Origin of the sequence: Castellaniella sp. S9 (genome assembly GCF_027257175.1) — a bacterium.
Lineage (GTDB): Bacteria > Pseudomonadota > Gammaproteobacteria > Burkholderiales > Burkholderiaceae_B > Castellaniella.
In genome coordinates, this window is the sequence record NZ_JAPFGD010000001.1 from 279,300 (window position 1) to 391,009 (window position 111,710).

The 111,710-nt window shown below is 66.2% G+C and carries 108 protein-coding genes, 3 tRNA genes and 1 pseudogene (1 of these 112 only partly in view); 50 read left to right on the forward strand and 62 right to left on the reverse strand.

Features of this window, described 5'->3' with window-relative positions; all coding sequences use genetic code 11:
* Positions 1–5 precede the first annotated feature (5 nt).
* From OOZ48_RS01365 to OOZ48_RS01375, 3 genes are all read left to right on the forward strand, one after another.
* Positions 6–1,157, forward strand: a complete 1,152-nt coding sequence (locus OOZ48_RS01365) for a cytochrome P450 (protein WP_269494930.1) — start codon at positions 6–8, stop codon at positions 1,155–1,157.
* 164 nt (positions 1,158–1,321) lie between these two features.
* Entirely contained in the window at positions 1,322–2,152 is an 831-nt protein-coding gene (locus tag OOZ48_RS01370; RefSeq protein ID WP_269494933.1) for a class II glutamine amidotransferase, read from the forward strand.
* Entirely contained in the window at positions 2,149–2,331 is a 183-nt protein-coding gene (locus OOZ48_RS01375) for an oxidoreductase-like domain-containing protein (RefSeq protein WP_269494936.1), read from the forward strand. Before OOZ48_RS01370 ends, OOZ48_RS01375 begins: the two co-directional genes overlap by 4 nt.
* A gap of 9 nt (positions 2,332–2,340) precedes the next feature.
* Here the strand turns inward: OOZ48_RS01375 and OOZ48_RS01380 are convergent, their stop codons facing one another.
* Complete coding sequence (locus tag OOZ48_RS01380; RefSeq protein ID WP_269494938.1) at positions 2,341–3,069, reverse strand: IclR family transcriptional regulator; 729 nt, start codon at positions 3,067–3,069, stop codon at positions 2,341–2,343.
* 222 nt (positions 3,070–3,291) lie between these two features.
* Between OOZ48_RS01380 and OOZ48_RS01385 the strand changes: the two genes are divergently transcribed.
* The 5 genes from OOZ48_RS01385 (at position 3,292) to OOZ48_RS01405 (ending at position 7,690) form a co-directional block, all read left to right on the forward strand.
* On the forward strand, positions 3,292–4,422 hold the full coding sequence (locus OOZ48_RS01385; protein WP_269494941.1) for a homogentisate 1,2-dioxygenase: 1,131 nt from the start codon (positions 3,292–3,294) through the stop codon (positions 4,420–4,422).
* A gap of 121 nt (positions 4,423–4,543) precedes the next feature.
* Positions 4,544–4,783, forward strand: a complete 240-nt coding sequence (locus tag OOZ48_RS01390) for a DUF2249 domain-containing protein (protein ID WP_269495386.1) — start codon at positions 4,544–4,546, stop codon at positions 4,781–4,783.
* A gap of 173 nt (positions 4,784–4,956) precedes the next feature.
* Complete coding sequence (locus OOZ48_RS01395; protein WP_269494944.1) at positions 4,957–6,723, forward strand: ribonucleoside triphosphate reductase; 1,767 nt, start codon at positions 4,957–4,959, stop codon at positions 6,721–6,723.
* 74 nt (positions 6,724–6,797) lie between these two features.
* Complete coding sequence (gene nrdD / locus OOZ48_RS01400; protein ID WP_269494947.1) at positions 6,798–6,977, forward strand: anaerobic ribonucleoside-triphosphate reductase; 180 nt, start codon at positions 6,798–6,800, stop codon at positions 6,975–6,977.
* Between the two features lie 11 nt (positions 6,978–6,988).
* Positions 6,989–7,690, forward strand: coding sequence for an anaerobic ribonucleoside-triphosphate reductase activating protein (locus tag OOZ48_RS01405; protein WP_269494950.1), 702 nt, complete (start codon positions 6,989–6,991; stop codon positions 7,688–7,690).
* Positions 7,691–7,735: 45 nt separating this feature from the next.
* Here the strand turns inward: OOZ48_RS01405 and OOZ48_RS01410 are convergent, their stop codons facing one another.
* The 4 genes from OOZ48_RS01410 to OOZ48_RS01425 are packed head-to-tail and all read right to left on the reverse strand — an operon-like array spanning position 7,736 to position 12,841.
* Positions 7,736–8,323, reverse strand: a complete 588-nt coding sequence (locus OOZ48_RS01410; RefSeq protein WP_269494952.1) for a sarcosine oxidase subunit gamma — start codon at positions 8,321–8,323, stop codon at positions 7,736–7,738.
* Positions 8,313–11,312: a sarcosine oxidase subunit alpha family protein gene (locus OOZ48_RS01415; RefSeq protein ID WP_269494955.1), complete on the reverse strand. Its 3,000-nt coding sequence runs from the start codon at positions 11,310–11,312 to the stop codon at positions 8,313–8,315. Before OOZ48_RS01415 ends, OOZ48_RS01410 begins: the two co-directional genes overlap by 11 nt.
* On the reverse strand, positions 11,309–11,584 hold the full coding sequence (locus OOZ48_RS01420) for a sarcosine oxidase subunit delta (RefSeq protein ID WP_269494957.1): 276 nt from the start codon (positions 11,582–11,584) through the stop codon (positions 11,309–11,311). The genes OOZ48_RS01415 and OOZ48_RS01420 overlap by 4 nt, the downstream gene beginning before the upstream one ends.
* Positions 11,585–11,593: 9 nt before the next feature.
* Positions 11,594–12,841 carry a sarcosine oxidase subunit beta family protein gene (locus OOZ48_RS01425; protein WP_269494959.1) on the reverse strand — a complete coding sequence of 416 codons (1,248 nt, stop codon included), beginning with the start codon at positions 12,839–12,841 and terminating at the stop codon, positions 11,594–11,596.
* A gap of 254 nt (positions 12,842–13,095) precedes the next feature.
* On the opposite strand from OOZ48_RS01425, the gene purU reads away from it, so the two are divergent.
* Complete coding sequence (purU, locus tag OOZ48_RS01430; RefSeq protein ID WP_269494961.1) at positions 13,096–13,983, forward strand: formyltetrahydrofolate deformylase; 888 nt, start codon at positions 13,096–13,098, stop codon at positions 13,981–13,983.
* Between the two features lie 46 nt (positions 13,984–14,029).
* On the opposite strand, the gene OOZ48_RS01435 is transcribed toward purU, so the two are convergent.
* The 8 genes from OOZ48_RS01435 to OOZ48_RS01470 all read right to left on the reverse strand — a co-directional run bounded on the left by OOZ48_RS01435 (position 14,030) and on the right by OOZ48_RS01470 (position 21,773).
* Complete coding sequence (locus OOZ48_RS01435; protein ID WP_269494963.1) at positions 14,030–14,746, reverse strand: ABC transporter ATP-binding protein; 717 nt, start codon at positions 14,744–14,746, stop codon at positions 14,030–14,032.
* A complete protein-coding gene (locus OOZ48_RS01440) occupies positions 14,746–15,522 on the reverse strand; it encodes an ABC transporter ATP-binding protein (RefSeq protein ID WP_269494965.1) in 777 nt (258 codons plus the stop codon). Before OOZ48_RS01440 ends, OOZ48_RS01435 begins: the two co-directional genes overlap by 1 nt.
* Positions 15,519–16,679, reverse strand: a complete 1,161-nt coding sequence (locus OOZ48_RS01445) for a branched-chain amino acid ABC transporter permease (protein ID WP_269494967.1) — start codon at positions 16,677–16,679, stop codon at positions 15,519–15,521. Before OOZ48_RS01445 ends, OOZ48_RS01440 begins: the two co-directional genes overlap by 4 nt.
* A gap of 4 nt (positions 16,680–16,683) precedes the next feature.
* Complete coding sequence (locus OOZ48_RS01450) at positions 16,684–17,604, reverse strand: branched-chain amino acid ABC transporter permease (protein ID WP_269494969.1); 921 nt, start codon at positions 17,602–17,604, stop codon at positions 16,684–16,686.
* Between the two features lie 111 nt (positions 17,605–17,715).
* Positions 17,716–18,891 carry a branched-chain amino acid ABC transporter substrate-binding protein gene (locus OOZ48_RS01455; RefSeq protein WP_269494971.1) on the reverse strand — a complete coding sequence of 392 codons (1,176 nt, stop codon included), beginning with the start codon at positions 18,889–18,891 and terminating at the stop codon, positions 17,716–17,718.
* A gap of 67 nt (positions 18,892–18,958) precedes the next feature.
* Positions 18,959–19,480 carry a 4-vinyl reductase gene (locus OOZ48_RS01460; RefSeq protein ID WP_269494973.1) on the reverse strand — a complete coding sequence of 174 codons (522 nt, stop codon included), beginning with the start codon at positions 19,478–19,480 and terminating at the stop codon, positions 18,959–18,961.
* Between the two features lie 47 nt (positions 19,481–19,527).
* Entirely contained in the window at positions 19,528–20,508 is a 981-nt protein-coding gene (locus OOZ48_RS01465; protein ID WP_269494975.1) for a dipeptidase, read from the reverse strand.
* Between the two features lie 143 nt (positions 20,509–20,651).
* Complete coding sequence (locus OOZ48_RS01470) at positions 20,652–21,773, reverse strand: GlxA family transcriptional regulator (RefSeq protein ID WP_269494977.1); 1,122 nt, start codon at positions 21,771–21,773, stop codon at positions 20,652–20,654.
* A 264-nt stretch (positions 21,774–22,037) separates the two neighbouring features.
* Between OOZ48_RS01470 and glyA the strand changes: the two genes are divergently transcribed.
* Positions 22,038–23,312 carry a serine hydroxymethyltransferase gene (gene glyA, locus OOZ48_RS01475; RefSeq protein WP_269494979.1) on the forward strand — a complete coding sequence of 425 codons (1,275 nt, stop codon included), beginning with the start codon at positions 22,038–22,040 and terminating at the stop codon, positions 23,310–23,312.
* Here the strand turns inward: glyA and ubiT are convergent.
* From ubiT to ubiU, 3 genes are read right to left on the reverse strand one after another with little or no spacing between them, the layout of a single operon-like run.
* A complete protein-coding gene (gene ubiT, locus OOZ48_RS01480; RefSeq protein ID WP_269494981.1) occupies positions 23,279–23,815 on the reverse strand; it encodes a ubiquinone anaerobic biosynthesis accessory factor UbiT in 537 nt (178 codons plus the stop codon). The genes glyA and ubiT overlap by 34 nt on opposite strands.
* A 43-nt stretch (positions 23,816–23,858) precedes the next feature.
* Positions 23,859–24,761, reverse strand: coding sequence for a ubiquinone anaerobic biosynthesis protein UbiV (ubiV, locus tag OOZ48_RS01485; RefSeq protein ID WP_269494983.1), 903 nt, complete (start codon positions 24,759–24,761; stop codon positions 23,859–23,861).
* Between the two features lie 37 nt (positions 24,762–24,798).
* Entirely contained in the window at positions 24,799–25,854 is a 1,056-nt protein-coding gene (ubiU, locus tag OOZ48_RS01490) for a ubiquinone anaerobic biosynthesis protein UbiU (RefSeq protein ID WP_269494985.1), read from the reverse strand.
* 226 nt (positions 25,855–26,080) lie between these two features.
* Between ubiU and OOZ48_RS01495 the strand changes: the two genes are divergently transcribed.
* Positions 26,081–26,326, forward strand: coding sequence for a DUF2249 domain-containing protein (locus OOZ48_RS01495; protein ID WP_269494987.1), 246 nt, complete (start codon positions 26,081–26,083; stop codon positions 26,324–26,326).
* A gap of 3 nt (positions 26,327–26,329) precedes the next feature.
* A complete protein-coding gene (locus tag OOZ48_RS01500) occupies positions 26,330–27,664 on the forward strand; it encodes a hypothetical protein (protein WP_269494989.1) in 1,335 nt (444 codons plus the stop codon).
* Here the strand turns inward: OOZ48_RS01500 and OOZ48_RS01505 are convergent.
* The gene (locus OOZ48_RS01505) at positions 27,661–28,368 is read right to left on the reverse strand and encodes a Crp/Fnr family transcriptional regulator (RefSeq protein WP_269494991.1); all 708 of its coding nucleotides are present in this window, start codon (positions 28,366–28,368) and stop codon (positions 27,661–27,663) included. The two genes, OOZ48_RS01500 and OOZ48_RS01505, sit on opposite strands and share 4 nt — an antisense overlap.
* A gap of 27 nt (positions 28,369–28,395) precedes the next feature.
* Here OOZ48_RS01505 and OOZ48_RS01510 point away from each other — a divergent pair, with 27 nt between their 5' ends.
* Positions 28,396–28,767 (forward strand): YbaN family protein, encoded by a 372-nt coding sequence (locus tag OOZ48_RS01510; RefSeq protein WP_269494993.1) that lies wholly within the window; start codon positions 28,396–28,398, stop codon positions 28,765–28,767.
* A gap of 42 nt (positions 28,768–28,809) precedes the next feature.
* Here the strand turns inward: OOZ48_RS01510 and hemN are convergent, their stop codons facing one another.
* The gene (gene hemN / locus OOZ48_RS01515) at positions 28,810–30,237 is read right to left on the reverse strand and encodes an oxygen-independent coproporphyrinogen III oxidase (protein ID WP_269494995.1); all 1,428 of its coding nucleotides are present in this window, start codon (positions 30,235–30,237) and stop codon (positions 28,810–28,812) included.
* Between the two features lie 160 nt (positions 30,238–30,397).
* Here hemN and OOZ48_RS01520 point away from each other — a divergent pair, with 160 nt between their 5' ends.
* The 7 genes from OOZ48_RS01520 to OOZ48_RS01550 all read left to right on the forward strand — a co-directional run bounded on the left by OOZ48_RS01520 (position 30,398) and on the right by OOZ48_RS01550 (position 36,914).
* Positions 30,398–33,304 (forward strand): monovalent cation/H+ antiporter subunit A, encoded by a 2,907-nt coding sequence (locus OOZ48_RS01520; protein WP_269494997.1) that lies wholly within the window; start codon positions 30,398–30,400, stop codon positions 33,302–33,304.
* Position 33,305: 1 nt separating this feature from the next.
* Positions 33,306–33,650, forward strand: coding sequence for a Na+/H+ antiporter subunit C (locus OOZ48_RS01525; protein ID WP_269494999.1), 345 nt, complete (start codon positions 33,306–33,308; stop codon positions 33,648–33,650).
* Positions 33,647–35,293, forward strand: coding sequence for a monovalent cation/H+ antiporter subunit D (locus OOZ48_RS01530; RefSeq protein WP_269495001.1), 1,647 nt, complete (start codon positions 33,647–33,649; stop codon positions 35,291–35,293). The genes OOZ48_RS01525 and OOZ48_RS01530 overlap by 4 nt, the downstream gene beginning before the upstream one ends.
* A complete protein-coding gene (locus OOZ48_RS01535; RefSeq protein WP_269495003.1) occupies positions 35,290–35,778 on the forward strand; it encodes a Na+/H+ antiporter subunit E in 489 nt (162 codons plus the stop codon). Before OOZ48_RS01530 ends, OOZ48_RS01535 begins: the two co-directional genes overlap by 4 nt.
* Positions 35,775–36,056, forward strand: coding sequence for a K+/H+ antiporter subunit F (locus tag OOZ48_RS01540; RefSeq protein ID WP_269495005.1), 282 nt, complete (start codon positions 35,775–35,777; stop codon positions 36,054–36,056). The genes OOZ48_RS01535 and OOZ48_RS01540 overlap by 4 nt, the downstream gene beginning before the upstream one ends.
* Positions 36,053–36,370, forward strand: coding sequence for a monovalent cation/H(+) antiporter subunit G (mnhG, locus tag OOZ48_RS01545; RefSeq protein ID WP_269495007.1), 318 nt, complete (start codon positions 36,053–36,055; stop codon positions 36,368–36,370). The genes OOZ48_RS01540 and mnhG overlap by 4 nt, the downstream gene beginning before the upstream one ends.
* A 97-nt stretch (positions 36,371–36,467) precedes the next feature.
* Positions 36,468–36,914, forward strand: a complete 447-nt coding sequence (locus tag OOZ48_RS01550) for a hypothetical protein (RefSeq protein WP_269495009.1) — start codon at positions 36,468–36,470, stop codon at positions 36,912–36,914.
* 54 nt (positions 36,915–36,968) lie between these two features.
* Here the strand turns inward: OOZ48_RS01550 and OOZ48_RS01555 are convergent, their stop codons facing one another.
* The 6 genes from OOZ48_RS01555 to OOZ48_RS01580 form a co-directional block, all read right to left on the reverse strand.
* Positions 36,969–38,855, reverse strand: coding sequence for a potassium transporter Kup (locus OOZ48_RS01555; RefSeq protein WP_269495011.1), 1,887 nt, complete (start codon positions 38,853–38,855; stop codon positions 36,969–36,971).
* A gap of 4 nt (positions 38,856–38,859) precedes the next feature.
* Entirely contained in the window at positions 38,860–39,924 is a 1,065-nt protein-coding gene (locus tag OOZ48_RS01560; protein ID WP_269495387.1) for a sensor histidine kinase, read from the reverse strand.
* 73 nt (positions 39,925–39,997) lie between these two features.
* Positions 39,998–40,672: a response regulator gene (locus OOZ48_RS01565; RefSeq protein ID WP_269495013.1), complete on the reverse strand. Its 675-nt coding sequence runs from the start codon at positions 40,670–40,672 to the stop codon at positions 39,998–40,000.
* 97 nt (positions 40,673–40,769) lie between these two features.
* The gene (locus OOZ48_RS01570) at positions 40,770–41,276 is read right to left on the reverse strand and encodes an ExbD/TolR family protein (RefSeq protein WP_269495015.1); all 507 of its coding nucleotides are present in this window, start codon (positions 41,274–41,276) and stop codon (positions 40,770–40,772) included.
* A gap of 1 nt (position 41,277) precedes the next feature.
* A complete protein-coding gene (locus OOZ48_RS01575) occupies positions 41,278–42,228 on the reverse strand; it encodes a MotA/TolQ/ExbB proton channel family protein (RefSeq protein WP_269495017.1) in 951 nt (316 codons plus the stop codon).
* A gap of 10 nt (positions 42,229–42,238) precedes the next feature.
* Positions 42,239–43,165 carry an energy transducer TonB gene (locus OOZ48_RS01580; protein WP_269495019.1) on the reverse strand — a complete coding sequence of 309 codons (927 nt, stop codon included), beginning with the start codon at positions 43,163–43,165 and terminating at the stop codon, positions 42,239–42,241.
* Positions 43,166–43,191: 26 nt separating this feature from the next.
* Between OOZ48_RS01580 and OOZ48_RS01585 the strand changes: the two genes are divergently transcribed.
* The 5 genes from OOZ48_RS01585 (at position 43,192) to OOZ48_RS01605 (ending at position 48,102) form a co-directional block, all read left to right on the forward strand.
* Positions 43,192–43,350 carry a hypothetical protein gene (locus tag OOZ48_RS01585; RefSeq protein WP_269495021.1) on the forward strand — a complete coding sequence of 53 codons (159 nt, stop codon included), beginning with the start codon at positions 43,192–43,194 and terminating at the stop codon, positions 43,348–43,350.
* Between the two features lie 79 nt (positions 43,351–43,429).
* Positions 43,430–44,596 (forward strand): COG1470 family protein, encoded by a 1,167-nt coding sequence (locus OOZ48_RS01590; RefSeq protein WP_269495022.1) that lies wholly within the window; start codon positions 43,430–43,432, stop codon positions 44,594–44,596.
* Entirely contained in the window at positions 44,593–45,528 is a 936-nt protein-coding gene (locus OOZ48_RS01595) for an ABC transporter ATP-binding protein (RefSeq protein ID WP_269495024.1), read from the forward strand. Before OOZ48_RS01590 ends, OOZ48_RS01595 begins: the two co-directional genes overlap by 4 nt.
* Positions 45,525–46,493 (forward strand): ABC transporter permease, encoded by a 969-nt coding sequence (locus OOZ48_RS01600; RefSeq protein ID WP_269495026.1) that lies wholly within the window; start codon positions 45,525–45,527, stop codon positions 46,491–46,493. The genes OOZ48_RS01595 and OOZ48_RS01600 overlap by 4 nt, the downstream gene beginning before the upstream one ends.
* A 109-nt stretch (positions 46,494–46,602) precedes the next feature.
* Positions 46,603–48,102, forward strand: coding sequence for an MFS transporter (locus OOZ48_RS01605; protein ID WP_269495028.1), 1,500 nt, complete (start codon positions 46,603–46,605; stop codon positions 48,100–48,102).
* Positions 48,103–48,213: 111 nt separating this feature from the next.
* Here OOZ48_RS01605 and OOZ48_RS01610 read toward each other — a convergent pair.
* Positions 48,214–48,298: transfer RNA gene (locus OOZ48_RS01610), tRNA-Leu, on the reverse strand.
* A gap of 103 nt (positions 48,299–48,401) precedes the next feature.
* On the opposite strand from OOZ48_RS01610, the gene rnr reads away from it, so the two are divergent.
* The 11 genes from rnr to OOZ48_RS01665 all read left to right on the forward strand — a co-directional run bounded on the left by rnr (position 48,402) and on the right by OOZ48_RS01665 (position 60,221).
* Positions 48,402–50,834: a ribonuclease R gene (gene rnr / locus OOZ48_RS01615; protein WP_269495030.1), complete on the forward strand. Its 2,433-nt coding sequence runs from the start codon at positions 48,402–48,404 to the stop codon at positions 50,832–50,834.
* A 15-nt stretch (positions 50,835–50,849) separates the two neighbouring features.
* Positions 50,850–51,602, forward strand: a complete 753-nt coding sequence (rlmB, locus tag OOZ48_RS01620; protein ID WP_269495032.1) for a 23S rRNA (guanosine(2251)-2'-O)-methyltransferase RlmB — start codon at positions 50,850–50,852, stop codon at positions 51,600–51,602.
* A gap of 90 nt (positions 51,603–51,692) precedes the next feature.
* Positions 51,693–52,934 carry a cystathionine gamma-synthase family protein gene (locus tag OOZ48_RS01625; RefSeq protein WP_269495034.1) on the forward strand — a complete coding sequence of 414 codons (1,242 nt, stop codon included), beginning with the start codon at positions 51,693–51,695 and terminating at the stop codon, positions 52,932–52,934.
* Positions 52,935–53,230: 296 nt separating this feature from the next.
* The gene (locus OOZ48_RS01630; protein ID WP_269495036.1) at positions 53,231–53,503 is read left to right on the forward strand and encodes an HU family DNA-binding protein; all 273 of its coding nucleotides are present in this window, start codon (positions 53,231–53,233) and stop codon (positions 53,501–53,503) included.
* Between the two features lie 80 nt (positions 53,504–53,583).
* Positions 53,584–53,659 (forward strand) — tRNA-Val (locus OOZ48_RS01635).
* Positions 53,660–53,737: 78 nt separating this feature from the next.
* Positions 53,738–54,832: a tRNA 2-selenouridine(34) synthase MnmH gene (mnmH, locus tag OOZ48_RS01640; protein ID WP_269495038.1), complete on the forward strand. Its 1,095-nt coding sequence runs from the start codon at positions 53,738–53,740 to the stop codon at positions 54,830–54,832.
* Positions 54,829–55,878, forward strand: a complete 1,050-nt coding sequence (selD, locus tag OOZ48_RS01645; protein ID WP_269495040.1) for a selenide, water dikinase SelD — start codon at positions 54,829–54,831, stop codon at positions 55,876–55,878. Before mnmH ends, selD begins: the two co-directional genes overlap by 4 nt.
* 50 nt (positions 55,879–55,928) lie before the next feature.
* Entirely contained in the window at positions 55,929–57,464 is a 1,536-nt protein-coding gene (locus OOZ48_RS01650) for a helicase HerA-like C-terminal domain-containing protein (protein WP_269495042.1), read from the forward strand.
* 30 nt (positions 57,465–57,494) lie between these two features.
* Positions 57,495–58,055 (forward strand): DNA-3-methyladenine glycosylase I, encoded by a 561-nt coding sequence (locus tag OOZ48_RS01655; protein WP_269495044.1) that lies wholly within the window; start codon positions 57,495–57,497, stop codon positions 58,053–58,055.
* Positions 58,052–58,522, forward strand: coding sequence for a DUF3293 domain-containing protein (locus OOZ48_RS01660; protein ID WP_269495046.1), 471 nt, complete (start codon positions 58,052–58,054; stop codon positions 58,520–58,522). Before OOZ48_RS01655 ends, OOZ48_RS01660 begins: the two co-directional genes overlap by 4 nt.
* 25 nt (positions 58,523–58,547) lie before the next feature.
* Positions 58,548–60,221 carry an FMN-binding glutamate synthase family protein gene (locus OOZ48_RS01665; protein ID WP_269495048.1) on the forward strand — a complete coding sequence of 558 codons (1,674 nt, stop codon included), beginning with the start codon at positions 58,548–58,550 and terminating at the stop codon, positions 60,219–60,221.
* A gap of 245 nt (positions 60,222–60,466) precedes the next feature.
* Here the strand turns inward: OOZ48_RS01665 and OOZ48_RS01670 are convergent, their stop codons facing one another.
* Positions 60,467–62,068, reverse strand: a complete 1,602-nt coding sequence (locus tag OOZ48_RS01670; RefSeq protein WP_269495050.1) for a sensor domain-containing diguanylate cyclase — start codon at positions 62,066–62,068, stop codon at positions 60,467–60,469.
* 45 nt (positions 62,069–62,113) lie between these two features.
* Complete coding sequence (gene crcB / locus OOZ48_RS01675) at positions 62,114–62,497, reverse strand: fluoride efflux transporter CrcB (RefSeq protein WP_269495052.1); 384 nt, start codon at positions 62,495–62,497, stop codon at positions 62,114–62,116.
* A 178-nt stretch (positions 62,498–62,675) separates the two neighbouring features.
* On the opposite strand from crcB, the gene OOZ48_RS01680 reads away from it, so the two are divergent.
* Positions 62,676–62,752 (forward strand) — tRNA-Met (locus OOZ48_RS01680).
* Between the two features lie 86 nt (positions 62,753–62,838).
* Here OOZ48_RS01680 and OOZ48_RS01685 read toward each other — a convergent pair.
* Positions 62,839–63,138: a CcdB family protein gene (locus tag OOZ48_RS01685; protein WP_269495054.1), complete on the reverse strand. Its 300-nt coding sequence runs from the start codon at positions 63,136–63,138 to the stop codon at positions 62,839–62,841.
* On the reverse strand, positions 63,138–63,386 hold the full coding sequence (locus tag OOZ48_RS01690) for a type II toxin-antitoxin system CcdA family antitoxin (RefSeq protein ID WP_269495056.1): 249 nt from the start codon (positions 63,384–63,386) through the stop codon (positions 63,138–63,140). The genes OOZ48_RS01685 and OOZ48_RS01690 overlap by 1 nt, the downstream gene beginning before the upstream one ends.
* 400 nt (positions 63,387–63,786) lie before the next feature.
* On the opposite strand from OOZ48_RS01690, the gene OOZ48_RS18505 reads away from it, so the two are divergent.
* Genes OOZ48_RS18505 through OOZ48_RS01700 form a run of 3 tightly spaced genes read left to right on the forward strand, consistent with a single transcriptional unit; the run spans position 63,787 to position 66,069 of the window.
* Entirely contained in the window at positions 63,787–64,014 is a 228-nt protein-coding gene (locus OOZ48_RS18505; RefSeq protein WP_442867513.1) for an AMP-binding enzyme, read from the forward strand.
* Positions 63,990–64,415 carry a sugar dehydrogenase complex small subunit gene (locus OOZ48_RS01695; RefSeq protein ID WP_269495058.1) on the forward strand — a complete coding sequence of 142 codons (426 nt, stop codon included), beginning with the start codon at positions 63,990–63,992 and terminating at the stop codon, positions 64,413–64,415. Before OOZ48_RS18505 ends, OOZ48_RS01695 begins: the two co-directional genes overlap by 25 nt.
* A 34-nt stretch (positions 64,416–64,449) precedes the next feature.
* Positions 64,450–66,069, forward strand: a complete 1,620-nt coding sequence (locus OOZ48_RS01700; RefSeq protein ID WP_269495060.1) for a GMC family oxidoreductase — start codon at positions 64,450–64,452, stop codon at positions 66,067–66,069.
* A gap of 101 nt (positions 66,070–66,170) precedes the next feature.
* Here OOZ48_RS01700 and OOZ48_RS01705 read toward each other — a convergent pair whose 3' ends face one another.
* Positions 66,171–66,968 carry an alpha/beta fold hydrolase gene (locus tag OOZ48_RS01705; RefSeq protein ID WP_269495062.1) on the reverse strand — a complete coding sequence of 266 codons (798 nt, stop codon included), beginning with the start codon at positions 66,966–66,968 and terminating at the stop codon, positions 66,171–66,173.
* 147 nt (positions 66,969–67,115) lie between these two features.
* Between OOZ48_RS01705 and pncB the strand changes: the two genes are divergently transcribed.
* A complete protein-coding gene (gene pncB / locus OOZ48_RS01710; RefSeq protein ID WP_269495064.1) occupies positions 67,116–68,330 on the forward strand; it encodes a nicotinate phosphoribosyltransferase in 1,215 nt (404 codons plus the stop codon).
* Positions 68,331–68,352: 22 nt separating this feature from the next.
* Here pncB and OOZ48_RS01715 read toward each other — a convergent pair.
* The 4 genes and pseudogenes from OOZ48_RS01715 to nirK all read right to left on the reverse strand — a co-directional run bounded on the left by OOZ48_RS01715 (position 68,353) and on the right by nirK (position 76,353).
* A pseudogene (locus OOZ48_RS01715) lies at positions 68,353–69,541 on the reverse strand (Bcr/CflA family efflux MFS transporter).
* 70 nt (positions 69,542–69,611) lie between these two features.
* Positions 69,612–72,581: an autotransporter outer membrane beta-barrel domain-containing protein gene (locus tag OOZ48_RS01720; RefSeq protein ID WP_269495066.1), complete on the reverse strand. Its 2,970-nt coding sequence runs from the start codon at positions 72,579–72,581 to the stop codon at positions 69,612–69,614.
* 423 nt (positions 72,582–73,004) lie between these two features.
* Complete coding sequence (locus tag OOZ48_RS01725) at positions 73,005–74,825, reverse strand: hypothetical protein (protein WP_269495068.1); 1,821 nt, start codon at positions 74,823–74,825, stop codon at positions 73,005–73,007.
* Between the two features lie 124 nt (positions 74,826–74,949).
* Positions 74,950–76,353 carry a copper-containing nitrite reductase gene (nirK, locus tag OOZ48_RS01730; protein WP_269495070.1) on the reverse strand — a complete coding sequence of 468 codons (1,404 nt, stop codon included), beginning with the start codon at positions 76,351–76,353 and terminating at the stop codon, positions 74,950–74,952.
* Positions 76,354–76,629: 276 nt separating this feature from the next.
* Here nirK and OOZ48_RS01735 point away from each other — a divergent pair, with 276 nt between their 5' ends.
* Positions 76,630–77,358, forward strand: a complete 729-nt coding sequence (locus OOZ48_RS01735) for a helix-turn-helix domain-containing protein (RefSeq protein WP_269495072.1) — start codon at positions 76,630–76,632, stop codon at positions 77,356–77,358.
* Positions 77,359–77,415: 57 nt separating this feature from the next.
* Here OOZ48_RS01735 and OOZ48_RS01740 read toward each other — a convergent pair whose 3' ends face one another.
* The 10 genes from OOZ48_RS01740 to OOZ48_RS01785 all read right to left on the reverse strand — a co-directional run bounded on the left by OOZ48_RS01740 (position 77,416) and on the right by OOZ48_RS01785 (position 85,620).
* Positions 77,416–77,673 carry a hypothetical protein gene (locus OOZ48_RS01740; RefSeq protein ID WP_269495074.1) on the reverse strand — a complete coding sequence of 86 codons (258 nt, stop codon included), beginning with the start codon at positions 77,671–77,673 and terminating at the stop codon, positions 77,416–77,418.
* A gap of 30 nt (positions 77,674–77,703) precedes the next feature.
* On the reverse strand, positions 77,704–77,937 hold the full coding sequence (locus tag OOZ48_RS01745; protein WP_269495076.1) for a hypothetical protein: 234 nt from the start codon (positions 77,935–77,937) through the stop codon (positions 77,704–77,706).
* 29 nt (positions 77,938–77,966) lie between these two features.
* Positions 77,967–79,463, reverse strand: coding sequence for a cytochrome c oxidase accessory protein CcoG (gene ccoG / locus OOZ48_RS01750; RefSeq protein ID WP_269495078.1), 1,497 nt, complete (start codon positions 79,461–79,463; stop codon positions 77,967–77,969).
* Positions 79,464–79,517: 54 nt separating this feature from the next.
* The gene (ccoP, locus tag OOZ48_RS01755; RefSeq protein WP_269495080.1) at positions 79,518–80,420 is read right to left on the reverse strand and encodes a cytochrome-c oxidase, cbb3-type subunit III; all 903 of its coding nucleotides are present in this window, start codon (positions 80,418–80,420) and stop codon (positions 79,518–79,520) included.
* Entirely contained in the window at positions 80,413–80,589 is a 177-nt protein-coding gene (locus tag OOZ48_RS01760) for a cbb3-type cytochrome oxidase subunit 3 (RefSeq protein WP_269495082.1), read from the reverse strand. Before OOZ48_RS01760 ends, ccoP begins: the two co-directional genes overlap by 8 nt.
* A 1-nt stretch (position 80,590) precedes the next feature.
* Positions 80,591–81,253 carry a cytochrome-c oxidase, cbb3-type subunit II gene (ccoO, locus tag OOZ48_RS01765; RefSeq protein WP_269495084.1) on the reverse strand — a complete coding sequence of 221 codons (663 nt, stop codon included), beginning with the start codon at positions 81,251–81,253 and terminating at the stop codon, positions 80,591–80,593.
* Positions 81,254–81,265: 12 nt separating this feature from the next.
* Positions 81,266–82,747: a cytochrome-c oxidase, cbb3-type subunit I gene (gene ccoN / locus OOZ48_RS01770; protein WP_269495086.1), complete on the reverse strand. Its 1,482-nt coding sequence runs from the start codon at positions 82,745–82,747 to the stop codon at positions 81,266–81,268.
* A gap of 95 nt (positions 82,748–82,842) precedes the next feature.
* Positions 82,843–82,995 carry a cbb3-type cytochrome oxidase assembly protein CcoS gene (ccoS, locus tag OOZ48_RS01775; RefSeq protein ID WP_269495088.1) on the reverse strand — a complete coding sequence of 51 codons (153 nt, stop codon included), beginning with the start codon at positions 82,993–82,995 and terminating at the stop codon, positions 82,843–82,845.
* A 9-nt stretch (positions 82,996–83,004) separates the two neighbouring features.
* Entirely contained in the window at positions 83,005–83,952 is a 948-nt protein-coding gene (locus tag OOZ48_RS01780) for a P-type ATPase (RefSeq protein WP_269495090.1), read from the reverse strand.
* A gap of 204 nt (positions 83,953–84,156) precedes the next feature.
* Positions 84,157–85,620, reverse strand: a complete 1,464-nt coding sequence (locus OOZ48_RS01785; RefSeq protein WP_269495092.1) for a cryptochrome/photolyase family protein — start codon at positions 85,618–85,620, stop codon at positions 84,157–84,159.
* Positions 85,621–85,788: 168 nt separating this feature from the next.
* Between OOZ48_RS01785 and OOZ48_RS01790 the strand changes: the two genes are divergently transcribed.
* Positions 85,789–87,042 (forward strand): sensor domain-containing diguanylate cyclase, encoded by a 1,254-nt coding sequence (locus OOZ48_RS01790; RefSeq protein WP_269495094.1) that lies wholly within the window; start codon positions 85,789–85,791, stop codon positions 87,040–87,042.
* A gap of 102 nt (positions 87,043–87,144) precedes the next feature.
* Here the strand turns inward: OOZ48_RS01790 and aceA are convergent, their stop codons facing one another.
* Positions 87,145–88,467, reverse strand: a complete 1,323-nt coding sequence (gene aceA / locus OOZ48_RS01795) for an isocitrate lyase (RefSeq protein WP_269495096.1) — start codon at positions 88,465–88,467, stop codon at positions 87,145–87,147.
* 291 nt (positions 88,468–88,758) lie between these two features.
* On the opposite strand from aceA, the gene queF reads away from it, so the two are divergent.
* Positions 88,759–89,586, forward strand: coding sequence for an NADPH-dependent 7-cyano-7-deazaguanine reductase QueF (gene queF / locus OOZ48_RS01800; protein ID WP_269495098.1), 828 nt, complete (start codon positions 88,759–88,761; stop codon positions 89,584–89,586).
* A 17-nt stretch (positions 89,587–89,603) separates the two neighbouring features.
* Here the strand turns inward: queF and pgsA are convergent, their stop codons facing one another.
* From pgsA to orn, 5 genes are read right to left on the reverse strand one after another with little or no spacing between them, the layout of a single operon-like run.
* Complete coding sequence (gene pgsA, locus OOZ48_RS01805; RefSeq protein WP_269495100.1) at positions 89,604–90,173, reverse strand: CDP-diacylglycerol--glycerol-3-phosphate 3-phosphatidyltransferase; 570 nt, start codon at positions 90,171–90,173, stop codon at positions 89,604–89,606.
* A 54-nt stretch (positions 90,174–90,227) separates the two neighbouring features.
* On the reverse strand, positions 90,228–92,051 hold the full coding sequence (uvrC, locus tag OOZ48_RS01810; protein WP_269495102.1) for an excinuclease ABC subunit UvrC: 1,824 nt from the start codon (positions 92,049–92,051) through the stop codon (positions 90,228–90,230).
* Positions 92,014–93,057 carry a beta-N-acetylhexosaminidase gene (gene nagZ / locus OOZ48_RS01815; protein ID WP_269495104.1) on the reverse strand — a complete coding sequence of 348 codons (1,044 nt, stop codon included), beginning with the start codon at positions 93,055–93,057 and terminating at the stop codon, positions 92,014–92,016. Before nagZ ends, uvrC begins: the two co-directional genes overlap by 38 nt.
* On the reverse strand, positions 93,054–93,485 hold the full coding sequence (gene acpS, locus OOZ48_RS01820; RefSeq protein ID WP_269495106.1) for a holo-ACP synthase: 432 nt from the start codon (positions 93,483–93,485) through the stop codon (positions 93,054–93,056). Before acpS ends, nagZ begins: the two co-directional genes overlap by 4 nt.
* 8 nt (positions 93,486–93,493) lie before the next feature.
* Positions 93,494–94,039 (reverse strand): oligoribonuclease, encoded by a 546-nt coding sequence (orn, locus tag OOZ48_RS01825; RefSeq protein WP_269495108.1) that lies wholly within the window; start codon positions 94,037–94,039, stop codon positions 93,494–93,496.
* A gap of 51 nt (positions 94,040–94,090) precedes the next feature.
* Here orn and OOZ48_RS01830 point away from each other — a divergent pair, with 51 nt between their 5' ends.
* Complete coding sequence (locus tag OOZ48_RS01830) at positions 94,091–95,347, forward strand: M48 family metallopeptidase (protein ID WP_269495110.1); 1,257 nt, start codon at positions 94,091–94,093, stop codon at positions 95,345–95,347.
* Positions 95,328–96,239: a ribosome small subunit-dependent GTPase A gene (gene rsgA / locus OOZ48_RS01835; protein WP_269495112.1), complete on the forward strand. Its 912-nt coding sequence runs from the start codon at positions 95,328–95,330 to the stop codon at positions 96,237–96,239. The genes OOZ48_RS01830 and rsgA overlap by 20 nt, the downstream gene beginning before the upstream one ends.
* Here the strand turns inward: rsgA and OOZ48_RS01840 are convergent.
* Entirely contained in the window at positions 96,233–96,703 is a 471-nt protein-coding gene (locus tag OOZ48_RS01840) for a phosphatase PAP2 family protein (RefSeq protein ID WP_269495115.1), read from the reverse strand. The genes rsgA and OOZ48_RS01840 overlap by 7 nt on opposite strands.
* Positions 96,704–96,803: 100 nt before the next feature.
* On the opposite strand from OOZ48_RS01840, the gene OOZ48_RS01845 reads away from it, so the two are divergent.
* From OOZ48_RS01845 to OOZ48_RS01855, 3 genes are all read left to right on the forward strand, one after another.
* Positions 96,804–98,150, forward strand: coding sequence for a sensor histidine kinase (locus tag OOZ48_RS01845; RefSeq protein ID WP_269495117.1), 1,347 nt, complete (start codon positions 96,804–96,806; stop codon positions 98,148–98,150).
* Positions 98,147–99,457 (forward strand): sigma-54-dependent transcriptional regulator, encoded by a 1,311-nt coding sequence (locus OOZ48_RS01850; RefSeq protein WP_269495119.1) that lies wholly within the window; start codon positions 98,147–98,149, stop codon positions 99,455–99,457. Before OOZ48_RS01845 ends, OOZ48_RS01850 begins: the two co-directional genes overlap by 4 nt.
* A gap of 189 nt (positions 99,458–99,646) precedes the next feature.
* Positions 99,647–100,699: a DUF4351 domain-containing protein gene (locus OOZ48_RS01855; RefSeq protein ID WP_269495121.1), complete on the forward strand. Its 1,053-nt coding sequence runs from the start codon at positions 99,647–99,649 to the stop codon at positions 100,697–100,699.
* A 30-nt stretch (positions 100,700–100,729) separates the two neighbouring features.
* Here the strand turns inward: OOZ48_RS01855 and OOZ48_RS01860 are convergent, their stop codons facing one another.
* The 8 genes from OOZ48_RS01860 to OOZ48_RS01895 all read right to left on the reverse strand — a co-directional run bounded on the left by OOZ48_RS01860 (position 100,730) and on the right by OOZ48_RS01895 (position 108,050).
* A complete protein-coding gene (locus OOZ48_RS01860) occupies positions 100,730–101,452 on the reverse strand; it encodes a CoA pyrophosphatase (protein WP_269495123.1) in 723 nt (240 codons plus the stop codon).
* A gap of 223 nt (positions 101,453–101,675) precedes the next feature.
* Positions 101,676–102,050: a 50S ribosomal protein L19 gene (gene rplS / locus OOZ48_RS01865; protein WP_269495125.1), complete on the reverse strand. Its 375-nt coding sequence runs from the start codon at positions 102,048–102,050 to the stop codon at positions 101,676–101,678.
* A gap of 189 nt (positions 102,051–102,239) precedes the next feature.
* A complete protein-coding gene (locus OOZ48_RS01870; protein ID WP_269495127.1) occupies positions 102,240–102,503 on the reverse strand; it encodes a hypothetical protein in 264 nt (87 codons plus the stop codon).
* A gap of 164 nt (positions 102,504–102,667) precedes the next feature.
* Positions 102,668–103,309, reverse strand: coding sequence for a peroxiredoxin (locus tag OOZ48_RS01875; RefSeq protein ID WP_269495129.1), 642 nt, complete (start codon positions 103,307–103,309; stop codon positions 102,668–102,670).
* Between the two features lie 119 nt (positions 103,310–103,428).
* Positions 103,429–105,246, reverse strand: coding sequence for an acyl-CoA dehydrogenase (locus OOZ48_RS01880; RefSeq protein ID WP_269495131.1), 1,818 nt, complete (start codon positions 105,244–105,246; stop codon positions 103,429–103,431).
* Between the two features lie 113 nt (positions 105,247–105,359).
* Positions 105,360–106,289 carry an electron transfer flavoprotein subunit alpha/FixB family protein gene (locus OOZ48_RS01885; RefSeq protein ID WP_269495133.1) on the reverse strand — a complete coding sequence of 310 codons (930 nt, stop codon included), beginning with the start codon at positions 106,287–106,289 and terminating at the stop codon, positions 105,360–105,362.
* Positions 106,290–107,039, reverse strand: a complete 750-nt coding sequence (locus OOZ48_RS01890; protein ID WP_269495135.1) for an electron transfer flavoprotein subunit beta/FixA family protein — start codon at positions 107,037–107,039, stop codon at positions 106,290–106,292. It abuts the gene before it with no gap.
* A gap of 90 nt (positions 107,040–107,129) precedes the next feature.
* Positions 107,130–108,050 carry a histone deacetylase family protein gene (locus tag OOZ48_RS01895; protein WP_269495137.1) on the reverse strand — a complete coding sequence of 307 codons (921 nt, stop codon included), beginning with the start codon at positions 108,048–108,050 and terminating at the stop codon, positions 107,130–107,132.
* Positions 108,051–108,060: 10 nt separating this feature from the next.
* Here OOZ48_RS01895 and mltB point away from each other — a divergent pair, with 10 nt between their 5' ends.
* Positions 108,061–109,290: a lytic murein transglycosylase B gene (mltB, locus tag OOZ48_RS01900; RefSeq protein ID WP_269495139.1), complete on the forward strand. Its 1,230-nt coding sequence runs from the start codon at positions 108,061–108,063 to the stop codon at positions 109,288–109,290.
* Here the strand turns inward: mltB and cysM are convergent.
* The 3 genes from cysM to rfaD form a co-directional block, all read right to left on the reverse strand.
* Positions 109,263–110,168, reverse strand: a complete 906-nt coding sequence (gene cysM, locus OOZ48_RS01905; protein WP_269495141.1) for a cysteine synthase CysM — start codon at positions 110,166–110,168, stop codon at positions 109,263–109,265. The genes mltB and cysM overlap by 28 nt on opposite strands.
* Before the next feature lie 73 nt (positions 110,169–110,241).
* The gene (locus tag OOZ48_RS01910) at positions 110,242–110,685 is read right to left on the reverse strand and encodes a ComEA family DNA-binding protein (RefSeq protein WP_269495143.1); all 444 of its coding nucleotides are present in this window, start codon (positions 110,683–110,685) and stop codon (positions 110,242–110,244) included.
* A gap of 161 nt (positions 110,686–110,846) precedes the next feature.
* Positions 110,847–111,710 carry the 3' portion of an ADP-glyceromanno-heptose 6-epimerase gene (gene rfaD / locus OOZ48_RS01915; RefSeq protein ID WP_269495145.1) on the reverse strand. It continues 135 nt past the right edge of the window, so 864 of the gene's 999 nt are visible here — the last part of the coding sequence; its start codon lies off the right edge, out of view — the gene reads right to left on this strand; it ends in the stop codon at positions 110,847–110,849.

Sequence of the window (111,710 nt, forward strand, 5' to 3'; positions counted from 1 at the left end):
AGCGCATGAGCACACACATAGACTGGGACCCTCAGGCCCCGGAGGTCCTGGCCGATCCGATCGGCGCCTACGATACGATGCGGGCACGCTGCCCGGTGGCCCATGACGGCGACGGGCACCACGCCGTCTTCCGCCACGCCGACGCGATGCGCATCCTGCTCGACCCCCGGACCTTCAGCAGCGCGGCATCCAGCCACGTCTCGGTGCCTCACAGCATGGATCCGCCCCAGCACACCCGCTTTCGCCGGCTGATCGATCCGTACTTCAGCCCCGAGCGCATGGCCGCCTTCCAACCGGCCTGCGAGCGGATCTGCACCCAGCTGGCCGATCGCCTGCCGGCCGATGGCCAGGTGGAATTGATGTTCAGCCTGGCCCATCCATTTGCGCTGTCGATGCAGTGCGCCTTTCTGGGCTGGCCCGACACCCTGCACGCGCCGCTGCTGCAGTGGATCCTGAAAAAAAACGCGGTCACGCTGTCCGGCGACCGGGAGGCGATCGCCGCCGTGGGCAAGGAATTCGACGCGACGATCCGCGCGCTGCTCGAGGCCCGTCGGGCCGCGGGGCCCGATGCCCCCGACGACGCGACCACCCATCTGATGCGCGAGACGATCGAGGGCCGGCCCCTGAGCGAGGACGAAATCGTCAGCATCCTGCGCAACTGGACGGTCGGCGAACTGGGCACCATCGCCGCCAGCGTCGGCATCATCGCCCTCTACCTCGCCCAGCATCCGCCGCTGCAGCAACGCCTGCGCACCAACCCGGAACTGGTGCGCGCAGCCAACGACGAAATCCTGCGCATCCACGCCCCATTGCTGGGCAACCGCCGGATCCTGACCCGACCGGCCCGCCTGGGCGACAGGGCGCTGCCCGCCGGCGAGCGCGTCGTCCTGATGTGGGCCTCGGCCAATCGCGACGAGGCGATCTTCGGCGATCCGGACGAATTCCGCCTGGACCGGGATCCAGCCCTCAACCTGCTGTACGGCGCCGGCATCCACGCCTGCCCCGGCGCGCCGCTGGCACGCCTCGAACTCGACACCATCATCCGCGCGCTGCTGATGGCCACGCGCGAGATCCGGCCCGTGCCGGACGCTCATCCCGTCGCCGCCGCCTATCCGACGGGCGGCTATCGGCAGGTCCCGCTGCACATCCTGCGCTGAATAGTCCCCGACAGTGTCCGTCCGGCGCAACGCAATGCCGGCCCGCCTATCCCTTCGCGGCGGCGATGCCATGCGCGCGCGCGCGGCGAGGTCTACAATTCAGGCATCAAGAATCACGGGACGCCCCGCCGGCGCCCGTTCCGAAACTCCAGGATCTGTTCGCCATGTGTCAGCTTCTGGGCATGAATTGCGCCACGCCCACCGACATCACGTTTTCCTTTACCGGCTTTGCCGCCCGCGGCGGCCAGACCGACCATCACGCCGACGGCTTCGGCATCGCCTTCTACGAGAACCGGGGCTGCCGCAGTTTCATCGACAACGCCCCATGCTGCCAATCGCCGGTGGCGGACCTGATCAAGCATTACCCCATCAAGTCGCGCAACGTGATCGCCCACATCCGCAAGGCCACCCAGGGCGCCACCGAACTCGAAAACTGTCATCCCTTCGTGCGCGAGCTCTGGGGACGCCACTGGCTGTTCGCCCACAACGGCGACCTGAAGGCCTTCGAGCCCGCCCTGCGGGGCCACTACCAGCCCGTGGGCCAGACCGACAGCGAGCGCGCCTTCTGCTTCATGATGGAAGGCCTGCGCACGCGCTTCGGCCAGGACGAGCCGGCCGACGACGCGCTGTTCGCCGCGATCTCGGACATGACCCAGGGGCTTGCCGCCCACGGGGTCTTCAACTTCCTCATCTCCAACGGGCGCTGCATGCTGGCGCACTGCTCGACCACCCTGCACTACATCACCCGCGCCTGGCCGTTCCGCGCCGCCCACCTGGTGGACACGGACATTTCCGTGGATTTCTCGCGCACCAATGTCCAGGGGGACTGCGTGTCGGTCATCGCCACCAAGCCCCTGACCGACAACGAGACCTGGACGGCGTTCGAGCCGGGACGCCTGGTCATGTTCGCCCAAGGCCGCCCGCAGGCCGAGACCTTGATTCCGATCCCCGAGGACGTGCGGCAGCGCAATTTCGCCAATCTGGCCTGCGCATGAACCGGGACGACGATCCGCGCCCGGCCGAACCCATCGAGCCGGACCTCAACGACTGCTGCGGCAATGGCTGCGAGCCGTGTGTCTTCGATACCTACATCGAGGAAAAGCGGGCGTGGGAACAGGCCGTCAAAGCCTGGGAGGAGCGTCACCGGCACACTGGGACACCCCCGGCCTCGTGACCCGGCGGCTCAGGCCGCCGCCCAACCCAGCCCCTTGGACAGCCGCTGGACGGCGGCCCGCAGGGACAGCGCCTGCGCGGTGTCGACGCGCGCCGCGAGCGAGGACGCCGGCCCGACGAGGGTCAAGGCCATCACGATCCTGTTCTGGGCATCCAGCACCGGCGCCGACACGCCATTGATGCCCGCGACGTGGTCGCCCTCGACGCAGGCCATGCCCTCGTCGCGGATGCGGGCGCGCATGGCCTTGGGCAGCGCCGGCGCGCCGGCCTCGCGCCAGGCCGCGAACACCCGGCCGGTGGCCGAGGACTGCGGGTCGAACACAGCCCCCTCGCTGACGCTGATCGACACGCTGCGCGGCGGCTGGCAGACCCGGATCGCGGTCGCGCCGCCATTGCCCCAGACGGCGACGAAGCAGGTTTCCCCCAAGGCCTGGGCAAGGTCGCGCGCCTCGGCCACGGCCCATTGCAGGGGATCCTGGCGACTGAGCCAGGACACCGCCAGGTCGCGGATCGCCGGCCCCAAGCCATACTGTCCCGAGTCCGGATCCTGCGCGACCCAGCCGGCGCGCGCCAGGCTGGCGAGGTAGCGGTGCGCCTTGGCGCGGTGCATGCCGGCCTGGCGCGCGAGGTCCGACAGGCCGATGGGGCCGCCGGCCGTCGCCAACACCCGAAACAATTCGAGCCCCACCTCGACGGACTGCACGCCCTTGCTGCCTTCGCCGTTCTCATCCTGCGCCATCCGGGACTCCTTCCTGCCCGCGCCGGACCATTCGGCGCCTCCCGCAGGGATTGTAATCGCAGCATCCCCGCCGGCATCCCGCACGGCATTTTTGCCGTCGGGAAAAACCTGGGCTTGACGTCGATCAAGCACCACGTTATTGTTACTATGTTAATAACATTGTTATTAATAACATAACAAACCGCAGTTCCCCCCCAGCCCTTCCACACCGGAGACCCATCCATGAAAACCCCCATCACCTTCCCCAAGGCCGAAGGCATCCACACTCGCCAGGCCCACTGCGACATCCCCGACGGCCTGTACGAGCGCGAGCATGGCCGCAGCGGCTTTTTCGGGCCGGCCAGCCACATCCTGCACACCCACAAGCCCACTGGATGGACAAAATGGGAAGGCCCGATGGAGCTCACCCTCCTGGACCTGAACAAGCTCGAGGACAGCGCGCCCTGCCCCTGGAAGGCCCGCCGCTTCATGCACAACGCCAACACCCAGGTGTGCTTCTGGAAATTCGACAAGGCCATGCCGGACCTCGCCCGCAACGGCGACGGCGACATGATCCTGTTCTTCCACCGCGGCGAGGGCGAGTTCTTCTGTGACTACGGCCACATGAGCTACCGCGAGGGCGACTACCTGATGATCCCGCGCGGCACCAGCTGGCGCCTCGAGCCCGCCAACCCGGCCGAGGTCCTGACGATCGAGGCCACCGAGGATTCCTTCCAGCTGCCCGATCGCGGCATCGTCGGCCGCCACGCCCTGTTCGACATGGCGGTGCTCGACACGCCCAAGATCGACGAGGCCTTCAAGGCCCAGCAAGGCGAATTCGAAACCCGCGTGCGGGCCAAGCGCCGCAATCAGGTCACCACGGTCACCTTCCCCTACAACTTCCTCGACGCCGCCGGCTGGCACGGCGACTGCTGCCCCGTCAAGCTCAACTGGCGCGACATCCGCGAACTGCTGTCCGACCGCTACCACCTGCCGCCCACCGCCCACGCGACCTTCCTGTCGAACACCATCATCGTCTGCACCTTCGCCCCGCGCCCCATCGAAAGCGATCCCGGCGCGCTCAAGGTCCCGTTCTTCCACAACAACGACGAGTTCGACGAGTCGATCTTCTATCACGCGGGCAATTTCTTCAGTCGCGACAACATCGGCCCCGGCATGTTCACCCTGCATCCCTCGGGCTTCCACCACGGCCCGCACCCCAAGGCCTTCGCGGCGGCCGCGGCCAACAACAAGGGCGAGCGCAAGTACACCGACGAGGTCGCCGTCATGATCGACTCGCGCTTCCCGCTGGAGCTCGACGAACTGCCGGCCGGCGTCAAGGATCCCAACTACATGCAATCCTGGATGGAATGAGGCCCGGACAACCTTGACGGCCATAGGGTTCCCAAGGGGGGCGGGCGGCACAATTTCTATAATGGAACTTCGACCAACCCGCCCCCCAAGGAACCCTGCCGTGGCCTCTGACTCCATCCCCATGTTCGCCGAAAACACCTACCCCTTCGATGCGCGCGGCGTCGCGAAACGCTTCCGCCACGCGGCGATCTTCGGCGCCCTGTCGGCGCTGCAGCCCGGCGAGACCATGCGTTTTTGCAACGACCACGACCCGCTGCCGCTGCTGCAGCAGCTCCAGGGCCATTTCGGCGAACAGATCCAGATCGAGTACCTGGCCCGCAATCCCGGCGAGATCGTCATCGATTTCCGGATCGTCGCCTGATCCGACACGCGGGACGCCGCCCGAAACACCGGCGTCCCTCGCGATTGCGCCCCTGAGGGGGCGCTTTTTTTTACCTGGATCAAGTTTTCGGGAAAAACTGAGGATCTTGGGTTGATTACACTACATGTTGTGTTTAGTATTTATTGAAACACAATATATGGTATTCAATCATCATGACCGATATCCAGCAGTCCCGCCACGCAGCCCCTTTTGTCGACGTCGCCCGCTCGATCGACGAATACCTCGACCGGCAGGACTGGCGCGTCAATGCCAACGCCAACCAGGGCTATTCCCTGGGCGGCCTGATCCTCAACACCTCGGGCAAGATGATCGCCAACTATTGGCTCAGCCACGTCTATCCCGAGGCCATCGGCCGCGCGCACCGCGAGGCCGACCTGCACATCCACGATCTGGACATGTTGTCGGGCTATTGCGCCGGATGGTCCTTGCGGACCCTGCTCAACGAGGGCCTGAACGGGGTGCCCGGCAAGATCGAATCCGCCCCGCCGCGGCACATGTCCAGCGCGGTCGGCCAGATCGTGAACTTCCTGGGCACGCTGCAGAACGAATGGGCCGGCGCCCAGGCCTTCAGCTCTTTCGACACCTACATGGCGCCCTTCGTCCGCAAGGATGCGATGTCGTACGCGGCGGTGCGTCAATGCATCCAGGAACTGATCTACAACCTGAACGTCCCCTCGCGCTGGGGAACGCAAACCCCTTTCACCAACCTCACCTTCGATTGGGTCTGCCCCGAGGACCTGCGCGATCAGGTCCCGGTGATCGGCGGCGCGGACATGCCTTTCGCCTACGGCGAGCTGCAGGCGGAAATGGACATGATCAACCAGGCCTACATCGAGGTGATGATGGCGGGCGACGCCAAGGGCCGGGCCTTCACCTTCCCGATCCCCACCTACAACATCACCCCCGATTTCGACTGGTACAGCCCCAACGCGGAACTGCTTTTCCAGATGACCGCCAAGTACGGGCTGCCGTACTTCCAGAACTTCATCAATTCCGAGCTGAAGCCCAACATGATCCGCTCGATGTGCTGCCGCCTGCAGCTGGACCTGCGCGAGCTGCTCAAGCGCGGCAACGGCCTGTTCGGCTCGGCCGAGCAGACCGGCTCGCTGGGCGTGGTCACCATCAATTGCGCGCGCCTGGGCTACCGGCACCGGGGCGACGAGGCCGCCCTGTACGCCCGCCTGGACGAACTGCTGGCGCTGGGCCGGGACAGCCTCGAGATCAAGCGCGGCGTCATCCAGCACCACATGGACAACGGCCTGTTCCCCTATACGCGGCGCTACCTGGGCACCTTGCGCAATCATTTCTCGACCCTGGGGGTCAACGGCATCAACGAGATGATCCGCAACTTCACCGCGGATGAGCACGACCTGACCACGCCTTGGGGCCACGCCTTCGCCGTGCGCCTGCTGGACCACGTGCGCGCACGCATGGTCGAGTTCCAGGAGCAGACCGGCCACATGTACAACCTCGAGGCGACACCTGCCGAGGGCACGACCTACCGTTTCGCCAAGGAAGACCGCAAGCGCCACCCCGGCATCCTGCAGGCCGGCACCGCCGACATGCCCTATTACACCAACTCCTCGCAACTGCCGGTGGGTTTCACCGACGATCCCTTCGAGGCGCTGGAGCGCCAGGACGAACTGCAGCGCAAGTACACCGGCGGCACGGTGCTGCACTTGTACATGACCGAGCCGCTGTCCTCGGCCGAGGCCTGCCGCACGCTGGTGCGGCGCGCCCTGGGCCGCTTTTCCCTGCCCTACATCACCGTCACGCCGACGTTCTCGATCTGCCCGCGGCACGGCTACCTGCCCGGCAAGCACGAATTCTGCCCGCAGTGCGACGACGAGCTGATCGCCCGCAAGCGCCGGGAAGCCCTCGGCGAATCGATCATCCAGGACACGGGCGTCCCTGCCTGACTACGGGCGTTCCCGCCTGAACCGGGCCCGCAAGGCCCATCACCCCCAGCCCCCTGAACCAAGGAGCATTCACCATGACACAAGCCATCACCCTGCGCGACGACGAACGCCAGCCCTGCGAAATCTGGACCCGCGTCATGGGCTATCACCGCCCCATGTCTTCGTTCAATATCGGCAAGAAGGGCGAATTCCACGAGCGCCGCTACTTCGTGGAACGCCGCGACGGCCAGGCGCCCGCGCGCCAGGCAGCCTAGGACGCGACGCGATGCGCCTCAAGGTCGGCGGGCTCGTGCCTTTCACGGCCACGGACTTTCCGGGCCTGCTGTCCGCCGTGGTCTTCGTCCAGGGCTGCCCCTGGCGCTGCGGCTATTGCCACAATCCGCATCTGCAGCCCCGCACCGCAGACAGTCCCCTGCAATGGAACGAGGTCCTGGCCCTGCTCGAGCGCCGCGTCGGGCTGATCGACGGCGTGGTGTTCAGTGGCGGCGAACCGACCATGGACCCCGGCCTCGGCCCGGCCATCCGCCAGGTGCGGGCGCTGGGCTTGCGCATCGGCCTGCACACGGGCGGCACGCATCCGCGCCGCCTGGCGCAGGTCCTGCCCGACGTGGACTGGGTGGGGCTGGACATCAAGACCGGCTTTTCGGCCTACGAGCGTGTCACGCGGGTGGCCGGCAGCGGCCGACCGGCCCGCGACAGCCTGCGGGCCGTGCTGGACAGCGGCGTGGATTTCGAATGCCGCACCACGGCGCATCCCGACCTGATCAGCGCGGCCGAACTGCTGGCGCTGGGCCGCGAGCTGGCCGGCCTCGGCGTGCGGCGCTATGCGCTGCAGATATTCCGTCCCCAAGGCTGCGCGGATGAAGCGCTGAACGCGCGCGGACAATCCTTGCGGGATTGGCCCGGCGTATCAATCTGCACCGCCTTGCGCGATCTGTTTGCCACGTTCACCCTGCGGCGGTCCTGACGCGGGCTTGCCAATGCAGGGCGGCCGCGGCGCCGCGCGTCCGGCTCAGTCCTGCATGGCGTCCATCAGCATGCGCACGGTGTAATCGGCGAAGCTGCGCCGCACGATCAGTTCCCAGGCATCGCCCCGGTCCCCCAGGGGGCGCAACAGCACGCCGGCCTTGAAGAAGTGCGACTGGGCGCACCGTCCCGCCCCCAGCGTGCGCGGATGCAAGTCCAGCGGGCACCCCGCGTTCAGGACATTCATGGCCTCGGGGCCGTGCAGCTGAACGACGGAATAGCCGCTGGTCTGATCCGTCACGGCAAACCAATGGCCCGCCAAGGCCTGTTCCACCCGCGCCGCCAGCGCGTCCCCCTGCGGTTCCTCGGCGCGCAGCAGCCATTCGTCGGGGGCCAGCCACAGGGCCATGACGCCCTGCCCCTGCGTGACGGTATTGGCCTGCAGCGGCAAGTCTAGGCCCAGGCCGGCGCGCACGGCGTCCCGCAGGGCCCGGGACGCGGGATCCAGGCGCAGATTGACCAGCACGACGCCGGTCTGCTCGGCCAGCCCGGCCGCGTCCGAGACCCGGTACGCCAGGGGATGGCCGTGGCGGGCATGCAGGCCGACCAGCGGGGTTTCGATTTCACTCGACATTTTGACGCGCTCCTTCAGGGTCGTAGAACACCGTGCCGCAGACGCGCGCCGGCATGAATCGGCCATCGGCCGTGGCGACGATCACCTCCTGATCCATGCGGGACTGGCCGTCCTTGAGCAAGGCCAGGGCGATCGAGCGCCCCAGGATCGGGCTCATGTAGCTGGAGGTCACGTGACCGAACATCGGCGCCAGCGGCGCCCGCGTTTCGCTCAGCAGGATCTGGCCGCCTTCGGGCAGCACGCATTGGGGATCGCGGGCCATCAGGCCGACCAGCTGCTTGCGTCCCGGCCCCTGGGTGTGGCTGCGCGTGAGCGAGCGCTTGCCCAGGCAGTCCTTGGTCTTGGCCACCATGCCGCCCATCCCCAGATCCATGGGCGAGACCGAGCCGTCCGTGTCCTGACCGACGATGATGTAGCCCTTCTCGCCGCGCAACACGTGCATGGTTTCCGTGCCATACGGGGTGATGCCATAGGGCTCGCCCGCCCGCATCAGCAGGTCGGTCACGTGGCGCCCGCTGTTGGCCGGGATATAGACCTCGTACGACAGTTCGCCCGAAAAGCTGACCCGCAGGATCCGCGCAAAGACGCCGTCTATCGTGCCTTCCCTGAAGCTCATGAAGGGAAAGGCCTCGTTGCCGAAGTCGATGTCCTGGCACACGGCGCCCAGCACCTTGCGCGCCTGCGGCCCGGCGACCGTCGCCACGGCATACTGATCCGTGATCGAGGTGAGGTAGACGCGCAGGTCCGGCCATTCGGTCTGCAGCCAGCGCTCCATCCAGCTCATGACCCGTGCCGCGCCGCCGGTGGTGGTGGTCAGGATGAAATGGTCCTCGGACAAGCGGATGCTGACGCCGTCGTCCATGACCATGCCGTTCTCATCCAGCAGCAGGCCGTAGCGGCAGCGTCCCGGCTGCAGCTTGGTCCAGGAATTGATGTACATGCGGTTCAGGAACTCGACCGCATCCGGGCCGCGCACGTCGATCTTGCCCAGGGTGCTGTAGTCCAGTATCCCGACGGCGTTGCGCACCGCCAGGCACTCGCGCCGCACCGCGGCATGCATGTCCTCGCCCGGCTTCGGGTAGTAGTGGGCGCGCTTCCAGTTGCCGACGTCCTCGAACAGGGCGCCCTGGGCCACGTTCCAGTCGTACAGGCAGGTCTTGCGGATGGGATCGAAGTAGTCGCCCAGCTCGCGCCCGGCCATGGCGCCGAAACTGACCGGCGTGTAGTTCGGCCGGAACGTGGTGGTGCCGGTTTCCGGGATGCTCTGCTTCAGCGCCTCGGCCAGCACCGCCATGCCGTTGATGTTGCCCAGCTTGCCCTGGTCGGTGCCAAAGCCCATCGCCGTGTAGCGCTTGACGTGCTCCACCGAGTGATAGCCTTCGCGCACCGCCAGGTGGATGTCGGACACGGACACATCATTCTGGTAGTCGATGAACTGCTTGGGCCCGCGGCTGATCTGCGTCCCTTTGCCGACCGACCACAGCGGCATCAGGGGGGTCTCCTCGGGCTGCGGTGCCGACCAGGAAGGCGCATCGACCGCTTGCGCACCGACCGCCCCCTGCGCGGCCCGCAGCCCCGCCCGCACGCCGCCGTCCAGCGCGGCCTGCAGGCTGAAATCCCCATTGGCGGCGCCCACGCTGCTTTGCGGCTGGGCCGCGGCATCCGGCACGAAGCAGGCCCGCCGCTCGCACCAGCGGGGGCGTCCCCGGGATTGCGCATACAGATGCACGACCGGATTCCATCCGCCGGATACGGCCAGCAGGTCGCAGGACAGCACGTCGGCCGTCTCGAGCAGGCGCGCGCCATGCCCGCGCAGCCGGACGCCGGTGACGTGCGTGCCGCCCCGGGCTTCGGCGACCACGGCCTGATGGATCACCCGGATCCCCATCCGCGCGGCCTCCTGGGGAAGGGTCCCATGGCTGAGCACACGCGGATCGACGACCGCGACCTCGGCGCCATGCCGTTTGAGGTCGATCGCGCACTGGTACGCGCCATCGTGATTGGCGAACAGGACCGCGCGGCGACCCGGCAGCACGCCGAAGCGATGGATATAGGTGGATACGGCACCGGCCAGCATCACGCCGGGGATGTCGTTGTTGCCGAAGACCAGGGGCCGTTCATGGGCGCCGGTCGCCAGCACGACGTGGCGCGCGCGGATTTTCCAGACGCGTTCACGCACCCCGCGGCGGCGGCCGACCGGCAAATGATCATGCAGCCGCTCGCAGGCCGTGACCAGATTGTGGTCCTGGTAGCCAAAAGCGGTCGTGCGCTGCAACAACAGGACCTGCGGCAACTGCCGCAGTTCGGCCACGCGCTCGGCCGCCCACTCGTCGGCGGGCCGGCCGTCGATCTGCTCACGGGTGCGCAACAGACTGCCGCCCGCCTCGGGCCCATCGTCCACCACGATCACCCGGGCGCCCGTACGGCCCGCGGCGCACGCTGCCGCCAACCCGGCCGGACCCGCGCCGACCACGAGCACGTCGCAATGCGCGTAGCGCTTGTCATAGCGATCCGGGTCCGGGACCTCGGGCACCGTCCCCAGGCCGGCCGCATCGCGGATGCGCTCTTCGTACTTGCCCCACCAGCTGCGCGGCCACATGAAGGTCTTGTAGTAGAAGCCCGCCGGTATGAAGCGGGCGAGGCGCTGCATGACCGCCAGGCGGTCGCGCTCGATGTCCGGCTTGGCGTTGACGCTGACGGCCGCCAGGCCCTCGTAGAGTTCGACCTCGGTGGCGCGCGCATTGGGCACGGTGTACGGGCCGCTTTCCAGCTGCACCAGCGCGTTGGGCTCTTCGACGCCCGCGGTCAGGATGCCGCGCGGCCGGTGGTATTTGAAGCTGCGGGCCACGAAATGCACGCCGTTGGCCAGCAGGGCCGAGGCCAGGGTGTCCCCCTGGAATCCGGTGTAGTTCTTGCCGTTGAAGGTGAAGCCCAAGGGAACGTCGCGCTGGATGCGGCCCCCTTCGGGCAGGCGGCTGGTCTGCGTCATGTCGTCTCCTTGGTGCCGGCAAAGGTCTCATAGCCCTCGATGTCGTAGCTGCGCGTGTCGCGCTCGGCCATGAACCAACGGCGGCAGCCCTGCGCATGCACCCACTGTTCGCGGAACAGCCCGCAGGTGTTGCGGCGCATGAACACGTAGTCGCCCCACTGCCGGTCATCCATCGATTCATTGTCCACGGGCCGGACGATGCCGGCCTCGCCGCCATAGCTGAATTCGCTTTCGGCACGCTCGCCGCACCAGGGGCATTTGATCAGCAGCATGGCGTCTCCTCAGTGGGCCACGGCAGCGGCGCCGTGCTCGTCGATCAGGTGGCCGCTATAGAAGCGGTCGATGGAAAAGGCCTTGTTCAAGGGATGGGGCTCGTCGTGCGCCACCGTGTGCGCAAACACCCAGCCCGAGCCCGGCGTCGCCTTGAAGCCTCCCGTGCCCCAGCCGCAGTTGAAATACAGGCCCTTGATGTCGGTCTTGCTGATGATGGGGCAGGCGTCGGGCGAGACGTCGACGATGCCGCCCCACTGGCGGTTCATGCGCACGCGGCTCAGGGACGGGAACATCTCGACGATGGCCTGCAGGGTATGCTCGATGCTCTGGAAGCTGCCGCGCTGGCCATAGCCCAGATACTGGTCGATGCCGGCGCCGATCACCAGGTCGCCCTTGTCCGACTGGCTGATATAGGCATGCACGGCGTTGGACATGATGACCGTGTCGATACAGGGCTTGACCGGTTCGGACACCAGCGCCTGCAGCGGGTGGCTTTCGATGGGCAGGCGGATGCCGGCCATGTCGGCCAGCACACTGGTATGGCCGGCCACCACCACGGCGACCTTCCTGGCCTTGATGAAACCCTTGCCCGTCTCGACGCCTTCGACCGCGCCGTCCTTCTTGCGGATGTTGGTGACGGGGCAGTTCTGGATGATGTGCACCCCCAGGCGGTCGGCCGCGCGCGCGAATCCCCAGGCCACGGCATCGTGGCGCGCCACGCCGCCACGGCGCTGGAACGAGGCGCCCAGCACCGGATAGCGGCTGTCCAGATTGATGTTGGGGACGATTTCCTTGATCTGCGCCGGCGTGACCCATTCGCCGTCCACGCCGTTGTAGCGGTTGGCGTTGATGCGCCGCTGCGTGTCGCGGACTTCCTGCAGGTTGTGCGCCAGGTTCAGGACGCCGCGCTGGCTGAACATCACGTTGTAGTTCAGATCCTGCGACAAGCCCTCCCAGAGCTGCATGGCCTTTTCATAGAGCTGCGCGGATTCGTCCCAGAGGTAATTGGAACGCACGATGGTGGTATTGCGGGCCGTGTTGCCGCCGCCCAGCCAGCCTTTTTCCAGGACGGCGACATTGCGCACGCCATGGACCTTGGCCAGGTAGTAGGCGGTGGCCAGACCGTGCCCCCCCGCCCCGACGACCACGACATCGTATTCGCGCCGGGGCTCGGGGCTGTGCCAGGCCCGTCCCCAGCGTTCGTTGTGGCTCAGCCCGTTGCGGATCAGGCTGAAAATCGAGTAGCGATTGCTCATGGTCTCCTCGCTCATATGACGACGCACCCATGCGGGCGGCATGGCTGCAGTACATCAAAAGCGGGGGGGCGCCGATAGAATTATTCCGCCGTACCGATGGAAGAATTTGGCGGATTGAGAGGGGATGGCGACTGCCTTCAGCCCCTCTGGCGTTTTCATTCTAGTCACGCATGCGCTCCGATGATGTAGTAGCCCACAAACAATGCGCGGCATGCTCGGCGTTGCCGCAGCCTCGGACAAGGAGACACACCACCATGCGGACACCACCCCCTCCCGCCCCCACACCCGGACCCACGTCATTTTGCCTGACCGTGTCCTGCCCCAGCCAAGCTGGCCAAGTGGCCGCGATCGTGTCCTTTCTGGACCAGCGCCAGGGCTACATCGATGAATTCACGGTCTTCGACGAAAAGGACACCCGGCAGTTCTTCGTACGCTGTGTGTTCCACACCGAAGGACGGCAAGCCCTGGACTGTGCGTCGCTGAACCGGGATTTCGCGGAACTGGCGCAGCGATTTTCCATGCGCTGGGCCATCCACGACCTGTCCCGGCGCCCCAAGGCGTTGATCCTCGTGTCCAGGCTGGAGCATTGCCTGGCGGATTTGCTGTTTCGCACCCGTATGGGCGAATTGCCGATGGACATCGCCGCGATCGCCTCGAACCACGACACGCTGCGCGGCCACGCCGATGCCGCTGCGATCCCCTTCCACCATCTGCCGGTCGACGACGACAACCGGCCGCAGCAGGAAGCCGCCATCCTGGACCTGGCCCGCACGACCGGGGCCGAGCTCGTCATCCTGGCGCGCTACATGCAGATCCTGCGCCCCGAGACCAGCAAGGCGCTGGCGGGCCACGCCATCAATATCCACCATTCCTTCCTGCCCGGTTTCAAGGGCGCCCGCCCCTATCACCAGGCCTACGAACGAGGCGTCAAAGTGATCGGCGCGACCGCCCATTTCGTCACCGACGATCTGGATGAAGGCCCGATCATCGCCCAGTCCGTCGAACCTGTGAACCATGCGCAAAGTCCCGAGCAACTGCTGGCCACCGGGCGCAACCTGGAATGCCGGGCGCTGGCCCAAGCGGTGCGCGATTACCTGGAACGCAGGGTCTTCATCAGCGGCCACAGGACCGTGGTGCTGTAGCCGCCGATGCGGGGCGCCGAATCAGCGGCGCCCCACGGCCCGCGATTCAGCCGAAATAAGCCTGCTGGACTTCCGTATTGTCCCGCAGCGACTCGGTCGGCCCTTCGGCCACTACACGCCCCTGCATCAGGACATAACCGTAATGCGCCACCGCCAGGGTCTGGTGCACGTTCTGTTCCACCAGCAGCACAGTGACGCCCAGCGCATTGATGCGCTCGATGACGCTGAAGGTTTCCTTGACGAACAAAGGTGACAGGCCGAGCGACGGCTCGTCGATGAGCATGATCCCGGGCGCGGACATCAGCCCGCGACCGATCGAGAGCATCGCCTGCTCGCCGCCGGACATGGTGCCGCCGAGCTGGGCTTCGCGTTCACTCAAGCGCGGGAAAATCTCAAAAACCTGCGCCATGCGTTCCTGAATGACCGCGGGGTCGCGTTCCCGGTACGCCCCTATGCGCAGGTTCTCGCGCACTGTCATCTTGGGAAACACCCGACGCCCCTCGGGAATGCAGGCGATGCCGGCATGGTTGATCCGATGTGTCGCCAGACCCGTGATCTCCCGGTCACCCAGCATCACCCGGCCCGCACGCGGCGGCGTCAATGACAGGATGGAACGAATCAGAGTGGTCTTGCCCGAGCCGTTCGATCCCAGGATGCACGTCACTTTGCCCGGCGCAACCCGAATCGAGACGTCACTGAGCACATCGGCCTTGTCGTAGGCGGTATAGATATGCTCGAGCCGAAGTTCAAGCTGATTTTCCATCACGATTGCCCCAGATAAGCCTGTTGCACATCCGCATTGGCGGCGATCTCGCGATACGAGCCCTCGCACAATTTGCGGCCATAGTTGAGCACCACGCAACGTTCCGTGATGCGTTCGATGACATTCATCTCATGTTCAATGATGACCACGGACAAGCCCGGAATGCGCTGACGCACCGTCAGGATGTCGTCCATCAGCTCGCGGGTTTCCTCGTGGGTCATGCCTGCCGAGGGCTCGTCGAGCAACAGCACGCGGGGCCGGCTGATGAGCGCGCGGCAGATCTCGATGCGGCGCCGGTCGATCATGGCGACGGATCCCGCCGGGTCGAGAATCCGGTCCGCCAGCTTGGCGCTGAATACCCCGAGCAGCTCTCGCGCCTCGTCGTAGGCCTGCGCGATCTGGCGCCGCAAGGCGCCGCGGCGCGCCACATTGAACCATAGGCTGTGGCTCAAGCCCTGATGATTGCCCACCATCACATTGTCAAAAATGGACAGCGTCAGGCATAGGCGAGAGCGCTGGAAGGTGCGCGTGATGCCAGTCCGGTAGATCTGCTGGGCGGTGTAGCCGGTGATCTCGCGGCCATCGAACATGATCTGTCCGCCGCTGGCCAGATACACGCCGGTGATCACGTTGAAGCAGGTCGTCTTGCCGGAGCCATTGGGTCCGAGCAAGCCCAGCACCTCGCCGCCATAGACGTCCAGGTCGAGATGGTCCAACGCCACCACCCCGCCGAAGCGCATGGTCAGGCCGCGACAGGAAAGCAATGCGTCGCTCATTTCGCGCCTCCTTTGACGACCAGCGTGCGCAGGGGACGCCGGAACAGTCCGTCGGGCCGGAACAGCAGGATCAGGATGACCGCCACACCGTACAGCAGGAAACGATATTCCTGGATCGCCTGCAGCTTTTCGGGCAGCAGCAGAACGATGATCGCCGCCGGGAACACCGCCCATTGGTTGCCCATGCCTCCCAACACGATGATGGACAGCAGGATCAGCGAATCGGCGAAGGTGAAGCTGGTGGGTGCGACAAAGCCCGTCATCATCCCGAAGCAGGCGCCGGCAATGCCCGCGAACACGTTGCCGATGATGAAGACGGTGATCTTCCAGCGCGCGATATTGATGCCGAAAGTTGCCGCCGCGACCTCATCGATACGCACCGTGTCGAAACTCACTCCGATCCAGGAGCGCTCGATGCGGCGGGACACGACAAAGAACACGACCAGCAGCCCAAAGATCAGGACGGCGTAATTGGCGTAGAAGGAAAATGTCAGCCCGAACAGCGTCAGATCCTGGCCCAGATCCCAGCCGAACAAGTTCATGCTGGGCATCAGGATTCCCTGAGGGCCGCCCAAGGTATCGTTGACCTCCAGAAAGGAACGGAACATCGTGCCGAAGGCAATCGTCACCAGGGCCGCATAATGGCCGCGCGTGCGCAGCACAGGCAGCAGGAGCATGGAACCCAGCAACGCCGCCATCAGGCCCCCGGCGAGGATCACCAGCGCATGCGGCATGGCCGTATGCACCGACAGGACGGCGGCGGTGTAGGCGCCGGTGCCGAAGAAGGCCGCGGCGGCGAAGTTCATCACTCCGCAAAGACCGGTTTGCAGGTTCAGACCCAGACACACGATGCTGTAGAGCATGATCGTGGACAGCAGCAGCAGCGAGAAATGCTCCTCGCGCAGCACCACGATCACCACGAGAAAGCCCAGCCCGATGCTCAGGTTCGAGGCCGTGCTCCAGGTTGCCATGCCATGCGAGGCGCGGGCGAACCAGCCCGTGCGCCGCGCAATGAGCCCCCCGCCCACGGCCACGACGAACGCGAGCAGCATGTTGAGCTCATCTTCCGCGTGCATGAGGAATATCACGAAGGCCGCCATCGCGGCGATACCCGCCAGAACGGCGATCAGATCTGGAATGCGTCTTTCGATCGTCATTGTCTTATACCCGTTCCGAAGATTTTTCACCGATCAGCCCCGTGGGCTTGATGGCCAGCATCACGATAATCAAGCCGAAAGCGATGACCTCCTTGTAGGCGCTGGGCAGTGGCAACAACACCACTGTCGCGACCTGGATCGCGGCAAACAGGAAACCGCCCAGGATGGCGCCATAGATATTCCCCAGCCCGCCGACGACCGCCGAGCTGAAGCCGATGACCGCCAGCATCAGGCCATTGCCGAAATACACCTCGCGGTAGTACAGCCCGTTCATGAGGCCGGCCACCGCCGCGAGACCGGAACCCAAGCCGAACGTCGCCAGCACCACCCAGCGGAAGTTGATGCCCATGACACGCGCCGTCTCGCCATCCTGCGCAACCGCGCGGATGGCCAGGCCAAGGCGGCTATGATTGATCAATACATTGACGCCCCAGATCACGGCCAGGCCCACCACGACCAGGATCAAGGTGTCGATTCGCAGCTCGAAGCTGCCGAACATCAGGGAATGGGTGGGCAGCAGCTCGGGAAACGGCTGCGGATTCGACCCGCTGGGGTAGAACAGGCGGATCGCCTCACGAATCACCGTGCCGACCATCAAGGTGATCAACAAGGTGATGAAGGGTGGGGCTTCGCGCAGCGGCAGCACGCAATACTGGGCAATCAACGCGCCCACCACCACCATGCTGGCCACCGACACGATGGTGATCACCAGCAAGTTGACCCAAGGCTGCTCCACCCCTACGGCATGCAGACCAAGATAGGTGGCCAACCCGACGAAGGCGCCCAGAGTCACCACATCGCCATGCGAGAACTTTATGACGTCGAGCACCCCGAAGAACAGCGTGAAGCCGACGGCGACTATCGCATAGATGACGCCCAGCATGACACCGTTCCAGATATACAGTCCTATGAATCCGAGGTCCATGGAATTCTTCCGGGTAGCGCCTGCCCGCGCGCCTACGGACTAGGCGCGGAACGGGTCAACGGCAAGGTTTCAAAAATGGGGCCGCCCGACAACCGCGGCCCCGGGCCAGTCTCATCGCCCCTTGAGCTTGCGCTTGCCGGTGGCGTACTCGCTGTCTTCCCAGTCGATCCACTTGCCGTCCTGAACGATGTACTTGGTGGTGGACGGATTGATGTTCTGGCCATGGTCGTCGAAGGTCACCTTGCCGATGATGGCGTCGTAGTCCTTCACGTCGGCCAACGCATCGAGGATTTTTTCCCGATCCGGACCCACGCGCTCGATTACATCGATCGCCAGCTGCGTGGCCGTGAACGCGTAGGGGCCATAGGCTTCGAATGGCTCGTTATAGTTCTGCTTGGCGTACTCCTCCAGGAAGAACTTCCCACCCGGCAGCCTTTCGACGGGCGGCATGTCATACATCGCCATGACGCCCTCGGCGAGATCACCGGCACCCTTGAGGAAGGCATCGCCCACCATGCCCGAGGTACCCTGGAACTGCGCGTCGATGCCCAGGCGGTCCATCTGGGTGACCCCGCGCACGGACAGCGGCGTCAGGCTGCCAAAATAGATGATTTCGGGGTTGACCTCCTTGATCTTGGTGAGTTCGGCATTCAGGTCCTGCTGGTCCACGCTCACGCCAAAGCTCGCCAGCATTTCACCTGGGGTGTCTTCCGTGAGGAACTTATTGAAGTAGTGGAACATGGACTTGCCATAGTCCGTCGTGTCGTAGATGGCCGCCCAGCGCCGATAGCCCATGTCCGTAAAGAACTTGGCAGCGACTTTATTCTGCGAAATCAGCGTGGCGCTGACCCGGTGCATGCTGCGCGTTTTCCTTTTATAGGTCACATCGGGGTGTACCGCCGCCCACACGATGACGGGGGCCTTGAAGCGTTCATAGACATCCACTGTGGCCACCGCCACCGCCGAACAGTAATGGGGAATGATCACCTTGATGGATTTGTCGGCAGCCGCCCGAGTGGCCACCTGGACACCGACATTGGGCTTGCACTCGTCATCCAAACTGACCAGTTCGAACTCATACTTGGCCTTGGGATCCGCGTTATGGAGCTTGACGGCGAGTTCGGCGGAATTGCGCCCTCCCAGCCCGTGCGAAGAATTGGAACCACTCAATGGGCCGATGAACGCCAGCTTCACCGTTTCCTTGGCGCTGGCGACGCCGGCCGTGCCCACCATCAACGCGAGCGAGGCCATCACGGCACCCGCTTTAAGGATCAACTTCTTGTTCATGATGTCTCCTATTGATTTTAATATGCCCGCGGTCGGCGGCACCGCCTTCCCGCGCGCATTCTCGTTGCTATTTCTGCAACGTCACCGTGAAAGTGCAATGCGCATGGCCCTGCGCCTGGCACGCTGACTCTTCACACACGGCCCGCAGCACGGGCCGCCTCTCGCGATTGACCCAATCCATGGCACCGGCGAACCAGCCGGCGAACATGTAGCACAGCAAGCCCTTCGCCTCGGGTTGGCCAAGCACCATGGACGAATGGCGCAGGCGAATGCGCGCATGGGCGCGCTCGGGATCCACTTCGATGAAATCGAACAAGCCCCAGCCTCGGCTGGACAAACGATCCAGGTAATGCGAAAAAACATCCAGGCCCTGCTTGCCGTGGGTCACCGCCTCGGCATCGCACCAGGTATAGGCCGAGGCATGGCCGGCCCCATAGAGCTGGCGGGCATAGGCCTCGCGTCCCAGCGCCTGCTCGATGGCCGCATGATTGTTGACAAAAAAGTGGCGCGGCACGTACAGCATGGGCAGGCCGTCTGTCATCCACACGCCGGTGTCGGGGTCGACATCGATGGGTACGCGAGCTTGCATGGTTCCCCTCCTCTGACGGCGCAAGCGCCGGTTTGGTGGCCCGGCGCTCAGTGGGGCGCCGGCGCCCAGACTTCGCTGAACACACGCACCCAGTTCTCGCCCAGCACCTTGCGAATGCGCGCCTCCGTCCAGCCGGCGCGCTCCATGGCGGCCGTCAGGTTGGGAAAATCGCCGATGGTCTCCATGCCGGCGGGGTTCTTGATGGTGCCGAAGTCGGTCAGGCGGCGGTAGCGGCCCTTGTCGTGCGTGATCCAGTCGAAGAACGTCTGGTCATGGCCCTGGGTGAAATCGGTGCCGATGCCCACGGCATCCTCGCCGATCAGGTTGATCACATATCCGATGGCTTCCACATAATCGTCGACGGTGGATTCGATCCCGCGCCGCAGGAAAGGCGGGAACATGGTCACGCCGACGAACCCGCCGCGATCGGCGATGAAACGCAGCGCCTCGTCGCTCTTGTTGCGCGGATGGTCCTTGAGGCCCGAAGGCAGGCAGTGGGAATAGCACACCGGCTTGGACGAAGCGAGTATGGTTTCCTCGGACGTGCGGGCCCCGACGTGCGACAGGTCGACCATGATGCCGACGCGGTTCATTTCAGCCACGACCTCGCGGCCATAATCCGACAGACCGCTATCGCGCTCGTAGCATCCCGTGCCGATCAGATTCTGCGTGTTGTAGCACAGCTGCACCACCCGGACGCCCATGTCGGCGAACGCCTCGATGTTGCCCAGCGAGTCCTCGAAGGCATGGGCATTCTGGAACCCGAGGATGATGCCGGTCCGGCCGGCGCGCTTGGCCTCGATGATGTCGTCGGTTGTGCGCACCAGCCCGACGAGATCGCTGTTTTCACGGATCATCGCCTTCATGCGCGCGATATTGTTCACCGTATCCTGGAAACCCTCCCAGACGGAGACCGTGCAGTTGGCCGCTGTCAGCCCCCCCTTGCGCATGTCGGCGAAGACGCTACGGTCCCATTTGGAAATAATCAGGCCGTCGATGACGATGCCGTCCTGGTGCAGGCGACTCATGTGCAGGCTCCTCGTTTCTTATAGTAGAAAGGTGTCGCATCACACTCGACACCGCCTTTAGTACAACAAAGTCCACGAGGGCACACATAGAACAACTACGACATAGGGTCAGAAGAAAGAAGCCATACTCCCCATAATGCTTTTCAGAAGAATTGCTCGCGGCCCGGGTAGCACTCTTTGTAATCTTCATCCAGTGCATCGGCCCCAGGGCGCGGACCCGGGGCCACCGCCAGCGGCGCGACCACGCCCTGATGTTCCCGATACGACCCCGGCGAGGTGCCGAAGGCCCGCCGGAATTCCCGCCCCATATGCGAGGCATCGGCAAATCCCGCCACCGACGCAATCGACGAAATAGAGCGATCCGTGTGCAGGAGCAGCCACTTCGCCATGCGCAAGCGGATCTGGCGGGCGTGGATTTGAGGTGAGGTGCCCAGGGATTCCTTAAAGAGGCGCTGCAGCTGGCGCACCGACACGCCCACCTTTGCCGCCAGCGCCTCCATGGACAGGGGTTGGCTGAGGTGCTGCTCCATGAGCAGGACCGCGCGCTTCACCTTGGGATGGGTGGTCGGGGCCAGACCGGCCGGCTGGGGTTGCGGCGCATCGAAGCGCGCCGACTCGTCCACTTGCAGGATACGCAGGGCTTTCTTGACGATCCCCACATCGATGTGCCGCACCAGGATGGCCGCCGCGACGTCGATGGAGGCCCGGCCGCCCGAACAGGTGATACGGCGGCGATCGACCACATAGAGGCGCTCGGAGACCAGCAGGTCCTCATGCGCCGCCGGGAAGCGCTCGAGGAAATCCCAGTAGTGGAACCAGCTGATGCACACCCGGTGGCCCTGCAAGACGCCGGCGCGCATGAGCGCGAAAACGCCGGTGCAGACCCCAACCAGCGTGGTCTCGGTCTGGCCGACCGCGCGCAGATAGGACACGATGGCCTCGCTGGTGGTCGAGCCCGAGTGCAGCAAGCCCCCCACCACCACGACGTAATCGTATTCCTCGGGATACTCGAACGTGGACCAGGGCGTGATCTGTATGCCGCAACTGGAGCGTACCGGCATCAGGTTTTCCCCCACGATGTTCCAAGTGCAACGCACGGGGCGGCTGTTGTCGCCCTCGTCGCTGGACAAGCGCAGCATGTCGATGAAACCGGACAGCGCGGTGAGCGTGAAATTGGGCAACAGCACGATCCCAAAACGCACCGGCGCAACGGGCGCGGGCGTTTCGCCCTTTGGGCATTCCTGTTCTAGATGACGCACAACCATTGCTGATGCACTCCCATCGCAATTCCATGGATCACGGTATGGCACGCGCCCGGCGCATGTCATGGGGAACAATATAATGTTTTCGAGCGCCGCGCATACCGGAGATTTCGATCCTGGGCCGGCCGCCCGGACCGTCCCATCGGGCATGTCATTCGCATGCCAGCACTATGGCGCGAACGTACAAGCCGAAATACTCCCCTTCCCTAGAATGAGCGATGAGCCATTCCTTCATCCGGCAGCACCTCATTCATCACGGGAGACATCATGTTTTCAGGAGCGGAACACATCCAGGGCTTCGACGATGCGCTATGGGAGGCCATGCAGGCCGAGAACCTGCGCCAGGAGGAACACATCGAGCTGATCGCCTCGGAAAACTACACCAGCCCGCGCGTCATGCAGGCCCAGGGCTCGGCGCTCACCAACAAATACGCCGAAGGCTATCCCGGCAAGCGCTATTACGGGGGCTGCGAACACGTGGACGTCGTGGAGCAGCTGGCCATCGACCGGACCTGCGAACTGTTCGGTGCCGACTGGGCCAACGTACAGCCGCATTCCGGCTCCCAGGCCAACGCGGCCGTCTACCTGGCGCTGCTGCAGCCGGGCGACACGCTGCTGGGCATGAGCCTGGCGCACGGTGGGCACCTGACCCATGGGGCCAAGGTCAGCGCCTCGGGCCGCCTGTATCGCGCGGTCCAGTACGGCCTGGACCAGAACGACGCAATCGACTATGACGAGGTCGAGCGCCTGGCGCTGGAACACCGCCCCAAGATGATCGTGGCCGGTTTCTCGGCTTATTCCCAGGTGCTGGATTTTCCTCGGTTCCGCCGGATCGCCGAGCAGGCCGGCGCCCTGTTCATGGTGGACATGGCGCATTTCGCCGGCCTGGTGGCCGCGGGCCTCTATCCCAACCCGGTTCCTCATGCGGATATCGTCACCACCACCACGCACAAGACCCTGCGCGGACCGCGCGGCGGACTGATCATGGGCCGGAGCAACCCCGATATCCAGAAAAAGATCCAGTCCGCCGTGTTCCCCGGCGCGCAGGGCGGCCCCTTGATGCACGTCATCGCCGCCAAGGCGGTGGCGCTCAAGGAAGCCATGCAGCCGGAGTTCCGCGACTACCAGCAGCGGGTGCTGGACAATGCCCGGGCCATGGCGGAGGTCTTCGTGGCGCACGGTCTGCGCATCGTCTCGGGCGGGACCCACGACCACCTGTTTCTGGTGGACCTGTCCGCCAAAGGCATCACCGGCAAGGCCGCCGACGCCGCCCTGGGAGCGGCCCACATCACCGTCAACAAGAACGCGGTCCCGAACGACCCCCAGCCGCCCTTCGTCACCAGCGGCATCCGGGTGGGATCCCCGGCCATCACGACCCGGGGCTTCCGGGCCGAGCAGGCCCGCCAGGTCGCGGGCTGGATGTGCGAGATCCTGGACGACCCGGACAATCCGGACACCATCGGCCGCATCCGCGAGCAAGTCATCGAACTGTGCCGGCGCTTTCCGGTCTACCGCCGGCAAACGGAGCCCGCCGCCGCATGAGTCGCGCGCCGGGTCTGCCCCCCGGCATCGGCAGCTTTGGGCAGCCAGGCGGCCAGTGCATCGCGCAGCATGGCGCGCGGCTGGAAAACCGCCAGGTCGATGGCATCCAGGGTGTTCTTGACCATGAGGCCGAGTTCAGTGTCGCCCTCCATTACCAGCCGGCGGCTGAAGAACAGCGTGTCCGGGTCCTCGCGCCGCTGGATCAGCTGGTGGAAATCCCAGGCGTCGGCGCGGATCGTCAGGTCGGGCTCGACGCCGTCGTGGCGGGCGGCCCGGAACGCCCGGTCGCGCCAGGTGTAGTCGAAGCGCAGCCCGGCGTCGGCCACGTGGATCCGCAAGGCGCGGCCCTCGAGCATGTGCAGCGTGTCGGGGTGCAGGTGACGCGCCAGCGCGAGGTTCAGGCCGGCGACGAACAGCATCGACCCGGGCAGACGGGGCAGGCGCCCCAGGACGCGCGCCACCGGCGCGGGAATGCGATACAAGGGGGTTTGAGCGTTCTGCATGATGATCCTCGATCATGAAGGGTGACGGGTGCTGCGCCCCGCCTCAGGCGGCCGCCGCCCGCGGCGGCACCATGTCCAGCCCCGCGCGGCCGTGCCAGTAGCCATTGCACGGTCCGGCCGGCATAAGCGGCACCAGGCGCGCGTGAGCCTCGGCCGGGGTCTCGCGCCCGTCCAGCACGGCCCGGAATGCCGCGACGACCTGGTCCATGGCCTGTGATTGGGGGCTGAGTCGCAGCACGTCGACGCCCAGTTCGCGCAACTCGTCCAATTCGTGGATCAGGGTATAGACCAGCGCCGACTGGGTCTGGATGCCGTTGATGGTGAGGAAGGGCTGGGATTCCTTGGTCTCGAGCAGCAGGCCGTCGGGGTGGTCCATGCAGACGTACTGGCAATTGTCCTTGGGAAAATTGCGGTTGCGGGCGGTAAAGCAGCGCGCCGAGAACGCCAGCGGCATCCGGCCGTAGGCGAACACCTCGGCCTGCAATCCCTCGGGGCGGCCCCGCTGCAGCTCGGCCAGGCCCGAGCGCCCCATCTCGAGGGGCATCACCCAGCGCGTCGCGCCCAATCGGGCAATCAGCTCGAGCGTGGGCGGGTTGTAGATGTTCAGGAAGGGGCCGGCGATGAAGGGCCGGCCCTGCATCCGGTGCACCGCCCCCATGTCGTTGGCCTCGACGTCGTAGCGCGCGTTGTCGGCGATCTTGCGCAGGGTATTGAGATCGGCGCCCGATTCCAGCAGGACCTGGGTGGACAGCACCACCGCCTTGCCGGCCTCGGCCAGCATGTCGGCCACCTCGATCCAGTCGGGCAGGCGTAGTTCGTGGCGCCGCGAACAGACGGTTTCCCCCAGGTAGACGATGTCGATCGGCCATTCGCGGACGGATTCGTAGAATTGGAGCGTGGCGATGCGCGGCCAATAGTATTGCAGGGGCCCCAAGGCAAGTTTCATAGGATTCAGTCTCCGTGCGGCGGGTGTGCGCCGCCGATCATTTCCAGGGCCGGTGGTAGGCGCCCAGCGTATGCTGCTGGCCCTCGGCCACCTTGTTCAGTTCGGCCATCCACGCGGGTTTGACCGAATAGCGCGCCGCGCTGGCGCGGGCCTGGTCGATGGCCTCGCGCCAGACCCGCGTGACCTGCGCCACGTAGGCGGGGCTGCGCTGGCGGCCTTCGATCTTGATCGCCCGCACGCCCATGGCCATGAGCCGCGGCAACAGCTCGAGCGTATTCAGGCTGGTGGGTTCCTCGAGGGCGTAGTAGTTTTCGCCGGCAACATCGAAGCGGCCCTTGCACAGGGTCGGATAGCCGGCGCTCTCGCCCTCGGCATAACGGTCGATCAGCACCCCGTTCAGGCGCGAATCCAGGCCCTGTTCGGTCTGCTGCCAACGCACGTGGCGCGCCGGCGAGCACACCCCGTGCGTGTTGGGCGATTCGCCCGTGGCGTAGGACGAGAGCGCGCAGCGGCCCTCGACCATGACGCACAGGCTGCCGAAGCCGAACACCTCGATCTCGACCGGCGTGTTCTGGGCGACCTGCTCGACCTGGACCACCGACAATACGCGCGGCAGCACGGCGCGCGCCACCCCGAAGTGCCGGTGGTAGAAATTGATCGCCTCGTAGTTCGTGGCCGAGCCCTGGACCGACAGGTGCAGGCGCAGGTCGGCGTAATGTGTCCGGGCATAGGCCATCAGGCCCGGGTCGGCCATGATGATGGCATCGACGCCCGAGCCTGCGGCCCGGTCGACGGCGTCGCGCCACAAGGACCACGCGTCGGGCTGCGGATAGGTGTTCAGGGCGAGGAAGACCTGGCGGCCGCGGTCGTGGGCATAGCGTATGCCCTCGGCGATCGCTGCCGCGTCGAAATTCAGGCCCGCGAAGTTGCGGGCGTTGGTGGCGTCCCGGAAACCCAGGTAGACGCAATCGGCGCCATGATCGACGGCGGCCTTGAGGGCCGGCAGGCTGCCGGCGGGGCAGACGAGTTCGAAGCCGGATGCGTCGCGGTGATGGACGACGCCCGGGCGGTCGGGGGATGGGATCTGGGGCATGAGGCGGACCACTTGGAATCGGAGGCCCCGGCGCAGGAACCGCGCGGGACGGCCATGGGCCTCGCGTTGACAACGACAGCACTATGCGCCGATTGGGGACGGGACTCCTTAATCCTGATCAAGAACCGGCGAGACCCGCAGGCGGCGCAGCGGCGCGCAGGGTCTTGCATGCCCCCCGGCCCGCAATCGTGTAAGGTATGCGCGAACCCCTCCACAGGACACCGACATGAACGACCCGGACATCACGCTGGATGTGCGCGGCATGGCCCCGCCGGAACCCCTGGAACACTGCCTCGAGGCGCTGTCCACCCTGCCCGCCGGCCGCCGCCTGCGCATGCGGATCGACCGCGAGCCCTACCCGCTGTACCAGATGCTGGACCGCGACGGCTATGCCCGCGAAACCCGCTACGAGCAGACCCACTACCTGGTGACGATCTGGCGCGACGCGCCCGCGAATTCCGGCAAGCCCTGATCCATGCAGCGCGCCCTGGCCTTCGACAATACCCCGGCACTGCGGGTGCCGCTGCCCTTTTTCCTGAACGTCCCGGTCTTTGCGCTGCTGGCGGGCCTGCTGGCCCTGTGGGCCGGCCCCCAGGCCTTCGCCTCGCGCTGGGCACCCGCCACGCTGGCCCTGACGCACTTGTTCACCCTCGGAATATTGGGCAGCGCCATGCTGGGCGCCATGATGCAGATCCTGCCCGTGGCCTGTAACGTCCCCTTTCCCGGGGCGCGACGCGTCTCGGCCGTGGTCCATGCGCTGCTGACGGCGGGCACGCTCTGCCTGGCCGGGGGCTTCCTGTCGATGCGGCCGTGGGCCTTCCAGGCCGCCGCCGCCCTGCTGGGCGCGGCCTTCGCCGCTTTCATCGGCGCCGCCGGCCTCGCCTTGTGGCGCCATCGCCGCCAGGTCTACAAGGGCGCGCGTGAAATCCTGGTGCCGGTGCGCGCGGCGCTGGGCGCCCTGGCCCTGACGGCCGCCCTGGGCGTGGCGCTGGCGGGCGCCCTGGGCCACGGGCGCGGCCTGCCCGCGCTGATCGACTGGCATGCGCTCTGGGGGCTGGCCGGCTGGGCGGGCCTGCTGCTGGTCGGCATGTCCTTCCAGCTGATTCCGATCTTCCAGGTGACCGAGATCTATCCCAAGCGCCTGACGCGCTGGCTGCCCTTCATCATCCCGGGACTGCTGCTGGCCTGGTCGGCGCTGGACGCCACCGCCGGCCTGCCTCCGCTGATGGGCGAGACGGCCGAGCTCCTGCTGCTGGCGGCCTATGTGGTCTATGCCCTGGCCACCTGGCACCTGCTGCATACCCGCAAGCGCCCGCGGGCAGAACCCACCACCTGGTTCTGGCACCTGGCGATGCTCAGCATCCTCGCCTGCGCGCCGCTGTGGATCTGGACGACGGCCGGCGCCGGCGCGCGAGGGCCCCTGACCCTGGGCATCTGCATCATCGTGGGGGCGCTGTGGTCGGCCGTCAACGGCATGCTCTACAAGATCGTACCCTTTCTGCTGTGGAAACACGCACAGGACCACATGGTGATCCCGGACCACGATCCCGCACAGGCGCGGGCCTACCTGCGGGTCATGCCCAAGATGGCGGCCTACATCCCCGAGGGCCGTGCATACGGCCAGTTCATCGCGCACGCGCTGACGGTGGCCGCCTGGCTGGGCGCGGGCCTGGGCGTGCCGGGCTGCGCCTGGGCGGCCGGCGCGCTGCTGGCCGCCTCGGCGGGCTGGCTGGCCTTGAACATCGGCCTCGCCCTGCGGACCTACCGGCGCACCGTGCGGGCGATGGCGGCGCTGCCGCTGGCCGGCTAGCCCTGGTAATGAATCAGGGCGCCGATGTCGAGGATGGTGATCTCGCGGCCCCGGACACGGATCAGCCGCTTGTCGCTGAGCTCGCGCAGGATGCGCGAGAAATGCTCGGGCGTGAGGTTCAGCCGCGAGGCGATCACCGCCTTGCTGGTCTCGAGGCGAAACGGCGCACCCTCGTCGCCCGTCTGCCCCTTCAGCAGGTAGCCGATCACACGCTGGGCGCCCGAGCGCAGCGAGTACGCCTCGACGTCCCCCATGAGGCTGTGCAGGCGCATGCTCAGGCCGGCGAGCATCTTGCGGGCGATGGCGGGCCGCCGTTCGAGTTCCTCGAACAAGACGTCGCGCCCCACGTGCAGCAGCAGCGAATCGGCCAGGGCCTGGGCGGTGACGATGTAGTCCTTGCCCATGAACATCAAGGCCTCGCCGAAACTGTCGCCCGGCCCGATCAGGCGCACGACCTTTTCATCGCCGGCCATGGACACGAACATGAGCTTGATCTGGCCGTAGATCACGATGTGAAAGCCCAGGCACGGCTCGCCGCGGCGAAAGATGATGTCGCCGCGCACCACGTGCAATTCGATGGTGCCCTCGGCGATGGGCTCGAGCTCGGCGGGCGGCAGCTCGTTGAACAGAGGCACCTGGGCCAGGTGGTCCTGAATGCGCACGCCGCGCCGCCGCCCGCTGCTAGAATCGGTACGAGTCGCCATATCCGGTCGAACCTCCGCTGTATTCAAATGATCCGTGTCCTGTTCAATATCCTGGGCACCCTGTCCCTGGGCCTGGGGATACTGGGGATCTTTCTGCCCCTGCTGCCCACCACGCCGTTCCTGCTGCTGGCGGCCTTCTGCTACCTGCATGGTTCGCCACGCCTGCACCATTGGCTGCTGTCGCACCGCATCCTGGGCCCCTACATCCGCGATTTCCAGTCGGGCCGCGGCATCCCTCTGCGCACCAAGCTGATCGCCCTGGCGCTGATGTGGCCCTCGCTGGCCTGGTCGGCCTGGGTCATGCCGGTGCCCTGGGCGCGCTGGCTGCTGCTGATCCCGGGCATCGGCGTGACGATCTACCTGATCCGTACCCCGACCCGCCGGGTCTCCGGTGACTAGCGCCGGCCGGCGCCGCGCGGGGATCGCCCGCCGCGGTGCCGGCTAGATCAGCTTGGAATACGTCGAGACCGTCGGCCGTCCGAGGTAGCGGTCAAAGACCATCGCCAATGCGCGCACGAACAAGCGTCCCTGGGGCGGCACCCGCAGCCCGCGGTCGCCGATTTCGATCAGGCCGGCTTCGGCATACGGCGCCAGACGCGCGAGTTCGTCGCCGAAAGTCTCGGCGAACGGCAGCCCGTGCCGCGCCTCGAATGCGCCGAACTCCAGCGGCATGCTGCACATGATCGTCATGATGACGTCGCGCCGGATCACGTCGTCGCGCGTCAGGTCGAACCCCCGGTCGGTCGGCAAATGCCCCTCGGACACGGCCTTGCAGTAAGCGTTCAGGGAATGCTGGTTCTGGACGTAGGCGTCGCCCACCTTGCCGATGGCCGACACGCCAAAGCCCACCAGGTCGCATTCGGCACGCGTGGTATAGCCCTGGAAATTGCGGTGCAGGCTGTGATCCAGGCGCGCCAGGTTGAGCTCGTCGCCAGGCTTGGCGAAATGGTCCAGGCCGATATACAGGTAGCCCGCCTCGAGCAGGCGGCGCACCGACATCAGGAAGATCTGCAGGCGCGTCTCGGCCGAGGGCAGGTCCTCGGCGCGGATCAGGCGCTGGGCCTTGAACCGGTCGGGCAGGTGCGCATAGTTGTACAGGGCGATCCGGTCGGGCGAGAGCTCGATCAGCTGGTCGAGGGTGCGGCTGAAACTCTCGAGGGTCTGTTTCGGCAGCCCGTAGATCAGGTCGGCGTTGATGGACTCGAAACCGTTGTCGCGGCTGGCCTCGATCGCCGTGCGCACCATCTCGTAGGGTTGCACGCGGTGGACGGCCTCCTGGACGCGGGGATCGAAGTCCTGCACCCCGAAGCTGCAGCGGTTGAAGCCCAGGCCGGCCAGCATGGCCAGCGATTGCGCGCTGACGGTGCGCGGATCGATCTCGACGCCCAGTTCCGCGTCGGCGGTGAACTCGAAGTGGCGGCGCAGTTGGACCATCAATTCGGCGAGCTCGGCGTCGGACAGGAACGTGGGCGTGCCGCCGCCCAGATGAAGCTGGATGGCCTGCCGGTGGCGGCCCAGGTGCGGACTGAGCAGCTCGAACTCGCGGTACAGATAGCCCAGGTATTCGGCCGAGCGGCTGTGATCCTGGGTGATGATCTTGTTACAGGCGCAGAAATAGCACAGGGACTCGCAGAATGGCAGGTGGACGTAGACCGAGAGGGGCGGCGCGCTGTCGGCCGCCGCGCGGCGGCCGAGGTGGTCCAGGTAGGCCTGCTCGGTGTAGCCGGATTTGAAGCGGTCGGCGGTGGGGTACGAGGTATAGCGCGGACCCGACCGGTCGAAGCGGCGGATCAGGGCCTCGGAGATCTCGATGTCCGGAAACGAGATCGAATCCGTGGCGCGGCCGCCCTCGGTCTGTGTACTGCTCATGATGCCTGGCTCCTGAACGCGATCGGATGGAACATGCCTGTCGGGCCCGATAGCAAAGACCGAATTGTCGGCCCTACCCCGGGGGACGGCCTTGATGCAAATCAAACCTTGAACATCACGTATCATAAGCACTCTTGCACCGATTCCGCAGCATTCCCCCATGCTTCTGACGTTCATCCTAGCCCTGCCATTCGCCTGCAGTCTATGCGCGGCGTTGCTGCCCGCATCCGCGCGACGCACCGGGGCCTGGCTGGCGGGACTGTGCGCACTGGCCTGTCTGGGGATGGTGCTGGCCCTGACGCCCGACATCCTGGCCTACGACGTGGTCAAGATCCGCATCCCGTGGATTCCGACCCAGGGCGTGGACATCACGCTGCGCATCGACGGCTATGCCTGGCTGTTCGCCGTCATCATCACCGCGATGGGCGCCCTGATCGCCCTGTACGCCCATTACTACCTGTCCGAACAGGATCCCGTGCCGCGTTTCTTCGCCTTCCTGCTGAGCTTCATGGGAGCGATGCTGGGCGTAGTGCTCTCGGGCAACCTCATCCAGTTGCTGGTGTTCTGGGAACTCACCAGCCTCTCGTCCTTCATGCTGATCGGCTACTGGCACCATCGGATGGACGCCCGACGCGGTGCGCGCATGGCCCTGCTGGTCACCGGCGGCGGCGGCTTCTGCCTGCTGGCGAGCATGCTGATCATCGGCCATATCGTCGGCAGCTACGACCTCGACGAGGTGCTGGCCTCGGCCAGCCTGATTCGCGAGCACCGCTGGTATCCCATCCTGCTGATCCTGCTGGCCGTGGGCGCGCTGACCAAGAGCGCGCAGTTCCCCTTCCATTTCTGGCTGCCCAACGCGATGGCCGCGCCCACGCCCGTCTCGGCCTACCTGCATTCGGCGACCATGGTCAAGGCGGGCGTGTTCCTGCTGGCGCGCTTCTGGCCGGTGTTCGCGGGCACCGACTGGTGGACCTGGACCATCGGCGGCGCGGGCCTGTGCTCGCTGCTGCTGGGGGCGTACGCGGCAACCTTCCAGAGGGACATCAAAGGGGTGCTGGCCTATTCGACCATCAGCCACCTGGGCCTCATCACCCTGCTGTTGGGCATGAACAGCACGCTGGCGCTGGTCGCGGCGATCTTCCACATCATCAACCACGCCACCTTCAAGGCGTCGCTGTTCATGGCGGCGGGCATCGTCGACCACGAAAGCGGCACGCGCGACCTGACGCGGCTCTCGGGCCTGCGTCGGCTCATGCCGCTGACCGCGACGCTGGCCATGGTGTCCGCGGCCGCCATGGCGGGCGTGCCCTTGCTGAACGGCTTCATTTCCAAGGAAATGTTCTTTGCCGAAACCGTCTTCGTCGCCGAACACCTGACGACGCGCTGGGGCCTGCCCACGCTGGCCGTGGTGGCCAGCGCCTTCAGCGTGGCCTATTCATTGCGCTTCATTCTGCAGATCTTCTTCGGGCCGCCCGCCCAGGACCTGCCGCGCACGCCGCACGAGCCGCCGCTGCGCATGCTGATCCCCTGCATGCTGCTGACCCTGATCTGCCTGATCGTCGGCATGCTGCCCGGCGCGACCCTGGGCCAGATTCTGGGCATGGCCATGCGCGCGCTGCTGGGCACGCACCTGCCGGCGTACAACCTGCACGTCTGGCACGGCCTGAACCTGCCCCTGTTGATGAGCCTGATCGCCATGGCGGCCGGGATCGCGCTGTATTGGCTGCTGCGCGAGCGCGATCGCCGTCATCCGGGCCGCGCACCGCTGATCTACCGCCTCGACGGCCGGCACACCTTCGAGGCCCTGCTCGAGGCGATCGACGATTGGTCCGCGCGCCTGCTCGGCATCCTCCAGACGCCGCGCCTGCAGCCTCAGGTGTTGCTGCTCGTGATCTCTACGGTGGGCGTGGCCTCGCTGCCGCTCTGGTCGGGCGGCTGGTGGGGGCCAAGCCTCAGCACGCCGCCCCAGGCCGCCTTCGCCCTCATGTGGCTGGCGGGGGGCGCCTGTGCGCTGGGCGCCGCCCATCAGGCCAAGTACCATCGCGCGGCCTCGCTCATGCTGGCCAGCGCGGCCGGCCTGGTGACCAGCATCACCTACGCCTGGCTGTCGGCGCCCGACCTCGCCCTGACCCAGCTCTCCGTCGAGGTCGTGACCACGGTGCTGATCCTGCTGGGCCTGCGCTGGCTGCCGCCGCGCATCGAGGAATTCCCCGGTCCCACCGCGCGCTTGACGGCCATCCGCCGCCTGCGCGACCTCGGGATCGCCATCCTCGGCGGCGCCGGGCTGGCGCTGCTGGCCTACGTGATGATGACGCGCCCGGCCCCGGAGGGGGTGTCGGGCTTCTTCATCGAGCAGGCCCTGCCCCTGGGCGGCGGGGCTAACGTGGTCAACGTCATTCTGGTGGACTTCCGCGGCTTCGACACCTTCGGCGAGATCACGGTGGTGGGCATCGTGGCGCTGTGCGTCTACGCCTTGCTGCGCCGCTTCCGGCCGCCGGCCGAGACCATTGCCGCGCCCCTGCGCCAGCGCAGCGCGGCGGCGGACACGGCGGCCACCTTCGTCGAACCCGACATCCAGGCGCCCCTGCCTGAGGGCCTGATGCGCATGCCGGCCGTCCTGGTGCGGCTGCTGCTGCCGGTGTCCACCCTCATTTCCCTGTACTTCCTGCTGCGCGGCCACAATCTGCCGGGCGGCGGCTTCGTGGGCGGCCTGATCATGGCCACCGGGATCATCCTCCAATACATGGTGGGCGGCGTGCTGTGGGTCGAGGCGCGCCCCCTCATCCGGCCGCAGGCCTGGATCGGCCTGGGCCTGCTGGTGGCGGGCCTGGCCGCCATGAGCGTCTGGTGGGCCGGCCAGCCGCTGCTGTCGGCCTACAGCGTCGACCTGATCCTGCCGCTGGTGGGTAGTGTGCACCTGTCCAGCGTCCTGCTGTTCGATCTGGGCGTGTACATGCTGGTGGTGGGCGCCACCGTGCTGATCATCATCGCCCTCGCCCACCAATCGCTGCGCTTTTACCGCAAGCTGCCCCCCGAAAACCCACCGACCGAGCCGGAGGCGACCTGACATGGAATGGATATTGGCCTGCGCCATCGGCGTACTGTCGGGCTCCGGCATCTGGCTGCTGCTGCGTCCCCGCACCTTCCAGTTCATCATGGGGCTTGCCTTGCTGTCGTACGCGGTGAACCTGTTCATTTTCTCGATGGGCCGCATCCGCCTGGAGGCGCCGCCGGTCATCAACACGCACTGGGCGGCCGACCCCAGCCATTATGCCGATCCGCTGCCCCAGGCCCTGGTGCTGACGGCCATCGTCATCGGTTTCGCCACCATGGCGCTGTTTCTGGTCGTGCTGCTCGCCTCGCGCGGCCTGTCCGACACCGACCACGTCGACGGTGAGGAGCACCGCCCGTGAGCTGGAGCCACCACCTGCCGGTGCTGCCGGTCCTGATCCCGCTGCTGGCCGCCGCGCTCATGCTGTTCCTGCGCGACAACCAGCGCACGGCGCGCCTGGCGATCTCGGCGGCGGCGCTGATCCTGCAAGGCATCGTCGCGGCGCAACTGCTCGTGAACACCGGCGGCGCCGCTTTCAGCCCCTGGCCCGACGGCGTAGGCGTGTACCTGGTGGGCGACTGGCCGGCCCCCTTCGGCATCGTCGTGGTGGTCGACCGCCTCTCGGCCCTGATGCTGGCCCTCACCATCCTGCTGGGGACGTGCGCCTGGGTCTACGCCACCGCGCGCTGGGACCGTGCGGGGGCGCACTTCCATCCCCTGTTCCAGTTGCAGCTGATGGGCCTGAACGGCGCATTCCTCGCGGGCGACCTGTTCAATCTGTTCGTCTGCTTCGAGATCCTGCTGACCGCCTCCTATGGACTGATGCTGCACGGCTCGGGCAAGCAGCGCGTCAGCGCCGGCCTACACTACATCGGCATCAACCTGATCGCCTCGTTCCTGCTGCTGATCGCGCTGGCCATGATCTACGGCCTGACCGGCACCCTGAACATGGCCGACCTGGCCTTGCGGATCCATACGCTGCCGGCGGCCGACCGCAACTTGTTCGACGCGGGCGCCGCCGTGCTGGGCATCGCATTCCTGATCAAGGCGGCGGCCTGGCCGTTGAATTTCTGGCTGCCCAACGCGTATTCGCAGGCCTGCGCTCCGGTGGCCGCGCTGTTCGCGATCATGACCAAGGTCGGCATCTATGCCTTGCTGCGCATCGGCGCGCTGCTGCTGCCGGCCGGCGCGCCGGCCGCCTTCGGCGGCGCCTGGATGTTTCCGGCCGGCATCGCGACCCTGGCATTCGGCTCGCTGGGGATGATCGCCAGCACGCACCCCGAGCGCATCGCCGCCTACGCCATCATCGTGTCCTCGGGCACGCTGTTCGCGGCGCTGGGCATGCCCGGCGTCACGCTCACCGGCCCCGCCCTGTATTACCTGGTCAGCTCGGTGCTGGCGCTGGGCGCGCTGTTCCTGCTGCTGGAACTGGTGGCGCGCACACAATCCTTCGGCTCGGACCTGCTGGCGATCAGCCTCGAAGCCTTCGACCTGGACGATCCCGACCGCGCCGGCCTGTCCGAGGAGGTCGTCGGCGTTCCCGTGCCGGCGGCCATGGCGTTCCTGGGACTCAGCTTCATCGCCTGCGCCCTGCTGATCATCGGCCTGCCGCCCCTGTCGGGCTTCGTCGCCAAATTCTCCCTGTTGTCGGCGGCGCTGCGCACGGCGGAATACGGCGCCCCCACCTTCAACGTCTGGCTGCTGGTGGGCGCCATGCTCGGCTCGGGCATCGCCTGCCTGATCGCGCTCAGCCGCAGCGGCGTGCGGCTGTTCTGGATACCCGATGACATCCGCGTGCCGCGCCTGCGCTTCACCGAGGCGGCGCCGATCTGCGTGCTGTTGCTGGCGTGCGCCGGCCTGACCTGGAAAGCCGGTCCCGCCATGGCCTACCTGGAGGACACGGCGCACTACCTCGACCAGCCACGGCATTACATCCAGGCCGTGTTGCTGCAGGACCCCTTGCGCCCGCAGGTGTCCTCCTCCGCCAACGGGGACGCGCGATGAGGGCCGTGCTGCGATTCCTGCCGCTGCCGTGCCTGCTGCTGGCGCTGTGGCTGCTGCTCAACGACAGCCTGTCCGCGGGCAACCTGGTCCTGGGGGCGGCGATCGCCCTGGTCCTGTCCCTGCTCGCGCCCGGCCTGCGCCCGGTGCGCGCAAGCCTGTCCCATCCGCTGACCGCCGTACGCCTGGTCTGGCACGTCGCCGTGGACATCACCCGCTCGAATGTCGCGGTCAGCCGCCGCATCCTGCAGGGCGACAAGGCGAATGCGGCGCCGGGATTCCTCGACATTCCGTTGCGGATGCACGACCCGCACGGCCTCGCGGCCCTGTCGTGCATCATCACTTATACCCCGGGCACGGTGTGGGCGGGCCTGGATGAACGGACCCACGTCCTGACCCTGCACGTCCTCGACCTGCAGGATCGCGAGGCGTGGACCCGCACGATCCAGGATCGCTACGAGGCCCCCTTGATGGAGATCTTCGAATGATGCTCTTGCTGAACTGGGCCGGCGTCTTTGCGCTGCTGTGCTTTTCGCTGGGCCTGCTGTGCGCTGCGTTGCGCCTGATGCGCGGCCCCACCGCCGAGGACCGCGTGCTTGCGCTGGACACTGTCTACATCAACGGCATGCTGATCCTGCTGGTGCTGGGTTTGCGCTTCGAAGAAGGACTGTATTTCGACGTCGCCCTGCTGATCGCCTTGTTCGGCTTCGTCGGATCGGCGGCACTGGCCAAGTTCCTGCTGCGCGGCGAGGTCATCGAACCATGAATGCCATACCCGCCTGGATCATCGTCCCCGTCGCCCTGCTGATGATCGTCAGCGGCGTGCTGACCCTCATCGGCTCGATCGGCCTGCTGCGCCTGCGCACGTTCAACGAGCGCATGCACGCCCCCACCCTCGGCATGACGCTGGGCGTGTTCTGCATGGTGCTGGCTTCGACGCTGGTGGCCACCGTCCTGCAGGGACGGCCGGTGCTGCATGAATTCCTGATCAGCCTGTTTCTGATCATGACAGCCCCGGTCACCGCCATTTTGCTGATGCAAAGCGCGATTCGGCGCCAGGGCGGCCGCCGACCCGAATGATTTTGTCACACCCGGCCTAGGGCAAACCCGTACACTGGAACTTCATGCCAAGCACGGCCCGAAACCGTCGGGCCGGCTCGAACAAGGAGTATCCATCATGCGTATTCCGACACATGGACGCACCCCCGGTCTGGTCGTACTGGGCCTGGGCGCCGCCATCCTGTTCTCCCCGCTGGCGCGCGCGGCGGACACCGCTCAGACGCAATACCAGGCGGACGTCCAGCGCTGCCACTCCACCCCCGGCATCGACAAGCAGGCGTGCCTGCAAGAGGCCGGCGCCGCCCTCGAGGCTGCCCGCCGCAACACATTGACCGCGCCCGGCGTTCAAGCCGAGGCCGCCAACCGCAGCGCGCGCTGCGATGCCCTGCCCGCCGACCAACGCCAGGACTGCCTGACTTTGATGGAAAAGGGCACCGTGACCGAGGGTTCCGTCTCCTCAGGCGGCGTCATTCGTGAAACCACGATCACCACACCGGCGCCCGTGACGACCATGCCGGCACCGGGCACGCCCGGCACCGCCCCCGCAAGCGGCTCGATCAACTGAGACCACGGCCGCGGCCCCGGTCTCTAACGCGCATGTCCTGCAGAGCGGGTGCTGCTACAGCTCGGTCTGCATGCCCATCTCGACCACGCGGTTGGGGGGGATCTTGTAGAACCGGGTGCTGCGGCTGGCGTTGCGCGCCATGAAGGCGAACAGCCGCCGCTGCCCATAGTCCAGCCATCTGCGCTTGCGCACCACGATGACGGTCTGGCGCGACAGGAAGTAAGAAATCCGCATGGGGTCGAGCTCGAGCTCGGGCAGTTCCTGGGCGATCTGCTCGATGACCTGCGGCACATTCGGCTCCTGCTTGAACCCCCAGCGGGCCACCGCCTGCCAGCTGCTGCGGCTGATGCGCTGCAGGTGCACGCGCTCGCTGAACGGCACATAGGGCACGCCGGCGCTCTCGACCGTCAGAAACAGGGCCTGCTCGTGCAGGACTTTGTTGTGCTTGAGGTTATGCAGCAGCGCCGGCGGCACCGTCCCGACGATCATGCTCATGAAGACCGCCGTGCCGGGGACGCGGGTGGGCGGGTACTGTTCCAGCGCCGCCATGAACTCGGTCAATGGCTGCTGGTCGCCGGCCAGCATGTCGTGGACCTGCTGGCGGCCGCGCTTCCAGGTCACCATCAAGGTCAGCAAGGCCAGCCCCACCAGCAGCGGCAGCCAGCCGCCATCGAGGATCTTGAGTGTGTTCGATGAAAACAGCAGGATGTCGATCACCAGAAACACGCTGATCAGTGCCAGCCAGGCCAGGCGGCGCAGGCCGTGCGCACCCCGGGGCAGCACGGCGAAGGCCAGCACCGAAGTCATCAACATGGTGCCGGTGACGGCGAATCCGTAGGCGTGGGCCAGGCGATCGGACGAGCCGAAGGCAAGGACCAGGACCAGGACCGCAAGCATCAGCAGTCCATTGACCCGGGGCAGATAGATTTGGCCTTCCTCGCGCGCCGAGGTGTGCTGGATCACCATGCGCGGCCAATAGCCCAGCTGCACCGCCTGGCGGGTCACCGAAAACGCACCGGAGATCACCGACTGCGAGGCGATCACGGTCGCCGCCGCGGCCAGGCACACCAGCGGCACCAAGCCCCAGTCCGGCGCCAGCAGGAAGAAGGGATTGCGGATCGCCGCCGGATTGTTCAACAGCAGCGCGCCTTGTCCGAAATAGCACAACACCAGCCCCGGCTGGACCAGCCAGAACCAGGCCCGCCGAATCGCCGGCCGGCCGAAATGGCCCATGTCCGCATACAAGGATTCGGCGCCGGTCAAGGCCAGCACCAGCGACCCCAGGGCCACAAAGGTCTCCCAAGGCGCCTGGCCGATGAAGCGCAGGGCCCACACCGGATTGACGGCCTGGAGGACCTCGGGCGCCTGCAGGATGCGCCAGGCGCCCAGCGCACCCAGCACGAGGAACCACAACAGCATGACCGGACCGAACAGGCGCCCCATCGCCCCCGTGCCGCGCGCCTGCATCATGAACAAGGCCACCAGCACAAGCACCGAAATCGGCACCACCCACGGGTCCAGGGTATGCGAGACCACGCCGATGCCCTCGACCGCCGACAGTACCGAGATCGCCGGCGTGATCATGCTGTCGCCGTAAAAGAGGCTTGCGCCGATGAGGCCCAGGATGACCAAACGCCAGCGTGCCTGCGCTGAGCGTCCGCGCGCGGCCAGCTCCATCAGGGCGAGCGTGCCGCCCTCGCCCCGATTGTCGGCCCGCAGGATGCAGGTCACGTATTTGAGCGAGACCACCACCACGAGCATCCAGAACAGGATGGACAGCACGCCAAGAATATGCGCGGCATCGGGCCGCCCGGCGCCCGCAAGGGCGACCTTCATGGTGTAGAGGGGGCTCGTACCGATGTCCCCGTACACCACACCCAGCGCGCCGACCAACAGTGCCGCCCGGGGCGAGGACGGCTGCGCCTCGTGATTATTTCGCATACTGCTAGACGGATTCGATCCGGGTCAGGCGGGCGCCCCGGCGCGGCCCCGGAAAAACGATGGTCACGCGGGTGCCGGGAAAATCCGGCCGGCTGGCGAGTTTCCACCAGGCGCCGTGCGCCCCCGCGATCTCGCGCACGATCGCCAGTCCCAGCCCGGACCCCTCGACCGATACGCCGGCGGAGCGATAAAACGCCTCGAACACCCGCTCGACGTCCTCGGCGCCGATCCCCGCCCCATCGTCCTCGACGGTAAAGGACGGCGGGTTCGCGGCGATGCGCAGGGTCACCGTCGTCGCGTCCTTGCCATAGCGCAGGGCGTTGTCGATCAGATTGCCCAGCAATTCGCCCAGCAGCAGCGGATCGCCGTCGATCCAGACCGGCCCGTCGGGCGCCGCCAGCTGCAGCTCGAGCCGGCGCTCGCGCGCAGCCGCCAGCCACTCCGAGCCCGCATGGCGCATCCATTCGCACAGGTCCAGGCGCGTGAAGCGGTCGCTGGGCCGTGCCGAGCGGTCCGCGCGCGCGAGGATCAGGAGCTGCTGGCCCAGGCGGATCATGCGGTCGCTGACTTGCTTGATCCGTTCGGCACGGGCGCGCACGTCCTCGGGCAGGTCGCGGGCGAGCATCAGTTCGGATTCGAGTTTCAGTCCCGCCAGGGGCGTACGCAGCTGGTGCGCCGCATGGCCGATGAAGCGGCGTTGCGCCTGCATGGCATCGTCCAGCCCTACGAGCAGGCCGTTGAAGCGGATCACCAGCGGCGCGATTTCGGTCGGCAGGCCGGTCTGGTCCAGCGGTTGCAGGTCGTCGACCGATCGTTGGCGGATGTCGTCGGACAGGCGGTTGATGGAGGCCAATTCGGAGCGGATGCCCGACACCAGGACCCAGGCGAACAGGATCACCAGGAACACTTGGCTGAAGACCATGGTCCAGAACAGGTCGCGCAGCAGCCAGGCATTCGAGGTGATGCCGCGCGTGATGAACCAGGTCGCCACCAGGTCGATGAGCACCAGGATCACCAGGGCCGGCAGCAGCCGCTGGACCAAGTGCCGCGCAAGCGACCCCCGGGGCATCAGGCGCCCAAACAGGCCGGCGGGCCGGGCGACGTCGTCCGGCCGCGGTGCCGGCGCCCCGGCGGGGTTGGTGCTATTGGGCACGGTCGCTATCGAGCAGGTAGCCGAATCCACGCACGGTCTGGATGCCCGCGCCGGTGCCGTCCAGGCGCTTGCGCAGGCGATAGATGTAGACCTCGACCGCATTCTCGCTGAAGTCGGCATCCCAGGCCGACAAGGAATTGACGATCTGCTGCTTGGTCACGACCCGCCCGGGACGCGCCATGAGCATCTCGAGCACGGAGAGCTCGCGCACCGAAAGGGACAGCCGGGCACCATCGACCCGCACTTGGCGGTCCACCGTGTCCAGGGTGAGCGGCCCGCATTCGAGCAATGTGCGGGCCGTGCCCACGCGCCGGCGCGCGAAGGCCCGCACGCGCGCAGCGAGCTCGGGCAATTCGAAGGGCTTGGTGACATAGTCGTCGGCGCCGGCATCGAGCCCCGCCACACGGTCCTCGAGCCCATCGCGCGCCGTCAGGATGAGCACCGGCACCTGGTTGCCCGCGGCCCGCAGGCGCCTGAGCACCTCGAGCCCCGGCAGGCCCGGCAGGTTGAGATCCAGCAGCAGCAAGTCATAATCCTGGCCCGCGATCGCGCTCTCGACGCAGTCGCCTTCCTTGAGCCAGTCCACGGCATAGCCCTGATCGCCCAGGAACTCGCGCAGGGCATGTCCCAGGGTCGTATCGTCTTCGATCACTAGCACTCGCATGCCGTGATTCTAGCCCGAAGCGAGGCGTGCACACAGCGCGCGCCGCCAGTCGTTACATACCTGACATTGTCCTGAAGAAACGGGCGGATTCAAGCATTTATCGCGCGCTGCCGGCCGTGGCGGGCGGTGTTGCAGCCGCCGGGCCCGAGGAGGCTCCCGGGGCTGCGGCGGCGGCCTCCTGTGGCGTCGAATCGCCCGGCCGTGTAATGAAGCCCAGGCGCTTGATCCCCGCCTTGCGCGCCGCCGCCATGACCTCGGCCAGCGTGGCGTAGCGCGTATCCAGATCGGCCCGGATGCGCACCTGGGGCTGCGGGTCGCGCACCGCCTCCTGGGCGAAGCGCACGGCCAGATCCTCCACCGCCACCGGCTGCTCGTTCCAGAACACGGCGCCCTGCGGATCGATGGCGATGTCCACGACCAGGGGCTCTTGTTCGACCGGCTGCGCGCTGACTTGGGGCACGTCGATGCGGATGGAATGACTGAGCAAGGGCGCCGTGATGATGAAGATCACCAGCAGCACCAGCATCACGTCGATCAGGGGCACCATGTTGATCTCCGACATGGTGCTGGACGGACCCTTGGAGTCGAAGCCGCCGAACGCCATGTCAGGCTCCGCGCGCGGTGGTGGCCGCGAGATTGATGTGACGGCCGCGGTCATGGCCGTTTTCCACGACCTGCTGCCCCGTGGACAGGAAGGTGAACAGATCGTGGGCGAATGCGTCCAGGTTGGCCAGGTACACGCGGTTGGCGCGCACAAAGGCGTTGTAGGCCAGCACCGCCGGTATGGCCACGGCCAGGCCCAGGCCGGTCATGATCAGGGCCTCGCCCACCGGGCCGGCGATCCGGTTGATGGTCACCCCCTCGGACATGCTGATGCTCAGCAGGGCGTGATAGACCCCCCAGACCGTGCCGAACAGGCCGACGAACGGCGCGGTCGACCCCACCGAGGCCAGCAGTGTCAAGCCGTTTTCCAGACGGGCGGTTTCCTCGTCGATGACCTTGCGGATCGTGCGGGTGACGAAGGCGGCGGTCGAGCCGCTTTCCTCGAGCTTCATCGCACCGTACTTCGCATGGTGCTTGCGCGCGTGGATGGCGTGGCTGGCCAGGTGGGCGAAGGGTTCCTCGGCGCCGTGCGTGGCGATCTCGTTCTCGACCTGCTCGAGCGAGCTGGCCGCCCAGAACTCGGCCAGGAACTTGGACGAGCGGCGGCGGATGCGCAGATGCGTGAAGGTCTTCGACAGGATCAGGTACCAGCTTGCCAGCGACATCAGCAGCAGGAAGACGAACAGCGACTTGCCCACGATGTCGCTTTGCGACACGAAATGCATGACGCCCAGTCCGCCCGGTCCCAGGTCGGCGGGTGTCGGTGGCGCCGGCAGCATGGGGACGACGGCGCCGGCCGCCGGCGCAACGGCCTGGGCCGCGGATGTGGCCGCATCGGTGAGCGGTGCGGCGGCGCTGGTCAGCGGCTGCACGGCACTTACCGCGGCTGCCGCGCCATCCGGCCCCGTCACCTGCGCCAGGATGTGCAAGGCGTCACTCATGAACTCAAGCATCGGATGTGTCCTATAAAACAAAATCGAAGGGAATGTCGACGAGCGCCTTGTAGGCGATCCCGTTCTCTGTGTATGGGCGGAAACGCGCCGTGCGCATGGCCTCGATCGCCGCCTGGTCCAGCCGCGAGTAGCCCGACGAACGATGGACGGTGACCTTGGCCACGCCGCCTTGCGGATTGATCAGGACGCGCAGCACCACGCGACCCTGCTCGCCCCGGCGCTCGGACAACCGCGGATAGATCGGGCTGGGGCGCCTGCCCAGGTAATCGACACGCCCGATGGTGCGGGGCCGGTCGGGATCGACTTCGACGGGCTTGCCGGCGGCCTTGGCGGCGGGCGCGCTGGGACCGGGTACCGCGGCCACCTGCGGCGCCGGTTTGGGTGCAGGCTTCTGGACCACCGGCTTCGGCTTGGGCTTCGGCTTGGGCTTGGGGGGTGGTTCCGGCTTGGGCGGCGGCTCGGGCTTGGGCGGCGGTTCCGGCTTCGGTGGCGGCTCGGGCTTGGGGGGTTCGACGATCGCCTCGGGCTCCGGCTCGGGTATCGGCTCGGGCTCGGGTTCAGGCACCGGTTCGGGTTCGGGCGGCGGCTCGACGACCGGCTCGGGTTCAGGTTCAGGTTCGATTTCCGGCTCGGGTTCGGGCTCGGGTTCGATTTCGGGCTCCGGTTCCGGCTCAGGCTCGACGACCGGCTCGGGTTCGGGCGGGGTGTCGATCTCGGGCTCGGGCTCCGCTTCCACGACGGCTTCCGGCGCGGACGCCGGTTCGAGGGCCGGCCCCAGTTCGACGAACTGGACGTCGATCGCGTCCTCCTCGCCGGGGGACACCTGATCCACCGTCGAGGACAGCGCCATGGCCAGCACGGCCGCATGCAGGCCGATCGCCACGAGCGCGGCGGCCAGCCTCTGGAGCGGATAACGGGGTGTCGAGCCGATGGGCATGCGCTAGCGATTCAAGAAAAAGGGACATGTCCCCGAAGCCGAAAGATTTTATCAGGAATGCGAACGATTCTCAATTTGAAAATAAACTAGACGACAAAAAAAACACCCTGGCGACCGGCATGAACACCCTGGGGAGCCGTCCCTCACTCGCGCCGCATGGAAACAAAAAGATACGCATTGGATGAAACTCGAAACCATGGAACCCGGTCATTTAGGAAAACGGTTCACACACAACCCGCCAACAACAGGAGACCGGACGCCATCATGCACAAATCCCTCGCAATCCTTGCCGCAGCCTGCACGCTGTGGCTGCAGGCCCCCGCGGCCGCATGGGCCGCGGACACCCCGCCGACGGGCATCTATCTGACCAGCGACTTTCCCTCGGTGACGCTGCAGGCGGGCGAAACATCCAGCATCGGACTGAGTCTGCACAATCACCAGACCCCGCCCGAGCGCCTGTCGCTGTCGGTCACGGGGGTGCCGGAGGGCTGGACGGCGACCTTGCTGGGCGGCGGCCAGCCCGTCGCCTCGGCCATGCCCGCCGCCAACGATACGCTGTCCCTGAAATTGCGCCTTGATATCCCTCAAGCCAAGAATGCATCCACGCATACGCTGGTGGTCCACGCCGAGGGCGACCAGCGGCGGCTGAGCCTGCCCATCGACGTCCGGATCGCCGACCGTCTGCCGCCCAAGTTGTCGATCCAGTCCGACCTGCCGCAGTTGACCGGATCCACCAAGTCCGCTTTCGATTTCCAGTTGAAGATCAAGAACGACAGTGGCGAGGACGTGCTCGCCAGTCTGGACGCCCAGGCGCCGCAGTACTACGACCTCTCGTTCACCGAAGGCTACGGCACGCAGCAGGTCAGCGCGGTGCCGATCAAGGCCGGGGAATCCAAGGACGTCAAGCTGCACGTGCGCCCGCCCGCCATGACGCCCGCCGGTGAACACCCCGTCAAGGTCACGGTCTCGGCGGCGGGCGTATCGGCCAGCACCGACCTGACGGTGGACATCACCGGACAGCCACAACTGGACCTGTCGGGCCGCGACGGGCTGATGAGCGCCAGCGCCCAGATCCACGAAGCCTCGACCGTGCCGCTCGAGATCCGCAACAGCGGCACCGCGGCCGCCCAGGACATCGCCCTGGACGGCTCGGCCCCCTCGGGCTGGAAACTCGAGTTCGAGCCCGACCGCATCGAGCGCATCGAGCCGGGCAAGACCGCCGAGGTCCAGGCCCACATCACGCCCTCCTCGCAGTCGCTCGCCGGGGACTATATGGTCAAGCTCTCGGCGCGCTCCCAGGGGCAGTCGGCGCATGGCGACCTGCGCGTGTCGGTCACCACCTCGAGCCTGTGGGGCGTCAGCGGCGCCATCCTCATCGCCATCGCCCTGCTGGTACTGATCGGGGCGGTCGCCAGGTACGGCCGGCGATGAGCGCGCCGGTCATCACGGCCCAGGGACTGGGCAAGGACTACGGTCGGCAGACCGCGCTGCACGAGATCAGCTTCGAGGTCGGCGCGGGCGAGGTCTTCGGCCTGCTGGGCCCCAACGGCGCCGGCAAGACCACGACCATTCTCATCCTGCTCGGCCTGACCGAGGCCACGCGCGGGGCGGTGCGCATCCTGGGCGCGGATCCGCAGCGCCAACCCCTGGCGGTCAAGCGCCGCGTGGGCTACATGCCGGATTCGGTCGGCTTCTACGACGGCCTCACGGCGCTCGACAACCTGCGCTATACGGCCAGGCTGCTGGACATCGAGGCCGGCGAGCGCGACGCGCGCATCCTGCAAGCGCTGGAGCGCGTGAACCTCGCCGAGCATGCGCGACAGCGCGTGGGCGCGTTCTCGCACGGCATGCGGCGCCGCCTGGGACTGGCCGAGATCATCATGAAACGCGCGCCGATCGCCATCCTCGATGAGCCCACCTCCGGCCTGGACCCGCAGTCGACCGAGTCTTTCCTGGCGCTCATCGAAGAGTTGCGCGCCGACGGCGCGACCATCCTGTTGTCCTCGCATCTGCTCGATCAGGTGCAGCGCGTCTGCGACCGGGTGGCGCTGTTCAACGCCGGGCGCATCGCGCTCTCGGGCCGGGTCGACGAACTGGCCCGGCGCGTGCTGGGCGACAGCCACGAGATCCGCCTCCAGGCCGAGGGACCCGACATCCGCGATGCGCTGGCCGCCGTTCCCGGCGTCAGCGGCGTGCGCGTATCCGGACCCGGGCATTACGTGCTGCGGGCCGCGGGCGACGTCCGCGCCGATGCCGCGCGCGCCGCCATCGCCGCGGGCGCGGGTCTGCAATCCCTGGCCGTGGATGTCCCCAGCCTGGAGGCCATCTATCGCCACACTTTCCGCACGGGAGCATCCGCATGAGCACACGCAGAGAAGGCTCGCCCTGGCAAGGACTGGGCGCGGTGACCGCCAAGGAACTGGCCGACCACATGGGCAGCGCGCGCATGCGCATCCTCGAATGGCTGGTCGTGCTGACGGCCGCCGCCGCCCTGTACGGCGCCCTCGAGGGCATCCGCCAGACCACCTCCACGGATCCGTTCGTGTTTCTGCGCCTGTTCACCGACGCCCAGGCGCCGCTGCCCTCCTTCGCGGCGCTGCTGGGCTTTCTGATCCCGCTGGTGGCCATCGGTCTGGGATTCGATGCGATCAACGGCGAATACAACCATCGCACCATGAGCCGCATCCTGTCCCAGCCGATCTACCGCGACGCGCTGCTGCTGGGCAAGTTCCTCGCGGGGCTGGCGGCGCTGGCGGTCTGCCTGGTGTGCCTCTGGCTGCTGGTGATGGGCGCGGGGCTCATCCTGCTGGGCGTGCCGCCCAGCGGCGAGGAGGTGCTGCGCTCGCTGGCGTTCCTGTGCGCGGCCCTGGCCTACGCCGGGGTGTGGCTGGGCCTGGCGCTGCTGTGCTCGGTGGTGTTCCGCTCGGCCTCGACCTCGGCGCTGGTGGCGCTGGGCCTGTGGCTGTTCACCGCCCTGCTGTGGCCGATGCTGGCACCCGCCATCGCCCAGGCGATCGCCCCACCCGACCTGGCCACCGTGCTGTCGGGCGGCATGGACATGAACACCCTCGCCTGGCAGCAGGCGCTGATGCACGCCTCGCCCGCGACCCTGTTCAACGACACGGCCATCACTCTGCTGAGCCCGGCCACCCGCAGCCTGGGGCCGGTGTTCCTGTCGCAGATCCAGGGTGCCCTGCTGGGCGCGCCGCTGCCGCTGTCTGAAAGCCTGGCCATCGTCTGGCCCCAGTTCACGGGCCTGATCGCGGCGGTGCTGGTGCTGTTCACGGCGGGCTACGTATGCTTTCAGCGCCAGGAGGTGCGCACGTAGGCGCACGGCGGTCCGGTGCGGCCCACCGCCGCGCCGGACCGGCCTGGATCGGGGACGGCGCATGACGGCCGCTACAATGGGCCTCGGAGTTCCCTGACCGCAGGCTTGAATGACGCGACCACCGGCCCCCTCGCCTTCCACAACCGCCCCGACCAGCGACGGCACCGTGCCCGACGCCGTGCGCTGGCGGATCCTGGCGGTGCTGCTCACCGCCATTTTCATGACCCTGATCGGCGTGAGCATCGTCAATGTCGCCCTGCCGTCGATACAGCTGGCCCTGGACGCCTCGCGCTCCGACATCCAGTGGGTGTTGTCGGGCTATGCGTTGACCTTCGGGGTGGTGCTGGTGGCCGCCGGACGCGCGGGCGACATCATGGGCCGCGGAGGCCTGTTCCTGGCGGGCGCCGGGGTCTTCACCGCCTCATCGGTCGCCGCCGGCCTGGCGCCCGACGCGGATTGGCTCAATGCCGCGCGGCTGGTGCAAGGCATCGGCTCGGGCCTGCTGAACCCGCAGGGCATCGGGATGATCCAGCAGTATTTCAGGGGTGCCGAGCGCGGACGGGCATTCGGCTATTTCGGCACGGCGGTCGGCTTTTCAGTGGCCATCGGCCCTGTGCTGGGCGGATTCCTGATCGAACTGGGCGGCCTGGACCTGGGCTGGCGGCTGACCTTCCTGGTCAACGTGCCCATCGGCATCGCCACGATCATCCTGGGACTGCTGTGGTTTCCCAAGCCCCTGATCCGCAGCATCGGCGCCCGGGGCGCCGGCCGGGCCGGACAGCTGCTGCGCGCCCTGGACCCGGTGGGCTCGGTGCTGCTGGGGCTGGCCGTGCTGGCGGTGCTGCTGCCGTTCGTCGAAGCCCGCGAAACACCGCTCACCTGGCTGCTGCTGCCGGCCTGCGCCCTGCTGTTCTACCTCTGGGTGCGCTGGGAGCGGCGCTACGCGCGCCGCGGCGGCAGCCCCATGGTCGATCTGGAGATCTTTTCCACCGCCAGCTTTACCAACGGCATCATCATCATGGCCCTGTATTTCCTGGGCATGACCAGCATCTGGGTGCTGGTGGCGCTGTACGTGCAGGAAGGCGCCGGCAAGACCGCGCTGGAAGCCGGGCTGTTCGGCATCCCGGCGGCTCTGCTGTCGGCCTATGCGGCCGACTGGGCCGGCCGGCGCGTGCACCGCTACGGCCGCAAGCTCGTGATCGGCGGCCTGGTCCTTGCCCTGGTCGGCCTGGCGGCCAGCGTCGCCGTAGTGCTGCTGTACGAACAGGGCCGCCTCAGCATCTGGTGGCTGCTGCTGTCGCTGTCGTTCATCGGACTGGCCCAGGGCTCGGTCATCAGCCCCAACCAGGCCCTGACCCTGGAGGACGTGCCCCTGAACTACGCGGGCAGCTCGGGCGCCATCATGCAGACCGGCCAGCGCATCGGAACCTCGGTGGGCATCGCCATGATCACGGCGGCGGTGTTCGCGACCCTGACCACCGCCTCGTGGTCAGTCGCCGTATCCGTCGGGTTCGGGGTGATCAGCCTGGTGGTGATGGTGGCGCTGGGCGTCGCCGTCAAGGACCTGGGCGACCGCGGTCGGCGCAACCGCGGCCGGCTGGTGGACTGACAGTATCGACGGGCCGGATGCAAAAAACCCGCAAGACCTGAGATCTATGCGGGTTTTGCTTTTTGACGTCAGAGGACATCGGACTGCATTGGACTTCTCAAAACAGAGAAGTGGTGCCCAGGAGAGGACTCGAACCTCCACACCTTGCGGCACATGGACCTGAACCATGCGCGTCTACCAATTCCGCCACCTGGGCACGGCATAACGTGTATGCTATTGCTTTTGCTGCCCGCTTTGACTGGCGCCACGTTCAGCGAAGACAGGATTATAGCAGCATTTTTTTGGATGAAAAGCAGCCTTTGAAAAAGCGATCTGATAAAGACAAGAACCCCGACGCTCTCCCCCCACCGTCCGTCGATTTACCGCCTGATTTCGATCCGGCAGTCCCCAGCCGCGAGCTGGTGATGCACACCCTGCGCACCGCAGGAAAACCTATGACTATCGAGGCCCTGGCCGACACCACCGAGGCGGGCATCCCCCTGTCGGCCGGCTTCGTGCGCCGCATCAAGGCCATGGAGCGCGACGGCCAATTGCGCTTCAATCCCCAAGGAAAGTTGCAGATCTGCAACAATACCGATTTCGTCACCGGCGTGGTCCAGGGCCATCGCGACGGCTTCGGCTTTCTGATCCCCGATGGCGGCGGCCAGGACCTGTACTTGTCCACCCATGAAATGGCCAAGGTGCTGCACGGTGATCGCGTGCGGGTCAAACCCTCGGGCGAATACCGGGGCCGGACCGAAGGCACCATCGTCGAGGTCCTCGAGCGGCGCACCGGCAAGCTCGTCGGCCGCTTCCTCAAGGAGCACGGCGCCAACATCGTCGCGCCCGAGGACCAGCGCATCAAGCACGACATCCTGATTGCGCCAGGTGACACGGGCGGCGCCGAGCACGGCCAGGTGGTCACCGCGCAAATCCTGCGCCAGCCGGCGCGCCACATGCAACCCCTGGGCAAGGTGATCGAGGTTCTGGGCGAGATCGACGACCCCGGCATGGAAATCGAGATCGCGGTGCGAAAGTTCGACGTGCCGGTCGAGTTCTCCGAGGCCACGATGCGCGAGTTGCGCACGATTCCCGAACAGGTCTCGGCGGCGGAATGCCGCGGCCGCGTGGACTTGCGCGACATCCCCTTCATCACGATCGACGGCGAGGACGCGCGCGACTTCGACGACGCGGTATTCTGTATGCCGGCGGAATTGGGCAGCGCCTCGCGCAAGCGCCCGGGGTGGCGGCTGCTGGTCGCCATTGCCGACGTCAGCCACTATGTGCAACCCGGGACGGGCCTGGACGAGGACGCCCTGGACCGCGGCACCAGCGTTTATTTCCCCCGACGGGTCATCCCAATGCTGCCCGAGGCCCTGTCCAACGGCATCTGTTCGTTGAATCCCGGCGTCGACCGCCTGGTGATGGTCTGCGACATGATGATTCCCGCCCAGGGCGCCAAGGCCGGCACGGTGGCGGCCTACCAGTTCTACGAGGCCGTGATCCATTCGCACGCGCGCACGACCTACACCGACATCTGGGCCGCTCTGCAGCAGTCCAACGGCCCGGCGGCGCAAGGCCTCGGCCCCCTGCTCGAGCACGTGCGCGACGCCTACGAGCTCTACCAGGCCTTCGCCGAGGCGCGCAAAAGGCGCGGCGCCATCGATTTCGACACGGTCGAGACCCGCATCGTCTGCAATCCGCTGGGCCGCATCGAAAAGATCGAACCCTACGCGCGCAACGACGCCCATCGCCTCATCGAGGAATGCATGCTGGCGGCCAACACCTGCGCGGCGGACTTCATCGTGCGCAACAAGCGGCGCTCGCTATTCCGCGTCCACGAGGGACCGACACCCGAGAAACTCCAGGCTCTGCGCGAATACCTGCGCAATCTGGGCCTGACCCTCGAAGGCGGCGACGAACCCCGGCCCGAGGACTACGCCAAGCTCATCCAGGCCGCCCGCAGCCGCCCGGACTACGAGATCGTCCAAACCATGTGCCTGCGCTCGATGCAGCAGGCCATCTACAGTCCCGAGCAGTCCGGCCATTTCGGCCTGGCCTACACGCACTACGCGCACTTCACCTCGCCCATCCGCCGCTACCCCGATCTGCTGGTACACCGCACGATCCGCGGCATCCTCGCCGGCCAGCGCTATGCGCCGCCGCCTCTGGCAGGCCAGCCGGTGGCGGGCGTGCCGGCGGGCAAGCGCGAGCAGGAAACCTGGGAGGAACTGGGCGTGCTGCTGTCCGCCCGCGAGCGCCGCGCCGACGATGCCTCGCGCGACGTCGCCGCCTGGCTGAAATGCTGGTTCGTGCGCGAACACGTGGGCGAGGTCTTCAGCGGCAGGATCACCGGGGTGGCCGGCTTCGGCGTGTTCGTCACGCTGGACACGCTGTACGTGGAAGGCATGGCGCACGTTTCGGAACTGGGCTCGGACTACTTCCAATACAACGAGGTCACCAACGAACTGCGCGGCGAGCGCACCGGCATGCGCTACCGGCTGGGCGATGCGCTGCAGGTCCAGGTCTCGCGCGTCGACCTGGAGGCGCGGCGCATCGAGTTCCGCCTGGTCAAGGGCGAGGACTACAAGGCTTTGCAGGCGGAAATATCGGGTGGTGCACGGCCGGCCTCCAAGCCCAAGAAAGCCGCGGGCGCCAAGCCCGCCGCCTTACGCGGCACCACCTCGCACCAGCGCCGCGCCGAGGCCAAGCGCGCGGCGCGCAAGGCCGCGCCGCACAAGCATCGCAGCTAGGGATACGCCAGCACAATGTCATCCAAGCAAGTATTGGCGGGTTTCCATGCCGTACAGGCACGCCTGCGCCATGCGCCCGACTCGATCGTCGATCTGTATGTCGACACCTCGCGCCAGGACCGGCGCATGCGGCACTGCATCCAGCAGATCGAGGCCGCCGGCGTGCGCTGGCACGCCGTGGATGCCGCACGCCTCGATGGCCTGGCCCACGGCATGCGCCACCAGGGCATCGTCGCCCTCGCCCGTCCGCGGCCGCTGGCGATCACGGTCGACGAGGTCCTCGACACCCTCGAGGACCAGGCCGAGCCCGCCCTGTTCCTGGTGCTCGACGGCGTCACCGACCCGCACAATCTGGGCGCCTGCCTGCGCACCGCCGATGCCGCGGGCGTGCACGCGGTGATCGCGCCGCGCGACCGCGCGGTGGGCCTGAACGCCACCGTGCAGCGCGTCGCCTGCGGCGCGGCCGAGACCGTGCCCTACATCATGGTGACCAATCTGGCCCGGACGCTGCGCGCCATGCGCGAGCGCGAGGTCTGGCTGGTCGGCACGGACGATGCGGCGGAACACTCCATCCACCAGATCGACGGGCGGCGCGCCATGGCCTGGGTCATGGGCGCCGAGGGCGAAGGCATGCGCCGGCTGACCCGCGAGACCTGCGATGAGCTGGTCGCCATCCCCATGCGGGGCTCGGTCGAAAGCCTGAACGTCAGCGTGGCCAGCGCCGTCTGCCTGTACGAAACAGCCAGGCAGCGCCTGCTGCACGGCTAAGGCGTCCTCCAGCCCGCGCCCGAATGGCGCATAATGTGCGGCACCGGCCACGTTTCACCACAACCTCCACCCACCTCCTTGCGCACCACCATGTCCGATAACGGCTTCTCCACCCAGATCGTCCATTCCGACCGGCGATCGCAGCCCACCAACGGCGCCGTCCACCAGGCCATCCATCCCTCCACCGAGTATGGCTATGCCGATGCGCGCGAACTGGCGGCCGTCTTCCAGGGCAAGGCCGGCTATACCTATGCGCGCCAAGGCACCCCGACGACGGCGGCGCTCGAAGCCAAGGTCACCACGATGGAGCAGGCCGAGGCGACCGTCACATTCTCCACCGGCATGGCGGCATTGACGGCGACCTTCTTCACGCTGCTGCGCGCAGGCGACCATCTGATCAGCAGCAAGTACATCTTCGGCAATACCAACAGCCTGCTGTTGACACTCGCCGACCTGGGCGTCGAGGTCACATTGGTCGACGCCACCGATGCGCGCGAGGTCGAGGCCGCGGTGCGCGACAATACCCGCATGGTGTTCGTCGAGACCATCGCCAACCCAGGCACCCAGGTGGCGGATCTGGTCGCGATCGGCGAACTCTGCCGCGCGCGCGGCCTGGTCTACGTGGTCGACAGCACGCTGTCCTCGCCCTATCTCTGCCCCTCGCGCGTCTTCGGCGCCTCGCTGGTGATCAACTCACTGTCCAAGCACGTGGGCGGACACGGCAATGCGCTGGGCGGCGCCGTCACGCAAACCGGGCTGTATGACTGGGCGGGTTATCCCAACATCCACGCGCAATACCGCAAGGGCGACTCGCGCAACTGGGGCCTGCTGCAGATCAAGAAAAAAGGCCTGCGCGACATGGGCGGCACGCTATCCTCGGACGTGGCGCACCGGCTGGCGGCGGGATCCGAGACCATGGCGCTGCGCATGGACCGGATCTGCGCCAACGCCCTGGCCCTGGCCCGCCACCTGGATGCGCACCCCAAGGTCGCCCGCGTCCACTATCCCGGATTGCCCTCCCATCCGCAGCACGCGCGTGCCACCCAATGGTTCGGCGGCCGCTACGGCGGACTGCTGGGCGTGGAACTGGACCCCGGCATCGACGTCTTCGAATGCCTGAATCAACTGCGCATCGTGATCCTCGCGACACACTTGGGCGACAACCGCACCCTGGTCCTGCCGGCCGCTCACACCATCTATTACGAAATGGGCCCCGAGCGCCGCGCCCTGATGGGCATACCCGACGGCTTCCTGCGCATATCGGTGGGCATCGAGGACGAACAGGACCTGATCGCCGATTTCACGCAGGCCCTGGCCGCGGTGGCCGGCTAGCGCGTCGGGGCCGGCCGGGGACGTAGAACGGATCCGTAAATTCCGGGGCCTGCCTTGTTGCATTCGATGAAAGTCAGTAACGGTGCGGCTCTCCAGCGGTTTTCTTCTTGACACCATGTGGTTTCGAAGGCTTAATACGCCTTAGCCGGTAGACTCGATCGCTTGCAGGCGCAAGGCCACGAGGCCATCCTCATCCATCCGGTCGGATACGGCTGACAGTTATGGCAGGTCTCATCCATCACAAGCAGGTCGGGCACGCCCGGCGGCCACAATAAACTTCAGGGGTAATCCTTAAAATGAACAAAACCGAGCTTATCGAGCATATCTCTTCCAAGACCGACCTGTCCAAAGCCGACGTCGGCCGCGCCCTGGAAGCGTTTGTCGGTGCCGTCAAGACCACCCTCAAAAAGAAGGGTTCAGTGACCCTCGTCGGTTTCGGCACCTTTGCCGTGTCCGAGCGCGCCGCGCGCACCGGCCGCAACCCGCGCACCGGCGAGGCGATCAAGATCAAAAAGGCCCGCGTGCCCAAGTTCCGCCCGGGCAAGGCCCTGAAGGACGCCGTCAACTAGGCGCCCAAGGCCGGGACTATTTGCGCCGCGCGAGGTCCATCGATATAATCGCAGCCTTTCGCGCGCACCGTGGCTCCAAGGGGTGCTTAGCTCAGTTGGTAGAGCGGCGCCCTTACAAGGCGTAGGTCGGGGGTTCGAACCCCTCAGCACCCACCACCCAGCCACCTCGAAGGCACCTGGTCCTCCAGGTGCTTTTTCTTTTCCCCGGCCTGGTGATCGCCCTACAATCCCCGCATGAGCCCGCAACCTCCCCACGTCCCGTCGCTGCTGTGCGGCCTGGACGAACTCGGCCGATTCGACGAGGTCATCGATGTGCGCACGCCTGCCGAATACGAGGACGACCACATCCCGGGCGCAATCAACGCCCCCGTCCTCGACAACGCCCAGCGTGTGACCATCGGCACCCTGTACGCGCGCGATCCTTTCAAGGCCACGCGGCTGGGCGCGGCCCTGGTCGCGCGCAACATCGCGCAGCACCTCGAGACGGTCTTCGCCGACCGGCCCCGAACCTGGCGCCCCCTGATCTATTGCTGGCGCGGCGGCAAGCGCTCGGGTGCCATGACCGCCTGGTTCAATCTCATCGGCTGGAAGGCGCGGCAACTGGACGGCGGCTACAAGGCCTACCGGCGCCATGTGCTGCACAGCCTCGAAACCCTTCCTCGAGGCCTGGATTTCATCGTGCTTGCCGGCCCGACCGGTTCGGGCAAGACCCGGCTGCTGTATGCCCTGGGCCAGGCCGGTGCCCAGGTGCTGGACCTGGAAGCCCTGTCGGGGCATCGCGGCTCGCTGCTGGGCGCCATGCCGGGCCTGCTTCAACCCTCGCAGCGCCGCTTCGAATCAATCCTGCTGCAAGCGCTCGCGCGGCTCGATCCGGTGCGGCCCGTATTCGTCGAGGCTGAAAGCCCGCGGATCGGCCGCATCAGCCTGCCCGCGGAGCTGCTGGCGCGCATGCACGCGGGCCGCTGCGTGCGCGTCAGCGCCAGCCTCGAGCATCGCCTGGCCTTTCTGCTGCAGGACTACGCGCATCTGTTCGATAACCGCGAGGCGTTCAAGCGCACCCTGGAACGCTTCATCGGCCTGCAAAGCCGCGCCACCGTCCAGGCCTGGCAGGCGCTGGTCGATGCCGACCGCCGCGAGGCGCTGTTTCGCGAACTGATCGAGCAGCACTACGATCCCGCCTACCGGCGCAGCAGCGGACGGCACTATGCCGGCCTCGCACAGGCGCCGACTTTCGTCTACGACCCGACCGCCAGCGGCGCCCCGGGCCAGGCGCACGATTGCCTGCGCCTGGTCGGGCAAACATGCCAACCCCAGGAAACCCTGCCATGAACGCCCCCGACATTCCGCGCCTGACCGCCCTGTCCCACGGCGGCGGCTGCGGCTGCAAGATCGCCCCCGACGTGCTGGCGCAGCTGATGCGCGATGCATTGCCGGGCGGCCCTTTCCCCGACCTGCTGGTGGGCACCGAAACATCCGACGACGCCGCGGTCTATCGCCTGAACGATGAACAGGCCCTGATCGCCACCACCGATTTCTTCATGCCGATCGTCGACGATCCCTACGATTTCGGCCGCATCGCCGCCACCAATGCACTGTCCGACATCTATGCCATGGGCGGGCGGCCGATCCTTGCACTGGCCCTGGTCGGCATGCCCATCAACGTCCTGCCGCACGAGACCATCGCCCGCATCCTCGAGGGCGGCGCCTCGGTCTGCGCGGCGGCCGGCATTCCGATCGCCGGCGGCCATTCCATCGATTCCGTCGAGCCCATCTACGGCCTGGCCGCCATGGGCATCGCGCACCCGGCCCGCATCAAACGCAACGATGCGGCCCGCGCGGGCGACGTGCTCATCCTCGGCAAGCCGCTGGGCGTCGGCATCCTGTCGGCCGCCCTCAAGCAAGACCGCCTCGACGCCGCGGGATACCAGGCCATGATCGACGCGACCACGCGCCTGAACACACCGGGCACGGCACTCGCCGACCTGCCCGGCGTCCACGCCATGACCGACGTCACCGGATTCGGCCTGCTGGGCCACACCCTCGAGTTGTGCCGGGGCGCGGGCCTGCACGCCCACCTGCGCTATGCCGACCTGCCCTGGCTGCCCGGCGTGCCGGCGCTGGCCGCGGCGGGCATCCGGACCGGCGCCTCGGGCCGCAACTGGCGCGCCTGCCAGGACGCCACGGCCCTCGATCCGAACCTGCCCGAGCTCGCGCAGACGCTGCTGTGCGATCCGCAGACCTCCGGCGGCCTGCTGGTGGCCTGCGCCGCCGATGCCGCCGACAAGGTCCTGGCCCTGTTCCGCGAGGCGGGCTTCGGCGAGGCGGCTGCGATCGGCCACCTGGCCGCCGGCGCCGCGGGTGCAAGCATCGCCTGAGGCCATTACGCCATACACTTGGAAACCACGAACCGCACCGGAGCCCGCCCATGGCCGATCCCTTGACCATCGCCCAGAACCCCAGCGCACACGTCGCCCTGCTGCCGCAATACGCCAACCGGCACGGCTGCATCACCGGTGCGACCGGCACCGGCAAGACCATCACCCTCCAGGTGCTGGCGGAATCCTTCTCGCGCATCGGGACGCCCGTGTTCATGGCCGACGTCAAGGGCGACCTGACGGGGATCTCGCAAGCCGGCGCCGGTTCGCCGAAGCTCGCCGCACGGCTGCAAAAGCTCGGCCTGCCAGAACCGGACTGGGGCGCCTGCCCCACCACGCTGTGGGATATCTTCGGCGAGCAGGGCCACCCCGTGCGCGCGACGGTCTCCGACCTTGGGCCCCTGTTGCTCGCGCGCATGATGGACCTGAACGACACTCAGGAGGGCATCCTCGCGCTGGTGTTCCGCGTGGCCGACGACGAGGGCCAGCTGATCCTCGATCTCAAGGACCTGCGCGCCATGCTGCAGGACGTGGCCGCCCGCGCGGCCGAGCTGCGCACCCGCTACGGCAATGTCTCGGCCGCCTCGGTAGGCGCCATCCAGCGCGCCTTGCTGCGGCTGGAATCCGAAGGCGCGGCGCAGTTCTTCGGCGAACCCATGCTCGAAGTCTTCGACTGGATGCGCACCGACGCGCGGGGCCGCGGCATGGTCAATATCCTCGCGGCCGACAGGCTCATGCAATCGCCGCGCCTGTATGCGGTCTTCCTGCTGTGGATGCTGGCCGACCTCTACGAACGGCTGCCCGAGATCGGCGACGTGGAACAACCCCGACTGGTCTTCTTCTTCGATGAGGCGCACCTGCTGTTCAAGGACGCGCCCAAGGCGCTGATCGACAAGGTCGAGCAGGTGGTGCGCCTGATCCGGTCCAAGGGCGTGGGGGTCTATTTCGTCACGCAGAATCCGCTGGACATCCCCGATGCCGTGCTCGGCCAGCTGGGCAACCGCGTCCAGCACGCCTTGCGGGCCTTCACGCCGCGCGACCAGAAAGCCGTCAAGGCCGCCGCCCAGACGATGCGGCCGAATGCGGGGCTGGACATCGAGGCGGCCATCACCGAACTGGGCGTGGGCGAGGCCCTGGTGTCGGTCCTCGATGCCGGCGGACGCCCCACCCCAACCGAGCGGGCCTGGATGCACGCGCCGGGCAGCCGCATCGGCCCGGTGACCGGCGCCGAGCGCCAGGCGCTGATGGCCGCCTCGACCCTGGCCGGCAAATACGATCGCACCATCGATCGCGAGTCCGCCTATGAAGTACTGATTGCGCGTGCACAAGGGCCTGCCGAGGTCCCGGCCGGCGGTCCGTCCGGGACCGATGCGGCCCAGCCCGCCGGGCGCAGGCCGGCCGGCGGCCCGCAGGCGGGGGACGAAGGCCTGATGGGCGCGGTGGGCGATTTCCTGTTCGGCTCGACCGGACCGCGCGGCGGCCGGCGGGACGGTGTGGTCCAGTCCGCCGTCAAGAGCGCCGCCCGCCAGGTCGCCAACCAGCTCGTGCGGGGCCTGCTGGGCTCGCTAGTCGGCCGGCGCCGCTAGCGTCCGGCCATGCGATCGGGGGTTCTCGCCATGACTCGTTGCGCCTGGTGCTCGGATGATCCTTTGTATATCCAGTATCACGACCTGGAATGGGGCGTGCCCTCGCGCGATCCACGGCACTTGTTCGAAATGCTGATCCTCGAGGGCTTTCAGGCCGGCCTGTCCTGGCTGACGGTGCTGCGCAAGCGCGAGGCGTTCCGCAAAGCCCTGCTGGACTTTGATCCGAAGGCCCTGGCGCGCGTCGACGACGCCTGGATCGACGACAGGATGCGCGACCCCTCGATCATCCGCAACCGCCTCAAGCTGCGGGCCGCGCGGACCAACGCCCAGGCCTGGCTGGCGCAACCCGATCCCGTGGACCTGGTCTGGTCCTTCACCGGCGGCCGGCCGCGGGTCCACCACTATGGCCCGGGCGACGACATCCCCACCGCCGGTCCCGAAGCGCAGGCCATGAGCCGTGTCCTCGCCAAGGCCGGCTTCAAGTTCGTGGGGCCCACGATCTGCCAATCCTACCTGCAGGCCGTCGGCTGCCTGATGGACCACACCACCGACTGCCATCGGCACGCGGCATTGGCCCGGCCCGCGCCATGACGCAGGTCGCCGCCGGCCTGCGCCAGATCTACCTGGATGCCGACTACGCGGTCTTCGCCGATCCGCCGTTCGTGCTGCGCATCGGCGAGCCCAGCAAGGCCCTGCTCCAGGTGTACGCCCGCCTGGATTGCGAACGCTGCGCGTACCTGACCGCCTGCAACCCGCGCAGCCGCCGCCTGCGGCCCGCCGCCAACGCCCGCCGCATGCGCGCCCTGCGAGCCGCCCTGCTGTTGCGGGGCTGGCGTCCCATCGACGGCGAGGGCCGCGACCCGCAAGGCGGCTGGCCGGCCGAACCCAGCCTGCTGGTCCCCGGAATGGATATCGCCGCGGCCCTCGCGCTCGCGCGCCGCTTTGGCCAGAACGCCATCGTGGCCGCCGGCCCGCGCGGCATTCCGGAACTGACCTGGGTCCCCCGCCCCGGATCCGCGGCGGACAGGTGCGCCGGCCCGGCGAGTCTGCTAAGTTAAGGCGTCCACTCCCAACCGAGCCGTCATGCATCGATTCCTGACCCGCCATACCGCTTTCCACGTCGTCCTTGGCCTGACGATATTGTGCGCCCTGCTGGCGCTGACGCAGGGCGGCGGGTGGTGGCTGCCCTGCATCCTGTTCCTCGCCCTGACCGTGCTCGGCATCTACGACATGAACCAGACGCGCCATGCCATCCGCCGCAACTACCCGGTCATCGGCAACCTCCGGTTTCTGTTCGAATTCGTCCGGCCCGAGGTGCGCCAATATTTCTTCGAGGACGACACCCTGCGGCTGCCCTTCTCGCGCGTCGACCGGTCGCTGGTCTATCAGCGCGCCAAGCTGGTCATGGACCAGCGCCCCTTTGGCACCCAAGGCGACGTCTACCAAAGCGGCTACGAGTGGATCAACCACGCCATGGTGCCCACCCACATCGCCGACCATGATTTCCGCATCACGGTCGGCGGCCCGGACTGTACGCAGCCGGTCTCGCTGTCGGTGTTCAACATCTCGGCCATGAGCTTCGGCGCGCTGTCGGCCAATGCCGTGCGGGCACTCAACAAGGGGGCCGCCCTGGGACATTTCGCCCACGACACCGGCGAAGGCGGTGTCAGCCGCTACCACCTCGAGCACGGCGGCGACCTGATCTGGAACATCGGCTCGGGCTACTTCGGATGCCGCGACGCGGAAGGCCGTTTTTCCGAGGAACGCTTTGCCGAGACGGCGCGGCGCGACAATATCCGCATGATCGAGATCAAGCTCTCGCAAGGCGCGAAGCCCGGCCACGGCGGCATCCTGCCCGCCCCCAAGGTGACCGCCGAGATCGCCGCCGCGCGCGGCGTCCCCGAGGGCCTGGACTGCATCTCGCCATCCAGCCACGGCGCATTCGGAACCCCGATCGAGATGATGCACTTCATCGCCCGGCTGCGCGACCTGTCCGGCGGCAAGCCCGTGGGCTTCAAGCTGTGCATCGGCCATCCCTGGGAATGGTTCGCCATCGCCAAGGCCATGCTGGCCACCGGGATCACGCCGGATTTCATTGTCATCGACGGCGCCGAGGGCGGCACCGGCGCGGCGCCCATCGAATTCGTGGACCATGTCGGCACCCCGCTGCGCGAGGGGCTGCGCCTGGTGCACAACACCCTGGTCGGCATCGGATTGCGCGACCGGATCAAGCTGGGCGCCTCGGGCAAGGTCATCAGCGCCTTCGACATGGCGCGGATCATGGCCCTGGGCGCGGACTGGTGCAACAGCGCGCGCGCCTATATGTTCGCCATCGGCTGTATCCAGGCCCAGGTCTGCCATACCGGACGCTGCCCGACCGGTGTCACCACCCAGGACCCCGAACGCCAGAAAGCGCTGGTGGTGTCCGACAAGTCCCTGCGCGTCAAAAATTTCCATGCCAGCACCCTCAAGGCCCTGGCCGAATTGCTGGGCGCCGCCGGCCTGAACCATCCCGGCGAGCTGCGGCCGCACCACATTGCGCGGCGCATCGCCAACGACGAGGTGCGTGTGCTCTCGGCCCTGTTTCCCGACATGGAAAAAGGCGCGCTGCTCGTTGGCCAGTACCCGAACACGATCTTCCGCACCGTCTGGCCAATGGCCCAGGCTGAATCCTTCGAACCCCTGTACAGCCTCAGCGCCGCCCTGTCCGGGCACGCCCGGCAGGACATCCCACCCCCCGAGGAACGGCCCCAATAAGCCGGTGGCCGGCCGCGCCGGACGGGATATACATTTACTTAAATTTTTAGGGATTTACCCTGAATTGCCAGGGAAATGACCCTTGCCTATACTGGAATCGCTACCCGATGGTAGTGTCTAGTCACCTTCACGGGTGATTACATGGCACCGCGTCCATGCGGTGCTACTGCCACATCGGCAGTAGGGCCCCGCCAGAAGGCGGGGCCTTTACGTTTGGAGGACCGTCCCCGCCGACACCCGGTGCCTCATGCGTCGACGCGATCCACGGCGGGCTCGCCCGAGGCCGCCAGCACCCGGTTGCGCCCGGCCTCCTTGGCGCGATACAAGGCCCGGTCGGCGGCCTTCAGGACCTGCTCGAAATCCTTGCCGTCGCGCGGCCAGACCGCGATCCCCACCGACACCGTCACCGGCACGCCGAGTTCCATATCCGCGACCGCGACCGCCTCGCGCACGCGTTCCGCAGCATGCAAGGCCTCCTCGGCGGACATCCCGGGAAACAGCATCAGGAATTCCTCGCCGCCGAGGCGGCACACCACATCCCCCTCGCGCGACAGCTCGCGCATGAGGCGCGCCACGCGCACGATCACCCGATCGCCCGCATCATGGCCATACCGGTCATTGACCTGCTTGAAATGATCGATGTCGACGACGGCCAACGAAAACTCGCGGCCCAGCGCCAGCCAGGTGTCCACCTCGAATTCCAGCCCCCGGCGATTCAACAATCCCGTCATGGGGTCGGTCTGGGCATCCTGGCGCAGCCGCCCGATCCGCAGCTGCAACAGGCCGATGCCCGTCAACAGGGCGCGCTTGAGCTGCGCGGCCTCGAAATACCAGGACCTCACCCCCTCGATCCGCCCGAAGGCCTCGGGCGCGTCCATTTCGCGCGCGATCCGGGCCAGTCGGCCCAGGGGCGCCGAAATCAGCCGCGCCGCCAGCCAGACCAGGACCAAGGTGATCACCGCCGGCCACACCGAGCGGCGCAACACGTCGAGCATCAGCGAATCCAGGCGGTCCAGCGTCATGGCCGTCGGCCGCTGGGCCACGATCCCCCATCCCGTCGTCGGCAGGTAGGCGTAGCCCGCCAGCATGTCGACCCCGCGGCTGTTGACCAGCCGCTGTTGGCCCGAACCGCCGCCCAGCACCCGATCGACGACCGCATTGCGGTCCACCCGGGTGCCCACGCGCAGCGGATCCGGATGAGCCAGCAGGTGGCGGGCGCGATCGACCACATAGACGTACGAGCCGTCGCGATAGTAGTGATCCTCCAGCAACTGGGTGAGGACGTTCTGCTGGCGCAGATAGAGGGTGCCCGCGACATAGCCCAGGTAGCGCCCCTCGTCGGTTTCGACCGGATGGGACATCACCACCACCAGATTGCCCAGCGCCGAGGTGTAGGGCTCGCTGATCAGCGGCGTCCTTTTCTCGAGAGCCTCGACCGCCCCCTTGCTGTCCAGCCGCTGTCCCCGCAAGGACAGGCCGGCGGGCGAGACCGAACGCACCGTGCCGCGCGCATCGACGAAAGACACGGTGTTGAAGAAATCCGCCTGCTGGTGCAGGCGCTCGACCTCGGTCGCCACCTGGCCCGCATTCCCCGCCCGCGATGCCGCGGCCACCGCCGCGGCGCCATAGGCCAGCTGGCGCTGGGCCTGGCGCAGATAATTGTCGGTCGTCGCGGCGATCTTGGCCGCATAGGCCTCATTGGCGTCCAGAGTCCCCTCGACCAGCAGGTCGCGTTGCACCCGATAGGCCGCATGGAAGCCATTGGCCAGCATCACCATCGCGCTGAGCATCGCCAGCAGCAGGATCAGGCGCCGCAGATCGATGCGGATGCGAAAAGGGGATGGCATGCGTGGAGAAAAACCCATTCTCAGGACGATATCGGACCGGGCCGCTCAGCGGCCCGCCAGCACATGGACGGTCGCGAACCCCGCCCCCGTCATCACCAGCGAGCCCGCCACGTGGGCGGCGATCGTGCCGAAGGCCCAGCCCAGGCGACCCTGCTGCAACAGGACCCAGACCTCGGCCGAAAATGTAGAGAACGTCGTCAGCGCCCCGCAGAAACCCGTCACGATGAACAAGCGCCAGGCGATGCTGATGCCCTCATGGCCGGCGAACCAGGCAATCGCCAGGCCGATGATGTAGCCACCCACCAGATTCGCCACCCAGGTGCCCGGCGGCATCGTCGGGAACAGATGGTTCAGGCGCAGGCTCAGCCCCCAGCGCAGCCAGGCGCCCAGCACGGCGCCCATGGCAATGGCGAACATGGATTTCAGCATGGTGTGGCCCCTTTGGGATGGCGTCCAGCACGGGCGCGCCTGGGCATGGTATCACTAGCATCATCCAGCGGCAGCGCGCTGAAACGGCGGGCGGCGGCGGTGCGCATCCGGCAAGGCCTTTTCAGAGGCCCCTTTTGGCTTGCGGGGTGCTGGAAACCTTGCTAGAATTTCGTGCTTTGGCGCATTAGCTCAGCCGGTTAGAGCGACGGAATCATAATCCGCAGGTCCCCTGTTCGAATCAGGGATGCGCCACCAGAACAGACAAGCTGCCCCGACACCGAAAGGTTCGGGGCAGTTTTTTTGCCTGCAAATACGGGCTCTTTCTTACAAACGGGGGACGGTCAGAATCCATGAAACAAAAAGTCAATGGCACCCACAATATCGTCGTGCTGCTGGCGGAGACTGCATACCGGGTTCTGTAGCTCACTGACAGGAACTGCAGCGATATATTGCGTCACCATCGCGTGCAACTCATCATGTATATCGAAAACAGGGTTAAGTGTCTTCGCCGGCTTGGGCGCTTCACTTAAGGGCACCAGTGGCACAACAGCCCTTGTATTCAGCGGCTGCAGGATGTCGGCCTGGACATCAAGAAGATACCCAAGGCCTGACGGGTTCGCGTAGACGTCGTATCGGCTCATCAGAACATCCGATACTTCGCCAATGGAAGGCCGTGTTTTTCGACGAAAGCGTTGGAACTCTCGATGGCTTCCTGGTTCTCAGCAAGCCAGCGCTCGCTACGTGCGCACGCGATGGCCTGGACGACGCCGGCTTCAGCGGCCTGCGAGATATTGATTTGCAGGGCCTTGGCCTCGGAAAGCAGGTCTTCGGGCAATGTCACATTCGTGGCACGCTTGGCGGCACTGCGGGGACGGTTGATGGCTAGCATGGCAATCTCCTTGATATAGTAGTGCGACCATGCGCATCTTATTCAATAAATTATATGCGCATATTAGCCGAACAAGGTAAGTGCTTCCGCCCAAGAGATTTCGAAATCGATTCCACTTGGAGGCTGATATACCCCGCTGCCACACCAGCCTCAAGCAGCTTGCAAACCTTTGATAATCATAGTGATTTGGCAAATACCCGCGCAAATTTACAGCATCAGGGATGCGCTCTGCCGCATCCTGCACGTTGCTGCTTCCTTTCGCCCACGTCCCGTTCACTACGCCGCCACGCCTTGTTGTCCACCAAATGTCCACGCTGCCCGCCCGATCCGCTTCAATGGTGAAGATGTTGGATACATCGACGATGAAGGCGTGATCTGGTTTAGCGACCGAACCAAGGACATGGTGAAGTCGGGGGGCGAAAACATATCATCCGTGGAAGTAGAACGAATCACCGTTGGATATAAAGATGTTGCTGAGTGCACCATCGTCGGGATCCCGGATGAATGTTGGGGTGAGGCGGTTTTAGCATTGGTGGTACTAAATCCCGGCAGGTATGATGTACCCCAGCCGGCGCCCTCCCCGACCGGCATGAGGAGACCTGCATGGACACACAACGCCGCGCCCTGATGCTGGGCGCCGCAGCCACCGCTGCGCTGGGCATGCCGGCCCGCACGTGGGCCACCGCCCTGCCCCTGGATGACTTCATCCAGCTCAGCGCCCGTCTGTGCGGACAGCCGCCCGCCTCTCTGGACCGCGACATGGCGCAGCGCATCCTGCAAAGGCTTGTCGCGCAGGGAAAAACCGCCGCACTGCCTGCGCTGCTGCAGGACGAAACCGCTCACCCCGCCCTCGCCGCCGAATTGCGGGCCATCTGGTTCACTGGCCTGATGGACACGCCCGCCGGCACCGCCGTGGTGGGCTTCCAGGATGCATTGACCTGGCGCAGCGCGCCCTTCCTGCACGTGCCGGGCACATGCGGCGGCGCCACGGGCTATTGGTCCGACGCCCCCGAACCCCTCGCAAGCTGACCGCAGCCCGCCAAATCCCCTCATCGGACAACACATGGCCAGTCCATTGCAAGCAGACATCGTCATTGTCGGTTCAGGCGTCGCCGGCGCCCTGGCCGCCGCGCGCCTGGCCGAGGCCGGCCTGCAGGTCCTGATCCTGGAGGCCGGCAAGCCGGTGGAACGCGGGCAAGCCGTACAGAACTTCTGGAATGCCCCCATCAAGGTCCCGGAATGCGCCTATCCCGTGCAGCCCGAGGCCATCCATCCCACCACCGATCGCCCGACCGACTGGTACCAGCAAACCGGGCCGGATCTGTTCAAGAGCACCTACCTGAAAGTCGTCGGCGGCACCACCTGGCATTGGCTGGGGACGTGCCTGCGCCTGCTGCCGTCGGATTTCCAGACGCAGACCCTGCACGGCTATGGAGTCGACTGGCCCATCAGCTACGCAGACCTGGAACCCTTCTATCTGCAGGCCGAGCACGCATTAGGGGTCGCGGGCGATTCCGCCCATGACCTGAGCTCGCCGCGCAGCGGCCCGTTCTCGCTGCCGCCCATCCCCCAGTCATTCGTGGACAGATCCATGGACCAGGCCTTGACGGGCACGCGCTTCCAGGTCCGTGCCACCCCCCAGGCCCGGAATTCCATCGTGCACGATGCAAGGCCGCCCTGCTGTGGCAGTTCCAGCTGCATCCCCGTATGCCCGGTCCAGGCCAAGTACGACGCCACGGTGCACCTGAAGAAAGCGCAAGCGGCGGGCGCACGGCTGCTGGATCAAAGTACGGTCGTGCAACTGATCCCCGATGCCGAGGGCCGGATCACCAGCGCCCGCTTTCGCCGCTGGGACCAGTCCGAGGGCGAGGTTAGCGCGACGGTCTTCATCCTGGCCTGCCATGCCATCGAAACCCCGCGCTTGCTGCTGGCCTCGCGGTCGGGGGCATGGCCCAATGGCCTGGCCAACGGCTCCGACCAGGTGGGGCGCAACCTGATGGACCATCCAGTGCAACTATCCTGGGCCCTGAGCCGGGATCCGGTCTACCCCTACCGCGGCCCGCTCTCGACCTCGGGCATCGAAAACCTGCGCGATGGACCGTTTCGCCGCGAGCGCAGCGCCTACCGCATCGAGATCGGGAACGACGGCTGGAGCTGGCCCACCGGCGCGCCACTGACCCTGGCCGCCCAGGTGGCCGACCGCGGACTGTCCGCGGCACAAATGAACCAGGCCCTGGCCCGGGACACCGCCCGCCACCTGCGCCTGACGGCCCTGACCGAACAATTGCCCGAGCTCGACAACCGGGTGTCGCTGGACACCACGAAGAAGGACATCTACGGCGTGCCACTGCCGCATATCCACTACCGCGTCGACGACTACGCACGGCGTGGCATGCTGCAGGCGCAGAAGGATCACCAGGAAATCTTCACCCACCTGCAGGCCAGCGAAATCCACCACGCCACCGATTTCTTCGGCGCCGGCCACATCATGGGCACCTGTCGCATGGGTGCCGACCCGCGGCAATCCGTCGTCGACGCGCAGCTGCGCAGCCACGATCACGACAACCTGTACATCCTGGGCTCCAGCGTATTTCCCACCGGCGGCACGGCAAACCCCACCTTGACGATCGCCGCCTTAAGCCTGCGGACAGCGGAGGCGATCGTGCGGGGGTGGGGGGACTGAAGGGTGACGCTTGCCAGCATCCCCGCTCTTGGCCCACAGCATCCAGGCCGGTGGACTCCGATTGGAAAATGCCGATACTGGCATGGTATGTACGAGCCCCGCTAAAAGCTATCCCCCCCAACAAACCCCAACACCATCCCCAAGAACTCCTCCGCACGCTCGAACGGCGCGAGGTGGCCGCAATCCAGCTCGGCATAACGTGCGCCGGGAACGGCGTCGGCCAGGGCTTTGGCATGCGCCTTGGGCACCATGTAATCCTGCGTGCAGCCGATCACCAGCGTGGGCGCCTTGATGCGGGGCAGTTGGGGCCGGATGTCCAGCCGGCCGTCCAGCTGGATCTGGCGCGCGATGCCTTCCCAGCGGTTCGACACGATGATGGCGTCCAGCCACTGGTTCATCACGTCCCGCTCCATGCCCGCGAGGAACGCCGGACTGAAGCCCGTCAGCAGGATCATCTTGGCAAAACCGTGGGGGTCGTGGCGGATCAGGTCCAGCCAGAGTTCGGACTGCAGCCCCAGCCTGGCATCCCGGCCCGTCGGGAATCCCGCCAGCAGCGTCACTGAGCGCACCAGATCCGGATGCTCGGCGGCGATGTAGGCGGACACGCACGCGCCCAGGGAAAAGCCGACCAGATCGAAAGGCGCCGCGCCCGCCGCCTCGGCAGCCGCCACCACCTGCGCCGCCAGCAGTTCGACGCTGAGATCCCCCGGCGGGTCGGTGGTCTCGCCGGAGCCGGAATAATCGGGGCGCACGACCTTGCGACCGGCGGCCAGGGGCGCGACCAGGTGGCCCCAATTGCTTTGCAGGTTGCCACCGGTACCGGCCACCAGGACCAGCCCCGGACCCTCCCCATCCACCTCATACGATACGCGCGTGCCCTGCACCTCGACGAACTGCATGCTCCACCTCTCAATTCTGTTGCTGGAAAGGATCTTGTAACATAACATGACAACGCAGGTCGATAAGAATTCCAGACACGCGTGAAGGCAGGCGGGTCGTGCCCGAGGCGTTAAGATGAATGTGGTTTCCGATCCCGCCCAGACCGCATGACGACCTCGACTTCCGCCTTTCGCCCCGTGATCGAATCCTTGCTGGACACGGACCTGTACAAGTTCACGATGTGGCAGGCGATGCTGCATCGCCACCCCGCCGCGCAGGCGGAATACCACTTCATCTGCCGCGACCGGCCGCAATACCCGCTGGCGGCGCTGGCCGGACAGGTCCAGGAACAGATCGACCACCTATGCGGCCTGCGATACACCGAGGACGAACTGCGCTACCTCGGGTCGCTGCGCTACATCAAGTCGGACTTCACGGATTTCCTGTCGCTGTTCCACTTTCAACGCCGCTTCATCGAGGTGCGCGCCGACGGCGACGAGCTGGTGATCGTGGCGCGCGGCCCGCAGGTGCATGTGATGGGGTTCGAGATCTTCGTCCTCGCCATCGTCAACGAGCTGTATTTCAGGCGTTTCGACACCCCGGAAGTCCGGGCCGAGGGACGCCGCCGGCTGGCGGCCAAGCTCGATACCCTGCATGGGTTCGCGCGCGAGCCCGCGCGCCGCTTTCCCCTGCAGATCTCGGATTTCGGCTTGCGTCGCCGCTTCGCGCGGGACTGGCAGGACGAGGTGGTGGCCACGCTGGTGCGCGAGGCGCCGCGGCATTTCACCGGCACCTCGAATGTATGGCTGGCGCATCGGCACAAGCTGGTGCCCGTGGGCACGATGGCGCATGAATACCTGCAGTCGTACCAGGCCTTCGGCAAGGTGCGGCTGCGCGATTTCCAGCGCGCCGCGCTGGAGGACTGGGTGCAGGAATACCGCGGCGACCTGGGCATCGCGCTGACCGACGTGGTCGGCATGGACGCCTTCATGCGGGATTTCGACCTGTATTTCGCCAAGCTGTTCGACGGCTTACGCCACGATTCAGGCGATCCGATCGAATGGGGCGAAAAGGCCATCGCCCACTACCAGTCGTTGCGCATCGATGTCTCGACCAAGCGCCTGGTATTTTCGGACGGGCTGGACGTGCCGCGCGCACTGGCGATCTATCGGCATTTCGCCGACCGCGTGCAGTTGGGCTTTGGGATCGGCACGAACCTGACCAACGACCTGGGCCCGACGCCGCTGAACATTGTGATGAAACTGGCGCGCTGCAACGGCATGCCGACCGCCAAGCTGCCCGATACGCCGGGCAAGACCTATTGCTCGGACGAAACCTTCCTCGCCTACCTGCGCCAGGTGTTCGGCCGCGAGGCGGATTGACGCGCCGCCGGCCGGCCGGTGCTTAACTTCCCAGGGACGCCTCGGCGCGCTCGCGCGCGAGCGCCACCCAGAAGGCGACCTGGCCCAGCAGAGCCGCGCCCGTCAGCACCAGGGCCGCCGACAATGCAGGATCGCCGCCCACGGCGGCCAGTGTGGTGCACAGGGCGCCGACCGTCATCTGCGCACAGCCGTACAGACCGGCCGCCGAACCGATATGATCCGGGTCGACGCTGATCGCCTTGGTGAGGGCAGCCGGGCTGGCCATGCCGGCACCGCAGGTGAACACCAGCATGGCGCCCAGGATGCCGTAGAGGGACAGGGCCCCGCCCAGCACGATGGCCAGCAGGAACCCTGCGCTCACCAGGCAGATCATATTCCCGGCGAGCATCAGCCGCTCCATCGGGATGCGGCGAATGGCGGCCGGTCAGGGCGTTGCCCGCCGACATGCCGACGATCAAGAATCCCAGGTAGAAGCCCACCTCGCGGGCCGAGCGGTGCAGTTCGGTGGTAAAGATGAAGGGCGCCGCCGCGATGAAGGCGTAGATCGCCGTGGTGGTGCAGCCGCCCCCAAGGGCGAACCCCGCGAACTTGACCGACGACAGCAGATCGCGATAGCTGCGCAGCAATACACCCGCGCCGAATGAGAACCCACGGGCGGCTTGCGCACCGCCCTCCGCACCCGCGGGCCTGGCGCCCGTCTCGGGCAGCAGGCGCCAGGTCAGCCACACGGTCAGCAGGCCGACGGCCGCCAGCAGCCAGAATATGGCGCGCCAGCCCATGGAGGTGGCGACGGCGCCGCCCACGATAGGCGCCAGGCCGGGCCCCACCATCATCATGAGATTCATCAGCGCCAGCTGACGCACGGCCGTGTCGGCCTGGGCGGTGTCGCGCACGATGGCCCGCCCCAGGGCGAGGCCCGCGCACCCGCCCAGGCCTTGGAGCAGGCGCGCGCCCAACAGCAGGTGCAGATCCGGTGCCAGCGCCGCCGCAAGCCCCGCCACGGCATACAGGATCAGCCCGGCGATGAGCACGGGCCGCCGCCCCATGGCATCGGACAAGGGCCCGTACAACAGCTGGCCCGAAGCCAGGCCGAGGATGTACAGGCTGATCGTCATCTGCATTTCGCCCACGCTTGTGGACAGGCCGCGTGCCGCGAACGGCAGGGCCGGGACGAACATGTGCATGGCCATGGTACCGTTGATGGTGATCATGACCAGCAGCCAGATCGGCGGCCGGGCACGCAGCGGCGGCGTCCCCAACGCCGGCCGGCGTGGCTTTTTTTTAGAATCGGAAATCAACGCCGGCAAATATGGCTTGGCTGCGCACGTTCCCGGTGGGCAGCACGGTGTCGTAACGCGCATGGGCTGTTGCCGTCTTTCCCATCGGCAGGCTCAGTCCCAGGCCTACCGTGGTGAGCCCGCGCGTATCCTGTGTGCCTGGAATCAGAAATCTTGTGCCGTCGCCCGATGTGACCGACACGTCGCGCGCCCTGCCCTGCGTCTCGTAGGCATAGGCGACGCGCGCCTGGACGCGCCCGGCGCGGCTCGTGTAGGCCGGCTCGAAGGTATAGTCCAGGCTGACGTCCACATAGGGCTGCAGGCTGTCGAGGGTTTGTTGATCGACGGACAGGCGCTGGCTGGCCAGCCCGGTTTCATCCAGGCCCAGCCCCCTGACATGGGCGTAGCGCACCCCCAGTCGCGGGGTCAGCGTGACGGCCGTGGTGCCCAGGCTGAATGGCCGGCTCAGCTGCAATCCGGCATTGAATTCCTGGGCGTGGGCGCTGCCACGGGTATTCCCCAATGAACCGAAGTCGCGCCGGGTCGAGATAAAGTCATAGGCGTAGCCGGCGGTCATCGCGATATCCACGGCCCCCAAGGCGCGCGCACCATAGGCGGCCAGCCGCAGCGTATCCACCTCGCCGGACGCCTGGCCGGTGTCCTCGCGCACCTTGCCGTGGCTGTAGCCGCCCGCCAGCCCCACCGTCCAGGCACCCAGTGCGCGGTCGCTGCCCGCCACGAATCCGTAGCGGTCTTCACGCACATCCGGCGCGCCGTGATTCCCTTCGATGCGATTGAAGGTCCCGTTTGCCACGATCCATGCGGGGCGGCCCGAACGCGCGCAATTCCGGCTGTCCGAAGGCTCGCAGCTGCGGGCAAGCCGCTCGAGCAGCACACCGTTCACGCGTTGGGCGTCGCGCAACAGCGCCGAGCCCATCGCACCAAAGATCGTCGCATTGCCGGGGGCGATGACGAGGCCTCCGGTCAGGTTCAGGTCGACGGCGCTGGCGGAATACGTCAGGCCTTGCGTAAAACCCTCGGGCGTATTGCCGGACACGGTCGCGAATTTCCCGCTGACGGCGCCCGCGTCAATGATCTTGTAGCTTTTGGTGGTGTAGGTGCCTGGACCGTAGAGCACATCCAGTGTGCCGTTCAGTGTCGCGGTGCCCCCGACCTTCAGTTGCGAAGCCGCTGTGGGGCTGACATCGATACGCAAAGTAGCCGAGGGCGACTGGGTGTAGTCACCGCCGATCGTGAGGGTCCCGATCGAACCGCCCGGGCGGACAGTTCCGTCATTGTTGACCTTGCCCTGCACCGTGCCGTGTCCCCGCAGGGTGCCGTCCGCATTGACCTGGGCATCCCCCTGGATGCTGGCGGTCGGCGAATTTCGATCACCGATCTCCAGTGTGCCCGCGTTGACGGTGGTGCCGCCCGTGTAGGTATTTTGCCCATTCAGGATCACGGTATTGGCGCCGGTCTTGGTCAGTCCGCCGGTGGCCGACAAGACGCCGTCGTAGGTCGTATCGCCGGAGGCCTGCCCAAGGGTCAGGTTGCGGGCGCCATAGTCCACATTGCCGGTCCCCGTCAGGGCGCCGAAGCGCAAGTCCGTGGTCACCGCGGAGAAGTCCAGGAACCCCGCATTATCGATGCGGGTCGTCGCGTCCATAGCCACGTTCCCCGCAAAACTCGTGGTGCCGGTTTCCTGGTTGCTGATGGCGAGGCCCGTGGCGCTGGATCCGTCCAGGAAGGCCAGTGTCGCATCCGCGCCGCCCGAGGCATTGCCCACGACTACGGTCCCCATACTGCCCAGGCTGCTGCCGCTTGCGACGTTCAATTGCCCGGCGCGCACCGTGGTGCCCCCGGTGTAGGTATTGGCGCCGCTGAGCGTCAAGGTGCCGACGCCCGTCTTTGTGAGGGCGCCCGCGGCGGCACCATCCGCGATCACCCCCGAGAACGTCGATGCCGCACCTATCCCGTTCACGTCGATCGTGCCGCCACCCGCCTCGAGTGTCACGTTCCGGCTGGAGCTGTGCCAATTCCCAACCTGCAGGGCGCCGCCGTCGAACGTGAGTCCGCGCGAGGATTCACCCAGGCGACCGTCGCTCTCGCCAATGGCGAGGGTGCCCATTTTGATGAGAGTGCCCCCGGTGTAGCTATTGTTGTCGGTCAGGGTCAGGGTGCCCGCGCCGTCCTTGATGACCGCGCCGCCACCGGTGATGTAGGTGCCCAGAGTCTGGTCGGTGTCTTGATCGAAGGTCAGCGTGCCGCTGTCGACTCTGAGCACACCGTTCAGTACGGATCCGGTGTCCAGGATCAAGGTGTTGTCGCCCCCCAGGAAGTGGATGGCCGCGGCCTGTGCGCCCGTACCCCCCCGGAGCCCCCCTGATATCGTGCCGGCATTCGTGACGCGGATGCCTGTACCCACCACACCTGCGCCGCCATCGGCCGCCCCGACGACGGACCCCGTATCGCCGCCGGTCCCGCCGGCACCCCCGGTGATGGCGCCATTGTTTTGCAGGGCGCCGGCACCCTGAAACACCGCAGCCGCCCCACCCTGGCCTCCATAGCTGCCCGAACCCGTCGTGCCGTCGGCGCCACCCGTGCCGCCCGCGCCCCCCGTCAAGGCACCCTCATTGACGTAGCTGCCGCCGCTGGTCATCAACAAGGCGCCGCCGCCTTCGCCGCCGCCGCCGCCACCGCTGCCGCCCGTACTGGAACCCCCTGCGCCGCCCGCGCCTCCGGTGATGCTGCCATTGTTGACGCCGGCGCCGTCCAGTTGAAGCCCAAAACCACCACCGCCGCCACCGCCGCCGCCATCCACACCCGTGGAGGATCCGCCGCCGGCGCCGCCAACACCCCCATGGATGACACCGTCATTGATGGCCGTCGAGGCGCCCACGGCGCCGCCCGCACCACCCAGGCCGCCGGCATCCCCGCCGCCGTTCCCACCGGCGCCCCCCGCCCCGGTCGACAAACTGACGCCTCCGCCCCCGCCTCCACTGGCGTTACCGTCATCGAACAGACCGCTAGCGCCATCCGGACTGTCAGCCGTACCGCCCGCGCCGCCCAAGGGCAGACCGGTGCCGGCAGATCCGCCTCTACCGCCTTCGGCACACGCCGGTGCCGCCATCAGGCCGCCCAGGGCCAGCGCTAGGACGGCGATGAGGGGTCGCACGCCAGTGCGCGGGCCGGGATGCAAGTGGGACCGTTCCGATGCCGCATACAACGTACCCAGGGACGTATTCCGGACGACGCAGTAGGGGCGATTCATGCTTTGGCGGCCTTAAAAAAGAGGCCCAAACCGATCGGGATGGGCCTTGCGCGGGAAGCTCGGTGTGACGTGCGCACCTGAGAGTCGGAAATTTCAGTGAAACAAAAATAGAACATACGTAAACAATTATATTTCAATCTTTGCCGCCGCCAATAGAAACTGATGGAGCCTGTCGGTCGCCTCCCTTGCGGCCAGGGGGTGGGTGGACCTCAAGGACACGGGTTCGTCCGGGATGCGCTCGACCCGATCCAGGCGATCGACCGGCAGGCCGGTTTCCAGCAGCTCGTCCGTTTGCACCAGCAGGATCAGCGCCTCTACATGCCGATTCATCAGCAAGGCCATGCAGCGCGCAAAAAGCCCCGACACGGCCAGGGGCATCGGATTCCCGCCGGCGTCCTCGGTCGCCGCATGGCTGGTGACGTAACAGGCACGGCCCTGGGCGGCCCAGTGCGCCTGCCTGGCCCGCGCCTTGTGCCAGGCCGTCCCCGCCCCCACCACCGCCTCGATCGGGATACGGCCGTCGCCCGCGACAAGCAGCGCCATCAACGCGGGCAAGGTCTCCAGCGAGCTCTGGCTGGCCCCCAGCGAAGGCGCCGCGTTCACCTCGTTGATGACGGCGCCGTTCTCATGCCAGGGACGCGTGATGTCCGGCGAAATGATATCGACGCCCGCGACATCCAGACCGAAGAGCGATGCCGCCTGGATGGCAATCGCCGCATTGTCGGCATGAAGCGCCGCCGAAAAATCCTCGTCCCGCCCACCCCATTCAGTGGACTCGATCGGGCGCAGGGGCGCCCAGGTGCCGGGCGCCGGAATGCTGGACATCGTCAGGCCGGCACGGTCCAGGGCCGCGCAGGCCGGCGCATCCGAGGGATAGGGCGGCGGCCTGTCCCAGAGAGGGATCGATTGTCGTCGCGCATTGGCGTCCCGGATGCATTCGACCACGGTTCTCCGCCCATCGCCTTCAACGGAAACCGGCTGGCGCCTGACGGTGTACAGGACCCGCCCGCGCACGACCAGCACGCGATGGCAAACGCCGGGTGCCGGGCGCTCGACCAGGATCTGTTCGGAAAAGCCCAGCGCATGCTGGAAGGCGCGGCGCAATTCGATGTCGGAGCCAACATCCACCGTGACGCCCTCGCCGCGATCACGATCGGCCGGCTTGACCACCAGCGGCCAGCCCAATTGCTCCGCAGCCCCCAAAGCCCCCGCCTCGTCAGCGACGAGCCGGTGCTCGGGCGCGGGCAGCCCCATTTGCCGCATCCATTGCGCCGCCATGAATTTATGCTGTGCCGCATGGGCGCCGAGCAAAGCGTCGGTTTCCACCTTGCCGAGCCGCGTGCGCAGCGCGTGCCGGCCCCAGCCCAGCAAGAATACGCAATGACCCAGGTGACGCCAGGGGATGCCGCGTTCATGGGCGGTCCGCAGCAGGTGAATCGATGACTTTCCCGCCGGCAAAGCCCGTTCCAAGGGCTGCATCAGGTGTTCTTGCAGTTGCCGATACAAGGCCTCGGGGTCGGCAAAGCGCGCAAGATCGGCGGCGACTTCAAGCACCAGGGTCGTCGCGGTGTTATAGGCCAGGGAGGTGAGGTCGGCCGCCATGAAGTCCACCTGCGCAACCGCAACCCGAAAGATCCAGGCGCCCTCCTGGGCGGGATCGGCGTCGCAAGACAAAATGCGGCCCGGCTCGAATACGGGAATGTGCGCAGCGTATTGCAAGGCGGCCGCGACTTGCAAAATACGCCCCATCAATCGGGTCGCCTCGTGCCCGGATGCGCCTCCTGCGACCGTCCGCTGTATGGGGATCGCCAGTTTTTCCGCCAACCAGGCATCAAACCGTTCCCAATCGATGGCGGGCGGACAGTGGCCCAGGCGCATCGTCAGGATCTGGTCAGGCTGGCGCAGCCCATGATGAAAGCCGGCATGGCACACACTGTCTACGCTCATGTTCTATCGCTACCCGTCAATGACGGCCTACCTGTCGGATTGCCATCATTTTGCCTCGAAGCAGTCCGGCGGCAAAAGAAACGGGGCGCCGCGCGCCCCGTGCCCTATCCGCCGATGCCCGGCCTCAATGCCCGACCGAATGGGGTGTTTCAGTACTGTGGAAGATCGAGTCGTCGGCCTCGCCCTTGACTGTGAGGATGCCCGCCACGCCCTTTTCGACGCGCGACAAGGCGTGGTCCACCATGATGTAGTGGCCCGGGTAGTCGGTCTTGAACTCGACCATCGTGGCGCCGCCCGGCGGCACCAGGGTGGTCTGGACGTCGGTCAGCGGCTTGCTGGTCAGCGACGCCTGGTTGTAGACGCGATCGAACACCTCGCCGATGACGTGGAAGCTGGAGGTCAGGTTCGGTCCGCCCACGCCCATGAATATCCGCACGACGTCGCCCACGTTCGATTCCATGCTGTAGATCTTAGTCAGCGCGTCCATCGAGCCGTTGAACATCACGTGTTCGGGGTTCTCGGCCAGGAGCTTATCGAGCGAAAATTCCTGCAGGCCGCTCGCGCCGTGCTTCTGCGCGGTATAGAGCTCGCCCTGCATGACGTAGAACTCGTGGTCGACCTCGGGCAGGCCGCCCTCGGGCTCGACCAGGATCATCCCGTACATGCCGTTGGTGATGTGCTGGGCCACCATGGGGGTCGCGCAGTGATACACGAACAGCCCTGGGTGCATCGCCTTGAATGTGAAGCTCTTGGTCTGGCCCGGCGGCACCTGGGTGACGTCCGCCCCGCCCCCCGGCCCGGTCACCGCATGAAGGTCGATCGAGTGGATGTGCGTGCTGTCCTTGGGGTTGGTCACGTTGACGGTGACCCTATCGCCGACGCGCACGCGGATGAGGGGACCCGGCACCTTGTTGTTGAAAGTCCAGAACCGATACGTGCTGTTCTCGCCCAGGCGGGCCTCGATCTCGGTGGTCAGCAAGTCCACCGTGACATCCTGCGGCCCGCGCTTGCCCACGGGCTCGCCCACGTCATTGGGATCATGCGCGATTTGCGGCGCCTGGGGCTGGATGGCCGTCGAGGGCTCGCCCACGATGATCTTGCCGAACATGCCGGCCGCCTTGTGCCCCGGCAGGGTGCACAGGTATTCGAAGGTGCCGTTCTTGGACGCGCGGAACACGATCGCCGTGGCCGCCCCCTTGCCGGAGATATTGTCGGACTGGGCATGGAACTCGGGAACCGCGATGTCGTGCGTGGCACCGTCGCCGTTGATGAGGTTGATCTGCACCACGGCGCCCTCGGGCACCCTCAGGTCGGGATTGACCTGCTGGGCGATCGAGCCCTGGTCGCCGATGAACACCAGCTTGCCTTCTGCAATGGCTGTGCGCAGCGTGAACGTGACATCGGGCTTGTAGGTGACCGACCGGTCCACCCCATCATTGCCGTCGTGGGCCGCGAACGCAGCGCCGCCGAAGGCCAGCGAGATGAACAGCGCCAACGCCATCCAGAACGACATCCATACCGATTTCATCAAAATCCCCTTCTTTCAAGCATAGAATGACTCAACGTCGATCATATAGGTAGCCTATGATGTGCGCAACGAAAGCCTTGCCGAATTACTCCAAGCCACAAATATCCTGACAAAAACCTTATAATTCGACACTAGCCGTGGTCTTTTCCAATGGGGCCGTCACGTATACTGGCCCCATGATGACCAGGATTCAGTTTCCCGCGCCAGGAGCGCTTTTCCGTAGGCGATGCCTTGCTGACCGAAACCCTTTCCCCTGGACGCCCCTCGAAGGTCCGTATGCTCAGACGCGTACCTGTCGCCCCTGAGTCGACCCGCTGCTCCACCTGTATGCTGAACGCGATCTGCCTGCCGCTGGGCATGTCGCGCACCGACGTCACCAAGATGGACGAGCTGATCAAGGAGCGCATCCGGCTGGGCAAGGGCGGCGCCCTGTACCATCTGGGCGATCCGGTCGATGCCATCTACGGCATCCGCTCCGGCTCGCTCAAGACCCAGCTCGAGGACGCAGGCGGCCAGGTGCAGATCACCGGGTTCCTGCTGCCCGGAGAGATCCTCGGCCTGGACGGCCTGATGAATAACGAGCATGTCTCGCATGCGATCGCCCTGGAGGACTCCGAGGTCTGCATCATCCGGCTGGACGAAATGGACAAGCTCTCGCTGGAGCTGCCCTCGCTGCAATTGCAGCTGCGCCGCCTCATGAGCAAGGAAATCAACCGCTCGCACCAGCTGCTGCTCGCCTTGGGCAGCCTGCGCTCCGAGCAGCGCCTGGCGGCCTTTCTGCTGAACCTGTCACAGCGCCTGCAATTGCTGGGCTATTCGCCCTATGAATTCATCCTGCGCATGAGCCGCGAGGAAATCGGCAATTTCCTGGGTCTGACGCTGGAAACCGTCAGCCGCCTGTTTTCGCGGTTTGCCCGCGAGGGCCTGATCCGCGTCCAGCAGCGCGAGGTGCACATCCTCGACATGGGGGCGCTGCAGGCCCTGTCCGGCACGGATTGCGGCTAGCGTCCCGCGAGGATGCCCGGGGGCACAGCCGCATCGCGCAGCGGGTGACGCGGCCGTCTATTCGATGGGCTCGCCGAACTCGTCGAGTTCGATCCCCCGCGGCGCCATCTGCAGCGTCAAGGCGCTGGACAGCGCCGCCATCAGCCAGAACACGAAAAATCCCAGGCTGTAGACCAGTTGGCGCGAACCCTGCAGGTGATCCAGGAACACCACGTCCTGCGGATCCACCAGGGCGAACACGATAGCGCTGGTCGCCCCCGCCACCAGGAACGATGGCCACAATATCCACATCAGTTTGCGCAGTTTCGTCTTCATGGTTCCCCCTCGTGTCGAGCACATTCGCCGTCAATGCCCTGTTTTTTCTTGTGCGGGCGGACTGACGAGCAAACCCTGCCGTGTACCGCCGTCTTGTATGGCCTGGTCCCCATAGGACTGGAAGGCCAGGACGATTGTAACGACGCATCCGATGACCGCCAAGGCGGGCCCAAGCAGCAGCAGCCAGGGCCAGCGATGCCGCCACCACGGTGTGCCGGCGTCCGCGCCGTCCGGCTCGATCGATCGGGATTCCTTGTCTGTCATGGATTCACCTCGCGCCATCGGCCCGCCGGCTATCGCGGCACATAGAAGCTGGACTGCTCGACCACGGTACTGACATCGTCCGGCGTACGCGTGCCCACGCTCGTGAAGCTGATATCGTACAGCCCCGGCGCCAGACCCTGGGCGGGTGCGCGCAGGACCACCGGCACCAGGCGGTTGGACGAACCATCGACCTGCACGCTCGTGGCCCCGTCGGTGGTCTCGATGGCCAATCCCGGCACGCCGTCGGCGCTGAGCTTGAGCGTCACCGGCATTTCGGACGAATTGATGAACTGCAGGCGGTAGACATTCTCGATCATGCCGCCGGCGACCTCGCGCCCTAGCGCGCCGCGATCGCGGATCACGTCCATGCGCAGCGTCGTGCGCGTGGCCAGTGAAATCACGAAGCCGATGGCGATGGCGCCCAGCACCGCCGAATAGGCGATCACGCGCGGGCGCAGCATGCGGCGGCGCACCTGCTGCTGGGTCATGCCCTCGGTGATGGCGTTGCCCGAGGTATAGCGGATCAGGCCGGGCTCGTAGCCCATCTTGTCCATGACCTGGTCGCAGGCGTCCACGCAGGCGCCGCAGCCGATGCACATGTATTGCAGGCCGTCGCGGATGTCGATCCCCGTCGGGCAGACCTGCACGCACAGGCTGCAGTCCACGCAGTCGCCCATGCCGGCTTCCTTGTGGTCGATCTTGCGCGAGCGCCCGCCGCGCGGCTCGCCCCGGACGTGGTCATAGGTGACGACGAAGGTGTCGTCGTCGACCATGACGCTCTGGAAGCGGGCGTACGGGCACATGTACTTGCACACGGCCTCGCGCATGAAGCCGGCATTGCCCCAGGTCGCGAAGGCATAGAACAGCATCCAGAACCACTGCCAGGGACCCAGCTCGAAGGCCAGCAGGTCGGCGCCCAGGGTGCGGATCGGCGCGAAATACCCGATGAAGGTATAGCCGGTCCAGAGGGCGATCAGCAGCCACAGGAAATGCTTGGTCGCCTTCAGGCGCAGCTTGCGCCCGTTCCAGGGCTGCTCGTCCAGGCGGATGCGCGCCAGGCGGTCGCCCTCGACCTTGGCCTCGACCCACATGAAGATCTCGGTATAGACCGTCTGCGGACAGGCATAACCGCAGAACAAGCGCCCCGCCATGGCCGTGAACAGGAACAGCGCAAAGGCCGAAAGCACCAGCAGGACCGCCAGATAGATGACGTCCTGCGGCCACATCACCATGCCGAAGAGGTAGAACTTGCGGGCGCCCAGGTCGAACAGCACCGCCTGGCGGCCGTTCCATTGCAGCCACGGCAAGCCGTAGAAAATCAGCTGGGTGAGGAACACCATGGCCACCCGGATCCGGGCATAGTTGCCCGACACCGAACGCGGATAGATCTTGGAGCGGACCTCGGCCAGCGCCCGCTCGACCTGCGGCGAGGATCCTCCCGACCCCTTGCGCACGCGGGGGCGCTCCGGGGCAGGTGTGCGACGAGCCTTTTGCTCGGCCACCATTTCGGGGAATTCCTTGCTCATGATGTCCTCGATGTCGATTCAGTGGGCCGCGGGGGCGGCCGGTGCCGGCGCACCTTACTCGTTGGATTGTCCCCAGACCCAGGCGGCCAGCAGCTTGATCTGCTCGGGCGTCAGGATATGTTCCTGGGCGGGCATCTGGTTGTCGCGGCCTTCCAGGATGGTTTCGACGATGGTCGCCTCGGAGCTGCCGTACAGCCAGACGTCGTCGGTCAGGTCGGGCGCGCCCACCAGGGTGTTGCCCTTGCCTTCGGCGCCGTGGCAGGCCACGCAGAAGGTATCGAAGCCGCGCTTGCCGGGCACCACCCGCAGGGGATCGTGCGCCAGACCCGAGAGCGAGCGCACGTACTGCGCGATGTTGGAGGCCTCGTCGGGCTTGATCGAGGCCTTCCAGGGCGGCATGATGCCGTGGCGGCCCTGGGTGATGGTCTGCAGGATCTGGTCCGGCTCGCCGCCCCACAGCCATGCCTTGTCGGTCAGGTTGGGAAAGCTGCGTCCGCCCTTGGCATCGGATCCATGGCATTGGGCGCAGTTGTTCAGGAACAGGCGCTGGCCGATCTCGCGCGCGCCCTCGTCGCGGGCGATGTCGGGGATGGACATCGCGGCGAAACGCTCGTAGATGGGCTGGATGCGGGTGTTCAGGGCCTCCTGTTCCTGCTGGACCTGCTTGCCGGCGGTGAAACCCAGCGTGCCCTCGTAGGTGCCCAGCCCCGGATACAGAACCAGGTAGCCCAGCGCGAATATGCACAGGGCCAGATACATCACCGTCCACCAGCGCGGCACCGGATTGTTGAGTTCGCTCAGGTCGCCGTCCCATACGTGCCCGGTGTCCTCGACGACCTCGACATTGCGCTTGAGCCAGGCGCGCTGGGAGAACAGCAGGTAGATGCACCAGGCAATGCCGCCCAGCGCGATGACGGCGATGTAATAGCCCCAGAAACCGCTGATGAAATCACTCATTTGTATCCCCGACTTTCTTGTGCTGCTGAAATTCCTCGGGCAGCGCGAACGGCAGCATCGATGCCTGCTGGTTCGCCTCGGCGCGGCGCGCCGACCAGGCCCACCAGACGATGCCGCCGAATGTGATCATCCCGAGGACCGTCATGATTCCATTGATGACGCCGACCATGTCAGTGGCTCCCCGCTTCCATGGCCGCGGCGGCGGCCGCGCGCCCGCCGACCCCCAGGCCTTGCAGATAGGCCACGATGGCGTCTTCCTCGGTCTTGCCTTCGAGCTGCTCGGGCGCCGCGGCGATCTCTTCGTCGGTATAGGGCACACCCAGCGTGCGCAGCGCGCGCATGCGGGCCTGGACGTCCACGCCCTCGACCGAATTGCGCTGCAGCCACGGATAGGCCGGCATGTTGGACTCCTTGACCACGGCGCGCGGATCGCGCAGGTGGATCCGGTGCCATTCGTCGGAATAGCGCTGGCCCACGCGCGCCAGGTCGGGGCCGGTGCGCTTGGAACCCCACAGGAAGGGATGGTCGTACATCGACTCGGCGGCGATGGAGTACGGACCGTAGCGCTGGACCTCGGACTGCAGCATGCGGATCTGCTGCGAATGGCAGCCCACGCAGCCCTCGCGGATGTAGACGTCGCGCCCGACCAGGTTCAGCGCCTCGTAGGGCCGCACGCCTTCGACCGGGGTGGTCGTGGAGTGCTGGAAGAACAGCGGGATGATCTGGACCAGGCCGGAGAACGACACCACCAGGATGCTGAAGACGATCAGCAATCCGACGTTGCGCTCCAGCAGCTCATGCGAAAAACGCTTCTTGGCTTTGGTATTGGACATGAATGAAGCTCCTTAAGCCGATGCGGCCACGGCGGCGGTGCGGGGAACGGCGTCCGCGGCGTTGTCCAGCGGCACGAGCGGATCGACGCCTTCCCGCCCCTTGACGGTCAACCAGGTGTTCCAGGCCATCACGCACATGCCGGCCAGGAAGCACAGGCCGCCGATCATGCGGATGGTGTAGAACGGATAGGTGGACTTCACGACCTCGACGAAGCTGTAGGTCAGCGTGCCGTCCTCGCCGGTGGCGCGCCACATCAGCCCTTGCATCACGCCGGCGATCCACATCGAGGCGATGTAGAGGACCACGCCGATGGTCGCCAGCCAGAAGTGCAGGCTGATCATTTCCTTGCTGGCCATGGCCTCGCGGCCGTACAGGCGCGGGATCAGGTAGTACAGCGAGCCGAAGGTGATCATCGCCACCCAGCCCAGGGCGCCCACGTGGACGTGGCCGACGGTCCAGTCGGTGTAGTGCGACAGCGCGTTGACCGTGCGGATGGACATCATCGAGCCCTCGAAGGTCGCCATGCCGTAAAAGGACAGCGCCACCACCAGGAACTTGAGGATGGGATCGGTGCGCAGCTTGTGCCAGGCGCCCGACACCGTCATGATGCCGTTGATCATGCCGCCCCAGGACGGCGCCAGCAGGATCAGCGAGAACGCCATGCCCAGGGACTGCGTCCAATCGGGCAGCGAGGTGTACAGCAGGTGATGGGGGCCGGCCCACATGTAGGTGAACGCCAGCGCCCAGAAGTGCACGATCGACAGGCGGTACGAATAGATGGGCCGCTCCGCCTGCTTGGGCACGAAGTAATACATCATGCCCAGGAAGCTCGTGGTGAGGAAAAAGCCCACGGCGTTGTGGCCGTACCACCATTGCACCATGGCGTCCTGCACCCCGCCGTAGGCGGAGTAGGATTTCCAGAACGACACCGGGATCTCGATGTTGTTGAAGATGTGCAGGATGGCGATGGTGAGGATGTAGGACCCGAAGAACCAGTTCGCCACATAGATGTGCTTGACGCGGCGCTTGGCGATGGTGCCGAAGAACACGATCGCGTAGGCCACCCACACCAGGGTGATGAGGATGTCGATCGGCCATTCGAGCTCGGCATATTCCTTGGTGCTGGTGTATCCCAGCGGCAGGGTGATGACCGCCGCCACGATCACGGCCTGCCAGCCCCAGAACGTGAACGACGCGAGCTTGTCGCTGAACAGCCGCACCTGGCAGGTGCGCTGCACCACGTAGTACGAGGTGGCGAACAGGCCGCTGCCGCCGAAGGCGAAGATCACGGCATTGGTATGCAGCGGGCGCAGGCGCCCATAGGTCAGCCATGGCGTCTCGAAATTGAGTTCGGGCCAGATCAGTTGCGAGGCGATCAGCACGCCGACCGCCATGCCCACGACGCCCCACACGATGGTCGCGATCGTGAATTGCCTGACGACGCCGTAGTTGAAGGTTTCGGCCTGTGTCCCTTGGGATCCGGACATGCCCATGCGCTTTCCCCTAAAACAAGTTAAGACATTAATTTTTTGAAACGGTGAATAATCCCTTAGCCGAGGCAAAGGCACATTGATCTGCATCAAACACGCTAGGTGTGCGGCCGATCGTCATCCTGCAGGATGGATCGGGCCGCATCCTGCGTATCGTCGAACTGACCGGAAAAAATCGCCCACCAGAACGCCACGCCGATCCCCGCCACGAACAGCAACGAAATCGGCAGCAGGAGGAATAGCGCATCCATGCCACGGCCTCAGGCCAGCCCCGGCGCCAGCGGCGCCGCGCCGGGCGCGGCCATGCGCGTCAGGCGCCAGGCGTTGGCAACCACGGCCAGCGAGGAGGCCAGCATGGTGAGCGCGGCCAGCCAGGGCTGGACCCAGCCCAGGGCCGCCAGCGGTGTCATCAACAGATGCCAGGCGAGCGAACCGTGGAGGCTCTGTCGGGCGATCCGGGCCGTGGCGCGATCCAGTGCGCGCGCGTCATCGCCGCCCAGCGCACCGCCCTCGCGCAACTGAACGGCACGCCGCGCGGCCAAGGCCGTGGGCACCGACATCGACATTGCACAGGGACAGCTCATGACCAGCAGGGCGACGGTCACCGCCAGGGCATGCTGGGGTGCCGTCTGCAACCAGTACAGGCCCACCACGCCGGCCAGCAGGATCTGCACCACGACGAACCAGAACGCCAGGCGGTCGGCCGAGCGCAGCAGCGGCGCCTCGTCGAATCCCCCGGACTGCCCGGATACCGCCTGCTGCGCACAGGTCTCGAGGTAGCGCGCCGTCAGCAGGAAGGCAACGAACATCGAGACCGAATCGAAATAGACCTCGCCCGCATTCATCCAGGTGGCGTGGACGCTGGGGATGAAGGCGGCGAGTATGCCCAGGGCCACCGGCACGTCCATGCCCACGCGCAGCCGGCCGACGTCGCGCCAGGCACCGCGCCAGACGGGCCAGGCGCAATACAGCACCACCGGCACGCACAGCACCAGGCTGCCCCAGTTCATGAGGACGATGGCGTCCTCGAGCGAGGCCTGGGACTCGGCCGTGCGCACGCCGCCGCGCAGATAGCCGGGAAACGCCAGCATCATGACCTGCATCATGGCCAGCCACGCCAAGCCAGTGCGCGCCAGCATGTGGCGGCGCGCGCGACGCATCCCCCCGATCATGCCAGGGGGCGGGGAAAACAGTGAAACTCGGGGCATGCGGGCACTATATCGACGGGGTTCCCCCTCAGCCTTGATTTAAATCAAAGTGAGGTCATTGCCCCCGCTGGCGACGCGGAAATACCACATTGACGACTACACGGGTGTCTCGGCAAGCAGTCGCTCAGCCACACACGCGAAATATAGGTCTTCGGCAACAGTCGGACCGCAACGAAAGAGCCGTAATTCCATCGCTGTCCGGTCTCATGACATATCGCTCTCTGACAAAAGCGAAAAACGCATCAGCGTGCGTACCCTGGCCTGCGCATGGTTAACGACAGGCAGCGGGTAGTCCGTACCCAGGCGCAAACCGCAGGCGGCCAGCGCGGCGGACCCCATGGCGGCCGGGAAGTGAATATGCGCATCGGGCACGCACCTCAGCTCGGGCAGGTAGCGGCGGATGAACGTGCCGTCCGGGTCGAACCGCTGCGACTGCGTGATGGGATTGAAGATGCGGAAGTGGGGCTGCGCGTCGCAGCCCGTGGAAGCCGCCCACTGCCAGCCGCCGTTGTTGGCGGCCAGGTCGTAGTCGTTGAGGTGCCGGGCAAAGAAACGCTCGCCGCGGCGCCAGTCGATGCCCAGATCCTTGGTCAAGAAGCTCGCCACCACCATGCGCAGGCGGTTGTGCATATAGCCCGTCAGCAGCAGCTGGCGCATGGCGGCATCCACCAACGGATAGCCAGTGCGAGCCTCGCACCAGGCCTGCCAGAGCTCGGGCGCATCGTCCCATTGCACGCGGTCGTACGCGGGCTTGAAGGACCGGGTGACCACCTGCGGGTAGTGCCACAGGATCATGAAGTAAAAATCACGCCAGGCCAGTTCGGACAGCCAGCTCTGCGCACCCGCGCAGCCTTGCCTCGCCTGCAGCGCCGCTAGCGCGGCGAGTTGGCGAATGGACACGGTGCCAAAGCGCAGGTGCACCGACAAGTAGGACACGCCCTTGCGCCCGGGATAGTCACGCATCTCGTGGTAAGCCGCCATGCGCGGCACAAAGTCTTGCAGCAGCCGCTGCGCGCCCTGCATGCCCGGCGGCAAGGGTAACGCCGCCAGGTTGGTGGATACAAAGCCCAGATCGGCCAGTGTGGGCAGCGCCTCCCCAGTTGGAAGGGGTGCCAGGTGGCGGGCGTAGCGCTCCACTGGATAAGGCTTGAGTTGAAACGCATCCAACTTCCGCAGCCAGGCCCGCTTGTAGGGCGTAAATACACTATAGGGTCGACCCTGCTGAGTCAGCACTTCGCTTTTTTCCAGCAGCACCTGATCCTTGTAGTCGCTGAAGGCAATGCCCACCGCCCGCAGCGCTTGCGCCGTCTGCTGGTCGCGGTCCCGCGCATCGGGCTCGTAGTCGCTATTGGTCAGCACCTCGTGCACGCCCAGGCTTTGGGCCAGCTGTACGAGGGTGGCCACGGCGGGGCCGTGGCGCACGATCAATCCTCCTCCGGGTGCGCCGCTGCGCATGGCAAGCTGACGCAGCCCCTCGTCCAATGCCTGCACGCTCGAATGGATGAATTCCACACGCCGGTCGCTGCGGGTGGGCAAAGCGTTCAGTATGTCGGTATCGAACACAAAAGCGCAATACACCTGTTCAAATCGGTGCAAGGCGTAGTACAGGGCGGCATGGTCCTCACAGCGCAGATCGCGGCGCATCCACACCAGAGCAGTACGGGACATGGGAAAAGCCAGCCAAAACAAGACTAAAAAAGATGGGGACCGAAACGTTGCCGTTGAAACACCGGGCCAACATTCAAGGCGGCCCAAGCTTGGTATGCTAGCACCCACCGCACGCGCCTGATGAACCGCGCAGCCTCAGTGGTCTCCTCGTCTAGTCCTCTCGCAGCCATGAATCCCGATTTGATACCGTTGTTGCAAACCGCTGTGGAGCAAGCATTCAATGCCGTGGTCATCACCGATGCCCGCCTGCACGATGGCGGCCCCTACATCACCTACTGCAACCCGGCGTTCTGCCGCATGACAGGCTATGCCGCCATCGATCTGCTGGGGCATTCGCCGCGCTTGCTGCAGGGTCCACAAACTGACCCGCTTGTGCTGCAACGCCTGCGCGAATGCCTGCATAAAGAACAGTTCTTCCAAGGTTCGACAGTGAATTACCGCAAGGATGGCAGCAGCTATCTGGTGGAATGGAATATTTCCCCCGTGCGCGATGCACAGGGGCGGCTGCAGGCTTACGTGTCGGTGCAGCACGATATCACGGCACGGGTGCGTGCCGAGCAACACCAGGCCCTGCTGGCGCGGGCACTGAACGCCACGCAGGATTCGGTAGTGATTGCCGATCAGCGGGGACAGATTCTGTTCGTCAACCAAGCTTTTGAAGCGCTGACCGGCTACTGCAGCGATGAGGTGCAAGGATGCACGCCCACGTTTTTGCAATCGGATGAACACCCGCCTGCCTTCTACGCCCGTCTGCGCGAAACCCTGGCACGTGGCGAAAGTTGCCAGGCAACCGTTGCCAATCGGCGCAAGGACGGCAGCATTTTCCATGCGGCACAAACCATCACCCCGCTCAAGGATGAGGCGGGCATCACCCAGCACTACGTCAGCGTGGCCAAGGATGTAACCCGGCTGGTGAAGCACACACAAGAGCTGCGCGAACTGGCCGATCACGATGCCTTGACCGGCCTGCTCAACCGCCATGCAGGCGAGCGGCAATTGCAGCGCTGCCAGCGGGCCGCAAAAATGGAATGCCAAGGCTACGCCTTGATCCTGGCCGATATCGACAACTTCAAGTCCATCAACGACAGATTTGGCCATGAGGAAGGCGACAACGTCCTCAAACGCTGTGCTGCTTTGCTCGGCCGCACGGTGCGCAGTGGCGATGCGCTGGTGCGCTGGGGTGGGGAAGAGTTTCTGATTGTGTTGCCCAACTGCCAGCTGCAGGCTGCGCGGGAGCTGGCCGAGCGAGTGCGCCGAGCCATGGGCAGCGAACAAGATGCCGTTGTGGGTACCGTCACCCTATCGCTGGGTGTGGCTGCGTGGCAGCCGGGGGAATCCCGCCGCACTTTGCTGCAACGCACCGATCAGGCGCTCTATCACGCCAAAGCCAAAGGCCGCAACCAAGTGGTGGTCGCGGCCTGAAACGTTGCGGCACAAAACACGAGGGTGATCCAAGTGGGCAGGCCGCCCACAGTGCGGGCTGGAGAAGTCCCTTGACTTCTCCGGGCTCAGGCCCGCTGCGGCTCAGGCCACCCGGGCCTCCTGGTCCTCATGATCGAACTGGGCCTCCTCGGTCGAGCCGGCCAGGGCGGTGGTCGAGGACTGGCCGCCCTCGATGGCCTGGGTGACGGCGTCGAAATAGCCCACCCCGACCTCGCGCTGGTGCTTGACCGCGGTGAATCCCTTGTCGGCGGCGGCGAATTCCTTTTGCTGCAGCTCGACGAAGGCGCTCATCTGGCTGCGCGCGTAGCCGTGGGCCAGCTCGAACATGCTGTAGTTCAGGGCATGGAACCCGGCCAGGGTGATGAACTGGAACTTGTAGCCCATGGCGCCCAGCTCGCGCTGGAACTTGGCCACCGTCGCGTCGTCCAGGTTCTTTTTCCAGTTGAACGAGGGCGAGCAGTTGTAGGCCAGCATCTTGCCCGGGAACTGGCGGTGGATCGCCTCGGCGAACTGGCGCGCATAGTCCAGGTTCGGCGTCGAGGTCTCGCACCAGACCAGGTCGGCGTACGGCGCGTAGGCCAGGCCGCGGGAAATCGCCTGGTCCAGGCCGGCGCGGGTGCGGTAGAAGCCCTCGATCGTGCGCTCTCCCGTGACGAAGGACGCATCGTTCTCGTCGATGTTGCTGGTCAACAGGTCGGCCGCTTCGGCATCGGTGCGCGCCACCAGCAGCGTGGGCACGCCAAGCACGTCGGCGGCCAGACGGGCGGAGACCAGCTTGGCGACCGCCTCGCGGGTGGGCACGAGCACCTTGCCGCCCATGTGGCCGCATTTCTTGACCGAGGCCAGCTGGTCCTCGAAGTGCACGCCCGCGGCGCCCGCCTCGATCATGGCCTTCATCAGTTCGAAGGCGTTGAGCACGCCGCCGAAGCCCGCCTCGGCATCCGCGACGATGGGCGCGTAATAGTCGACATAGCCTTCGTCGCCCGGGTTGCGCCCCTCCATCCATTGGATCTGATCGCAGCGGGTCAGGGCGTTGTTGATCCGGCGCACCACGCTGGGCACGGAATTGGCGGGATACAGGGACTGGTCGGGATACATCTCGCCCGCGATGTTGGCATCGCCCGCCACCTGCCAGCCCGACAGATAGATGGCCTTGAGGCCGGCCTTGACCTGCTGCATGGCCTGGTTGCCCGTCAGCGCGCCCAGGGCGTTGACGAAATCCTCCTCGTGCAGCAGTTGCCACAGGCGTTTCGCGCCACGGCGCGCCAAGGTGTGCTCGACGACCACGGAGCCCCGCAGCCGCACCACCTCGTCAGCGTCGTAGCCCCGCTTGATGCCCTGCCAGCGCGGATCCTCGGCCCATTGCCGCTGGAGGTCGCGCACTTCGCTCTCACGTGTCTTCATGGTCTGCTCCTCGATCAAAGAAAAAAGAAATCCTTGGGAAACAGTCTATGCGGATGGCGCAGCGCACACAGCACTTATATCTTATATAAGACAAAATTTTTTCATTTTATAAATCAAATGATTAACGATACGTTTCCATGTTATGAAAATAATTTTCTCTTGACGGAAGGATAGTGACTGCAATGCAGCATCACGAATTCCGCATGACGAAACGAAATTCGCACCATCCGAAATCCGCAAGCCAGGGGGCTACAATCGTGCCATCCCCCCGATCACCCTTCCCCGGCAGCCATGTCCCGCACCCTCTATACCGACAGCCCCCTGGGCCGCAACGTCCCCGAACCCACGGGATACGACGCCGGCCTGCTCTACCCCATCGCCCGGGCGGACACGCGCGCCGGCCTGGATCTGCCGGCGCCCACCCACGGGGCCGACATCTGGAATGCCTATGAGCTGTCCTGGCTGAATGCCCATGGCAAACCCATCGTGGCCATGGGCCGCTTTACCGTTCCCGCCGACAGCCCGAGGCTGATCGAATCCAAATCCCTCAAGCTCTACCTGAACGGCTACAACGAGGAACGCTTCGAACACCCCGACATCGTGCGCCAGCGCATCCAGGCCGACCTGACGCGGGCCGCCGGCAAGCCGGTGCACGTCGAGATCCTGCCGGTGCGGCCCGCGTTCGAGCTCAGTTGCCAGGCCCTGGCGGGCCGCTGCATCGACGACCAGGACATCCGGATCGACACCTACGACCCCGCCCCGGATCGGCTGCGCACGACGGATCCCGCGCCCTTCATGCGTGAAACGCTGGTCTCGGAATTGCTGAAGTCCAACTGTCCGGTCACCGGCCAGCCCGATTGGGCCAGCCTGCAAATCCGTTACGCCGGCCCGCGCATCGATCGCGCCGGCCTGCTGGCCTATATCGTGTCGCTGCGGCGCCACAGCGAGTTCCACGAGCTGTGCGTGGAAAAGATCTATGGGGAAATCATGCAGCGCTGCGCGCCGCAGGAGCTGCTGGTCTATGCGCGCTATACACGCCGCGGCGGGCTGGACATCAATCCCTGGCGCGCGAACCACCAGCCTGACGCCATCGGCCAGGCCCGCACGCTGCGGCAATAGGCACCGGCCTGCCGGGGTCAGCCGCGCGCGCGGATTTCAGGCCAGGCGCGGCGCAGGTAATAGCACATCGACCAGACCGTCAGGATCGCGGCGATGACGATCAGGATGGTGCCGACGATCCGCGTGGATACGCCGTACAGGGGCTGCCAGTACAGCAGGCACGGGATGGCGACCATCTGGGCGGCGGTCTTGAACTTGCCCAGCCGGTGCACGGCCACGCTGCTGCTGGCGCCGATCCTGGCCATCCATTCACGCAGCGCCGAGATCGTGATCTCGCGCCCGATGATCACCAGGGCAATGAAGGAATCGACGCGGTTGAGGTCCAGCAGCACCAGCAAGGCGGCGCAGACCATGAGCTTGTCGGCGACCGGATCGAGGAAGGCGCCGAAGGCCGAGGTCTGGTTCCAGCGGCGCGCCAGCCATCCGTCCAGCCAATCGGTGACCGCGGCAATGATGAATGCCGCGGCGGCGACCGCATCGCGAAAACCCGGATCGATCCAGCCCGAGGGGATGTAGAACAACCCGACGACCAGCGGAATCATGGCGATGCGCAGCCAAGTCAGCGCGATGGGGATATTGAGCGGCATGATAGGTGCAATACTACCCCACAAGGCGGCGCGGCGCAGGGCCGGCGCCAGGGTTCAACGCAAGGCGTGATAAATGCGCTCGGCCAGTTCGTTCGAGATGCCCTCGACGGCGCGCAGGTCGTCGATGCTGGCGTCGACCACGCCGGAAAACCCGCCAAAGCGCGCCAGCAGTTTCTGGCGCCGGTGTTTGCCCACGCCCTCGATTTCCTCCAGGCGCGAGACGTTGCGGGCCTTGGCCCGGCGGGCGCGCATGCCGGTGATGGCAAAGCGATGGGCCTCGTCGCGCACCTGGGCGGCCAGCATCAAGGCCGCGGACTCGACGCCCAGCGCCACCGGCGCACGGCCGTCGGCGAATACCAGGGTCTCGAGGCCGACCTTGCGCCCTTCCCCCTTGGCGACGCCGACGATGGCGCTGACGTCCAGCCCCAGTTCGACGAAGACCTGCCGCGCGACCTCGACCTGCCCCTTGCCGCCATCGATCAGCACGACGTCGGGCATCTGCGCCTCGCCGTCGGCCACGCGGGCAAAGCGGCGGGTGAGCGCCTGGCGCATGGCCGCATAGTCGTCGCCCGGCTCGATACCGGCGATGTTGAAGCGCCGGTACAGCGAGGGTTGCATGGCGTGATGCTGGTAGACCACACAGGAGGCCTGGGTCGCCTCGCCCGCGGTGTGGCTGATGTCGAAGCATTCGATGTGCAGGGCATCGAGCGCGGCTTCGTCGGTGTCCAGATCGAGCTCGACCGCCAACGCCCGCGTGCGCGCGGCGCGCGCACTGGATTCGCTGAGCATGCGCGCCAGCGCCATCTGGGCATTGCGCGCGGCCTGCTCCAGCCACGAGCGGCGCGCCCCCTGGGGCCGGGTCAGGACGCGCGCCTTGTGGCCGTGCTGCTGGGCGATCAGGTCGATCAGGGCCGGATCCGACAGCGCATGCGAACAGACCAGCACCGGCGGCAGGGGATTGTCGGCATAGTGCTGGGCCACGAAGGCCGACAGCACCTCCTCGGGCGCCTCGTCCTGGGCCTGGCTGGGAAACAGCGCCTTGTCGCCCAGGTGGCGGCCGGCCCGCACCATGGCCAGGTTGACGCACACCCGCCCGCCGGCGCTGGCCAGGGCGATCACGTCCACGCTGTCGTCGCCGACCTGCTCCATGGTCTGCTGCTGCAGGACCTTGGCCAAGGCGCGCATCTGGTCGCGCAGCACGGCGGCCTGCTCGAAGTCCTCGGCCTCGGCGGCGCGCAGCATCCGCGCCTCGATGTCGCCCAGGACCTCGTCCGCCCGCCCCTCGAGAAAGCGGATCGCGCGCTCCACGTCGGCCCGGTAGGCCTCGGGCGATATCAGATCCACGCAGGGCGCCGAGCAGCGGCCGATCTGGTAGAGCAGGCAGGGCCGGGTCCGGTGGGCGTACACGCTGTCCTCGCACGTGCGCAGGCGGAACACCTTTTGCAGGATCTGGATGGTCTCTCGCACCGCCCACGAGTTCGGGTAGGGGCCGAAGAAATGCCCCTTGCCCTGCGTGCTGCCGCGGTAATAGACGACGCGCGGCGCCGCGTGGGCGGTGATGTGCAGGTAGGGATAGGACTTGTCGTCCCGGAACAGGATGTTGTAGCGGGGCTTGAGGCGCTTGATCAGGTTGTTTTCCAGAATCAGCGCCTCGGCCTCGGTGCGGGTCACGGTGACCTCGGTGCGGACCACGCGGGCCAGCATGTGGGTGATGCGCGGGCCGTGGCCGGATTTCTGGAAATACGAACTGACGCGGCGCTTGAGGTCGCGCGCCTTGCCGACGTACAGCACCTCGTCATTCTCGTCGATGTGCCGATAGACGCCGGGCAGGCGCGGCAGCTCAGCCAAAAAGGTTTTGAGATCGAAGGCTTCGGGCACGGAGATACCTCGGGTCCGCCAGCAGCGTCGTCCACACGGGCGCCGGGCGCGCCGGCATCAGGCGGCGGATGCGGGCCGTCGAGCGCGGGTCCAGGGGCCGGTCCAGCCCGGCGAGGAGCTCGTCGGCCAGGTCCGGCCGGTTGCAGACCAGCACCATGTCGCAGCCGGCGTCCAGGGCCGCATGCGCGCGTGCGTGAATGTCGCCGGCGACCGAGGCGCCCTCCATGGTGAGGTCGTCGGAGAACACCACCCCGTCATACTCCAGCCGGCCGCGCAGGATCCCGGTGATCCAGCGGTGCGAGAATCCGGCGGGCTCGGGCGCCACCTCGGGATAGATCACGTGGGCCGGCATGACCGCCGGCAGCGCGAGATCGCCCAGCCAGGCATAGGGGGCGGCGTCCCGTCCTAGGATGTCCTCGAGCGCGCGCGTATCGATCGGAATTTCCAGATGGGAATCCGCCGCCACGGCGCCATGGCCGGGGAAATGCTTGCCGCAGGCCGCCATCCCGGCCTCGTGCAGACCCTGGATCAGGGCGCGGGCCAGCAGGGCCACCGCCTCGGGCTGCGCATGAAAAGCGCGGTCGCCGATCACCTGGCTGACGCCGTAGTCCAGGTCCAGGACCGGCGTGAAGCTGAAATCCACCCCGCAGGCGCGCAGCTCGCTGGCCAGCACGAAGGCGGTTTCGGTCGCCCCGCGCAGGGCCGCCTGGGGGTCGGCATCGAACCAGCGTCCGAACAGGCGCATGGGCGGCAGGGGCGTGAAGCCGTCCGTGCGAAAGCGCTGTACGCGCCCGCCCTCATGATCGACGGCGATCAACAGCGGTTCGGCGCGTACCTCGTGGATGGCGCTGCACAAGGCCGTGAGCTGGGCACGATCGGAAAAATTGCGCGCGAACAGGATCACGCCGCCGACCTGCGGGTGGCGCAGCCGCTCGCGCTCGTGCGGACTGAGCTCGAACCCGGCCACGTCCACCATGACGGGGCCGGGCGCCATGGACGCCGTCATGACGGCCTCGCCTCGGCCAAGGCGGGCAGGGCCTCGATGACCACGAATGCCGCCGCCATGTCGTCCTCGTCCGTCAGGGAAATGTGGGCGGTGCCGAAGCGCTCGGCATACCACTCGGCCAGCGGTCCGGACAGCCGCACGCCCGGCCGGCCGCCCGGCAGGTTGACGACCTGCATGCGCGACCAGGCCATGGGCATGTGCATCCCCAGGCCGATCGCCTTGGAAAAGGCCTCTTTGGCGGCAAAGCGCGTCGCCAGGTAGCGGATGCCCCGCCGGGGATCGCGCGCCGCGCGCCGGCGAAACACCACCTGCTCGTCGGCCCCCAGAATGCGGGCGACGAAACGTTCCCCGTGCCGCGCATAGACGCGCTCGATGCGCTCGATGCGCAGCAGGTCGGTGCCGATTCCGGCGATTCCCGGTGCGGACATGGTTCCCCTCAGAGCTTGATGAAATGCTCGCGGTAATGGGCGAGCTCGGCGATCGATTCCTGGATGTCGGCCAGGGCCTCGTGCTTGCTTTGCTTGACGAAGCTGCGATAGACCTCGGGCTTCCAGCGCAGCGAAAGTTCCTTGAGGGTGCTGACGTCCAGATTGCGATAGTGGAAATAAGCCTCGAGGCGCGGCATGTATTTGACCATGAAGCGCCGGTCCTGGCCGATGGTGTTGCCGCACATCGGCGACTTGCCCTCGGGCACCAGGGGCGCCAGGAACTCCAGCAGGATGTCTTCGGCCCGCGATTCGGTGATCGTCGATGCGCGCACCCGGTCGATCAGGCCGCTCTTGCCGTGGGTGGACTGGTTCCATTTGTCCATGGCCTCGAGCAAGGCGTCGCTTTGGTGGATGGCCAACACCGGCGCCTGGGCCACGGGCGTCAGGTCGGGTTCGGTCACCACCATCGCGATCTCGATGATGCGTTCCTTTTCCGGGTCCAGGCCGGTCATTTCCATGTCCAGCCAGATCAGGCGCTGATCGTTAACCGCCATACCATATAATCCTTCACAGAAAACCCGATTTTCGCATATGGCCGGACGGATATGTTTACCCTGCTGTTCATCGCCTGCCTGCTGGGCGACCTCCTGATCCGATTCTGGCTCGCACGGCGCCAGGTCCGGCACGTGCTGCGCCACCGCGACGCCGTGCCTGCGGTCTTCGCCGAGCGCATCGGCCTGCGCAGCCATCAACGGGCGGCCGACTACACCATCGCACGCATCCAGCTGCTCCTGATCGAGCGGGTGACCGAGGCCGCCGTGCTGCTGGCCCTCACCTTGCTGGGCGGCCTGCAGTTCCTCGATATCCAGATCGGCCGGCTGATCGAATCCGAGATCGCGCGCCAGCTCGTGCTGGTCGGCTCCGTGTTCGCCATCCTGGGCCTGGTGGGCCTGCCCTTCGCGCTCTGGCGCACCTTCAGGCTCGAGGCGCGTTTCGGCTTCAACCGCATGACCCCGCGCCTGTTCGCCCTCGACACACTCAAGATCCTGCTCGTCACCCTCATCCTCGGCGCGCCGCTGCTGGCCGGCATCCTGTGGGTCATGGGCCACGCCGGGCCCGCCTGGGCCTGGTGGGCCTGGGGCCTGTGGGTCGCCTTCAATCTGCTGGTGCTGTGGCTGTACCCCAGTTTCATCGCCCCGCTGTTCAACCGCTTCACGCCGCTGGACGACCCCGAACTGAGCGCACGCATCCATGCCCTGGCCCAGCGCTGCCGCTTTGGCCTGTCCAGCCTCTACGTCATGGACGGTTCACGGCGCTCGGCCCACGGCAACGCCTATTTCACCGGCTTCGGCCGGCATCGCCGCATCGTGTTTTTCGACACCCTGCTCGCCCGCCTGAACGCCGACGAGGTCGAGGCCGTGCTCGCCCACGAGCTGGGCCATTTCGCCCATCGGCACATCCTCAAGCGCATGGTCATCGGCTTTGCCACCGCGCTGCTGCTCCTGCTGCTGCTCGCCTGGCTGTCCACCCAGCTCTGGTTCTACACCGGCCTGGGCGTGATTCCGCAACTGGGCCGCCCCAACGACGGCCTGGCGCTGGTGCTGTTCTTCCTCACCATGCCGGTGTTCACGTTCTGGGCGGCGCCGCTCGCCGGCCTGCTGTCGCGGCGCGACGAGTTCCAGGCCGACCGCTACGCCGTCGCGCAATGCGGCGCCGAGCCCCTGGTCAGCGCCCTGGTCAAGCTCTACGACGACAATGCCGCGACGCTGACGCCCGACCCCCTGCACTCGGCCTGGTACGACAGCCATCCGCCCGCCACTGTACGCATCCAACACCTGCGGCATGGGCACGCCAGCCACTAGCGGCCAGGCCGCCGGGCTCGTCGTGGCCGCGCACGGGCGGCACTACGCGGTTGCGCTGGATGGCGGCGGCCAGCGCCAGTGCTACACCCGCGGCAAGAAATCCGGCCCCGCGGTCGGCGACCGGGTCCTGATCCGGATGGAGGGCGACCAGGAAGGCGTGATCGTCGGGATCGAACCCCGGCGCAATCTGCTGTACCGTTCCGACGCGCTGCGCAGCAAGCAATTCGCCGCCAACCTCGATCAACTGCTGATCGTGCTCGCCCCCGAACCCGAATTCTCGGAGGACCTCATGGGCCGCGCCCTGGTGGCGGCCTGGAGCGCCGGGATCGAGCCCATCATCGTCCTGAACAAGGCCGACCTGACGGCCGCCCTCGAACGCGCCCGCGCCCGCCTGCAGCCCCTGGCGGACCTGGAGGTGCACATCATCACCCTGTCCGCCCTGGATGCCGGACAGGTCCGGCGCGCGTTGGATCCCGTGCTGCACGGCCGGCGCAGCCTGCTGCTGGGTCAAAGCGGCATGGGCAAGTCCACCCTGCTCAACGCCCTGGTCCCGACCGCCGCGGCCGCCACCCAGGCGCATTCCGAGGCCCTGGGCACCGGGCGGCACACCACCACCAGCACGCGCCTGTACGCCCTGCCGGGCGGCGGCGAAATCATCGACTCGCCGGGTTTCCAGGCCTTCGGCCTGCAGCACCTCAGCGTCCACGACATCGAGCAGGGATTCCCGGAATTCGCCGAGGCGATCGCGCATTGCCGCTTCTACAACTGCACTCACCAGCACGAGCCGGGCTGCGGAGTGCTCGCGGCCCTCGCCCGCGGCGAGATCCCGCCGACCCGCCACGCGCTCTACCGGCGCATCCTCGAGGAAAACGGGGCGGCGCAGCGCTACTGAAACCCCGCGACGACGCGCCTGGCAAAACGGGAATACCATTGCCCCATTCTGGCGCCGATCCAGCCGATCAATCCACCGGCCGCGACCTCAACCGGCCAGTTCACCCCTGAGACGACGCTCAATAGGCAAGCAGCCGCTGCATACCACATCAACCGATAACGTCCTCGTCTGCCAACATATCGCCAGGCAAGGCAAGCAAGCATGATCGATATCGCTGGGGCCGACGCCGGAAGACCCTCATGCTGCAAGAAAGGGACCTGAACGGAAACCAGCTCTGGAAGCAGCGCCCATGGCCGCGGCATCAATGTGACATTCTGGAGAATGCGGACAGAACACCAAACCACGCTGAAGGCAATGATCAGCCCCACCATGAACTCGCCCATGCTCTCGAGTTGCCGCTCTGTCGCGGCATGACGAATACGCAGGTAACGGTAGCCAAGCCCGATGCCAATGCCGGCCACCATCCAATAGCTGTAGCCGTAGCTCGCGACTCTCCAGCGCGATACATTGAGGTGGTTTATTCATTTACCTCTACTGGTCAGGATCCCTCTGCTGGCCGCAGTGATGATCTTCGGGATCGCCATGTTGGTGACGCAGATCTCGGTGCTCAGCCTATCCCGGCAGTACGAACTCTTGACGGAACGAGTGGGTCAGGTTTACCTGGATGGGCTATCCGCCTCGGTGCTCCCAGCCTATCAGGCGCATGACGTTGACGGCATCGATCGAGCGCTTCGGCAGTCGCTGGACTTTTATCTGGGCATCGTGGACCGGCAGCTTGCCCTCATTGATCGTGACAGGGGTGTCGTAGCCCATGTTTCGGGCCCTAATCTCAAAGCGACCACACCCCCACCCGATGCCATTCTCCATGCGTCCAAAGGCTACGCATACGAGGACGAGTCCCAAAGCATGTGGGTGTGGCGCGAGCTGGGCGGCCGAGGCATCATCGCGGCAAATCTGGACATTTCCTCCTTCGCGCAAGAACGATCAGCTCTGCATTTCCGGCTCGTGCTGGTCAGCGCGCTGTTAAGTGCGGTGGCAGCCTTGGGGGGCTACTTTGCGATTCGCAGGATGCAGCGGCCGCTGAAGATTCTCAGTGAACACCTATCGCACGCAGTCGCCTTCGGCCCTCAACAAATCGACGAGGCCGACATCCCCATGAATGATGAGGAAGCAGCGGCACTCATGCGTACGTACAATCGGATGACAATCGCTGTACAAGATCGCGAAAGACTTTCCGACCAGCTTGCCAAGCTGGATCAGCAGGCGCTGCTGGGCCGCATCGCGGCCACACTGGCGCACGAGATCCGCAACCCACTGACTGGCATGATGACCGCACTCCAGACCATACGCATGTATGGAAAAGACGACCGCAGCCGCAACGAAGCGCTGGAGTTCATCGAGCGCGGCATCCAATCACTTCAAGGCGTGTCGGAAGCCACCCTGAACGCCTACCGGCCCAGTGCGCCAGGCCCGGCCTTAAAGAGCCAGGACTTGCATGACGTTCTTCGGCTGGTCGAGCCACACGCCGCTCGCAAGGGCGTAGTGGTCGCGAAGGACATCACGCACTATCCCACAGTAAGACTGGACGCGTTCAAAATCCGGCAGATTGCTTTGAATCTGCTGCTCAATGGCATCCAAACCTCGCCACGAGGCGGGGCCGTCATGCTTCGAGCCGCCCTCGAAAATACCACCTTCACGCTGAGTGTGAGTGATGAGGGTGACGGCTTACCACGCCATGCTACAAATTTTCTGCTGGGCGACGACCTGGCACACAACGACGGCTCCCTCGGCCTGGAAATCGTGCGCCGGCTGGCTGGAGAACTGAGCGGCAAGATTTCAGTGGATCACCACACAACCAAGGGCTCGACCATCGAGCTGACGTTCACCGTACCGACGGAAGAATCTCGATGAAGCGGGAAGCCATCGACGTGATCTTGGTCGAAGACGACGGGGTTCTAGGCGGCGCCGTAGCTCAACGCTTGCGCCTGGAGGGCATGTCCGTCCACTGGGTGCAGACCGTCTCGGATGCACTCGAAGGCCTTAATAAGTACGAGCCCGCACTGATGCTATGCGACATACGCTTACCCGATGGCACTGGTACAGAACTGTACCGGCGAGCAGGCAAGCTGATTTGGGAGACGGACATCATATTCGCGACGGCATACGCAGAGATTCAACAAGCAATCGACTTGGTGAAAGCCGGAGCCACCGACTACCTGATCAAACCATACGATATCAATGAACTCGTCAGGCGAATCAAGTCTAGTCTTGCCCGTGCAGCGCTTCCACGCAGTGTGAGGACGCCGCTGCGCAGCTTCCATTACGAAACGCCTCAGATGAGCCGAGTCGTGTCGCACCTGAAGCGGCTCGCTCGAGAAAATTTTTCCATCCTGCTCGTTGGGGAAAGCGGTACGGGCAAGGAAATGGCCGCCAGACTGATCCATGAAGCTTCCGGCAGGGCCCCCGCGCCGTTCATCCCAGTCAGTTGCGCGGACATCTCCGAGACAACTCTGGAAACAAAGTATTTTGGCCGTGAAGCGACCTTCCCAGATGGCGCCATGACACCCACTACCGGGTTGCTAGAACAAGTGGGAACCGGCACGTTATTCTTGGATGAAGTCTGCGAAATGCATCCAAAAATGCAGGTCCTTCTTGCCCGCGCGCTTCAGGATGGCGGTTTCCATAGGGTGGGAAGCGATGCATTCACCCCTTTCAAAGGACGCATAGTCGCCGCCACCAACGCCGATCTCGACGCTGCGCTCAAATCCGGCAAACTGCGCGCCGACTTGTTCTACCGCCTACAAAATGCGCAGCTCACCATACCGGCACTACGCGACAGAGCGGCGGATATCATCCCGCTGACACAGAAGTTTCTGGAGGCTTACGGTTCGAGCAATCCCCTCGCTCCTTTTTTGCTGACTGAGGCGGCCAAACGCGCGCTTGTCGTTCATCCTTGGCCGGGAAATGTTCGCGAGCTGACAAACAGAATCGTGCAGGCTTGTACCCTGGCTGATCGATCAACATTGGATGTCAGCGACATCTTTCCCGAAATGGCACAGCATGCCATCACGGAACCATCTCTATCTCGAGCACGGGCAGAGGCCGAAAAGGAAGAAATAGAACGAGTGATCGCCGAGTGCGGCGGAAGAATCGGCGAGGCAGCCAAAAAACTCGGTATTTCGCGCACGACGCTCTGGAAAAGACGGCGAGGCGGATAGATTGACCAGCGAGGAGCCTCGAATCATTCAAGGGGCGCCCGCTGGGACGAGGTCACTACGACCTTGACCCTCCGACACAACAGCTATCCAGCCGTATTTCTCACAGTGACCATTCAGTTCACTTGAGCACCTTCTGGATCGCAGCCTCCGTCATGATGGGCGCTCCCCCATTCATGCAAGGCTGCCCCCATGGCCCAGGATGCCGACGCCCCGGCCGACGATCACGACAGTCCTTGGAAGGAAATTCTGGAGGCCTTCCTGGCCCAGTGCCTGGCCCTGTTCGTCCCGGACCTGCATGCGATCATCGACTGGTCGCATCCGCCGCAGTTTTTGGATAAGGAACTACAGGCCATTGCCGGACGCGGGCGGCGGGTTCCGCCGGGATCGACTGACTCATCCGGGGGACCGGACGACTGCTTAGGCAATGGTTCAGGCAAAGCGCCCCGTCGCCTCTACACCGACAAGCTCATCCTCGTGCGCCGCCGCGATGGCCGGCTCGCCAGACTGCTGATCCACGTGGAGGTCCAGGGCGACGGCGCCGGCCCCAAGGCCAGGATCCTCTTTGCACGGCGCATGTTCCAATACCGCTACCGCCTCGAGGACCGTTACGGATCCACCCCGGCACAACCCATCTACAGCCTCGGCATCCTCACCGCCAGCCGTGGCGGCGCCTCGCACCTGGTCCATTGCGATGAGTTTCTCGGCCAGGGTGTGCGGTTCACCTTTCCCGTGGTCCACATGGCACAATGGCTGAATCGCTGGGATGCGCTCGATGCCTTGGCGCCGATGAATCCGTTTGCAGTGATCGTCATGGCGCAGTTGACCGCCTTGCGGTTCCGCCGAAAGGCCGCGCGACTGGACCCCAAGGTGGACCTGATGCGCCGCCTGGCGGGCTACGGATATGCCAGGGACGAGATCGACGCCCTGGCCAGGCTGGTCGACTGGATGATCGCACTGCCCGAGGCGCTGGAGCCGGACTATATGCGGGCATTGGAGGCCCTGGAACAGGAGCACACCATGACATATCTCACCACACCCGAGCGCTTTTATCTCAAGCGCGAACGCGCTGAAGGGCGCGTCGAAGGCCAGGCGGATCTGCTGCTGCGACTATTGTCCCGCCGGTTTGGATCAATCCCCGGCACCCTGACCGAACGCGTCCGCACAGCGACCGCCGAACAGCTCGAGACCTGGTCGCTGAATTTCGTCGATGCCGACACCCTGGACGAAGTCTTCGGCGACTGAATTCCGCCGCGCGTCCTCTGGCGCTGGGCGCTATCCACCAAGGCGCGCGGCCGCCAGGTAATGATAGAAATTCCGGATCAGGACCGCCGTGGCGCCCCAGATGAAATAGGACTGCCAGGTGATGGAAAAATAGCAGCGTCCACCGCCGCCCGGCAGGCGCACCTCGTGCAGGCGATGCTGCGCCGGATCCAACAACACCCGCAGCGGGACCTCGAACACCTCGGCGACCTCCTGGCCGTCGGACTGGATCGTGAAGCCCGGCAGCAGTTCGCCGATGATCGGCGTCATCACGAAATGGGTCGAGGTGAGGAAGCTGGGCTGGACGCCGATGATGCGCACGAACCGGTCGTCGACGCCGATTTCCTCGTGCGTCTCGCGCAAAGCGGCCGCAATCGGATCGCGGTCGCCGGGCTCGATGCGGCCGCCCGGAAAACTGATTTGGCCGGCGTGATCGTGCAGGTGTTCCGCGCGGCGGGTAAAGACCACATGCAAGCCGTGCTCGCGCTGCACCAGCGGCATGAGGACCGCGGCCCGCCGAGCGCCGGACGGACCCAGCACGCCGGGCGAGAACGAGTCGGTGAACAGGGGTTCGACCTGCCAATCCACGGGGCGCTGGAAAGCGCCGCGGATATAGTCCAGCCGCAGGCATTCCGCAGGCAGGCCGGGCAGTGCCGCGCACTGCACCACAGGCTGTGCGGTGGGATCAAAGCCGGCGACGCGCACAGTATCCGAGGACGATATCCGGTCAGACATGGAATCTAGTGTCCTGTTTGATGAATCCATGTCTTTAAATTCGGATGGATGTGCTGTCCAGACAAGGCGCAAACCGCAGCGATAGCCTTTGCTATCGCGAGGATTTGCAACGCTGTATGGGCAGCACAGACGCCGAATTTAAACATGGGCATTCATCAAACAGGACACTAAAAACAACAAGGGCACCCATACGGGTGCCCCGGTGAGACTGGTAGCGGCGCGATCAGCGGGCAGCCTTGCGAACCAGCTTTTCCTTGATGCGGGCGGCCTTACCCGTACGGCTGCGCAGGTAATACAGTTTAGCACGACGCACGTCGCCCCGACGCTTGACCTCGATGGAGGCGATCTGCGGGGAATAGAGCTGGAAGGTGCGTTCCACCGCCTCGCCCGAGGAGATCTTGCGCACGATGAAGGCGGAATTCAGGCCGCGGTTGCGGCGCGCGATCACCACGCCTTCGTAGGCCTGCACGCGCTTGCGCGTGCCTTCGACGACGTTCACGTTGACCACGACGGTATCGCCGGGACCAAAGCTGGGCAGTTCACGGCCGGCGGACAGGCGCGTGATTTCTTCTTGTTCGAGGGTTTCGATGAGATTCACGGTAAAGCTCCGAAGCATCATTCACGCGGCTGTTGGTCGCAAATTGGCGCCGCGCCAGAGGATGAGTTGCTAAAAAGGTAAAACAGCGCATTATACAGGATTCGCCCAGCATCGGAAGGCGCCGTGCGGGGCCCGCGGCAGAGCGGGACGGCGTCGTTGACGGGCCACATCAGGCAGCCACAGGCGCCTTTAGAATCCGGCCGCCGCCCCCAGCCACATCAGCCCCGGGATCATCGCCGCCCAGGCCAGCACCATGCAAACATCGCCGGCCGCCAGGGCGAGGCGGCGGCGCCGAGCCGCCCGGCGGGCCCGCGAGAAGCCCATGCCCGCCGCCGAGGCGCCCGCCCATTGCACCTGCACGGCATGCGCGGGACGGCGGGCCGGCGCCGCGCCGATACGGCGCCCTGCGGGCGCCAAGGAAACCTGCCATTGGGAATAGACTGTTGCCGCCATGCCGTCACCTCGTATCGTGGGTCCGGAGGCCGCGCGGGCCGCAACCGGATACTGTTGTTTCATACAGTTTTTATAACTGTACAAAAAAACAGTGCCAAGCGCAAGTTTTCACCAAAAAATAAAAGCCCGGGCCAGGCCCGGGCTTGGTGCAACCGCGGCGTGGATCAGCGGTCCGGCTGCGGGGTGATCCGCAGGTAGGGACGAACCTCCTTGTAGCCCTTGGGGAATTTTTCCTTCAGGACGTCCGGATCCTTGATCGACGGCACGATGATGACATCATCGCCCTGCTTCCAGTTGACCGGCGTGGCGACGCTGTAGTTGTCGGTCAGCTGCATCGAATCCAGGGCGCGCAGGATTTCATCGAAGTTGCGGCCCGTGCTGGCGGGGTACGTAAGGATCAGGCGGATCTTTTTGGCCGGATCGATCACGAACACCGAGCGCACCGTGGCGGTAGTGCTGGCATTGGGATGGATCATGTCGTAGAGGGTCGCGACCTTGCGGTCCTCGTCGGCCAGGATCGGATATTCGACCGTGGTGTTCTGCGTGTCGTTGATGTCCTTGATCCAATCCAGGTGGGACTGCTTGCCATCGACCGACACCGCGATCACCTTGGCGCCGCGTTTGGCGAACTCGCCCGAGACGATGGCGGTGTAGCCCAGCTCGGTGGTGCACACGGGGGTGAAGTCGGCGGGGTGCGAGAACAACACGCCCCACCCGTCGCCCAGGTACTCATGGAATTTGATCGTGCCGAGCGAGGAATCCTGCTCGAAATCGGGGGCGGTATCGCCCAGGCGCAACGTGGCCATCGCATACTCCTTTTGCAGTCTGGTAATGTCCGCCGCCCGGCGGGCCGGGCGGCGATGAAAGTTGACACTTCATATTCTGACAAAATATAGAACGCCATCCAAATAATTTATGGTTATATTCATATCCATGATTGGTTGGCATGGCGGTCGGCCAGCTCGCCGGCTGCGATCGCATCGGCCAAGGCGCCGGCGCGCGGCAGGACGTGCACCGCATAGGCCACCGCCGTGGCGATCTTGGCCGGATGGAAGGTGTCGGACGAGCCCCCTTCGATCGCCGCCGCCGAGGCCAGCGCCGAACGGGCGAGCTGCCAGCCGGCATGCACCGTGCCGGCCTGCATGAGGCAGGGCACACTGCCCATGAAGGCGCCGCGGACCTTGTTCGCGCCCGCCAGGCCGAGGATCCGGTCGACCGAACTCTCATAGGCCTGCGCGGCGGCCTCCAGGCGCGCGGCAATCAGCGCCAATGCCTCGGTCTGCGGACCGTCGTTCGCACGCAGCAGCGCCACGGTCTCGAGCATGCCGGCGACCTGCGCCTTGGCCACCGCGCCGCCGTCGCGCAGGATCTTGCGGCCGATGAAGTCATTGGCCTGGATGGCCGTGGTGCCCTCATAGATCGGCAGGATGCGCGCGTCCCGGTAATGCTGGGCCGCGCCTGTTTCCTCGATATAGCCCATGCCGCCATGCACCTGTATGCCGAGGGAGGCCACCTCGACCGAGGACTCCGTCGAAAATCCCTTCACGATGGGCACGAAGTATTCATAGAGGGCCTTGTGGTGCGCCCGCGCCTGCGGCTCGGGCGCATGCGCGGCCTTGTCCCGATGCGCGGCGGCCACATAGGCCACGGCGCGCGCGCCCTCGGTGAGGCCGCGCATGATGCCCAGCATGCGCTGCACGTCCGGATGACGGGCGATCGGCACCGGGCCGTCCGAACCCTCCAGCGCCTGGCCCTGGACGCGCTCGTCCGCATAGGCGGCCGCCTGCTGCAGGGCGCGCTCGGCCACTGCGACGCCCTGCAGGCCCACTGCGTAGCGCGCGGCATTCATCATGATGAACATATATTCCAGGCCGCGGTTCTCCTCGCCGATCAGGTAGCCCACCGCGCCGCCCTCGCCCACCTCGCCCTTGCCGGACCCGTACAGCAGAACCGCGGTGGGACTGCCATGGATGCCGAGTTTGTGTTCCAGCGAAGCGCAATAGACGTCGTTGCGCGGCCCCGCGGCGCCATCCTCCGACGCCAGGAATTTGGGCACGATGAACAGCGAAATCCCCTTGACGCCCTTGGGCGCCTGCGGTGTGCGCGCCAGAACCAGGTGAATGATGTTTTCGGCCATGTCGTGATCCCCATAAGTGATGAAGATCTTCTGGCCCGTGATGCGGTAGCTGCCGTCGTCCTGGCGCTCGGCGCGGGACTTCAGCAGCGCCAGGTCCGACCCCGCCTGCGGCTCGGTGAGATTCATGGTGCCCGTCCAGCGGCCGTCGAGCAGCGGCGGGATGTAGAGCGCCCGTTGCTCGGGCGTGCCCACCAGCGACAGGGCCTCGATCACCCCGTCGGTCAGCAAGGGGCACAGCGAGAACGACAGGCAGGCCGCGTTGAGGTTTTCGGTGACCGACGCACCGACCAGCCGGGGCAAGCCCTGGCCGCCGATGTCCGTCTCGTGCTGCAGGCCCTGCCAACCGCCCTGGGCAAAGGCCTGGAAGGCGGCCTTGTAGCCCGGCGAGCTGCGGACCTCGCCATCCTGCCAGGTGGCGGGATGCCGATCGCCCTCGGTGTTCAAGGGGGCGATCTCCTGTTCCACGAAACGGGCGTTTTCCTCGAGCACGGCGTCGACCAGATCGTCGGACACCTCCTCGAAGCCCGGCAGCGCCAGCACGCCGGGCAGATCGGCAAGCTCGCGCAGGACGTAACGGATATCCTGGATGGGGGCACGGTAGTTCATGATGTCTCCTGAAATCTTTGCCTTGGGGCGGCCCGGCAGCCCGACAGCAAAAAGGGGCCGGCGTTTCCCGCGCGCGGCCCCTTTTCCGGTCGTTCAGCCAACCTCGGCCGGCACTACAAGGCCTTGACCAATTCCGGTACGGCCTCGAACAGGTCGGCGACCAGGCCGTAATCGGCCACGCCGAAGATCGGCGCCTCGGCATCCTTGTTGATGGCGACGATGACCTTGGAGTCCTTCATGCCGGCCAGATGCTGGATGGCGCCCGAGATGCCCACGGCCACGTAGAGCTGGGGCGCGACGATCTTGCCGGTCTGCCCGACCTGCCAGTCGTTGGGCGCATAGCCCGCGTCCACCGCGGCGCGCGACGCCCCCAGGGCGGCCCCGAGCTTGTCGGCGAGCGGATCGAGGAGCTTGAAATTCTCGGCGCTGCCCATCCCGCGTCCGCCCGAGACCACCACCGAGGCCGAGGCCAGGTCGGGACGGTCGGATTTGGCCAGGGCGCGGCCGACGAAGGCGGATTTGCCCGAGTCGCCCACCGCCTCGACGGCATCGACGGCGGCGCTGCCGCCTTGCGCGGCCACCGGGTCGAAGCCCGTGGTCCGCACCGTGATGACCTTGACGGCATCGGTGGACTGGACCGTCGCCATGGCATTGCCGGCATAGATCGGGCGCACGAAAGTGTCCGCGGATTCGACCGCGACGATGTCCGAGACCTGGGCCACGTCGAGCTTGGCCGCCACGCGCGGGGCGATGTTCTTGCCCGAGGCGGTCGCGGCGAACAGAATGTGGCTGTAGCCGTCGGCCACGGCCAGCACCTGCGCCGATACGTTCTCGGCCAGGCCGTCGGCCAGCGCCGGGCCGTCGGCCAGCAGCACCTTGGCGACTGACTGGACCTGCGCGGCCTGCTCGGCCACCGGGCGCGCGCCCGCGCCGGCCACCAGCACGTGGATATCGCCGCCCAGGCGGGCGGCGGCGGCCACGACGTTCAAGGTCGCGGCATTGAGTTGGACGTTGTCATGTTCCGCAATGACGAGAATGCTCATTTACACCACCTTCGCTTCGTTCTTGAGTTTGTCCACCAGCGTGGCCACGTCGGGCACCACGACCCCGGCCGCGCGCGCGGGCGGCTCCGAGACCTTGAGGGTCTTGAGACGCGGCGTCACGTCCACACCCAGGTCCTCGGGCGAGAAGGTATCCAGGGTCTTCTTTTTGGCCTTCATGATGTTGGGCAGGGTGACATAGCGGGGTTCGTTCAGGCGCAAGTCCGTGGTGATGACCGCCGGCAGCGCAAGGCTGACGGTCTCGAGGCCGCCGTCGACCTCGCGGGTGACCTGCACGCGCTCGCCCTCGACCTCGACCTTGCTGGCGTTGGTGGCCTGCGGCCAGTCCAACAGCGCGGCCAGCATCTGGCCGGTCTGGTTGGCATCGTCGTCGATGGCCTGCTTGCCCAGGATGATCAGCGAGGGCTGTTCCTTGGCGGCCAGCGCGGCCAGGAGCTTGGCCACGGCCAGCGGCTGTAATTCGGCGTCGGTCTGCACCAGCAGACCCCGGTCGGCGCCGATCGCCATCGCCGTACGCAGCGTTTCCTGGCATTGGGCCACGCCGCAAGACACGGCCACGATCTCCTGGACCACGCCCTTTTCCTTGAGGCGGGTCGCCTCTTCGACGGCGATTTCGTCAAACGGGTTCATCGACATCTTGACATTGGCGATGTCCACGCCGCTTTGATCGGATTTCACGCGTACTTTGACATTGTAGTCAACGACGCGCTTGACGGGTACGAGGACCTTCATCGAGCTATCTCCATAGAAAAAAATTGATCCGCGCACGGCCTTGCGGGGCCGCGCACCGATTTAGTCGAGTCGCGTATCGGAATGCGTTCATCATTCGCCCAGCGCACGGATGTGCGCGACGGCGCTGCGGCCCAGGGCCGAGAGGTTATAGCCTCCCTCCAGGAAACTCACGATGCGCCCCTGGGCCGACTCATGCGAGACCCCGACCAGCTGCTGGGTGATCCAGGCATAATCCGCCTCTGTCAGCCTGAGCTGCCCCATCTCGTCCTCGCGATGGCCGTCAAAGCCTGCCGAGACCAGGATGAGTTCGGGCCGGAATGCCCGCAACGCCGGCAACCAGGAATCCGTCACGATATCACGACAGACGGATGCTTCGGCGTACGCGGGCACGGGAATGTTGATCATATTGGGCCCCGGATCCTCCGCGCACATGTTCGGGAACAAGGCATGCTGGTAGAAACTGCACATCAGGACGCGGTCGTCGTGCAGGAATGCCTCCTCGGTGCCATTGCCGTGATGCACGTCGAAATCGATGATCGCCACGCGCGCCAGGCCGTGACGCTCGAGGGCATAGGCGGCGGCCACGGCGATGTTGTTGAAGAAGCAGAACCCCATCGCCTGCGCCGGACGCGCGTGGTGGCCGGGCGGGCGGACCGCGCAGAAGGCCGTGCGGGCCTCGCCGGCGACGATGGCGTCGACCGCCGTCAGCCCCGATCCGGCCGCCGCGTATGCCGCGGCGAGCGTATGCGGATTCATCACGGTGTCGGCGTCAACCGGAAAATAGCCCTCGGCGGGCGCCTGCCGGCGCAATTCCGCCAGGTACTCGGGACGGTGCACGCGCAGCACATCCTCGTCCGCGGCGGGCCGCGCCGTGCGTTGTATCAGGAAATCCATCAGGCCGTGGGCCAATAGCTGATCAGCCATGGCATCCAGGCGCTCCGGACACTCGGGATGCCAGTCGCCCATCTCGTGCAGCCGGCACTCGGGATGGGTAATATAGAGAGTATCCATAAAGGCGATTATGTTCAGACCCGTCCGCTTTTTTCAAGTTGCCGTTACGTTACTCTTGCTGTCTGGCTGCGCCACAAGCGGCACCGCGGACCTCGGCGCTTCCGGTTCCGGCGCTGCACATTCAAGCACAAATGGCACGGTCGTGTCGAATGCCCCTCCTGGCGGGCCCGCCGTTCCCGCAGCGCCGCGCGGGGATTTCGTCGCCGCCGACGGCACGCTGGAACCCGCGGTCGCCGATTTTGCCCGCGCCGTCGCCACCGGACACGACATACCCCTGCCGCAGGTCGAGGCTCTGCTGTCCGAAGCCCGCTACGAGGCCGATGCCGCCCGCCTGATGACGCCGTCGGGCAAGCGCATCCGCCGCGCCTGGCTGAGCTACCGCCAGCGCCACGTGGACCCGATCCGGACCCGCGAGGGCGTGGCGTTCTGGCAGGCGAACCGGGCGGATCTGGACCGGGCCAGCCGGCAGTACGGCGTGCCGCCCTCCATCATCGTCGCCATCATCGGGATCGAAACCGTCTACGGCCGCTACACGGGCACGCACCGGGTGCTGGACACGCTGGCGACGCTGGGCTTTCGCTACCCCGACCCGAGCCGTCCCGAGCGCGCGGCGATGTTTCGCCAACAGCTCGAGGACCTGATCGTGCTCGATGCCCAGGGACAACTCGACGCCCGCCGCGCCGAGGGCTCCTTCGCCGGCGCCATGGGCCTGCCCCAGTTCATGCCCGGCAGTCTCATGCGCTACGCCGCTGACGGCGACGCCGACGGCCGGGTGGATCTCATGGGCAGCACGGCCGATGCCATCGCCTCGGTGGGCCGCTTTCTGCAACAGCACGGCTGGCTGCCCGGGATACCGGTCTTTGCCCCGGTGGTGCTGCCGACACAACCCGACGCCCTCGTGCAGGACGGGCTGGCGCCGACCACCGACTGGCCGCGCCTGCGCGCCGCGGGCGCGCGCGCCCGTGCGGGCGGCAGCACCGCCTGGCAGGAGGTGCCGCTGGGGGTGATCGACCTGCGCGACGAGGTGCGCGGCGTGAACGAATACCGCAGCGCAACCCCGAATTTCTTTGCGCTGACCCACTATAACCGCAGCTATTTCTATGCCGCCTCGGTGGCGGATCTGGCGCACGAGATCGCCGACCGGGTGGGCTATGGCGACCCCAATCGCCTGGATCGTCCCTCGACCGCCGTCAACGAGCCCGGTAAGACGCCTCACCCGAACACGCCGGTCGACAGATAGCGGTCGCCGCGATCGCACACGATGAACACGATGGTGGCGTCACGCACGGTGGCGGCCACGCGCATCGCCGCGACCGCGGCGCCGGCCGACGAGATCCCGCCGAATATGCCCTCCTCGGCGGCCAGGCGGCGCGCCATGACCTCGGCCTCGTCCTGCGAGATGTGCTCGAAGGCGTCGACGCGCGAGGCGTCGTAGATCGAGGGCTGGTAGGCCTCGGGCCATTTGCGGATGCCCGGGATGTGCGCGCCCTCGGCGGGCTGGGCGCCGATCACACGCACGGCGGGATTGCGGCCGCGCAGGTAGGCGCCGACCCCCATGATGGTGCCGGTCGTGCCCATGGCGCTGACGAAATGCGTGATGCGCCCCTCGGTCTGGGTCCAGATCTCGGGCCCCGTGGTCTCGAAGTGCGCCCGGGGATTGTCCGGATTCGAGAACTGGTCCAGGACCTTGCCCTTGCCCTCGGCCTGCATCTGCAGCGCCAGGTCGCGCGCGTATTCCATGCCGCCGCCTTGGGCCGGGGTCAGGATGAGTTCGGCCCCGTATGCCGTCATCGCCGCGCAGCGTTCCTGCGAGGAGTTGTCGGGCATGATCAGGATCATGCGATAGCCGCGCACGGCGGCGGCCATCGCCAGGGCGATGCCGGTGTTGCCGCTGGTCGCCTCGATCAGGGTGTCGCCCGGGGAAATCTCGCCGCGTTCCTCGGCGCCCCGGATCATGAACGCGGCCGCCCGGTCCTTGACCGACCCAGCGGGGTTGTTGCCCTCGAGTTTGGCCAGGACCACATTGCCGCGCGCCTGCCCCGCCTCGCCGGGAATGCGCTGCAGGCGCACCAGGGGTGTGGAACCGATGATGTCTTCGATCGTGGAGTATGTTTTCATGCCCGAAATCATACACCCACGACCTGTGCCGCGCCTGTACACCGCAGCCAGGCAAATGCACGGCACCCTGGCGCTAGCGTCCGGCCGCCGGCGCCTTTCCCGCGGCCTTTGCACCGGCCGCGCCCGGCGGGACGCCGGACCCGCCCGGATCGGCCCCGATGGTGAGGCCGGCGGCGCGCAAGGTCTGGGCGCGCTTCGGTCCGATGCCGCGCACCCTGTCGGACAGATCCTCGAATGAGGTATAGCGCCCGCCGCGCTCGCGTTCCTGGTGGATGATCTGCGCGGTCCTGGGACCGATCCCGCGAACGTCCTGCAATTGCGCGACCGACGCGGTGTTCAGATCGACGGCCAATGCGCCGCCCGACCAGGCGAGCGCCGCGAGGCCGGCCGCGCCCAGTGCGCGCGCCAGGCGCCGGTGGCGCGGCGTGCGGCGGCCAGGCGCCGCACGCGGCGACCGGAGCCGGGCCTGGGAGGACGGCAGGGGACGGGCAACCGTGGAATGGAGAAAGGGATTCATGGCGGACTCCTTGTGTGGTGAGGGTCAGGCCATGATGGCCCGTGGCGCCTGTCGCGGGCAGCCCCAAGGACCTCCGATGCCCATGCGGGCAAGCCGCGGGCCACGGAATTGTCTCGGCGGCGGCGCGGGCCGCGAACGGCACGGCCCCGCCGGTGGCTGGGCTACGCCAGGCGGCCCTGCTCGATCAGGCGCCTGGCATAGGCCGCCACACCGGCCTGCACGTCGCAGAACTCGCCGCGGTACCCCGCCGCGCGCAGCCGCCCGAGATCGGCTTCGGTGTGGCTTTGATAACGGCCCTTCAGGTCGTCGGGAAACGGGACATAGCGCAAGAATTGCTGGGCGACGAGGTCCTGGAGGGGCAAGGCCGGCTGGTCCTGGTGGATCCTCAATGTATTGACCACGGTCTGGGCGACGTCATTGAACGGCTGGGCGCGACCCGTGCCGCAGTTGAAGATCCCGGAGATCTCGGGATGGTCGAGGAAGAACAGATTGACCTTGACCACGTCGTCGACATAGATGAAATCGCGCTGCTGCCCGCCGTCGGGGTAGCCGTCCCAGCCGCCGAACAGGCGCACATGTCCCTCGGCGACATACTGGTTCATGTTGTGGAAAGCCACCGACGCCATGCGCCCCTTGTGCTGTTCGCTGGGACCGTAGACGTTGAAATAGCGCAGGCCCACCACCGGGGCGGTCAGCCGGTGCAGGCGCCGACGCAACACTTGATCGAACAGCAGCTTGGAATAGCCATAGACGTTCAATGGCGCCTCGCAGGCGGGCTCCTCGACGTAGCGCGGGCCCGCGCCGTACACCGCCGCCGACGAGGCGTACAGCAAGGGGACCTCGCGCGCCTGGCAATACTCGAAAAGCTCGAGGGTCACCCGGTAGTTGTTGTCCATCATGTAGCGGCCGTCGCGCTCGGTCGTGTCCGAGCACGCACCCTGGTGCAGCACCGCCTCGGGCCGCGGCAGTTCGCCTGAAAGCACCAGCCGCCGGAACTCGTCCTTGTGCAGGTAGTCGGCGATCCG

Excerpts from the sequence above, each read along its gene's own strand:
- OOZ48_RS01365 (WP_269494930.1), top strand. The coding sequence starts at position 6 with ATGAGCACACACATAGACTGGGACCCTCAGGCCCCGGAGGTCCTGGCC.
- OOZ48_RS01370 (WP_269494933.1), top strand. The coding sequence starts at position 1,322 with ATGTGTCAGCTTCTGGGCATGAATTGCGCCACGCCCACCGACATCACG.
- OOZ48_RS01375 (WP_269494936.1), top strand. The coding sequence starts at position 2,149 with ATGAACCGGGACGACGATCCGCGCCCGGCCGAACCCATCGAGCCGGAC.
- OOZ48_RS01380 (WP_269494938.1), bottom strand. The coding sequence starts at position 3,069 with ATGGCGCAGGATGAGAACGGCGAAGGCAGCAAGGGCGTGCAGTCCGTC.
- OOZ48_RS01385 (WP_269494941.1), top strand. The coding sequence starts at position 3,292 with ATGAAAACCCCCATCACCTTCCCCAAGGCCGAAGGCATCCACACTCGC.
- OOZ48_RS01390 (WP_269495386.1), top strand. The coding sequence starts at position 4,544 with ATGTTCGCCGAAAACACCTACCCCTTCGATGCGCGCGGCGTCGCGAAA.
- OOZ48_RS01395 (WP_269494944.1), top strand. The coding sequence starts at position 4,957 with ATGACCGATATCCAGCAGTCCCGCCACGCAGCCCCTTTTGTCGACGTC.
- nrdD (WP_269494947.1), top strand. The coding sequence starts at position 6,798 with ATGACACAAGCCATCACCCTGCGCGACGACGAACGCCAGCCCTGCGAA.
- OOZ48_RS01405 (WP_269494950.1), top strand. The coding sequence starts at position 6,989 with ATGCGCCTCAAGGTCGGCGGGCTCGTGCCTTTCACGGCCACGGACTTT.
- OOZ48_RS01410 (WP_269494952.1), bottom strand. The coding sequence starts at position 8,323 with ATGTCGAGTGAAATCGAAACCCCGCTGGTCGGCCTGCATGCCCGCCAC.
- OOZ48_RS01415 (WP_269494955.1), bottom strand. The coding sequence starts at position 11,312 with ATGACGCAGACCAGCCGCCTGCCCGAAGGGGGCCGCATCCAGCGCGAC.
- OOZ48_RS01420 (WP_269494957.1), bottom strand. The coding sequence starts at position 11,584 with ATGCTGCTGATCAAATGCCCCTGGTGCGGCGAGCGTGCCGAAAGCGAA.
- OOZ48_RS01425 (WP_269494959.1), bottom strand. The coding sequence starts at position 12,841 with ATGAGCAATCGCTACTCGATTTTCAGCCTGATCCGCAACGGGCTGAGC.
- purU (WP_269494961.1), top strand. The coding sequence starts at position 13,096 with ATGCGGACACCACCCCCTCCCGCCCCCACACCCGGACCCACGTCATTT.
- OOZ48_RS01435 (WP_269494963.1), bottom strand. The coding sequence starts at position 14,746 with ATGGAAAATCAGCTTGAACTTCGGCTCGAGCATATCTATACCGCCTAC.
- OOZ48_RS01440 (WP_269494965.1), bottom strand. The coding sequence starts at position 15,522 with ATGAGCGACGCATTGCTTTCCTGTCGCGGCCTGACCATGCGCTTCGGC.
- OOZ48_RS01445 (WP_269494967.1), bottom strand. The coding sequence starts at position 16,679 with ATGACGATCGAAAGACGCATTCCAGATCTGATCGCCGTTCTGGCGGGT.
- OOZ48_RS01450 (WP_269494969.1), bottom strand. The coding sequence starts at position 17,604 with ATGGACCTCGGATTCATAGGACTGTATATCTGGAACGGTGTCATGCTG.
- OOZ48_RS01455 (WP_269494971.1), bottom strand. The coding sequence starts at position 18,891 with ATGAACAAGAAGTTGATCCTTAAAGCGGGTGCCGTGATGGCCTCGCTC.
- OOZ48_RS01460 (WP_269494973.1), bottom strand. The coding sequence starts at position 19,480 with ATGCAAGCTCGCGTACCCATCGATGTCGACCCCGACACCGGCGTGTGG.
- OOZ48_RS01465 (WP_269494975.1), bottom strand. The coding sequence starts at position 20,508 with ATGAGTCGCCTGCACCAGGACGGCATCGTCATCGACGGCCTGATTATT.
- OOZ48_RS01470 (WP_269494977.1), bottom strand. The coding sequence starts at position 21,773 with ATGGTTGTGCGTCATCTAGAACAGGAATGCCCAAAGGGCGAAACGCCC.
- glyA (WP_269494979.1), top strand. The coding sequence starts at position 22,038 with ATGTTTTCAGGAGCGGAACACATCCAGGGCTTCGACGATGCGCTATGG.
- ubiT (WP_269494981.1), bottom strand. The coding sequence starts at position 23,815 with ATGCAGAACGCTCAAACCCCCTTGTATCGCATTCCCGCGCCGGTGGCG.
- ubiV (WP_269494983.1), bottom strand. The coding sequence starts at position 24,761 with ATGAAACTTGCCTTGGGGCCCCTGCAATACTATTGGCCGCGCATCGCC.
- ubiU (WP_269494985.1), bottom strand. The coding sequence starts at position 25,854 with ATGCCCCAGATCCCATCCCCCGACCGCCCGGGCGTCGTCCATCACCGC.
- OOZ48_RS01495 (WP_269494987.1), top strand. The coding sequence starts at position 26,081 with ATGAACGACCCGGACATCACGCTGGATGTGCGCGGCATGGCCCCGCCG.
- OOZ48_RS01500 (WP_269494989.1), top strand. The coding sequence starts at position 26,330 with ATGCAGCGCGCCCTGGCCTTCGACAATACCCCGGCACTGCGGGTGCCG.
- OOZ48_RS01505 (WP_269494991.1), bottom strand. The coding sequence starts at position 28,368 with ATGGCGACTCGTACCGATTCTAGCAGCGGGCGGCGGCGCGGCGTGCGC.
- OOZ48_RS01510 (WP_269494993.1), top strand. The coding sequence starts at position 28,396 with ATGATCCGTGTCCTGTTCAATATCCTGGGCACCCTGTCCCTGGGCCTG.
- hemN (WP_269494995.1), bottom strand. The coding sequence starts at position 30,237 with ATGAGCAGTACACAGACCGAGGGCGGCCGCGCCACGGATTCGATCTCG.
- OOZ48_RS01520 (WP_269494997.1), top strand. The coding sequence starts at position 30,398 with ATGCTTCTGACGTTCATCCTAGCCCTGCCATTCGCCTGCAGTCTATGC.
- OOZ48_RS01525 (WP_269494999.1), top strand. The coding sequence starts at position 33,306 with ATGGAATGGATATTGGCCTGCGCCATCGGCGTACTGTCGGGCTCCGGC.
- OOZ48_RS01535 (WP_269495003.1), top strand. The coding sequence starts at position 35,290 with ATGAGGGCCGTGCTGCGATTCCTGCCGCTGCCGTGCCTGCTGCTGGCG.
- OOZ48_RS01540 (WP_269495005.1), top strand. The coding sequence starts at position 35,775 with ATGATGCTCTTGCTGAACTGGGCCGGCGTCTTTGCGCTGCTGTGCTTT.
- mnhG (WP_269495007.1), top strand. The coding sequence starts at position 36,053 with ATGAATGCCATACCCGCCTGGATCATCGTCCCCGTCGCCCTGCTGATG.
- OOZ48_RS01550 (WP_269495009.1), top strand. The coding sequence starts at position 36,468 with ATGCGTATTCCGACACATGGACGCACCCCCGGTCTGGTCGTACTGGGC.
- OOZ48_RS01555 (WP_269495011.1), bottom strand. The coding sequence starts at position 38,855 with ATGCGAAATAATCACGAGGCGCAGCCGTCCTCGCCCCGGGCGGCACTG.
- OOZ48_RS01560 (WP_269495387.1), bottom strand. The coding sequence starts at position 39,924 with ATGCCCCGGGGGTCGCTTGCGCGGCACTTGGTCCAGCGGCTGCTGCCG.
- OOZ48_RS01565 (WP_269495013.1), bottom strand. The coding sequence starts at position 40,672 with ATGCGAGTGCTAGTGATCGAAGACGATACGACCCTGGGACATGCCCTG.
- OOZ48_RS01570 (WP_269495015.1), bottom strand. The coding sequence starts at position 41,276 with ATGGCGTTCGGCGGCTTCGACTCCAAGGGTCCGTCCAGCACCATGTCG.
- OOZ48_RS01575 (WP_269495017.1), bottom strand. The coding sequence starts at position 42,228 with ATGCTTGAGTTCATGAGTGACGCCTTGCACATCCTGGCGCAGGTGACG.
- OOZ48_RS01580 (WP_269495019.1), bottom strand. The coding sequence starts at position 43,165 with ATGCCCATCGGCTCGACACCCCGTTATCCGCTCCAGAGGCTGGCCGCC.
- OOZ48_RS01585 (WP_269495021.1), top strand. The coding sequence starts at position 43,192 with ATGTCCCCGAAGCCGAAAGATTTTATCAGGAATGCGAACGATTCTCAA.
- OOZ48_RS01590 (WP_269495022.1), top strand. The coding sequence starts at position 43,430 with ATGCACAAATCCCTCGCAATCCTTGCCGCAGCCTGCACGCTGTGGCTG.
- OOZ48_RS01595 (WP_269495024.1), top strand. The coding sequence starts at position 44,593 with ATGAGCGCGCCGGTCATCACGGCCCAGGGACTGGGCAAGGACTACGGT.
- OOZ48_RS01600 (WP_269495026.1), top strand. The coding sequence starts at position 45,525 with ATGAGCACACGCAGAGAAGGCTCGCCCTGGCAAGGACTGGGCGCGGTG.
- OOZ48_RS01605 (WP_269495028.1), top strand. The coding sequence starts at position 46,603 with ATGACGCGACCACCGGCCCCCTCGCCTTCCACAACCGCCCCGACCAGC.
- rlmB (WP_269495032.1), top strand. The coding sequence starts at position 50,850 with ATGTCATCCAAGCAAGTATTGGCGGGTTTCCATGCCGTACAGGCACGC.
- OOZ48_RS01625 (WP_269495034.1), top strand. The coding sequence starts at position 51,693 with ATGTCCGATAACGGCTTCTCCACCCAGATCGTCCATTCCGACCGGCGA.
- OOZ48_RS01630 (WP_269495036.1), top strand. The coding sequence starts at position 53,231 with ATGAACAAAACCGAGCTTATCGAGCATATCTCTTCCAAGACCGACCTG.
- mnmH (WP_269495038.1), top strand. The coding sequence starts at position 53,738 with ATGAGCCCGCAACCTCCCCACGTCCCGTCGCTGCTGTGCGGCCTGGAC.
- selD (WP_269495040.1), top strand. The coding sequence starts at position 54,829 with ATGAACGCCCCCGACATTCCGCGCCTGACCGCCCTGTCCCACGGCGGC.
- OOZ48_RS01650 (WP_269495042.1), top strand. The coding sequence starts at position 55,929 with ATGGCCGATCCCTTGACCATCGCCCAGAACCCCAGCGCACACGTCGCC.
- OOZ48_RS01655 (WP_269495044.1), top strand. The coding sequence starts at position 57,495 with ATGACTCGTTGCGCCTGGTGCTCGGATGATCCTTTGTATATCCAGTAT.
- OOZ48_RS01660 (WP_269495046.1), top strand. The coding sequence starts at position 58,052 with ATGACGCAGGTCGCCGCCGGCCTGCGCCAGATCTACCTGGATGCCGAC.
- OOZ48_RS01665 (WP_269495048.1), top strand. The coding sequence starts at position 58,548 with ATGCATCGATTCCTGACCCGCCATACCGCTTTCCACGTCGTCCTTGGC.
- OOZ48_RS01670 (WP_269495050.1), bottom strand. The coding sequence starts at position 62,068 with ATGCCATCCCCTTTTCGCATCCGCATCGATCTGCGGCGCCTGATCCTG.
- crcB (WP_269495052.1), bottom strand. The coding sequence starts at position 62,497 with ATGCTGAAATCCATGTTCGCCATTGCCATGGGCGCCGTGCTGGGCGCC.
- OOZ48_RS01685 (WP_269495054.1), bottom strand. The coding sequence starts at position 63,138 with ATGAGCCGATACGACGTCTACGCGAACCCGTCAGGCCTTGGGTATCTT.
- OOZ48_RS01690 (WP_269495056.1), bottom strand. The coding sequence starts at position 63,386 with ATGCTAGCCATCAACCGTCCCCGCAGTGCCGCCAAGCGTGCCACGAAT.
- OOZ48_RS18505 (WP_442867513.1), top strand. The coding sequence starts at position 63,787 with ATGGTGAAGTCGGGGGGCGAAAACATATCATCCGTGGAAGTAGAACGA.
- OOZ48_RS01695 (WP_269495058.1), top strand. The coding sequence starts at position 63,990 with ATGGACACACAACGCCGCGCCCTGATGCTGGGCGCCGCAGCCACCGCT.
- OOZ48_RS01700 (WP_269495060.1), top strand. The coding sequence starts at position 64,450 with ATGGCCAGTCCATTGCAAGCAGACATCGTCATTGTCGGTTCAGGCGTC.
- OOZ48_RS01705 (WP_269495062.1), bottom strand. The coding sequence starts at position 66,968 with ATGCAGTTCGTCGAGGTGCAGGGCACGCGCGTATCGTATGAGGTGGAT.
- pncB (WP_269495064.1), top strand. The coding sequence starts at position 67,116 with ATGACGACCTCGACTTCCGCCTTTCGCCCCGTGATCGAATCCTTGCTG.
- OOZ48_RS01725 (WP_269495068.1), bottom strand. The coding sequence starts at position 74,825 with ATGAGCGTAGACAGTGTGTGCCATGCCGGCTTTCATCATGGGCTGCGC.
- nirK (WP_269495070.1), bottom strand. The coding sequence starts at position 76,353 with ATGAAATCGGTATGGATGTCGTTCTGGATGGCGTTGGCGCTGTTCATC.
- OOZ48_RS01735 (WP_269495072.1), top strand. The coding sequence starts at position 76,630 with ATGCTCAGACGCGTACCTGTCGCCCCTGAGTCGACCCGCTGCTCCACC.
- OOZ48_RS01740 (WP_269495074.1), bottom strand. The coding sequence starts at position 77,673 with ATGAAGACGAAACTGCGCAAACTGATGTGGATATTGTGGCCATCGTTC.
- OOZ48_RS01745 (WP_269495076.1), bottom strand. The coding sequence starts at position 77,937 with ATGACAGACAAGGAATCCCGATCGATCGAGCCGGACGGCGCGGACGCC.
- ccoG (WP_269495078.1), bottom strand. The coding sequence starts at position 79,463 with ATGAGCAAGGAATTCCCCGAAATGGTGGCCGAGCAAAAGGCTCGTCGC.
- ccoP (WP_269495080.1), bottom strand. The coding sequence starts at position 80,420 with ATGAGTGATTTCATCAGCGGTTTCTGGGGCTATTACATCGCCGTCATC.
- OOZ48_RS01760 (WP_269495082.1), bottom strand. The coding sequence starts at position 80,589 with ATGGTCGGCGTCATCAATGGAATCATGACGGTCCTCGGGATGATCACA.
- ccoO (WP_269495084.1), bottom strand. The coding sequence starts at position 81,253 with ATGTCCAATACCAAAGCCAAGAAGCGTTTTTCGCATGAGCTGCTGGAG.
- ccoN (WP_269495086.1), bottom strand. The coding sequence starts at position 82,747 with ATGGGCATGTCCGGATCCCAAGGGACACAGGCCGAAACCTTCAACTAC.
- ccoS (WP_269495088.1), bottom strand. The coding sequence starts at position 82,995 with ATGGATGCGCTATTCCTCCTGCTGCCGATTTCGTTGCTGTTCGTGGCG.
- OOZ48_RS01780 (WP_269495090.1), bottom strand. The coding sequence starts at position 83,952 with ATGCCCCGAGTTTCACTGTTTTCCCCGCCCCCTGGCATGATCGGGGGG.
- OOZ48_RS01785 (WP_269495092.1), bottom strand. The coding sequence starts at position 85,620 with ATGTCCCGTACTGCTCTGGTGTGGATGCGCCGCGATCTGCGCTGTGAG.
- OOZ48_RS01790 (WP_269495094.1), top strand. The coding sequence starts at position 85,789 with ATGAATCCCGATTTGATACCGTTGTTGCAAACCGCTGTGGAGCAAGCA.
- aceA (WP_269495096.1), bottom strand. The coding sequence starts at position 88,467 with ATGAAGACACGTGAGAGCGAAGTGCGCGACCTCCAGCGGCAATGGGCC.
- queF (WP_269495098.1), top strand. The coding sequence starts at position 88,759 with ATGTCCCGCACCCTCTATACCGACAGCCCCCTGGGCCGCAACGTCCCC.
- pgsA (WP_269495100.1), bottom strand. The coding sequence starts at position 90,173 with ATGCCGCTCAATATCCCCATCGCGCTGACTTGGCTGCGCATCGCCATG.
- nagZ (WP_269495104.1), bottom strand. The coding sequence starts at position 93,057 with ATGACGGCGTCCATGGCGCCCGGCCCCGTCATGGTGGACGTGGCCGGG.
- acpS (WP_269495106.1), bottom strand. The coding sequence starts at position 93,485 with ATGTCCGCACCGGGAATCGCCGGAATCGGCACCGACCTGCTGCGCATC.
- orn (WP_269495108.1), bottom strand. The coding sequence starts at position 94,039 with ATGGCGGTTAACGATCAGCGCCTGATCTGGCTGGACATGGAAATGACC.
- OOZ48_RS01830 (WP_269495110.1), top strand. The coding sequence starts at position 94,091 with ATGTTTACCCTGCTGTTCATCGCCTGCCTGCTGGGCGACCTCCTGATC.
- rsgA (WP_269495112.1), top strand. The coding sequence starts at position 95,328 with ATGGGCACGCCAGCCACTAGCGGCCAGGCCGCCGGGCTCGTCGTGGCC.
- OOZ48_RS01840 (WP_269495115.1), bottom strand. The coding sequence starts at position 96,703 with ATGGTGGCCGGCATTGGCATCGGGCTTGGCTACCGTTACCTGCGTATT.
- OOZ48_RS01845 (WP_269495117.1), top strand. The coding sequence starts at position 96,804 with ATGATCTTCGGGATCGCCATGTTGGTGACGCAGATCTCGGTGCTCAGC.
- OOZ48_RS01850 (WP_269495119.1), top strand. The coding sequence starts at position 98,147 with ATGAAGCGGGAAGCCATCGACGTGATCTTGGTCGAAGACGACGGGGTT.
- OOZ48_RS01855 (WP_269495121.1), top strand. The coding sequence starts at position 99,647 with ATGGCCCAGGATGCCGACGCCCCGGCCGACGATCACGACAGTCCTTGG.
- OOZ48_RS01860 (WP_269495123.1), bottom strand. The coding sequence starts at position 101,452 with ATGTCTGACCGGATATCGTCCTCGGATACTGTGCGCGTCGCCGGCTTT.
- OOZ48_RS01870 (WP_269495127.1), bottom strand. The coding sequence starts at position 102,503 with ATGGCGGCAACAGTCTATTCCCAATGGCAGGTTTCCTTGGCGCCCGCA.
- OOZ48_RS01875 (WP_269495129.1), bottom strand. The coding sequence starts at position 103,309 with ATGGCCACGTTGCGCCTGGGCGATACCGCCCCCGATTTCGAGCAGGAT.
- OOZ48_RS01880 (WP_269495131.1), bottom strand. The coding sequence starts at position 105,246 with ATGAACTACCGTGCCCCCATCCAGGATATCCGTTACGTCCTGCGCGAG.
- OOZ48_RS01885 (WP_269495133.1), bottom strand. The coding sequence starts at position 106,289 with ATGAGCATTCTCGTCATTGCGGAACATGACAACGTCCAACTCAATGCC.
- OOZ48_RS01890 (WP_269495135.1), bottom strand. The coding sequence starts at position 107,039 with ATGAAGGTCCTCGTACCCGTCAAGCGCGTCGTTGACTACAATGTCAAA.
- OOZ48_RS01895 (WP_269495137.1), bottom strand. The coding sequence starts at position 108,050 with ATGGATACTCTCTATATTACCCATCCCGAGTGCCGGCTGCACGAGATG.
- mltB (WP_269495139.1), top strand. The coding sequence starts at position 108,061 with ATGTTCAGACCCGTCCGCTTTTTTCAAGTTGCCGTTACGTTACTCTTG.
- cysM (WP_269495141.1), bottom strand. The coding sequence starts at position 110,168 with ATGAAAACATACTCCACGATCGAAGACATCATCGGTTCCACACCCCTG.
- OOZ48_RS01910 (WP_269495143.1), bottom strand. The coding sequence starts at position 110,685 with ATGAATCCCTTTCTCCATTCCACGGTTGCCCGTCCCCTGCCGTCCTCC.